We start from the raw sequence: 87465 nt of genomic DNA on the forward strand, positions 1-87465 counted from the left end.
GCCTCCGAGGCGCCGGCCGGCGCGTCCGCGCCCGCGGCGGTTTCTTCCGCGGCGGACTTTGCGGGCGCATCCCGCGCCGCGAGCTCCCGCTGGCCGTACGCTTCCTCGGGCATTCCCGACGAGCTTTTCATCCGCGGCGACGTTCCCATGACCAAGCAGGAGGTGCGCGCCGTCGCGCTCGCGAAGCTGCGCCTTACCGCGACCGACACCGTGTGGGACGTCGGCGCCGGCACGGGGAGCGTGTCGATTGAGGCGGCGCTCGTCGCGCGAACGGGGTCGGTATGGGCGGTCGAGCGCAACGCGGCCGGCGTGCGGCTCATCCGAGAGAACGCGGATGCATTCGGGTGCGGCAACGTGCATGCGATCCCCGGTGTCGCCCCCGAAGCGCTCGCGAAACTGCCCGTCCCCGACGCCGTGTTCGTCGGCGGGAGCGCGGGCGAGCTTCCCTCCATCGTGGAGGCGGCGCTCGAGAAGAACTCGCAGGTTCGCCTGTGCGTGCCATGCGTCACCGTTGAGACGCTCACCGAGGCGTGCGCGCTCCTCTCGGGTTCGCGCTTTAAGGGGTTCGAGGCGTGCCAGGTGTCGGCCGCCCGCGCCGAGGCTGTAGGCTCGCACCATCTTATGAAGGCGCAAAACCCCGTGTTCCTCGTCAGCGCGCGTGGTGCGGGCGCGGATGCCGAGGAGCTTGCCGAAGTCGAGGCGCTTGCTGAGTCGCCTGTCGGGGAGGACCCCTCTGCCGAGGGGAACCCATCCGTTGAGGTGGTCTCGCTTGCTAACTGCAACGCCGCAGGTGGGGAAGGCGGCGCCCGGTGAGCACGTCCATTCCGCGCTTCATGGTCGCTGCGCCCTCGAGCGGGAGCGGCAAGACGGTCGTTACGTGCGCGCTCCTGCGCGCGCTCGCGCGCCGCGGCCTCGCATGCTCGGCCTTCAAATGCGGCCCCGACTACATTGACCCGCTCTTTCATCGCCGCGTCGTTGGTGCGCGCTCGGGCAACTTAGACGGCTTCTTCACCGACGCCCCGACGCTGCGTGCCCTGCTCGCACGCGGCGCCGCGGGTGCGGATGTCGCGGTGCTCGAGGGGGTCATGGGCTTCTACGACGGCATGGCGCCCGGCGTGGCCGACGCGAGCAGCTACCAGGTTGCGCGCGACACGGAAACGCCGGTCGTTTTAGTGGTGAATGGGCGTGGGGCGTCTTTATCGCTCGCCGCCGTAATCCGCGGCATCGCCGAGTTCCTGCCTTGTGCGAACGTGCGCGGCGTCGTGCTGAACAAGACGAGCGCCGCTGCCTGCGCCTACGCGGCGCCTGCGATCGAGAAGCACACGGGCGTCGCGGTTTTGGGGAATATCCCCGCCGACGAGGCGTTCTCGCTCGAAAGCCGGCATTTGGGCCTTGTGACCGCCGACGAGGTCGAGCAGCTCTCCGCGCGCATCGACAAGATGGCCGAGCTGGTGGAAAAGAGCGTCGACGTCGACCGCTTGCTCGAAATAGCGGCGACGGCCCCCGATATCCGCGAGGAACCTTACCGGTTGAAGCCGATCGCGGGAGCGCGGCCCATCATCGCCGTCGCGCGTGACGAGGCGTTCTCGTTCTACTACGAGGAGAACCTGCGCGCGCTCGAGGACCTGGGTTGCGAGCTGGCCTTTTTCAGCCCCCTGTGTGATAGCGAGTTGCCCCGGGGGACAAGCGCCCTCTATCTGGGAGGCGGCTACCCGGAGCTCCATGCGCGGCAGCTCTCCGAGAACGCGCCGATGCGCGAGGCGGCGCGGCGTGCGGTGGAATCCGGTATGCCGACGGTCGCCGAATGCGGTGGGTTTCTGTACCTGCAGCGCGAAATCGCCGATAGCGAGGGGCGGCGCTGGCCTGTTGCGGGCGCCCTTGAGGGCGCAAGCGAGAACGGGGGAAGGCTGTCCCATTTCGGGTACGTGAATCTCACTTCCCAACGCGACGGGCTCTACGGGCCGCGCGGCACACGCATCCGCGCGCACGAGTTCCACTACTGGCAGTCCACCTGCCCGGGCGGCGACTTCTGGGCGCAAAAGCCCCGGCGCGACAAAGGCTGGCCGTGCATGACGACCACCCCGTCCCTGGTTGCGGGCTTCCCGCATGTGTACTATCCTGCGAACCCCGACGTTGCGCGCGCGTTCGCGTCTGCCGCAGCGTCGTTCGCAGAGAGGAGACGGCATGGCTGAAGCAACTGAAACCGCGCTTGCCTGCATTCGCGAGGAAGTCGAGCGCGCTTTCTCGTCGGCGCCGGGCGCCGTGCTCGAAGCCGCGCTCTCCCGGATTGCGCCCGCGGACGAGTGCGCTCGCGCCGCCGCGTACGCCGCGTGGGACTCCATCGCGCACCCCTTGGGGGGATTGGGCGACTTTGAAGACGCCGTCGCGTGTATCGCTGCAGCTCAGGGGAGCGCCGAGGTGGCCGAGTTTCCCCGTGCGCTCGCGGTGTTCTTCTCCGACAACGGGGTCGTTGCCGAAGGCGTGTCGCAAAGCGGGCAAGACGTGACGCGAGCCGTCGCGCGCAACATGTGCGAGGGGGCCACGAGCGCCTGTCGCATGGCGGCGTTCGCGGGTGCCGAGGTCGTGCCCGTCGACGTGGGTATGGCCCGGGGCATAGAAGACGCGCGCATGGTGCGCGCGAACGTGCAGCGAGGGAGCGGCAACATCGCGCTCGGCTCCGCTATGTCTCGCGATGGGGCCGTGCGCGCGATCGAGGTCGGAATCGCCGTCGCGTGCGGGCTCGCCCGCGCCGGCGTGCGCCTTCTCGCCGCGGGCGAGATGGGCATCGGCAACACGACCACCTCGGCGGCGGTGGCCGCAGTGCTCATCCAGGCGGACGCGCGGAGCTTCGTCGGGCGCGGCGCGGGGCTCTCGGACGCCTCGCTCGCGCGCAAGCGCGACGTGGTCGAGCGCGCTATCGACGCGAACTCGCCTGATCCCGCCGACCCGATCGACGTGCTCTCGAAGGTGGGCGGCTTCGACATCGCGGCGATGTGCGGCTTCTACCTGGGGGCCGCGGCCTCGAAGGCGCCGACGCTCCTCGACGGGGTCATATCCTGCACGGCGGCCCTGTGCGCGGCGCGCCTGTGCCCCAACGCCTTGGGCTACCTCGTGGGCACCCACGCATCAAGCGAACCCGCAAGCCAGGAGCTCCTTCGCGAGCTCGGTATAAAGGCACCCCTCGACGCAGGCATGCACTTGGGCGAGGGCGCGGGCGCCATGGCGTATCTGCCCCTTCTGGATTCGGCGCTGCGCGTGTACCGGGATGGGAAGACGTTCACGGCGACTGGCATGGCTGCTTACGAGCATTTCGAGGCTGGGAAATGACGGTGACGCTCGTTATCGGCGCCGCCGCGAGCGGCAAGAGCGCCTACGCCGAGTCCCTGTGCCTCGGGCACGACGGCCCTCGCGTGTACCTGGCAACGATGGAGCCCTTCGGGGATGAGGGCGCCCGCCGCATCGCGCGCCATCGGGAGCTGCGCGAGGGCAAGGGGTTTTCCACCCTTGAACGCACGCGTGACGTGGGCGCAGCAGTGTCCGGGCTTCCGCGCGGCTGCACGCTTCTTTTGGAGGACGTGGGCAACCTGGTTGCGAACGAGCTCTTCGCGGAAGGCGGCTTGTCCCCACGTGACCCCGACGCCGCGGCGCGCGAGGTGATCGGAGGCATTGAACGGCTCGCTCAGGCCGCTGCGTATACGGTGGTGGTCTCCGTCGACGTGTTCGCCGATGGGATGCGCTACGATGAGGGGACCGAGGCATGGAGGCGCGCGCTCGCGCGCGTGAACGCGGGCGTGGCGGCGCTGGCCGACCGCGCGGTCGAAGTGGTATGCGGGATTCCCGTGTGGATGAAAGGCGAAGGACCTACAAGGTGAAGATAGCAGAGGCAATTGGCGCGGCGTTCGGAACGTTCTCGCGCATCCCCGTCCCGAAATCGGCTTGGACCGATTTCGGATCAACCCATGCGCTTGCCGCGTTTCCCCTGGTGGGCCTTGCGGAAGGCTTACTCATGACGGCGTGGGGGCACGTGGCGAACCTGCTCGGCGTGCCCGCGACCATCGTCGCGGCCGTGCTCGTGGCGCTGCCTGTGGCGGTGACGGGAGGCATCCACCTAGACGGGCTCTGCGACACCTCCGATGCGCTTGCAAGTTGGGCCCCGCGCGAACGAAAGCTCGAGATCATGCACGACCCGCGGGCGGGCGCCTTCGGGGTCATCGGTGTTGTCGTGTACCTTATTCTGCAGTTTTCCCTGTTCACCGCGCTGTCGCTTACGGCGGGGACGTTCCTCGCGCTTCTGTGCTCGCTCGTGTTCTCCCGCGCGCTTTCGGGGCTCGCCGTTGAATGCTGGCCTGCCGCGCGGGCGGACGGCATGGCCGCGGGGCTCTCGCCTTCGAAGAAGCGCGCGGCGATCGTTGTGCCGCTTTGCGCTTTCGCTGCGGCTTCGGCTGCAGGGATGGTCGCGTGCGCTCAGGCCGTCGGCGCCCTTATGGCGGTGGCGGGGCTTTTGGCGCTCGCGTGGTACCGCCATGTTGCCCTGTCCCGCTTCGGCGGGGTGACGGGGGATTTGGCCGGATGGTTTCTGCAATGGGCCGAGCTCGCGATGCTTGCCATGCTGGTGACGGGGGGCATGCTCCTATGATGCTCGTGGTAGGTGGCGCGCATTCGGGGAAGAGGACCTTCGTGCGCGAAAAGCTCGGGTTCGCGGCGGACAATTTCGTCGACGCGGCTCAGCTTGCGGAGGGCGGCGTGCCCGCGGCTTTTGCCGGCTGTGTCGCGTACCGTGCTGAGGAACTCGTACGCGCGCTCGACGCTGACCGGGCGCTCGAGCGGCTGATTGGCTTCGACGCAGTGATGCTGCCCTTGGTCGGCTCGGGGGTCGTCCCCATGCGTGCGGAAGACGCCCAATGGCGCGAGCGCGCGGGGCGCCTGGGATGCGCGCTCGCTGCGCGCGCCGACGTCGTCGTGCGCATGACGTGCGGGATTCCCCAGGTCATCAAAGGAAACCTTGCCGATGCGCCTCGAGGGACGCAGGGCGCGGGCGCGCCTTTGGAAGTCGTCTTCGTGCGCCATGGTGCCACGGCGGGCACGGAAGACCATCGCTACAGCGGGGCGGGCACCGACGAGCCCCTGTCGAGCGCGGGCGAGCGCGCTTTGCGCGACCTCGCGTGCGATCGTGACGTGTTCCGTGTTATCACGAGCGGCATGGCCCGCACCGACCAGACGGCGCGCATCCTCTTCCCGAACGCGGAGCTTATGGCGTGCCCCGGTCTGCGCGAGATGGATTTCGGCGACTTCGAGGGGCGAAGCGCCGCCGAGCTTAAAGAGGATGCGCGCTACCGCGCCTGGGTAGACTCCTGGTGCGAGACGCGCTGCCCGCATGGCGAGGGCAAGAGCGATTTCACCCGCCGCGTCGTCGCGGCGTTTCGGGAGGCGTGCGAATCGAAGTGTGCCCAGGGGAGCGGGTGCGCCGTCTTCGTCGTTCACGCGGGTACCGTGAAAGCGCTGCTCTCCGAGCTAGCTGTCCCGAAAATGGGATACTTCGACGTGCATACCGAGCCGGGCGGCGCATGGGTCGCCACCTGGGATGGGCGCTGCCTTCGCGACGTTCGTCCCGCTTCGGGGGGCGATGCCCGGTGATGACGATTTTTGCCGTCTCCGCCGGGTTCGCGGCCGACCTTGCCTTCGGCGACCCGCGCTGGCTTCCCCATCCCGTCGTCGCCATGGGGCGCGCGATCACGTGGGCCGAAGGCCGCCTGCGGCGCGCATTCCCGCAAACGTCCGCGGGCACGCGCGCCGCAGGGCTTGTGCTCGCCGTGGCGCTTCCGCTTGCGTGTGGGCTTTTGACCTGGGGAATCCTGCATCTTTGCGGCATGGTTCACCCCGGCTTGCGCTTCGTGGCCGAGGCATGGGCGAGCTATCAGATTCTCGCGGCATGCGAGCTGCGCCGCCAGAGCCTGGCCGTGGCCAGCGCGTTCTCGAAGGGCGGCCTTGTCGCGGCGCGCGAAGCCGTCGGGCTCATCGTGGGACGCGACACGTCTGTTCTCGACGAGCAGGGCGTCGCGCGCGCCGCTGTGGAAACGGTGGCGGAGAACGCGAGCGACGGCGTCATTGCGCCGCTTTTCTACCTTTTGATCGGAGGTGCACCCTTGGGCATGGCGTACAAGGCGGTGAACACGCTCGACAGCATGGTGGGCTACAAAAACGAGCGCTACATCGACTTCGGCTGCGCCTCGGCGCGCCTCGACGATGCGGTGAACTGGATTCCCTCGCGCTTATCGGCTCTGCTCATGATCGCCGTGTGCCCGATTGTTGGGCTCGACGCGCGCGGGGCGGCGCGCATCTGGTGCCGCGACAGGCGTCGCCATGCGAGCCCCAACTCGGCGCAGACCGAGTCAGCGTGCGCGGGCGCGCTCGGGCTGCGCCTGGCGGGACCCGCGGTGTATTTCGGCAAGCTCGTTGAGAAACCGACGATAGGCGACGCGTCCCGCGAAATCGAGTGGGGCGACATCGCCCGGGCGACAAGGCTCATGCTCGCCGCGTCCGTATGCGCGCTCGTCGTCTTCGGTGCCGCGCGTGCGGCGGTCGTGGTCGCCGTGGGGGCGATGGCATGAGGGAAGACCATGCCGCGCCCCGGGCTGCCGGGGGAATCCTGCGCGCCCGTGCGCATGGGGGTAGCACGCAATCTCTCGGCATCGCTTGCGAAGGGGACGCCTCCGACCTCATTGACTTCTCGGTGAACGTGAATCCGGCAGGTCCCTCGCCGCGCGCCGTCGCCGCAGCTTGCAAGGCGCTTTCTCGAATCGACGCCTACCCCGATAGGGAAAGTCTCGCCCTCGTTCGCGCCCTAGCGCGCGCCCAGGGCATTCCCGAAGATACTATCGTCTGCGGCGCGGGCGCGTCCGACATCATTTGGCGGCTCGCCGCGGCGGTGCGCCCGAAACGCATCGTCGTGTGCGCGCCGACGTTCTCTGAATATGCGGAGGCGGCATCGTACTACGGCGCATGCGTGCAGGAGTTTTCGCTCTCCGAAGCGGACGACTTCGACGTGCCCGCCTCCTTCGCCCGCGCGATCGAGGGGCCGGGAGACGTGGCGTATATCTGCAATCCGAACAACCCGACGGGGCGCCTCGTCGACCCCCGCGTGATCGATGCCGCGGCTTGCCGCTGCGAGCAGGTGGGCGCGTTGCTCGTCGTGGACGAGTGCTTCCTCGGATTTGCGCCCGACGCCCGCGAAAGGAGCGTGGCCGCACGCGCCGCGTGTTCGCGCCATGTGGCCGTGCTCTCCGCATTCACCAAGCTCTACGGAATGGCGGGGTTGCGGTTAGGATATCTGATCAGCGGAAACGCCCAACTCCTCGAGGGGATTCGCCGGGCGGGGCAGGCGTGGCCCGTCTCCTCGGTCGCCGAGGCCGCGGGTATCGCCGCCCTGGAAGACGTCGAATACGTCTCGCGCACGCGCGATGTATTGGCGGGCGAGCGAGCGTGGCTTTCCCACGAGCTCTCCTCGCTCGGGCTTTCCGTCGTGCCGTCGGATGCGAACTTCCTTTTAGTCCGGACACCGGCGAAAGACATCCCCGAGCGCCTGTATAAACAGGGGGTTTTGGTCCGCACGTGCGACTCGTTTTCGGTACTGTCCCGTTTCTGGTGCCGCGTCGCGGTGCGCACGCGCAAGGAGAATGCCCAGCTTGCGATGGCGTTCGGCCGCGCGCTTCGGGCGGAAGGCGCATCGGGCGAAGGCGAACCCGACAAACGGGGCTGCGCTTCTTGCAGCGGCGCTATGGCGGGCGCGTATGGCCGAGGCTCGACGAAGGAGGTCGATACCCGTGGGTAGGGCGAAGCCCATCATGATCCAGGGCACCATGTCGAACGCGGGGAAGAGCCTGCTTGCGGCGGGGCTGTGCCGTGTGCTTTCGCAGGACGGCCTGCGCGTGGCTCCCTTCAAGAGCCAGAACATGGCGCTCAACAGCGGTGTCACGGCCGACGGGCTCGAGATGGGGCGCGCCCAGATCATGCAGGCCGAGGCGTGTGGCATCGTGCCCGACGTGCGCATGAACCCCATCCTGCTCAAGCCCGAAAGCGACCACCGGAGCCAGCTCATCGTTGCCGGCAAGGCGCAGGGAGCCTTCGCTGCGAGGGACTACTTCGCGCGAAAGAAGGCGCTCATGCCGCAGATTTTGGAGTCGTTCGATTCGCTCGCGGAGGAAAACGACGTCATTGTCATCGAGGGCGCCGGCAGCCCCGCCGAAATCAACCTTGCCGAAAACGACATCGTCAACATGGGGCTCGCGCGCGCCGTGTCCTCCCCCGTGCTGCTCGCGGGCGACATCGACCCAGGCGGGGTATTTGCCCAGCTCTACGGCACGGTCGCGCTCTTTGCGCCCGAGGATCGCGCGCTTTTGCGGGGGCTTGTTGTGAACAAGTTCCGCGGCGATGTGGAAATCCTCCGCCCGGGTTTGGCCCCGCTCGAGAAGATGTGCGGGGTTCCCGTCGTGGGGGTCGTGCCGTTTCTTACGCTCGACCTGGACGACGAGGACTCGCTCGCGCCGCGCCTATCTGCCCGCGAGGCGCGCGGCGTCATCGACGTCGCCGTCGTGCGCCTTCCGCATCTGTCGAACTTCACCGACTTCGACCCGCTTTCGCGCGTGCCCGGCATGGGCGTGCGCTACGTTTCCTCGACGACCGATCTGGGCCGACCCGACCTGGTGGTGCTTCCCGGCTCGAAGTCCACGGTCGACGACGCGCGCTGGCTTGCGGCTAGCGGCATCGGAGCCTGCGTACGCGCGCTTTCGGGCGCGGGCACGCCGGTGCTCGGCATATGCGGAGGCTACCAGCTTTTGGGAGACGAGCTTTCCGATCCGCATGGCAGGGAAGGCGCTGGCACCGCGTGCGGGCTCGGGCTCATCTCTGCAAATACGGTGTTCAAGGAGGAAAAGCGCCTCGCCCAGTCAGAGCTGCGTATCACAGGCGCCCAAGGCGCGTTCTCGGTGTGGAACGGCATGACGGCGCGCGGGTACGAGATTCACGACGGCGAAACGACCGTTTCCTGCGCCCCTGCGGGCACGATTGCCGGCAAACCAGAAGGCGCGGCCTGCGGAAACGTGTTCGGAACCTATCTCCACGGCCTGTTCGACGAACCGGGGGTGGCACTCGCCCTCGCGCGCTCGCTCGCGCGCATGCGCGGCCTGCCCGAGAGCGTCGTGGGTGCTGAGGGTGCGGTGTCCGCGGCCGATCACCGTGCGCGCGAGTTCGACCGCCTGGCCGACTCCGTGCGCGGGGCGCTCGACATGGAGTATGTCTACCGCATTATCGAGGAGGGCGTATGATCCACGTGTATCATGGCGACGGCAAAGGCAAGACCACGGCGGCGATGGGCCTCGCCCTTCGCATGCTCGCCGCAGGCCGCCGCGTCGTCGTCGTGCAGTTCCTGAAAGACGGCGAAAGCGGGGAGGTGCGCCTGCTCGCCGAGCATTTCGGCGTGCCCGTGTTCGCGGGGAAGGCGTCGGACAAGTTTACCTGGTCCATGACGTCGGAAGAACTTGCCGCGACGCGCGAGCTGCACGATGGGAACCTCGCTTCCGCGCTCGCCGAGCTCGAGGGCGCGCAGGAGGGGCTGCTCGTGCTCGACGAGGCGCTCGACGCGCTTTCGAAGGGGCTTGTCGACGAGGCGCTCGTGGACCGCGCGCTCGATATGTCCGCGCGCGGCGTCGAAGTAGCGCTTACCGGGCGCGCGCCTTCCCGCAAGTTCGTGGAGAAGGCCGACTACATAACCGAGATGCGGTGCGAGAAACACCCCTACGAGCAGGGGATATGTGCAAGGGAAGGAGTGGAGTACTAGATGGATTCCAAGGAGATGGCGCCCGGCGCCATCGAGCGGCGCAGCTTTGAGATCATCACCGAAGAGCTCGGCGGCCACACGTTCCCGCCGCTCGAAGAGCCCGTCGTGAAGCGCGTCATCCACACCACTGCCGACTTCTCGTACGCCGATTCCCTCGTGTTCACCCATGACGCCGCGCACTGTGCGCTCGACGCACTGCGCGCAGGGGCCACGGTGCTCACCGACACGAACATGGCGCTCGCAGGCATAAGCAAGCCCGCACTCGCGAAGCTCGGCTGCAAGGCCGTATGCTACATGGCCGACCCTGATGTCGCCGCGGCTGCGCGCGCCGCGGGCACGACTCGCGCCGTTGCGAGCTTGGACAAAGCTTGCGGCATCGAGGGTCCGCTCATCGTGGCCGTCGGCAACGCTCCCACAGCACTTCTGCGCCTCGCCGAGCTCATGGACGCGGGGAAGATCGCGCCCGCGCTTGTCATTGGGGTGCCGGTCGGGTTTGTGAACGTGGTCGAGGCGAAAGAGGAGCTACTCGCGCGACACGTGCCGGCCATCGTCGCGAGGGGTCGCAAGGGCGGCTCGACCGTGGCGGCCGCCATTACGAACGCGCTTCTCTACCAGATCACGCGCCCAGGCGGCCCGAAGTGACGGCGCCCGCATCCGCGCCGGCGCTGCGCATCTTCGCCGGCACCACCGAGGGCCGCCTTCTGTGCGAATGGGCGAGCGGGGTGGGCATCCCCGCCCGTGCCTACGCGGCAACCGAGTACGGAGGCGAGCTTCTGGGCGAGCTTCCGGGCATCGAGGTACATGCGGGCAGGCTCGACGAGGCCGACATGGAGCGCGATCTTTCCGGCGCGCGCATCGTCGTCGATGCCACGCATCCCTTCGCTACGCTCGCAAGCGGCAACATCCGGGCCGCTTCGCTCGCCGTGGGTACACGATTCCTGCGCCTTGCGCGCCCGGTCGAGGCGCTTCCCAAAGGCGTCGTGTCGGTCGCGTCGATCGCCTGCGCGGCGCGCTTTCTCTCCGAGAACCCGGGTCGCGCGCTTCTCACGACGGGGAGCAAGGAGCTTGCTCCCTACACGCGCGTCGCCGATTTCGCGGAGCGCTTCTTCGTGCGTGTGCTCCCGCTGCCCGGTGCTATAACGAAGTGCATCGACGCGGGGTTTTCGCCGTCGCACGTCATCGGCATGCAGGGGCCCTTCACCCGCGAGCTCAACGAGGCGATGCTTCGGCAGGTGGGCGCCCAGTGGCTTGTGACCAAGGACTCGGGAACCGTAGGCGGCACGGCCGAGAAGCTCGCCGCCGCGCGCGACGTGGGAGCGCGCTGCATTGTGGTCACCCGTCCCGCCGAGGGAGGCGGGGTCCTTTCGCTTCGGGAAGTGGAAGACGCGCTCTTACGGGAGTTCGCGCGCTAGGCGCTCGCCGCATCTGCGCGCCCTCCCGCTCGCGAAGAGGAGCGCCCCGAGCAAGCTCGACCCGTACAAGCCCGTCATCCGCCAATAGCTCGAGGACGACGCCCGGAACTGGCGCAAGCAGCCCTTCAACAAGTTGCGGTGAAATAGTATCTGTTTTTGCTGCTAGACAGCATATTCAGTCCCTAATTCACCGCAACTTGTTGGTGGTGGCTTACTGGTAGCGTAGGCACTCCACCGGGTCGAGCTTTGCCGCGCGTCGAGCGGGGTAGAAGCCAAAGATTACGCCGATGCCGACGGAGACGGCGAAGGCCAGCAGCACCGTGGCGATTGAAAAGCTCGGTGTGATTTGCCCGCTGGCACCGAGCTCGCCAAGAATCCCGGATCCGGAGGCAAACATCGCGAGGCCCCAGGCCAGCAGATAGCCAATCAGGACACCCAGCAGACCGCCGGTGATGCACAATGCCGAAGACTCGGCCAAAAACTGCGCGGTGATATCGCGACGACTGGCGCCCAGAGCACGGCGAATACCGATCTCGCGGATGCGCTCAGTCACGTTGGTGAGCATCATATTCATAATGCCGATACCGCCGACAAGCAGCGAGATGCTGGCGACAGCGCCCATGATGAGCGAGAATGCGCCCATAAAGGAGTTGAGTGCATCGATGGCGCTTTTCATGGATGTCGCCGATACACTGTCGTACTCATCCTCCTCCTCGATGCCCTTCATCGCGCGCACCTTGGACTCGATGGTCTTACAAAGCTCATCCATGTCCGTGCCCTCGGCGGCAAGTGCCGTCACGCTGGGGAATGAAGGATTCTCGTCGCTAAACAGCCCGGAGATGGTTTCGCGTGGCATATACAGCGTGAGCGAGCCCATGGAGTCGCTGCCGCCATCAATCACGCCTACAATCTGCACCTCGCCGTTGGAAACCTTGATGGTTTTCCCCAGCGCATCCTGTTCGTTGCCGTAAAGCTGATCGGCGCCGTTGCGGCTGATGAGCGCCACGCGCGAGCCTGATTGGGACTCGGCCTGGGAATAGGTGCGCCCCGCAACGAGCTTGCTGGCCCCCACGGCGTCGAGCATGTCGCTATCGACACCTTGTGCCATGACGGTATAGCTTTTATCGCCGGTCTTGTACTCGGTATACGCGCTGTCGACAATGCCGATCTGCTCTATCTGCGGCACCAGTTTTTGAAGCTTCTCGATGTCCGACTCGGTGAGTTCTTGCGACGAATAGATTTGCACCATGCGTGCCGCATTGAGGCCCAGGCTGTTGACCAAGCTGTTTTGGATGCCGCCGATGAGCGAAGTCATGGCGATAACCGAGGCGATGCCGATGACAATGCCCAGGATGGTGAGTAGGCTGCGCCCCTTGTTGGCTTCGAGCGAGTGAAGTGCTTCCTGGATGAGATCGCGGGCGCTCATGCCATCTCTCCTTTCGGCGGGTTGGCGGAGGCGGAAATCATTGGCAGGCTATCTACGGCGCTGCGCAGGGTCCGCGGTGCATGTGGAATATACGCGCCGTCGTGAATGCGACCGTCGCGGATGGTCACGGCACGGTCGGCCTCGGCGGCGATGCCGGGGTCGTGTGTGATAAGCACGATGGTTTTGCCGCGCTCCTGAAGTCTATGGAAGGTCTCCATCACAAGCGCTCCAGTGGCGGAGTCTAGGTTTCCCGTTGGCTCATCGGCCAGAATGATGGGCGGGTCATTGACGAGGGCGCGTGCGATGGCGACACGCTGCATCTGGCCGCCCGAGAGCTCGGATATGCGGTGGTCCCAGTGGTCGACCGGTAGTGTGACGGCCTGCAGCGCGTGCACGGCGCGCATCTCGCGCTGGCTACGGGGCACATTGGTGTAGGCCAGCGGCAGCATGACGTTTTCGATAACCGACAGGCGCGGCAGCAGGTTGAAGCTCTGAAAGACAAAGCCAATGCTCAGGGCGCGGACTTCGGTGAGCTCGTCATCATCGAGCTCGGCCACGTTGAGCCCTTGCAGGTAATAGTCGCCTGCCGTCGGCTTATCCAGGCAGCCTAGGATGTTCATGAGCGTTGATTTTCCCGAGCCCGAGGGGCCAGTGATGGCGACGAATTCGCCGGGATTTACCGCCAGGCTCACGTTGTGGAGGATGTGGGCGCACCCCGCTTCGCTCTCAAAGATGCGGTGCACGTTGCGGGTGTCGATAACGGGACGCATTACATGCCCTCGTCGGCAGACATGCTGCCCGAATCCGCGCCGTAGCCGCCGTCAGCCGTTGCGTCCGCTCCGGTGTCCATGACGAGGGTGTCGCCATCGCGCAACTTGGTAACCGGCACGTTGGGGTTGGTCTCGTTGCCCTGGTCGTCGCGCTTGACCTGCGTCTTGCCGACTACGGCTTCGTTGTCGTTTTGCGTCACGACGGTCACCTTCACGCGACGGGTTTGCTTGCCCTCGTCATGAGTCGCCACGTTGACGTAATAGTGTTCGCCGTCTTCGGTCATGAGCGCCATCGTCGGCACCATCACCACGTCGTCGAGCTGCTCGGTCACCACCGAGACCTCGGCCGTCATGCCCGGCTTCAGGCGCGCGTCGGGCGCCTCGATGAGGATGTCGACGTTAAAGGTTACGCTGCCGCCGCCACCGTTGGCGGCGTCGGAGTTTGCCACCGACGCGATAGCCGTGACGGTGCCCTGGCTCACGATATCGGGAAACGCGGGATACGTGACGTTGGCGCTCTGCCCAACGGCGATCTTGGCGATGTCCTTTTCGCCCACCTGCACGGTCACCTTCATCTTGGACAGGTCGGCGATCTGCATGCACTGCTTGCCGCCGCTCGTATCGCTTTCGCCCATGATCATGCCGCCTGTTACCGTGGCGCCCACTTTGGCATTGAGCTCCACGATGCTACCCGAGCTCGGGGCCGTGACCGTGCGACTGGAGGCCTTGGCGTTCGCCTGGTCGAGGTTTGCCTGGGCCGATGCGAGGCTGCGCTGCGCGGCCGATACGGCGTTCGTGTCCGCTGATGCGGCGGAGACGCCAGCCGCTGCGGAAGCTCCCTCGACGTCCGTCGTTGGGGTGGCCTGCGCGGCAGCTGCGGCTTTCTGCGCGTTGGCGAGGTCTTCCTGAGCGGCGGCAACTGCACGCTGCGCCTCGGCAACGTTGCGATCGAGCTCGTCGTTTTTAATGGTCATAAGCACGTCGCCCTCGTTGACGGATTGGCCTGCCTGCACGTTGATCGAATCGACCGTGCCTTCGACAGAAGGGGAGACCACTGAGGACGAAATGGGTTTGAGCTGGCCTTTCGCCTCGACCGTTGTGGTAAACGTGCCCTCGGTCACCATGTCGGTCACAGGCCCGCTAGCTCCCTGTGGCTGCGCATTGAGAACCAGGGTAGCGACAATGGCAATGAGCGCGATGGCACCCACGACGCCGACGGCAATACCGCGGCGAATCAGCTTTTTGCGCCGACGCTCGGCGCGCTTCGCCTTGAGCTTGGCGTAGGCCTCTTCATCGGAAATCTCGGCCGCATCGTTCGCGCGTCCGCTCTGCTTGTCGGCATGTACGTTTGTAATCAGAGGAAACGTTTCGGTGGCACCTTCGGGCGTGCGCTCGGTATTATCTGGGCCCGGGGTGATCGTGGGGACATTCGGCATAGCGTCTCCTTTATAGAAAGAACCTCGATAATTATATGCGCCCACCGGTTGGGGCGGGCGCATAGGACGGTTTCTTTCGGAACTGTTAGATTGGTCGCAGCGGTTCCACGTTGTAGGAATGCGCGCGTTGCACTACGAGTGGACAACCACGCACAGGCCGACTTTGATGCAATCGTGCAGTGCCTTGGCGTCGGCCAGGCGCAGGTTGATGCAGCCGTGGCTGCCGCACCACTTGTACGACTCGGCGTTATCGAAGCTCTTGTCGTTTTGCCAGGTGGCATCGTGGAAGCCGATCATGTTGCCCTCAAATGGCATCCAGTAGCTCACCGGGCTCTCGTATTTGGGCTTACCGGTCTCGGGGTCCTTGGCTCCGATCAGGGTGCTGCCGCCGTCGTTACCGTTGATTTGCCACACGCCCTCGGGGGTGGCGTCTTCGCCCGGTTTGCCGGAAATAAAGTTGGCCTCCCAAACGATATTACCGTTCTCGTCATAGTAGCGCGCGTGCTGCTCGGACAGGTCGACGTCGATGTATGCCTTCCAGTCGGGCTCTCCCTTTGCGGTAAAGGTGTCGGCCTTCTGGGAGTACTTGATCTCGATTTCGCCGGTCTGCTTGTTGTTAATGGCGTCCTCGACCTGCTTGGCGAGCGAGCTGCTGTCGATGGACCAACCAAAGTCACCGCCTTCGACGGCGCACTGCTTGCCATCGGCGCGCGTCCACCAGCGAGTGGATCCCACGGTATTAAAGCCGTTGGCGAGCCCGGCTGCCCAGCTGCTGATCTGCGACGTATCGAGCGTGGGGTTGGCCGGATCGGCAAAGCTGATCCACTGCAACACGGAAGCGCCGTCAACCTTGCCGGCATCCTCGCCGTTGAGCTTAAGGGTCACGTTGACGCCTAGGAAGTTGTTGGCGGCATCGCATGCGGCCTGAATCTGATCATCTGTCAGCGTTCCGTTGAGCGGCTCATAGGCATCGTTGCCGAGCTTGGAAAGATCTACGGTCTCGGCCAGCGAGGCAAGCTCGAGCTCCGCATACTTAATGACATGCTCGCGGTTGAGTTTTTCGTTGGAGCGCGCCTTCTCGACGGTAAACTTGCCGGCCTGCTCGTCATAGGAGCTATTGGCCTCGAACGTGCCCGAACGCCCCTCGTTAAACTCGTCGATGGCGGCGCCCAGATCCTTCTCAAACTTCTTTTGGTCAAAGGTATCGGAGAGCATGGACAGGTCGACGTCTTGATCAAGATCGACTTCGTTGGAGGTAGCGGTTGTTTTGGCCTTGCCGCTTAAGGATTCCACAAGGCGGACCGGCCATACAAAGGCTTCGTTGTGGCTGATAATCTCTTTTGCGGCAGATTCGCCATCGACGATGGGCTCATCGGACTCGGGCTGATAGGTCCAGCTAAAGTCATCGCCTGTCACGGTGAGCTTATAGTGCTTCCATGCCGAATTGACCTTGGTAGCGGCAGACGAAGCGTTGGAGAACGAGACGTCGACGCCGGCGATGGTGGTGTTGGGGTAGGCTAGCTGCGAAAACGCTACGATTCCTACGATATAGACAATGACGATAAGACCCAAGACGACAAAGAGCGTCGTCTTTTTGCCCGACTTACTGTTCTCGGCGGACTTGCGCGCGGGGCCGCGATCGCCTCGGGCGTGCGTGGGGGGCTGCTTGGGCGCATTGCCGTTTGCCTGGCGCTGCTGACGTTGTTGACGCTGCTGTCGCTGCTGGTTCGGGCGTTGGGAAGCGTTTGCCGCCCCACGCTGCTGACCGTGGCTCGGCGCGATAGGACGCGGTGACTGAACGCCGCCGGTGTGCCTGCTCGGTTGCTGCGGATCGGGAATCAGTTGAGTTCGATCGTTTTGCGACATCGTATGCATATCCTTCGAATTTCGCCTTATGGCTCATCGTGTTTTTACTGGGCTTGCATTATAGCGATTGCCCTGCTGTTTGTGGTACGGAAACGGTGGCATTCAAAAGAGGTGGGACATTTGTCCCACCTTTGAGTCGTTCTTAGCCGTTATCCGCACATACCGCATTTTGCACAGGCTGAAAGTGCGGCTGGAGCCTGCGCGATGCCGCCCTTTGCCGTCTCGCGCAGCGTGGCCGGCAACGCGTGGCCCACCGAGAGCATGACATGTGCCATCTGGTCAAACGGAACCAGGCTCTTAATGCCGGCGAGGGCGAGTTGTGCCGAACTAAAGGCCGCTGCAACGCCGATGGCGTTGCGGTTTTGGCAGGGCACCTCCACGAGGCCACCGACGGGGTCACAAACGAGGCCCAGCAGGTTACTCAGCGCGATGGAGCTGGCGTCGAGCGCCTGCTCGGGCGTGCCGCCGAGCATCTGCACCAGCGCGGCGGCTGCCATGGCGGCGGCGCTTCCCACCTCGGCCTGGCAGCCGCCCTCGGCGCCGGCAACGCAGGCGCTTGTGGTGAGGTTGAGGCCGATGGCGGCTGCGCAGTAGAGCGCGTCCATTACCTGCTCGTCGTCGAGCTGAAGGTGATCGGCGAGCGCCAGCACGCAGCCGGGCACGACACCCGCGGAGCCTGCCGTGGGGGCGGCGACGATCACGCCCATCGTGGCGGAGCGCTCGAGCACGGCCATCGCGCGGGCCACGGCGTCGGTTTGAACGGTGCCCATCAGGCTCGTGCTCAAATCGTTGCGGCCGGTGGTATCGACGAGTTTAGCCTCGCCGCCGATGAGCCCACCGAGCGATCGCTGCGGATTGACGATGGGGGTCGTGGTCTCCTCGCGCATGACGTCGAGCACGCGGCGCATGGCGGCGACGGCGTGGGTCTCGCCGGTCAGACGCGCCTCGCGCACGGCCATAACGGCGCCGATATTCAGGCCGAGCTCGGCGCACGCATCGAGCAGCTGCTCGCCGTCGTCGAAGATCTCCTTTGCCGAGACACCGGGGGAGAGCGACGAGGCAGAACCGGGGAGCTCGATAAAGGTCGCGTAATCGACATTGTCGAGTTTGCGTAGCATGGGGATAACGGTGTCGTCGGGCGCGCCGTCGGTCTCAAAGACGGAGTAGGCCTGGCCGCCCACTTCGGTGCGGTAGGTGCGGCAGAATGCGATGTTCACGTGGGCGTAGGCGAGCAGGTTCGTGAGTGCGGCGAGCACGCCGGGGACGTCGTAGTGCGCCACAAAGAGTGTGGAGTACATACCCGAGATGTCGACGCCGACGCCGTTAATGCGGCTGATGCGCATCTTGCCGCCGCCCAGGCTCTCACCGCGGACCTGTGCCGTGGCGCCCGTGTCGTCGACCATGTCGATGTCGACGGTATTGGGGTGGATGGAGGCGTCGTCGCCCTTGATGTCAAAGTGATATTCGAGGCCCTGCTCGCGTGCGAGGTCGAAGGCCTGCTTGATGTTCTCGTCATCGGTGTCGAGGCCCAGGATGCCCGCGACGAGCGCGCGGTCGGTGCCGTGGCCGCGGTAGGTGTGGGCGAAGGAGTTCCACAGGCCAAAGGTGACTTTGGTGATGCGGCCTTCCAGCAGGCTGGCGGCAACTTGGGCGCAGCGGAGGGCGCCGGCGGTGTGCGATGAGCTGGGGCCGACCATGACGGGGCCCAAGATCTCGAATGCCGAGGTCGTAGCTAGTGTTTGCGGCTTGCCTGCCATGGGTGCTCCTGTTCTATCCCGTCGTCCCGAGGGGCGGGGCATACTCTGTCCCGCCGTTCCGAGGGCTTTAGTATTTGGTCGCCTGCTCGAGCAGTCCTGCTCGCACGGAGAGCACATTAAGTGCTCTCCGGCTCGTGCGGAACTCGCGATCGACCAAATACTAAAGCCCTCGGAACTTAGGATACATGGTTGGAGTCGCTCTGCTGCGAAATTTATCGGCCTGTGGCCTATTCCATGTCCCAGGTCGGCTCATCTTCACCACCTTAAAAAAAGAAGTACCGGTTGGAGTCGGTACTTCTTTTGGTGCGTTGTTTTTTGGCTGTAGTTTTTCGGGTTAGCTTACAGGCCGCAGGCTGCTTTGAGTTCTTCGACTCGGTCGGTTTTCTCCCAGGTGAAGTCGGCGTCTTCTCGGCCGAAGTGACCGTAGGCTGCCGTCTTTTCGTAGATGGGGCGGCGCAGGTCCAGGTCGCGGATGATTGCGCCCGGGCGCAGGTCGAAGGTCTTCTCTACGGCCTCGACGATCTTGTCCTCGGCAACATGTGCGGTACCGAAGGTGTCGACCATGATTGAGAGGGGCTTGGAAACGCCGATGGCGTAGGCAAGCTCGACTTCGCAGCGGTCGGCCAGACCGGCGGCGACCACGTTCTTGGCGACCCAGCGCGCGGCATACGCGGCGGAGCGGTCGACCTTGGTGCAGTCCTTGCCGCTAAAGGCACCGCCGCCGTGACGGCCGTAGCCGCCGTAGGTGTCGACGATGATCTTGCGGCCGGTGAGGCCCGTGTCGCCCATGGGGCCGCCCACGACAAAGCGACCGGTGGGGTTCACGTAGATGTCGGCGTTGTCCCACGGCATGTTCTCGGCGGCCATGACCGGGGTGATGACGTGCTCGATGAGGTCGGCCTTGATCTTGCCCATGTCCTCGATCTCGGCAGCGTGCTGCGTGGAGATGACGATGGTCGTGACCTCGACGGGCTTGCCTTCCTCGTAGCGCACGGTGACCTGGGTCTTGCCGTCGGGACGCAGATAGGCGAGGGTGCCGTCGTGACGCACGGCGGCCAGGCGCTCGGCTAGGCGACTCGCCAGGTAGTGCGGCATGGGCATGAGGGTCTTGGTCTCGTTGGAGGCATAACCGAACATCATGCCCTGGTCGCCGGCACCGATCAGGTCGATCGGGTCGGTGGTAGCGCCGGTCTGGGTCTCGAAGGACTCGTCGACGCCCTGGGCGATATCGGGCGACTGCTCGTGGATGAGGCTCATAACGCCGCAGGTATCGCAGTCAAAACCGAACTTGGCACGGTTGTAGCCAATGCGGCGGATAACGCCGCGAGCGATTTCCTGCACGTCGACGTAGGCCTGGGTGCGAATCTCGCCGGCGACGATGACGGTGCCGGTGGTCACGAGGGTCTCGCAGGCGCAGCGGACGTTCTCCACGTTGGCAGGCACGCCGTTGGGGGCGATGTAACCCTGCTCCTGGAGCTCTATTTCTTTGGCGAGGATTGCGTCGAGGACGGCGTCGCTGATCTGGTCAGCGATCTTATCGGGATGACCTTCGGTCACCGACTCCGACGTAAATACGAAGGACCCGTGCTGGGGTGGGATGGAACGAAGTTCTTCTGACATGATTGTCCTTTCAAAAACGTGTCCCGGCGACCGTTACCATTCCGCCGGGCTCTCTATGCAAGGGCTCATCATAGCGCGTAAATCAAACATTCACACCCTTTCCGCACCTACTCATTGGGGACAGACTTAAATGACCAGCCTTACCTAAATGCCAACAGGTTGCCAAAGACTGGTCATTTAAGTCTGTCCCCAATGAGTGAGTCGGTGCCCTTTGTGCGGAGGTTGCTTTGATGCTTTATACTGGTGCGGTTAGACATCCATCCTGCAATCGAGGAGATATCCATGGCATCAGACGTTCGCGTCCGCTTTGCACCCTCACCGACGGGCAAGCTGCACATCGGCGGCGCTCGCACCGCTATCTATAACTGGGCTTTCGCCCGCGCAAACGGCGGCACGTTCATCCTGCGCATCGACGACACCGACCCCACCCGCTCCACCGATGAGAACACGCAGATCATCCTGCGCGCCATGCGTTGGCTTGGCCTGGACTGGGATGAGGGCCCCGAGGTAGGCGGCGACTTTGGCCCCTACGCCCAGACTGAGCGCTTGGACCTGTACAAGCAGGCCGCCCAGAAGCTTTGGGACGAGGGCAAGGCCTATCCCTGCTTCTGCACCAAGGAGCAGCTCGACGCCGACCGCAAGGCCGCGCAGGAGCGCAAGGACCCCTTCCAGGGCTATCAGCGCCGTTGCCGCGATCTTGATCCCGAGGAGGCCCGCCGTCGCATCGAGGCCGGCGAGTCCTACGTCCTGCGTATTAAGGTGCCCGAGGACCGCGGCGACGTCGTCATCCACGACGCCGTCCACGGCGAGGTGACCTTCGACGCCAAGGAGCTCGACGACTTTGTCATCTTCCGCTCCGATGGCACGCCCACGTATAACTTCGCGACCGTCGTCGACGACGCCATGATGAAGATCACCCATGTCATCCGCGGCGACGACCACCTGTCCAACACCCCGCGTCAGGTCATGGTCTACGAGGCCCTCGGCGCTCCCGTGCCCACGTTCGCTCACATCTCCATGATCCTGGGCGCCGACGGCAAGAAGCTCTCCAAGCGCCACGGCGCCACCTCGGTGGAGGAGTACCGCGACGCCGGTTACCTGTCCGACGCCTTCGTCAACTACCTGGCGCTGCTCGGCTGGTCGCTCGACGGCGAGACCACGATCATCCCGCGCGATGTCCTGGCCAACAAGTTCTCACTCGACCGCATCTCCAAGAACCCGGCGACCTTTGATCCCAAGAAGCTCGATTGGGTCAATGCCGAGTACATCAACGGCATGTCCGATGCTCAGTTTGCCGACGAGATCATGGTCCCCGAGCTGCACGAGGCGGGTCTCATCGAGGGCAATGTCGAGTACGGCGAGGATTGGATCGACGCGCTTGCCGCCATCGTCAAGCCGCGCACCAAGATGCCGGCCGACGCCGTGACCGTCGCCGCTCCCATCTTCGCTACGGCCGAGACGCTCGAGTATGACGAGAAGTCCGTCAACAAGGGCCTGGCCAAGGAGGGCATGGGTGCCATTCTGGATGCCGCCAAGGCCGCTCTCGAGGGCGTGAACGAGTGGACGGCTGCCAACATCGACGCCGCGCTTGAGCCGCTGCCCGAGCAGATGGACCTTAAGAAGCGCGTGGTGTTCCAGGCCGTGCGCGTCGCCGTCTGCGGCAACATGGTGAGCCCCCCGCTGGGCGAGACCATGGCGCTCGTCGGCCGCGACGACTGCCTGGCGCGTATCGACCGCGCCCGCACGATGGCGCTGTAGCAGCCGCGTAAACGCATGTATCCGAGCCCCGTTCACCCGAGCGGGGCTCTTGTTTCTGAAGACGCATGGGATGGGAGGTATAGGGGCCATGGCCGAGCAACTGTCGCTGTTTGGTTCGCCGGAACCGGAGGAGGTTCCGGTGAAGCCAGCGCCTGCCGCTGCCTCGGCTCAGCCTAAGCCTGCACCTGAGCCCATCGCCGTCTATGCGAGCGTGGTCCTCGACATCCCGACGCGTGCGCTGTCCGAGCCGTTTGCTTATGGCGTTCCGCAGTCACTCGCCAACGATGTCCAGATCGGCTCCACCGTCCTAGTTCATTTTGGCAACCGTGCGGCCGCGGGCTACATCGTCAACATCGCGCCCGAGCTGGCCGACCTGCAAGGTAACGACGCCCTCGACCCCGCGCGCATTAGAGCCATCGAGGCTATCCTCAGCAAACCGCTCTTTACCGCAGAGGCTGCCCGTATCGCACGCTGGATGAGTTACGAGTATGTCGCGACGCTTTCCGAGTGCCTGCGCCTGTTCTTGCCACCGGGCGGAAGCCCGCGCGTGGTCAAGGGCGACGACGGCGTGTGGACTGTCGAGCGCCCCGCCGTCAAGCCTATCCAAAACCGCTGGGTCATGCTTACGCCCGAGGGCTTCGACTATACGCCGCCCAAGACCGCGGTCCGCCAGCGTCAGCTCATCGAGGCGCTCCAGTGCGGCCCGGTCACGACGCGTGACCTCAACCTGCTCTACAACAGTATGTCGGCGACCATCAAGGCACTCGAAAAACGCGGCGTCGTGGTGGTGGAGGAGCGCCGTGCGTGGCGTGGCTGCAATGAACAGACCACGCTCTCCTCGGCAAGCGGCAAGGCACCGGTCGCACTCACCAACGGTCAGCAGCAGGCGCTCGCGCAGATTGAGCGCGCCCGTCTGGACGCTCATGGCGACGTGGTGCTGGTCGACGGCGTCACCGGCTCCGGCAAAACCGAGGTTTATCTCTCCGCCATCGAGCGCGTGCTCGCGGCCGGTCGCTCGGCGTGCGTGCTTGTGCCCGAAATCTCGCTGACGGCCCAGACCGTCGGCCGCTTCCGCTCGCGCTTTGGCGGGGCGGTCGCCGTGTTCCATTCCCGCCTTTCGGCTGGCGAGCGCCTGGACCAGTGGGATATGGTCGCCAGCGGTGCCGCTCGCGTGGTCGTGGGCGCCCGCTCGGCGCTCTTTTGCCCGCTCAGCGACTTGGGCCTCATCATCATCGACGAGGAGCATGAGACCAGTTACAAGCAGGGTTCCAGTCCGCGCTACCACGCGCGCGAGGTGGCGGCAGAGATGGCGCGGCGTTACCGCTGCCCGCTTGTGTTGGGCTCCGCCACGCCCTCGGCCGAGGCTCTCGACCGCTGCCGCCGTGGCATGTATAACGGTGCCACCTGGACGCGCGTCGAGATGCCCGAGCGCCCGGGACACGCCGTGCTGCCGACTGTCCGCATTGCCGACCTGCGCCGCGAGTTCTCGCATGGCAGCCGCTGCATGTTCTCAAAACCCTTGATGGAGGGCTTGGAGCGTGTGGTCGAGCGCCGCGAGAAGGCCGTGCTGTTGCACAACCGCCGTGGCTTTGCGCCGTTCTTGATGTGCCGCGAGTGCGGATGCGTCCCCACCTGCAATCACTGCTCCACCGCGCTTACATATCACGAGCGCACGCACACGCTGCAATGTCACACCTGCGGTTCGTCTTGGCGCGTGCAGCCGTATCCCGCGCCCACGAGCCGATGCCCCAAATGTGGCAGTCGCTACCTGGCAAAAATGGGTCTGGGAACGCAGCAGATCGAGGACGCACTGCATCAGATGCTTCCCGAGGATGTCGCCATTATTCGCATGGATGCCGATTCCACGCGCGGCAAGGATGCGCACAAAAAGCTGCTCGAGCAGTTCGATGCGGCGGATTGTGCCGTGTTGCTGGGCACCCAAATGATCTCAAAGGGTCTCGATTTTCCCGAGGTCACGCTCGTAGGCGTGGTCAATGCCGACTTCGCACTCAAGCTGCCCGACTTTCGCGCAGGGGAGCGCGCCTACGATCTGCTGGAGCAGGTTGCGGGCCGCGCCGGCCGCGGCGATCGCCCCGGCGAGGTTATCATCCAGACCTACCTGCCCGAGGACCCGGTCATCCGCGCCGTCGCCGAGCACGACCGCTCGATTTTTACCGACTACGACCTGGACCAGCGCCGCGACGCGCTGTACCCGCCGTTTGTTCGCCTGGTCAACATCTTGGTATGGTCGGCGAACCGAGACGACGCGCAGGACTACATCGGGCGCATTGCAAAGCTCCTCAAGCGCCGTTGGCATGCTGCCGCGCCCGACTTTTTGCGGGCAGGGAGTGCCGTGCCGCAGGTGCTGGGCCCGGCTTCGTGTGTAATCGAGAGAGCCAAGGACCGTTACCGCTTCCATCTGCTTGTAAAGTCGCCGGTAGGGTACCATGTCTCTGATGATATCGACGCCTGCCTCAAAGAGGTGGGCTCTGTGCGCGGCGTGAGCGTGAGCGTTGACGTCGACGCCTATGATTTGATGTAACAACCCGAAAGGATGGCCATGGAAGCCAATGGAATCGTACTGTCGCCCGACCCTCGTCTGCGCCAGGAGTGCGCCGTCATCGAGGAGATCACCCCGGCGATCGAGGCGCTTGCCGAGAAGATGAAGAAGATGATGTTCGAGAACGGCGGTTGCGGCCTGGCTGCCCCGCAGATCGGCGAGCTCATTCAGCTCGTCACCATCGACTGCGACTACAGCGACAAGAACGACTACGACCCCTACGTGCTCATTAACCCCGTGATCGTGGAGCAGAGCGACCATCTGGTGCCCTTTAGCGAGGGCTGCCTGTCCATCCCCGGCATTAGCTGCGAGATTGAGCGTCCCGACCATGTCGTTGTCGAGGCGTACGACCTGGATGCCAACCTGATTCGCTACGAGGCCTCGGGCGATCTGTTCTGCGTTTGTCTGCAGCACGAGATCGATCACCTGCACGGCAACACCATGTTCGAGCGATTGAAGCCGATGCAGAGGCTCAAGGCTGTCAAGGAGTACCAGGACGCCCTGGCCCGCGGCGCTCGACCGGGCGAGACGGAGTAGGTCCCACCGTCCCCGGTGCTGAGCGCCCACATATCATCCCGTGCTCAAACATTCTCGCTTTGCTGCGAAACTGCGCGCGGGACGATATGTGGGCGCTCAGCACCGGGGACTGCGTTGTTCTGGCTCGGTTCGCCCGGGTGCCGTTGGGCCAGGGAGGGGCGTCTTCGCTGATAATTGCTTTGCTGAAAGAGCTGCTTTTATTGCGGCTCTTTCTTTGGTTTTGGGTATATTTGTTTTTGTTGGACTGTTCTGGCGGCTGGGTGCGCTTGCGACCTGGATCGCTTCTTTTGTAGCCGTCTCGGTTCGTTGTTGAGAGGAGACTTACTTTTATGCGTATTGTGTTTATGGGTACGCCCGATTTTGCTGTGCCTTCGCTGACTTCGCTTGTTGAGGCTGGTAACGAGATTGCGCTTGTTATTACTCGCCCTGATGCTGTTCGTGGGCGTGGTAAGAAGCTTGAGCCTTCTCCTGTTAAGGCCAAGGCGCTTGAGCTGGGGTTGCCGGTCGTTGAGGCCAATCGTATGACGCCTGAGGTTGTTGAGGCGCTTCAAACTGCCCAGGCTAATATTTTCTGCGTGGCTGCCTATGGTTGCATTTTGCCTGATGAGGTGCTGCATATGGCGCCGCTTGGTATTGTGAATGTTCATGCGTCTTTGCTGCCTCGTTGGCGTGGCGCCGCTCCTATTCAGCGTGCGATTCTTGCTGGTGATGAGGTTGCTGGCGTTTCCATTATGCGCATTGGACATGGCGTGGATACTGGTGCTTATTGTGCTCAGGCTTCCACGTCGGTTGCCGGTAAGCATGCTGAGGCGCTGACCATGGAGCTTGGTGAGCTTGGCGGCAAACTGCTTGCCGATACGCTTCCTTCTCTTGCTGATGGCACCGCCGTGTGGACTGAGCAGGATGAGTCGCTCGTCACTCATGCTGCCAAGATTTCCAAGCTGGAGATGCGTCTGGATCCGCAGATGGCTGCGCTCGATTGCGTGCGTCATGTGCTCGCTTCGTCCGATACCGCGCCTGCTCGTTGCGTGATTGCCGGCAAGACCGTGCGCGTGCTCGATGCTGCGCTGGCCGATGTTTCGCTTAGCAAGGGCGGCGTTGACGTTAAGAATAAGCGTGTTTTCCTTGGCCTTTCCGATGGTGCGGTTGAACTGCTCGAGGTTAAGCCCGATGGCAAGCGTGCCATGGCCGCTTCTGCTTGGGCTGCTGGGCTGCAGGGCGCCGATCTTTCGTGGGGTGTTTTGTCATGAGCAAGCTGTCTCCCGCGCGCAAGCTTGCGCTCGATGTGCTCATGGAGGCCGATCGCCGCGGTATGTATGCGCGTGACGTGCTGTCCTCTCGCGCATCGGCCAAGGCTATTGACCAGCGCGATTCCGCTTTTGCAGCTCGCTTGGCGCTCGGTGTGGCCGCCACGCAGGGTATTTTGGACGAACTGCTCGATCAGTTTCTCGATAAGCCTAAAAAGGTTGCGCCGCGTGTTCGCATGGCGCTTCGTATCTCGGCCTTCGAGATGCTCTATCTGCATACGCCGGGTCGCGTTGCGGTGAGTCAGGGCGTTGAGCTGGTGCGCAGCGGAGCTAAGTCTGCCGCCGGTTTGGCCAATGCCGTGCTGCATAAGGTCGCGGACAACGTTGAGGACTTTGCCACGGCGTCCGATGTTGATGAGTCTGAGCGACGCCTGGTTCGTCTGTCGCGCCTGATGGGACTGCCGCGTTGGCTGTGCGCTCGCATTATGGCATCGTTCGACACGCCAGAGGGTGCGCTTAACTTTGCCGGCAATCTGGCCCCCGCGCCGCTGGCCCTGCATGAGAACGCCTTTGCGACCAAGCCCGATCCGTATATCTCGCAGCTCGTCGCGCCTGTCTTCCCGGGCTGCCATGCCCCGGTTGATGCCCAGGTTACCGTTGCTTCGGGTGTGTTTGAGCGTGCTGCCGCGGTGGCATCTGATCTCAACGCGCAGCTTATCGCCACAGCTGCCACGCGCCCTGGTAGCTGCCTTGAGATTGGTGCCGGTCGTGGCACCAAGACCTTTGTGATGATGTGCCAGGCCAAGCGTGCGGGCTATGAGCGTCAGCATACGGCGCTCGATCTGCATGATCGCAAGTGCGACCTGAATCTCGCTCGCCTGCATAAGGCCGGTATTCAGGGCGTTCGTACGGTTTCGGGTGATGCCTGCGAGCTTGATGAGGTGCTCACATCGTTTGATGCCATGCTTGGCGAGCCTGTTAAGTTCGACACGGTTTTTATCGATGCGCCGTGCTCGGGCACCGGCACCATGCGCCGTCATCCTGAGATCCCGTGGCGCCTAACCGAGAATGATGTGACGGCCGAGTTACCCAAGCTTCAGCTGACGATGCTTAAGGAGGCTTCTGCGCGCGTGGCCGCCGGCGGAGAGCTCATCTATGCCACCTGCTCGGTTTTTGATGAAGAGAACACACAGGTCGTGGATGCCTTCCTGGCCTCTTCCGAGGGCGCCGACTTTAGCGTCGCACCGCTCTCCGAGGCGCAGATTCTGCAACTCCCCGAGTTCGATCAGGCCAAGAAGCTCGTATTCGTACGTCAGAACGATCGAGGCCTCTTCCAAAGCGTTCCCGTAAACGCCGACTCCTACGACGGCCACTTCTGCGCCCGCCTGATCCGCAAGTAACTACTATGTTGCGGTGAAATAGGGATTGAATAGCGGCATCTACCTACCAAACAGTCCTTATTTCACCGCAACTCATAAGGAAACCTGGGTAGCTTGATTAGCTACCCATAGAGCAAAGAAACAGCCCCGCGATCGGCGTTGATCGCGGGGCTGTTTGGTTTCTAGTGGCTATGCGGGCAATTGGCGCAGCAGCCGCTCGTGGCGTTGGTGCTGGAGCCGCCGCTTCGCTGGTCGGTGTTGTAGAAACCGCTGCCCTCAAATTTAATGCCGCTGGCCGAGAACGTCTTGGCCGCCGGGGCACCGCAGCTGGGGCACACGACCTCGGGAGTCTCGGACATGGGATGCTCAACCTCAAACACGTTGCCGCAGCTCGAGCACTTGTAATCGTAGCGCGCCATAATACTTCCTTTTCAGCACAAAGCGGGCAGATTACTCTGCCCGCAAAAATTCAAACGTCTGTAACTGTACCCTATATCGGGGCTTTTATCACGCTTCGCCCCAGAATCTATGGTTGTTGCGCAGGAGCTGTGCGGTTTTGTTCTCGGCGGCTGCAATGTCTGCCTCGTCAGCCTGCCAGGTCCAGTTGCCCGTGGCCACGCCCGGAACGTTCATGCGCGCGTCGTCGCCAAGCCCCAGGACATCCTGCAGCGGCATCATCACCAGGGGAGCGTCGCTTGCCAGCGCGTCGCTCATCAGCTTGGCCGCCACCTCAACACCGCTCGGTTCATCGCCGCCCGCAAAGGAACGCGTACACCAGCCGGCCAGCGTCGACGTATCGTGCGTCGAGGTGTAGAGAATCTTGCCAGGCGTGGGATGCACACCGCAACGGACGTCGTAATCGCTAAACTCCAGCACGTCCATGCCGGGGAAACCGCAGGTCGAAGCCATGGCGCGAACACCGGGCGTCAAATAGCCCAGGTCCTCGGCGATAAAGTTGAGCGGACCCAGCTCGTCATAGGCGGTCTGGAACAGGTCTTTGCCCGGTCCCGCCAGCCAGCGACCGTCGGCGCAGGCCTTGCCGGCGGGGATGCTAAAGTAGCTGTGGAACCCCAGGAAGTGATCCAGACGCACGCGGTCGTAGAGCGAGAACGCGCGACGCAGGCGATCCATCCACCAGCTATAGCCGTTCTGCTTCATGTGGTCCCAGCGGAACGTCGGGTTGCCCCACACCTGGCCCTCGGGCGCAAAGTTGTCGGGCGGCGCACCGGAAATCTCAATCGCCTTGCCGGTATCGGACAGCCAGAAGTTCTCGGGTTCGCTCCACGCGTCTGCCGAATCGTCGGACACGTACATAGGAATATCGCCGATAACCTCGATGCCCTTCTTGTGCGCATAGTTCATGAGCTCGCACCAAGCCAGGTCAAAGCGGTACTGCATGTACGCCTGAAGCTCGGCCTCGTTGTGAAAGCGCTTGTCGTCGATCAGATGCTCGTTGTAGCGCGCGACATCTGCCGGCCAATCATGGCGCGACTCGCCCTCAAAGTACTTCTTAACGGCCATGTAGACGCAGTATTTCTCGAGCCAATCGGCATTGCGATGTTTAAACGCGGTGTACAGCGGATCGGCATCCTCGCCGCCGCGGGCCTTCCAGGTCTCAAAGTCGGCTGCCAGCTCCTCGTGGCTCTCGGGTAGCAGGTCGATATTGCCTGCAAAGGCCGAAGGACCGGCGTAAGGGGAGCGGAAGAAGTCCGTGGGGTTGACGGGGAGAACCTGCCAGTAGCGCATGCCCATGGCGGCCAGATGGTCGATAAAGCGACGCGTGGGCGCGCCGATCGTACCGGGCTTGCCGTCGTCGGTCGGCACCGATGTGATATGGCACACAACACCCGCACCGTGATCGAGCGGCTCCTGCAGGCGCTGCTCGGCGTGGTGATAGATGATCGACGAACCCAGCGGGTACAGGTCGAGCGTGACCGTGCCGTTGTGAATCTCGCACTCGTGACCGCTAATCACATCGCTCGCGCATTCGCCGAGCGCCGGAATCGTCACGCGGTGTGAATTGCGCAGGCTGCGGTTGATGATGACGGTCGCGGACTCGCCGTCTTTACCGGTGCGCGTATAAGCGAGTACTTCGTCATTGAGCGCAAAGGCCTTGATTTCACCGTCGATCATAAACGGCAACGCGCGGCGCACAGCAGATGCGTTCTTGACGATCGCAAGCGTATCGAAGTCGTGCAGGTTTTCCTTGGTCGGCATGGTGCGACGATTGCCCGGATCGGTGAGTCCCTCAAGGCCGTACTCGTCGCCATAGTAAATCGAAGGCACACCCGGGAAGGTCATCTGCATGAGCGTCGCGAGCCAAAAACGGCTCTTGGCCAGGCCCATCGCGTTCTCATCCAGACGCCATTTGCTGCGCTCGCACTCGGGCAGCTGCGACTCGTCGGGGCCGCCGCCGAGCACCGATATAATGCGCGGACGGTCGTGACTCGAAAGCAGATTAAGTGCGCAAGACAGGGCCTCACGCGGATAGTTCTCGCGTAGGGTCTCGATATCCTCGGCAGCTTGGTAGGCGTTTTTGTAGCCCATCAAAAAGCCGATGACCATGTCGCGGAAGGGGTAATCCATGGCCGAGTCGAGCTCGGAGCCTTGTAGATACCGACGCAGATGGCCGTAGCTGATCTTGTTGGAGGCATCTTCCCAGACCTCGCCGAGCAGCAGCGCGTCGGGCTTCTCGGCGAGCACGGCCTTTTTGATCTCGGTCAGGAAGTCATCGGAAAGCTCGTCAGCCACATCTAGGCGCCAGCCATGAGCACCAGCGCGCAGCCATTTACGGATAACGCCGTCCTTGCCCAGGAGCCGCTCGCGTACCAGCTCGGAGCTCTCATTGATGGCAGGCATGTTACCCACGCCCCACCAACAGTCGTACGAGCCGTCCTCGTGGAAATAAAACGCATCGCGCCACGGCGAGTCCTCGCTCTGCCCTGCACCGACGCCGGGATAGTTGCCGTAGCGGTTGAAGTAGATCGAGTCGTCGCCCGTATGGTTGAAGACGCCGTCCAGGATGATGGAAATTCCGAGCTTCTCTGCCGCCTCGCACAGCTCAGTAAAGTCCTGCTCGGTGCCCAGGATCGGGTCGATCTTGGTGTAATCGGCCGTGTCGTAGCGGTGGTTGCTTGCGGCCTCAAAGATGGGGTTGAGGTAGATGGCCGTAAAGCCCAGCTCGGCAATGCGGGGCAGGTCTTCTTGGATACCCTTGAGCGAACCGCCGTAAAAGTCCCAAGTCTTGATGGAGCCGTCTTCGGCACGCTCGTACACGGGCGGCTCGTTCCAGTCCTCGACCATGCGGCGCTGAATGCCCTTACGCGGTTTTTCGACCTCGGCCAGCGTGCGCTCGCGCCAGTGCTCGTCGCGGGCATAGCGATCGGGGAAGATCTGGTAGACCATACCGCGCTCGTACCAGGTGGGACGGTTCTCACGGTGTTTGTAGACGGTGACCTGGAATGACGGCACCTCGGCGTAGTCGTAGGTTACGCCTTCGCCGCCGGTGCGGCCCTGTGGTGCGCCCAGGCGAACCTCGGGCTGGCCCTCGATATTGCATATAAAGCTGTACCAGATAAGACAGGGCTCGGTGCACTCAAGCTCTACGGTAAATATGCCGTCGCCCTCGTGCGTCATGGGATACAGAGACTCACCGATTTCATCGACCCAGGTACGCAGGGTAAGCGTTGCCTGGTTGGGGTCGGCATCCTCCAAAATCACCGATAGCGAAACGGAAGTTCCAGTGGTCACAGCGCCAAACGGAGTACGAAACTGCGGCAGACGGCTGTTGTGTATCAATCTCATAGTACGGTCCAGTTCAATAGAATCATGGCCTGCTGGCCATGGGCTTTACGCACAGGATGTAAGTATATCTGTTGTACACAGGCTGTATAAACAACATCCGTTTACCATCGGCGAACGGTTGTCCTTGAAAATCGTTTTACCAACTACCTACAGAGAAGGGGCGCCCAGTTGGAGCGCCCCTTGCATAGGGTTTGATTAGGTTTTGGATCGTCTGTGGGCTAGCGGCGCTTGCGGGTGGCCGTTGCCTTGCGGACGGACGTCTTCTTGGTCGGAGCCTTTTCCTCGACCTGAGCGGCGGGGGAGACCGGAGTCTCCTTAGCGGGCTCGGGCTTGGCCGTACCCTTTGGAGCGATTTTGACCTCGGCGGCCTTCGGAGCCGGCTTGGCCTTTAACTCGGCCTTGGGCTCCTCTTTGGCAGCAGCGGGCTTAGTCTCTGCCGTGGGAGTTGCGGCCTTTGCCGTGGCCTTCTTGGCTGTCGCCGTGCGCTTGCGCGTGGTGGTCTTGGCGGCCGGCTTGGTCTCGACGGTTGCCTCGGCCTTGGACTCGGCGGGCGTCTCATCGACGTTGACGGCTGGCTTTGCGGCTGCCTTGGTCGTGGCGGCCTTGGTCTTGGTCGACTTTGTGACCGTAGCCTTCTTGGCAGCCGTGGTCTTGGTCGTGGTCGTCTTCTTGGCAGCGGTCTTTGCCGGAGCCTTGGCGGCTGTCTTGGCCTCAGCGACCTCGGTCTTTACCTCGGGAGCAGCCTCGGCTTCGGCGGCCTTCTTGGCAGCGGCGGTCGTGCGCTTGCGCGTGGTCGTTGTCTTGGCAGCCGTCGTTTTAGTCGCGGTAGCCTTGGTCGTCGTAGCCTTCTTAGCCGTCGTCTTACGAGTCGTGGTCTTCTTTGCCGCAGGCTTCGCAGCAGGCTTCACCTCAGGCTCGGGCTCGGGAGCAGCCTCAGCCTTTAACTCAGGCTCGGCCTTTGCGGACTCAGCCTCAACCGGTTTCTCCACGGCCTTGGGCTCCTCAGCAGCCACCGGCTCGTCGGCAACCGACGCCGGGCGCTCAATCTCCGGATGCATAAAGAAGTACAGGTCCAGATACTTATCGGCCGAGCGCGTCCAGCTAAAGTCCTGGCTCATGGCCTGCGTGACCAGCTGGTTCCAGGCCTCGCGGTTATCCCAGAACAGACGCGCCGCGCGGAATACCGCATCGCCCATCTCGTCGCCGTTAAAGTTGCTAAACGAGAAGCCCGTGCCCTCGCCGGTAAACTCGTTGTACGGCTGCACGGTGTCCTTCAGACCACCGGTTTCGCGAACAATCGGCAGGGTACCGTAGCGCATGGCGATGATCTGCGACAGGCCGCAGGGCTCAAACTTCGACGGCATTAGGAATATGTCGGCGGCGGCATACATGCGCTGCGACAGCGCCGGATCGAACTCGATGCGCGCGGCCATGGTGCCGGGGTACTTGTCCTGGAAGTAGCGCAGGCCGTCCTCGTAGTCGCGGTCGCCGGTGCCCAGCACCGCCACCTGCACGCCGCCGGCCAGAATGCGGTCGAGCGCGTACATGACCAGGTCTAGGCCCTTCTGGCGCGTCAGACGCGTGACCATGACCATAAGCGGACGGTCGTCGCGAACCTCGAGCCCCAGCTCTTCCTGCAGCTTGGCCTTGCACACGGCCTTGCCAGAACGGTCCTCGACGGTGTAGTTGGCGGCAATGCGCTTGTCGGTCGCCGGGTCAAAGCCCGTGACGTCGATGCCATTCAAAATGCCCTGCAGCGCGTATGAACGCTCGCGCAGCACACCGTCCAGGCCCTCGCCAAACTCGGGCGTCTGAATCTCGTTGGCATAGGTGGGGCTCACCGTAGTGATGGCGTCGGCATAGCGCAGGGCGCCCAGCATGTAGTTGATGCTGCAGGCGTCGCAACGCAGCTGCGAGGCGGCCGCCGGAATATGCGCCACACCCAGGATGTCCTCCATCACGGTGTCGCTAAACTGGCCCTGGAACGCCACGTTGTGGATCGAGAACACGGTCTTGACGCGGTCGTACAGCGGCAGGCCCTGGTAGAACTCGCGCAAGAACACGGGCGCCAGCGCCGTCTGCCAGTCGTTGCAGTGCAGGATGTCGCACTCAAAGCCGGCCGGCAGGTGCTGCAGGCTCTCGGTGATGGCCTTGGAGAAGAACGCAAAGCGCTCGCCGTCGTCAAAGAAGCCGTACGGATAGTCGCGCGCAAAGTAGCGCTCGTTGTCGATGAACATATAGGTGACGCCGTCGTGCTCGAGCTTCTCGAGACCGCAGTACTCGTTGCGCCAACCCAAGCTCACGTAAAAGTCGGAGAAGTGCTCCATCTGCGCCTTGTACTCGTCCTTGATGGTGGCGTACTTGGGCACCATCACGATGACTTCGGCGCCGGCGCGCACAAGCGCCGCAGGCAGCGAGCCCGCTACGTCGCCCAGGCCACCGGTCTTCACAAACGGCGCGCACTCGGCCGAGGCAAACACGATCTGCATCTTTTTGCTGGAATCAGCCATATTGTCTCCCATGTTGCAATTCGAGAATAGCCGCCTGGCGCTAACCGGGCGGCTATTCTGCATGTTACGAGTGATGTTGCGGTGCCAACGTTAACGTACGATGGTGGTGTCGGAAGTTAACGGAGCCTTGCCCAGCACCAAGATGTTCTCGGGCGTGCCGCGAAGCTCGGTGTTGGTGGGAACCACGTTGTTCTTGTCCAGGATGGCGTTCTCAACGCGGGCGCCGCTCTTGATGATGCAGCTCTGGTTGATGATCGAGTTGGTCACCGAGGCGCCTTCCTCGACCACGACGCCGCGCGACAGGATCGAGTTGCGCACGGTGCCCTTGATGATGCAGCCGGCCGAGATGATCGAGTTGCAGGCGTGGCTGCCGGTCGCGTAGCGCGAAGGCGGCACGTCGTGAGCCTTGGTCAGGATCGGGCGCTCGGGGTCAAAGAGCTGGTCGGCCACGGTCTGGTCGAGCAGGTCCATGCTGCGGCGATACAGCGACTTCTCGCTAAACACGCCCACGACCTCGCCCTTGTACTCGTAGCTGCACACGTCGATGTTGCCAAAGTCGCCCTGGAGTGCCTCGAGCAGGTCCAGATAGTCGGCAGCCTGGTAGTGGTCGATGATCTCGAGCAGCGTCTCGCGGTTGACAATGCAGCAGTCCATAGAGGCGTTGTCGCCATACACGACGCCGGCGCTCACGCCCGTCAGGCGGCCGTTCTCGTTGATCTGCAGCTTGGTCTCGTCATCGACGTTGCGCGTGGCCTTGCAGTACACCACGGTCATCTGGGCGCCGGAGTTCTCGTGCGCGTCGATGATGGTGTTGAGGTCCATGTTAAAGATGATGTTGGTGCCCATCATCACGACATAGGGCTTGTCCGAGCGCTGGAACAGCGTCTTGTTGGAGATGATGTCGCGCAGCAAGAAGCGCATGCCGCCCTTGGTGGTGCCATACGCATTACCGGGCACCATGAACAGACCGCCCTTCTTGCGGTCCAGGCCCCAGTCCTTGCCCGAGCCCACGTGGTCGATCAGGGAACGGTAGTTGCCCGGCATGACGACACCGACGGTCTTAATGCCGGCATTCATCATGTTGGACAGCGGGAAGTCGATCAGGCGGTAGCGGCCCAAAAACGGAACGGACGCGATGGGGCGGTCCTTGAGCAGCACGCTGCCGTAGGTCGAAGAGTAGTTAGCGGTGATATAACCGATGGCCTTGCGATTGATCATCGGATCATTCCCCCTTCCCGATAACGACGTCATTTCCAACGACGGCCGTATCCTTGGTGGTATCGACAGAGCCGAGCTTCACGCCCTCTTCGACCGTGGAGTTCTCGCCCAAAATTGCACGGCAGATGTGCGCGCCGCTCTTAACGTGCGCACCCGGCAGCAGCACGGAGTCCTCGACCACGGCGCGCTCCTCGATGATGACATCGGTCGAAAGGATCGAGTGGCGAGCGGTGCCGTAGATCTTGCAGCCGTTGGAGACCAGGCAGTCGTCCAGGCGACCATCCGGGCCAATGTAGTGCGGCGGACGCGTGGTGATGTTGGACATGATGGGGAAGTGCTTGTCAAACAGATCGAACTCGGGGTTGTTGCCCAGCAGGTCCATCGAGGTCTCGTGGAAGCTGGCGATGGTGCCGACGTCCTTCCAAAAGCCGTGGAACTCGTAGCTGTACAGGCGCTTGCCCTCGCCGAGCAGCTTGGGGATGATGTCCTTGCCAAAGTCGTGGCTCGAGCGCTGGTCCAGAGCGTCCTCCTCGAGCGCCTCGATCAGCACGTCGGCCGAGAAGATGTAGATGCCCATGGACGCGAGGTTCGAATCGGGCTTATCGGGCTTCTCGGTGAACTTGGTGATGCGGCCGTCCTCGGGGTCAGTGGTCAGGATGCCAAAGCGGCTAGCCTCCTCCCAAGGCACGGGCATAACGCTCACCGTGAGGTCGGCGTTGTTCTCAATGTGCGTCTTGAGCATCTTGCGGTAGTCCATGCGATACAGGTGATCGCCCGAAAGAATCAGGACGTACTTGGGGTCGTTGGCCTTGATGTAGTCCAGGTTCTGCGTAATGGCGTCGGCCGTGCCCGCATACCAGGCGCCGCCGGTCTGCGTCTCGTACGGCGGCAGGATCGACACGCCGCCGTCGCGGCTGTCCAGATCCCACGCCTCGCCGGAGCCCACATAGGCATGCAGCAGGTAGGGGCGATACTGCGTCAGAACGCCCACCGTGTCGATGCCCGAGTTGGAGCAGTTGGAGAGCGAAAAGTCGATAATGCGGAACTTGCCACCAAAGCTAACCGCCGGCTTGGCGATCTTTTGGGTGAGTGCCCCCAATCGGCTGCCCTGTCCTCCTGCGAGGAGCATCGCGATGCATTCTTTCTTACTCATCGATTTCTCCTTCTGTCATCGATGTTCCTAAACCCATTAGCGACGGGCGCGGCACTCGGTCGCGCCCGTCGAGTAATGCCGTGCTGGCATAAGGGAACTCGCGCGCCTTTAAGCGTGCCAGATCTCGTCGCGGTACTCGCGAATGGTGCGGTCGCTCGAGAACCAGCCCGAGGAGGCGGTGTTGAGCAGCGCCTTGCGGTTCCAGGTCTCCTGGTCGCCGTAGCTGCCGGTGAGCTTCTCCCACGCATCCACGTAGCTGCGGAAGTCTGCCATGACCAGGTCGGGGTCGTTGTTGTTCATGAGCTCGTTGTAAATGCTCTCGAAGTTGCCCGAAAGACCCGCAAAGGTGTTGTCCTTGAGCTCGTCCATCACGCGACCCAGGCGCTCGCGGTCGCCGTTGAGGGTATCCCACGCAAAGTAGCTGTTGGATGCCCAGAGCTGCTCGACCTCGGGAGCGGTCAGGCCGAAGATGGCCTCGTTCTCGCGGCCGGCCAGGTCGGCGATCTCGATGTTGGCGCCGTCGAGGGTGCCCAGCGTAATGGCGCCGTTCATCATGAGCTTCATGTTGGACGTGCCCGAGGCCTCCTTGCCGGCCGTGGAGATCTGCTCCGAGATCTCGGCGGCGGGGTAGATGAGCTGGGCGTTGCTCACACGGAAGTTGGGGATAAAGCAGACCTTCATGACCTCGTTGACGCGGGCATCGTTGTTGATGACCTCGGCGACGGAGTTAATGAGGCGGATGGTCTCCTTGGCGAAGGTGTAGCTCGAGGCGGCCTTGCCGCTAAAGATGAAGGTCGTCGGCGTCACGTGGAAGTTGGGATCGGCGATGCGACGGTTGTAGATGTCCATCACCTTCATGATGTTCATGAGCTGGCGCTTGTAGGCATGGAAGCGCTTAACCTGAACATCGAAGACGGTGTTGGGGTCAATGACCAGACCGGTCTCAGCCTTAACGTAGGCGGCCAGGCGCTCCTTGTTGGCACGCTTGGAGGCACCCACGGCCTTCAGGAACTCGGAGTCATTCTGGTACTCCTTGAGCTTTTCCAGCTCAAAGGCGTCCTTGAGCCAGCCGTCGCCAATGGCCTCGGTCACGAGCTTGGCATAGGTGGGGTTGGCCTCGGCAAAGAAGCGACGGTGCGAGATCCCGTTGGTCTTGTTGTTGAACTTCTCGGGCGACAGGGCATAGAAGTCCTTGAGCACGATGTTCTTGATGATGTCAGAGTGGATCTTGGCCACGCCGTTGACGCTATGGCTGCAGATCACGGACAGGTTGGCCATGCGAATCTCGCCGTCCCACAGGATGGCGGTCTGGCGCAGACGCTCCTGCCAGCCCTCCTGCGTGGTGTCGAACGACTCATGCCAACGACGGCTGATCTCGTCGATGATCTGATACACGCGGGGGAGGAGCTTGGAGAACGTGCCGATGGGCCACTTCTCCAGGGCCTCGGGCAGAATGGTGTGGTTGGTGTAACTCACGACCTGCGTCACGATGTTCCAGGCGTCGTCCCACTCGAGCTTCTTCTCGTCGATGAGGATGCGCATGAGCTCGGGGCCGCACATGGCAGGGTGGGTATCGTTGGTATGGATGGCCACAAACTGCGGCAGCAGCTCCCAGTTCGCGCCGTGCTCCTTCTCAAAGGTGTCGAGCAGGCTGTAGATACCGGCCGAGACAAACAGGTACTCCTGCTTCAGGCGCAGCAGACGGCCGTGCTCGCCGGCGTCATTGGGGTAGAGGATGGCGCTGATGGCCTCGGCCTCGGCGCGCTCGGCATCTGCCAGGGCGTAGTCGCCGCGGTTGAAGGCCTCCAGATCGAAGTGCTCCTCGACCGGCTCGGCGGCCCAGACACGTAGCTTGTTGACGGTCTCGCCGGCATAGCCCACGACGGGGATGTCGTAGGGAACGGCCAGGATATCCTGCGTGTCCACCGTACGGTAGAACGTGCGACCGCTCTCCTCAAAGCCCTCGACGCGGCCACCAAACTTAATGGTCACGGCCTTGTCCTGACGACGAACCTCCCAGGGATAGCCGTGGGTGAGCCACTCGTCGGTGGCCTCGACCTGGCTGCCGTTGACGATCTCCTGCTTAAAGAGGCCGTAGCGGTAGCGCATGCCGTTGCCGTAGCCGGCAATGCCCTCGGCTGCCATGGAATCCAGGAAGCATGCAGCCAGGCGGCCCAGGCCACCGTTGCCCAGCGCCGGATCGGGCTCCTGGTTCTCGATGACGGACAGGTCAAAGCCCATGTCATCGAGCGCCTCGGCGACCATGTCGCGCACGCCAAAGTTGAGCAGATAGTTGTCGAGCAGGCGGCCGATCAAAAACTCGATCGAGAAGTAGTACACGCGCTTCTTGCCCTCGGCGGCCGCACGGGCGTCGCTCTTGGTGGCAACGGTGCGTGCCTTCTCGGCCACGAGCTTGGCCAGGGCATTAAAGCGGTCAAGGTCGCTGGCGGCCTCGACGCTTTTGCCGCTAATGCTCATGACGGCATCGCGATAGAGCTCGGTAAACTCCTGCTTGTTGTCGAAGATCTTATTCATACGTTCCTTTCCCCCGGGGATGTTTCTCCCGGAACGGTTATGACTTGTATCCTACGCCCCCGCGGGGCGGGTGATTACAGCGGTAACGCCTTTGTTACGCTTTCTTGGCGGGAGCCTTAACAGCAGCTGCCTTGGCCTTGGTAGCGGCCTTTTTAGTGGCTGCCTTCTTGGCTGTGGTGGACTTGGCAGAAGCCTTGGCAGCGGGCTTGGCAGCCTTCGCCTTGGTCGGAGCCTTCTTAGCAGCCGCGACCTTGGGCTTCACCGAGGACGTGCGCTTGCGCGTTGTCTTCTTGGGCTCCTCGACCACGGGCGGCTTGTAGCTGCTGGGACCGCGGCGCTTAAGCACCACGCCTGCCAGACCGGGCACCTTAATCTCGATGGAGTCCATCTGCCCGTTCCAGGGATAGGGCTCGCTCGAGCAGGTGTAGGGCTCCTCGCCGGCATAGCCGCTGCCGCCAAACTCAGGACGGTCGGAGTCAAAGATAACCTCCCAGTCACCCTCACGCGGCACGCCCACGCGGAAGCTCTCGTAGCTCGCCGGGTCAAAGTTAATCAGGATCACCAGATCGTCATCGACGTCCTCGCCCTGACGCACAAAGCTCACGATGGACTGCTTGGAGTTGTCTGCGTCGATCCAAGTGAAGCCGTCGTCGGTGTAGCCGCGCTCGTACAGGGCGGGCTCGGCGGTGTACAGGTGGTTGAGCGCCTTGATAAACGCCTGATGATGCTTGTGAGTCTCGTACTCCTCGGTCAGGAACCACTGGATGGACTCGTAGTAGCGCCACTCAATAAACTGGCCGATCTCGTTGCCCATAAAGTTGAGCTTGGCGCCGGGGTGCGTCATTTGGTAGAAAGCCAGCGTGCGCAGGCCGGCAAACTGGCGCCACCAGTCGCCCGGCATGCGGCCGATGAGCGAGCACTTGCCGTGCACGACCTCGTCGTGGCTCAGCGGGCAAATGAAGTTCTCGGTAAAGGCGTACATGATGGAGAACGTGAGCAGCCCGTGGTTGCCGGGGCGCCACGGAAAATCGGTCTGCATGTAGTGCAGGGTGTCGTTCATCCAGCCCATGTCCCACTTGTAGTGGAAGCCCAGACCGCCGTCCTGCGGCGGATAGGTCACGAGCGGCCACGCGGTGGACTCCTCGGCCATCATCATCACGTCGGGGAAGTGGGCCTCCACGGCGCAGTTGACCTGGCGGATAAACGCGCTGGCGTCCAGGTCCTCCTCGGTTCCGTACTTGTTGAACTTCTTTTGACCCGGATCGTCGATGCCAAAGTTGAGGTACAGCATACTGGACACGCCGTCCATGCGAATGCCGTCCACGTGGAAGTTCTCGAGCCAATACAGCACGTTGGAAACCAGGAAGGAGCGGACCTCGCCGCGGGCGAAGTCAAACTTGTGCGTGCCCCAGTTGGGGTGAATCTCGTGCTCAAACAGCATGTGGCCGTTAAAGGTGGCAAGGCCGTGGGAGTCGGCGCAAAAACCGCCAGGCACCCAGTCCATGATCACGCCGATGCCCGCCTCGTGGCACGCATCGATAAAGTGCATGAGCTGCTGCGGATTGCCGTAACGCGACGTGGCGGCATAGTAGCCGGTCGTCTGGTAGCCCCAGGAGCCGTCGAAGGGATGCTCCATGAGCGGCATGACCTCGATATGCGTGTAGCCCATGTCGCGCACGTAGTCCACGAGCTCCACCGACAGGTCGTCGTAGGTGTAGAACTCGCCGCGCTGCGCGGGGAAGGGATCCATGGGACCGGGGTAGTTGCCGTATTCGTCCGGCTCGCCCTGCGGCGCGTCGCCGTGGCGCTTCCACGAGCCAATATGCACCTCGTAGATGTTGAGCGGCTGCGACATGTGGTTGTGGCCGGCGCGGCGCTTGAGCCACGCGGCGTCGTTCCACTGGTAGCCATCGAGGGTCCACAGCACGCTCGCGGTACCCGGAGGGCACTCGGCCTTAAAGGCGTACGGATCGGCCTTGTAGAGCTTCTCGCCCTCGTTGGTCTCGATGAGATATTTATAGAGTTGGCCCTGCTCGGCGCCAGGAATAAAGCCTTCCCAAATAGCGCTCGTATGCACGGGCACCAGCGGGTTGGCTTCCTCATCCCAGTCGTTAAATTCGCCAATGACATGGACGCTTTTTACGTCAGGCGCCCAAACGCAAAAGCGCCAGCCGCGCGTACGGTTCTGCGTGTCGGGATGCGCGCCCATCTTTTCCCAGCTGCGCTCCCACATACCAATGCCAAACAGGTAGACATCGTCCTTGGAGAGCTCCGGTGCGTGCGGAGCCGGTTTGCGGGTTGCGGGCTTTTTAGCCGTTGGCTTTAGCTTTGTATCGCTCACGTTTGATCCCATCATGACGCGGCAGCGTGTTGCCTTGGTGACTAGATGCGAAAGGTCCAAGGCTGCACGAATCGAAGGGACGGCGAAGTTTCTGTGATTCGTTCCACCTCGCGTGCTCGGTGGAACTTTCGGCAGAAACTACGATAACACCTGTGCGTTAGTTTTATGGACGAAAGCGGATTCGCGGGGACGTTTAATCGGTAAGCGACATGTTTATACCACTGGCAGAATTGACGTGATAAAACTCTTGACAGTTTTACCAATTTGGGTTTCAAAATTGTTTGGCTGACGTTTGGTAAAACGTTTTTAGCAGGATGTTTACCATTTGATATCGAAAGGTTCGTTTATGTCCCATACCGCCGCTCCCAAGGTTGCTTTTATTTTCGATTGCGACGGCACACTGGTTAATAGCACCCCCGTCTGGGCCTATGCCCAGCCCGAGTTATTGCACCGCCACGGGATTGACGTGAACGTGGATGACTTTGCCCAATTTGAGCACCTGTCGCTGGAGGATGAGTGCCAGGCTTACCACGACACGTGGGGCATTGGCGCGAATGGCGAGGAGCTGTATCGCGAGCTGGGCGAGATTTTGATTGATGGGTACTCCAAGGTGCCGCCGCGTGAGGGTCTCCTGGCATTTTTGGAGCAGGCGAAGACGTCGGGCATTGCCATGTGCGTAGCCACGTCCACGCCGGCCGAGCTGGTGCAGTCCGCGCTCGCTGGTGCCGGGCTCGACGCTTACATGGAGTTTGTTACCACGACGGGCGAGGCAGGACGCTCCAAGCAGTTCCCCGATGTGTATGAGCTGGCGCTGCGCCGCCTGGAAGAGCGCCATGGGCACAAGTTTGAGCGCGCATGGGTGTTTGAGGATGCTGTTTTTGGCCTAAAGAGTTCTGGCACCGCTGGCTTTAAGCGTGTGGGCATCTATGACCCGCACGGCCGCATGAAGCGCGACGACGTGCGCGCCAACTGCGATATCTTTATCGACAGCTACGAGGAGCTGGATCTGGCCCGCGTTCTTTCGTTTGAGGGATAGGCGAGGGCTGTGGCTTGCAAGGTATTAGTGGTCTGCGGCTCGCCCGTGGTGGCCAGCGCGGATCTGCTTCGCCAACTGGCGGGGGAGTGTAACCGCGTCGTCGCCGTGGACCGTGGACTCGACGCGCTGTTGGGCGCCGGCCTGGGCTGCGACGTGTATGTAGGAGATGCCGACACAGTGAGCGATGCAGGTCGCGCGCTGGTCGATGCCGCCACCGACTTTGAAGTTGAGCGCCATGATCCGTACAAGGACTATACCGATCTGGCGCTGGCGCTCGATTCCATCCGCCGTCGTTGGCCGGGTGCCGAAGTGGTTGCGACCTGCGCCACCGGCGGCCGTCCGGACATGGCGCTTTCCGTACTGGGCCTGCTCGCAGGCTACGATGACGCCCCAGTCTGGATTGCCGAGGACAAGGTGGTCGCCCGCATCCTCCACGCAGGCGAGTCGTGGACCATCGAGGGCGCCGAAAGCAAGACGTTCTCCATCATCGCCATAGCCCCCAACACCGAGGTAAGCGAACACGGCCTAGAATGGGAGCTAGACCACAGCCCCCTGGGCCTGCTGGCCGACACGGGCATTAGTAACGTCGTCAGGTCAGCAGCCACGATCCAAGTCCACACCGGAACCGCTATCGCTTATTTATATCAATAGGTATTTAGAATCTGACCCAAAAAAGTCCTTGCACGCCGCGCCAACTTCCCCTATAGTATCTCCTCGTCACGGGGGCGTAGCTCAGCTGGGAGAGCGCTTGACTGGCAGTCAAGAGGTCAGGGGTTCGATCCCCCTCGTCTCCACCATCGTGAATGTAAGGCCTTCGGAATTCCGAAGGCCTTTTTTCATGACAAAACACCATGCGCCACAAACCCCACCTACGCCAACAAAAAGTTGCACAAATTTTTTCCCATGTCTGTACATAGTTTGTTAGCCAAACGCGATTATCAGTGTAGATCGCCGTTCCATATGGGCTTCAGGAACGCGCCTAATCACCGTTAGCATCCCATTAACCTGCATTAACGTGAACAACATCCCAAAATAACCCCCTTAAGCACGCTAAATGAACGATATGTTGTCCAACGCAGCCCAAATCAGTTTCACTAACAGCTTGTGCTAAGATACCTAACGTTACATGAGTTCCACTGTGCTCGCGGCTCTAGCAAGCCACGCAGCGCAGGGTCGATCAGCATCCGGCCGTAACGGCGGTGCCAGAAACACCACGAGCTCCAATAATGATGTCATGCGACGTAGTTATTTGCATTCAGTTAGTTTTGAGATGCAAATAATTATTTAGCATGCCAAAGCGTAGCAGTTCTTCAGCTGTTTGCGTGCGGTCCAGTTTTGTTCCCGCTTGACTGGTTCGCACGCAGCCAGCTGGAGTCGCGGTCATTTTTTCGATACACGTCCGCGTCTCTAGCCACTGCGCTTATACATACCGTTCACGGTGGGGCAGAGCCACGTGCTTGTCTAACTGGGCTCAGGGTTTGAATATGGAGCGCCTTCGCGCACAAGCGCCCTGGCGTAGCCATACCCAAACCCCGTGAGCCACACGTAAGACAGCAAGGGGGTGGTGTTCGTGTGGTATGTGATCCAGGTCATTAACGGTCGCGAAGACGTAATGCGCGAGCGCATCGAGCGCATGGTGCCAGTGGGTGCCATGCAAGAGCTTTTTTATCCCCAATTTCAAACCGAGATTAAGGTTCACGGCGAATGGGTCAATACGACCAAATCGCTCTTTCCCGGTTATCTTATCTGCGACACGGCAGATCCCCGTACCGTGCAACAGTATCTGCTGCGCATGGACGACTTTGCCCGAGTGCTTTCCCAGGACGGTCAGTTTGTGCCGCTGGCAAAAGAAGAGGTCCAGCTTATTGGCGGCTTTACGCACAGGGGAGACCGCGTAGTGCCCATGAGCGAGGCCCTAAAAGACGGTGACCAGGTCGTTGTTACGGCAGGTCCGCTGCTGGGCCACGAAGGCCTTATCAAAACCATTAACAGACGCAAGAGCACTGCTTATTTGGAGCTCGACCTGTGCGGCCGACGCGTTACTACGCGCGTTGGCCTTGCCGTGCTTTCAAGTGAGCAGCGTGTCATGCGTAACCTAAAAAAGGCGATCGCCTAGCTGCTGGCGACCGCTACACAGAACAGGGAGGATCCCCGACCCGGGGACGAAGTCTTGGAAGAAAACGTGTCGGATAAAACTCAATTTGCAACGGATGCGCCCGTGGGGGCGGCGCTCATTGCTCAGGCCATGGACCGGCGTGAGGGCGCCGGCCGCTACAAGGCCATGCAATCCATCATGGACTGGGACCGCTCGCGCCTGGCTTACCGCGCCGTTAAGCGCGCGTTCGACATCGTGTTCAGCGGTGCCGCGCTCGTCTTCATCGCGATCCCAAGCCTGGTGCTGGCCGCGGCCAACCGCCTGGAAAGTGAGGGCAGCCCCTTCTACAGCCAGATCCGCGTGGGCCAGACCCGCCCCGACGGCAGCCTGACCACCTTCCGCATGTGGAAGTTCCGCTCCATGTACAAGGACGCCGACGAGCGCCTCGCTGAGCTCAAGGAGCAAAACGAGATCGCCGGAGCCATGTTCAAGATGAAGGAGGACCCCCGCGTTACCAAGATCGGCAGGTTCATCCGTAAGCACTCCATCGATGAGTTCCCGCAGTTCCTGAACGTTTTCCTTGGGCAGATGTCCGTCGTGGGCCCCAGACCGCCGCTGCCGAACGAGGTCGCGGAGTACACGGAGTACGACCTACAGCGCTTGGCCGTGAAGCCGGGCATCACCGGATGGTGGCAGGTTACCGATCGAAACTCAACTGGTTTCGACGGCATGGTCCGCCGTGACCTCGAGTACATAGCAAAACGCGGGATCATCGCAGACCTCAAGATCGTCCTCCTCACGGTTCTTGAGGTCTTCAGCGGGAGCGATGCGTACTAATGCCTAACTTTAATACCCGATCCGAATCGGAGAAGAAAATGAAGATCGCTGTCGCCGGTACCGGCTACGTCGGCCTGTCCCTTGCCGTCCTGCTCTCGCAGCACAACGAGGTGCACGCGCTGGACATCGTTCCCGAGAAGGTCCAGAAGATCAACAATTTCGTGTCGCCCATCCAGGACGACGAGATTGAGCGATTCCTGGCGGAGGCCGAGGCGGGGGAGCGCGAGCTCGACCTTCACGCCACCGTCGACGTGGCCGAGGCCTACACCGGCGCCAACTACGCCGTCATCGCCACGCCCACCAACTACGATTCGGACAGGAACTTCTTCGACACGAGCTCCGTCGAGGCCGCCATCGCCGCCGTGCGCTCGGTGAACCCGGACGCCTGGATCGTCATCAAGTCGACCATCCCCGTCGGCTACACCGCGGGCCTGCGCGAGAGGCTGGGCGACAGCAAGATCTTCTTCAGCCCGGAGTTCCTGCGCGAGAGCAAGGCGCTCTACGACAACCTGCACCCCAGCCGCATCGTGGTCGGTGCGCCCAAGGACGACCCCGAGGCCGTCGCGGCCGCCGAGAAGTTCGCCGGCCTGCTCGCGCAGGGCGCCGACCCCGCCGAGCTGGAGCGCGTGAACGCCGACGGCACCGTGGGCATCCCGGAGCTCGTGCTGGGCACCACCGAGGCCGAAGCCGTGAAGCTCTTCGCCAACACGTACCTGGCGCTGCGCGTGGCCTACTTCAACGAGCTCGACACCTACTGCGAGGTCCGCGGCCTCAACACCCGCGACGTCATCGACGGCGTGTGCTTGGAGCCACGCATCGGGTCGCACTACAACAACCCCAGCTTCGGCTACGGCGGCTACTGCCTGCCCAAGGACACCAAGCAGCTGCTGGCCAACTACAGGGACGTGCCCCAGAACCTGATCGAGGCCATCGTGGAGGCCAACCGCACCCGCAAGGACTTCGTGGCCGACGAGGTGCTGCAGATGGTGTGGGACCGCGTGTACGAGGGCAAGGAGAAGCCGGTCGTGGGCGTGTACCGCCTGACGATGAAGTCCAATTCCGACAACTTCCGTGCGAGCTCCATCCAGGGCGTCATGAAGCGCGTGAAGGCCAAGGGCGTGCCCGTGGTGGTCTACGAGCCCACGCTCGACGCGCCGGAGTTCTTCGGTTCCGAGGTGACCCACGACCTGGGGGCCTTCAAGGCCGGCTGCGACGTGATCGTCGCCAACCGCTGGAGCGACGAGCTCGCGGACGTGGCGGACAAGGTTTATACGCGCGATTTGTTTAAGAGGGATTAGTTCATGACGAGGTGTCGCAAGGACATAAAAGTGTGCTTTGCTGCGTCATCTGGTGGGCATCTGGAGCAGTTACTTGAGCTTAAGCCTTTGATGGAGCGCTACGACAGTTTCATCCTCACCGAGAAGACTGCCTACGATGCCAAGCTGCCCGTGCGGGCTCGCTATGTGCGCCAGGTGAATCGACACGAGGCAAGCTTTCTTCCTCGAATGATTGTCAATGCCGTGACGTCTCTACGTTATTGGCTCACTGAACGCCCCGACGTGATTGTGTGCACGGGGGTACTGGCCACCATCCCGTTTTGCCTGATCGGGCATGCAATGGGCGCCAAACTTGTGTATGTCGAGTCTTTCGCGAAAACTGACTCACCAACCATGACGGGAAAGCTGCTGAGTAAACGCGCCGATCGCTTTTACGTGCAGTGGGAGTCGATGCTATCCGTGTACCCTAATGCCCGCTTTGTCGGTGGCGTGTACTAGGGAGGCTGTCGCATGATTTTCGTTACCGTAGGCTCCCAGAAGTTCCAATTCGACAGATTGATCAGGGCGGTAGATGCTCTCGTTGCTAGCGGTGTTGCTGGGGATGGAGCTTTTGCTCAAACGGGTGTATGCACTTACATTCCTGAGTATTTGGAACACGAGGCATTTCTCGATCGCGATTCCTTCCGCATTCATATGGATGCTTGCGATGTCGTGGTAACCCATGGAGGCACTGGCGCCATCATCGGCGCCGTTAAGGACAACAAGAAAGTCATCGCTGTTCCGCGTCTAGCAAAATACGGCGAACATGTGGATGATCACCAGATCGAGATTGTTCGACAGTTCGGGGACATGGGTCTGATCGAGCCGTGTATGGACCCGACCGACCTGCCCGCCGCTTATGCGCGGGTGCTTTCCAAGGATTACCTGCCCTACAAGAGCAACGCGGCGCGATTCTGCGCCGACCTTTCTGATTACATCGATGGCGTTGGAGGCGTGCGATGAAACTAAAGAAAAGATTCGCGCTTTCTCTGAGGAACAACTTGCGTTTTATCCCCGATGAGGTATTTATACGCATGTGCTTCAAAGCAAAGCTGCACTATAAGCTCGATCTTGATCATCCCAAGACCTTTAATGAGAAGCTACAGTGGTGCAAACTGCATTATCACAATCCAGTCTTGACCACACTTGTTGACAAGTATGACGTGCGATCCTTTGTCAGGGAGCGTATCGGCGATGAATACCTTGTGCCGCTTTATGGCGTCTACGATTCGGTGGAAGATATCGACATTGATGAGTTGCCGGAAAAGTTCGTGCTGAAGTGCACACACGACTCGCAGAGCACAATCGTGTGCACAGATAAATCCAGATTCGATTTTGAGGTCGCCAAGAAACGCCTACGCACCGCGCTTCAACGGAACTGGTACTGGCAGGGTCGGGAGTGGGCCTACAGGGATATAACGCCTCGTGTGGTGGCCGAGGCATACCTTGACGAACCGGGTAGGCAGACCCCGACCGACTATAAGTTCTACTGCTTCGACGGAAAGGCGGCACTCGTGCAGACCGATGCCGACCGCTTCACAGCGCACGACATGCAGTATTTCACTCCATGCTGGGAACAACGTGGAGACATTAATCACGAAGTGTCCAATCGTAAACCTACCGAAAAGCCCGAGAACTACGAATTGATGCTCAGGCTTGCCGAGACGTTGGCGGAGGGTCTTCCGCACGTACGAGTTGACCTTTACAACATCGCGGGCAAGCCTTTCTTCGGCGAGATGACTTTTTACACTGGGGGCGGTTTCGATCCCTTCTACGCTGATGAGGAGCAGCCGGATGGGCTCGATTGCGAACTGGGGAGCAAGATGGAGTTGCCAAAGACCACTACTACTGGAGCATGTTAATGAAAGACAAGTTCTTCTCTGTTCTATACTCACTTTACCTCTCGATCTATCGCTTTGTCATGCGGCAGGTCTACATCTGTATCGACCGGGACAGGGCCAAAGGCTGCGCACCCATCAAACCTGAGGAAAAGCGCGCCATCTACGACTACTGGAAGCGCTACGGGCTGAAGCCGAAACTCGACGACTATCGTCTTTACGCGGACCGCGGACTTAAGCCCGAACCAGGCCTGATCTCCACGGAAATCTGGACGGAGATCATAGAACCAAACCACAACGCACTTAAGTACTGTGGGGCCTTCACTGATAAGAATTATTTCGACCTTGTGCTGGGCAGGGAGAATACGCCCGACACGGTCGTGCGCTGCATCTCGGGCAGCCTACTTGACGGTGAATACCGCCCTGTGACTGCACAGCAAGCGGCAGATTTACTCGCGAAAAATTCCAACTATATTTTGAAGCCGACCATCGAGTCCGGTGGCGGACGTGGCGTTTCCAAGGTGAGCGGCGCCTGCATGGATGCTGAGCAAATCGAGCGGGCTCGAGCTGACTTCGACGGCAACTTCTGCGTTCAGGAGATCTTCAAGCAGCACAAGTTCCTTCAGTCCTTCAACCCAACCTCGGTGCAGTCCGTGCGCGTTGTGTCGGTTTTCCTCGACGGCAAGGTTGACATTCTGTGTGCCTCTATGAGGATGGGCAAGGCCGGCAGCGTCGTGGACAACTTCGTTTCCGGTGGCTACGCGGTGAGCATCGATGTGGAAACTGGCGCAATCGGCGGCAAGCTCGTAGACCATGACATGAAAGTCTACACTGCCCAGGAGGCTGGAATGAAGAGGAGCGGCGAGCGCATTCCGTTCTGGGAGGACGCGAAACAACTCGTGTGCGACCTGCATCCGAGGCTTGCCCATTTCGGCATCATCAGTTGGGATGTCACCCTCGATGAGTCGGGCGTCCCTAAGATTATTGAATACAACCTCATCGACTCCCTCATCGATTGGCACCAGATCTTTATCGGGCCGATTCTTGGCGACAAGGAGGCTGAGCTTCTCCCTAAGCTTCTCAAGAAAAACCCCTACCTTCAGGCATGATGATGAAGCAGCTTGTAATTCTAGCCAACAAATATCCAAACGAGTTCGACCCGAACATTAATGTTTTCACGCAACAGACCGCGTGGACCTTTGCTGATCTGGGGTACGAATGCGTTGTGGTGTGCCCCTCTGCGGTCAACTTGAATAAGACCAACCGGAAGCTGCCCCTAGAGACCGTTGAGATGACCGAGCAAGGTAACAACGTTCGCATTGTGCGCCCCCGCTACCTGAGCATGGGCCAAAGGCCTGGTCCCCTCAACAAACAGCGTGTCAGTTTTACCGTGTCGAACTATGTTGGTGCTGCAAACAAGGCCTTGCGCGATTTCTCCATCGACCCTGCGTTGTTCTTCGGGGAGTTCCTTTGTCCTTGCGGCGTTGCCGCAGCGAAGCTCAGTAAGACGACCGGAGTCCCCTCGTTCTTCCAAAGTGGCGAAGGCCTTTATTTTGGCGATCGGTATTTTGGCAACGATGCGTTGGCCAAAGTCTTCGACTCGCTATGCGGAGTCGTGGCTGTTTCACAGAACAACAGGGATTACCTGCTCCATGCTGGAGTTGTCAAGCCGAAGCAGGTCTTAATTTCCCCGAATGGCTGCCGCGGTGATCGCTTTTACCCTCGCGATAAGAAGGCTTCTCGACGCTTACTTGGATGGGATGAAAACGCTTTCGTCGTGGGTATGGTGGGAAGGCTCGAGACGGAAAAGGGCCCCTTGCGTCTGAAGCAGGCGGCTGAAAGCCTCGACGCTGTATATTTTGCTTGTGCGGGTAAAGGCCCGCAGGATCCCTCGTGCGAGCGGTGCTTAAATGCTGGGCCGGTTGATAATAGCGAGTTGCCGATTTTCCTGAGCGCTTTGGACGCCTTTGTCCTTCCCACGCAAATCGAAGGATGTTGTACGGCTATTGTCGAGGCGATTAGCTGCGGACTACCCATCATTTCTGCTGATCGGAGCTTTAACTACGACATATGCGGGGATGACAACTCGATTCTCGTCGACCCCGATGACATAAATGCGATTGCCACCGCTATTGCCCGGCTTCGTGACGACGGCGAGCTGCGCGCCCGTTTGGCCCAGGGGAGCCTTGACAGGGCTCCGAGACTCGAGCTGCGTAAACGCGTCGCTTCGATCGCAAACTGGATGGACATGATGACCAACGGCGCGTTAGCAACCTGTAAGGTGGGGGCCGTAAATGTCTAGTACTTATGTGCCTAATACTTGGGTTGAGACTTATGAAGACAACGGACTCGTTACCGACTGGTATATCCAGTCAATCGGAGAGACGTTTTCTGACATAGGGGCTAACGTTCGATATGTCCCTGACTGCATACATAGTGGAGACCCTAAACGAGATCTGTATTTTGTCTCTGAGGCAAAGTCAGCGGCACTCCTAGTTGCCAGAGGTTGCAAGCACTTAGTTTATTGGGCTCAGGGGATTGCGCCCGAGGAGGACTATCTACGGTTCGGCAGCAAGGCGCGCCGATTTGCTCTTAGCGTTTGCGAGAAGACCGCACTTAGGCATGCGAGGCGCGTGTTCATGGTTTCCGACGCCATGCGCCGTCATTTCGAGGGGAAATACCGTGTCGATCTTGCGTCGAAAACGTTCGTTGCACCGTGTTGCAACGAGGTGCTGCACCCTGAATCCTTCTTGTCCCCGGGTAAGTACAGGCACCCTGTCTTCACCTATGCGGGCGGTCTGTCGAAGTACCAGTGCATTGACGGTATGCTCGAGCTATTCGCCGACATCCAGGTGAGGATTCCCGATGCAGAGCTGCTGTTCTATACATGGGATACTGATCAGGCAAACGAGCTCGTCACGGAGTACGGCCTATCCAACGTAACCGTCGCCAGCAAGAAACAGGATGAACTTCCGGCTGCTCTTTCACGAGCGAAGTATGGTTTTGTTATCCGTGACGACATTGCTGTGAACCGCGTTGCCACTCCGACGAAGATTTCCACCTACATGGCTAACGGCGTCATACCCGTTGTGAGCAGTTGCGTGGAGGGCTTCGCCGAAGCCTCGACTGGACTTGAGTACGCAATCTGTTGCTCCGACGACGACATGGTCAGGGCGATTTGCGACATGGAGAGCCGCGGGATTGCCGCGGACGAAATATTGGACGAGTACCACGGATTCTTTGACGGGTACTTCGACCTTGAGAAGAAGCGGAACGCCATGAGGAAGTTCTTGGAGCCTGTGGTGTTCGATATGGGGTTTAGATGACATTGGAACAAGATTGTGGCCTTGCTGAAAGCGGTGAGCGGCTCCTAGGCTTCGTCATATTAAATTTCAACGGGGCTGACGATACGCTTTCCTGCGTTGAGTGCTTTCCCGTAGCCGCTCGCGGCATTAAACTCTTCGTTATTGACAACGCCTCCACGGACGGTTCCTTTGAGCGCTTGGAGCGCAGCGAGACCTTGGCTGCCCGCGACTACTGTGAGCTTATCCAGTCGGGCGGCAACTTTGGATATGCGGGTGGAAACAACGTCGGCATTAGGCGCGCACTTGCCTGCGATTGTACGCATGTCTGCGTGCTTAACAATGATACGATTGTCGATCCCGTCGAGTTGGCTAAGCTTGCCGACTACCTTGACTCCGATAAAGACTGCGCCTTCGTGGGTCCGGTGCTTTTGGAGAGTGACTGCACGGGGCGCACCGTGCAGTCCGCCGGGGCGAGCATCAATTTGTGGACCGGCGACGTCTCCGTCCGCTCAGGCGGCGTGCCCCGAGAGACCCTCTCTGGCGCGTTTGTCTGTGATTACATCGGCGGCGCCTGTATCATGCTTCGCGCCTGCGACGTGGAGAAGCTCGGACTTATCCCCGAGTGCTACTTCCTGTTCTTTGAAGAGACCGAGTGGTGCCTGCGCGCCAAACGTATGGGGCGCACGGTAGTTTGTTGCGCCGATGCCTCAATCGTGCACAAGGGTTCTGCCTCCATCCATAAGGTTGGGGGTCTTTCGGGCTACTTGCTTACGCGCAACACCATGCGCTTCGAGTCACGCAACGCCTCCAAGCTGCAGTGTTTCATTTGCTTCGTGTACAACGCACTCTATTTCGTGGCAAAGTCCTTCGTTCGCCATGATGGTTCTGCTAAGCGTATCTGCTTTCTAATCGATGGCATACGCGACGTCGTTCGTGAGCCTTATCGTGGGATGGTGAGGATATGCGGGAAGTAAACCGTCTTTTTCCGGACGAATCGATTACGAAAAATAGCGGATACGAATCCTCGGGCATTCTCAGGTTTTTGCTTTTGCTTTCATTTGTACTGGACGCGCGCTTAGCCTGCGTTGTCTCTTTGCCTGGATTTTTTGGAAAGTGGACTTCAACAAACTGGGACAAGGAGCTTGTGTGCGTAGCAGCTTTTGTTGTTTTTGCCCTGTATTTCGTTCGCTATAAAGATCTCGTCTTGAAGAAACTCGACTGCTTCTTACTTATTTACCTCCTTTGCCTATTAACTGTATGTGCTGTTGAGGTCGTCTACTCCATGAAGATTATGGGCAGCCCCTTCAGTGCCTCAATCAAGGCCTCTGAAGTGGCGTTTTTCATCCTTGCTCTTCCTCTTCTAGTTCAGATGGTTGTTGACGGTTCCTATCGAAAAATGATGGATTGGTTAACGGTAATTGCTACGGTTTGCGCCGTCGCCATGCTTTTGCAGAGTTTTTTCTATTCTGTAACCGGTGGGATACTTTTCAGCGCCATGACCAACACAAGCGGAGCTGACGTTTCTATTCGTGACTTCGGTATCAGGTTCAGTCCTCCTGGCGGTTTGATGACCTTCGCGACGATATATGCGGCCATCTCCGCCGTATTTTTGAGTAAAGAAAAGCGCAATAGATTGCCTTACATCGTTTGTACCGTGCTTCTTATCTTGGCCATTGTCGTCGTTTACCAAACCAGGATGGAGGATATCGCGCTTATCGGTTCCCTGCTGCTCGGCACAGTTATATGCGCTGAGAGCGGCAGGCTATCCAAGGGTATCAAAAAGCTTCTTGTCATCCTGCTCGTTGTCCTAATGTTTTGCATGGGTTTTTTTGAGAGTTTCATTGCCTCTTTCAGCTCGACGGATACCGTCTATTCCGGCAGCGCCTCTATCAGAGCGTATGCATATTCCTACTACTTTGAAATGTTCTTGAGGTACCCGCTACTTGGCTTCGGCTCTCTTCCTTCAACTTCGTCGCTCCTCCATGGTAACGGAACCGCCTATATAAGCGATGTCGGAATAGTGGGCTTAGCAGCGCAATGGGGACTTCTCTTCGTTGTTCTCTACCTTATTTTCTTCTGGAGGATGATTTCTGTTTACCGAAACACCAGAGGAGATGTTGGCGGCCTTGAGAGGGCTCTGATGCTAACAATGATCATATACCTGCTCTTTACGAGCGCCACGCTTTGCTGCTATTCGCCGGCTCTTGGAATCAGGGTCGTTATCGCGTTGGCCTTATTCGAGCTATTGAATTTTCAAATCGAAGAGAGACGAAAGGCGGTTCACGATGCCTAACATCGTTTTATCCGGTGCCGTGCTTAACTCGGACAATCTGGGCTGTGTAGCCTTGACGTACTCTGCGGTAAAGATTCTTAACGAGGTCGCGACTCGATGGGACACGAATTTCAGCTATACGATTCTCGAGCTTTCTTACGACAAAGAGGAGTGCGAGCGCTCCCGCAGGCTCATGTGCGACAGGCTTGGCATCTCTGCTTCCTCCGTAGAGGTGATCCCGATGGGCTCTTCGATGAGTATTAAGGCTAAGGTTAGGCACTGCCTGGAGAACCGAGCCATGCGCTCGCGCATAAAAAGCTCCTTTGCGCTCTTCGACCTGACTGCCGGCGATAGCTTTTCGGATATCTACGGTATGGAGCGCCTGGAGCGCTATGCCGAGCCCATGGACTACGCCGTCAGATGCGGCACGCCCCTTATCCTGGGGCCACAGACGTTCGGACCCTTCAAATCTGTCGAGGGGCGAGCACTCGCCAAGCGCGTCTTCAGCGCGGCCGCGCTGGCCGTGGCGCGCGACGAGCTTTCGGCCCAGTGCTTCGAGGAGGTCTGCGGCAAGACCGCGTCCGTGTCGACCGACCTGGCTTTCGGCCTGCCGTTCGACGCAGAAGCTTTGAAGCTTCCTCATACTGATGCGCCTCGTGTGGCGCTTAACGCCTCTGGGCTTCTCTACGATGACTCCCTTGAGAACACAGTGAAGGCCTTTGAGTTAAGGGTCGATTACCGAGTGTTTGTCCATCGCGTTATCGAGGGGCTGCTAGAAAACGGCTGCGAAGTACACTTGGTACCCCATGTGGACGCGGACATAGCTGTGAACCGCGTTCTCTCCGAACGCTATCCGAGCGTCATTGCTCATGCTTTTGCGGACACCCCTGTCGATGCCAAGAACCTTATCTGCCAGATGGACCTTCTGATCGGTTCGAGAATGCACGCCACCATCGCCGCGCTTTCTTCCGGAACCGCCGTGGTTCCCGTCGCCTACAGTAGGAAGTTCGAAGGGCTGTTCGGCGGCGTGGGCTACAAGCACGTCGTTGACCTCGCGTCGTGCACGACCGACGAAGCCGTCTCCGCAGTTCTCGACGCCGCTCGATCGCGCGAAGTGCTTGCTTCCGAAGCCGCGCGAGCCCGCGCTACCGCCGATGAAAAACTGAATGTTGCGCGGGACGCCCTTACCGCCTGCTTGGGCGGCCTCCTGAACCGTTAACGTACGTTGTTTGGATAGTAGATGTCTGAGACGAAAGAAGTTAGTAGAAGCCAATACGTTGTGAGGAACACCGCCGTCACGCTTTTGACTCAACTTGTCAAGAATTTGCTGGGTTTTTTGTCGCGCACCGCTTTTATCTGGGTTCTCGGCAAGGAGCTGCTCGGCATCAACAGCCTCTTCACTGAAATCCTCACAATGCTCTCGTTCGCCGAGCTGGGTATTGGAAACGCGTTTGTCTATAGTCTGTACAAGCCACTGGCGGAGCGTGACAACGCGAAGCTCGGCTCCCTCATGCGCCTCTATGCTAAAGCGTACAAGGGAATCGGCTTGCTTATCGGCGTTCTCGGCCTATGTTTGCTCCCGTTCCTGAAGATGCTTGTGGGAGACGTGGCGGTGGACGACTCGTTGCTCTACACGATTTTCCTTATGTACGTCTTTAACACTGCTGTCTCTTACTTCTTTGTGTACAAGACATCGCTTATTGTGGCTGACCAAAAGAATTACATCGTTCTTATCGCGCAAGAAGGCTTCCATGCCGTTCAGGTCGCCGTTCAGGTAGCCATTCTTCTCCTGACGGGCAACTACGTGCTTTTCATGGCCATAACCGTCGCCTGCACTATCGGAACAAACGCCTTCCTCGCTCACAAAGCTGACAAGATGTACCCCTTCCTGTTGGAAAAGACTGTCAAACCGCTCTCTGTCGAAGAGCGCAATGAGATCGTTGCCAACGTCAAGTCGCTTGTTGTCTACAAGTTGGGGTCTACCGTCCTCGGCGGCACGGATAGCATCTTTATCTCCGCAATCATCAATGTGGTTACTGTCGGTTTCTACAGCAACTATAAGCTTCTCGTCGATCTTTTCACATCCCTTGGCTCGCAAGTCGTGAGCTCCATCACCGCGAGTGTTGGAAACGTCAACGCTTCGGAGGGCAAAGAGCGTAAAGAGGCTATCTTTGACGGCTTGCTTTGTGCTAGCGCTTGGTTTTTCGGCCTTTCAGCCGTCGGGCTTCTACTGCTCTCGAATGATTTCATCAGGTTGTGGGTCGGCACGGACTACGTGCTCGACATTACCTCGGTCGCGGCGATCGTAGGAGCTTTCTACGTGAACAACATGCACCACGCTTGCTTTGTGTATCGCAACACAGCTGGGCTATTCGTATACGGCAAGTATATCCCAGTCATTGCCTCGGTCCTCAACATCGGTTTGGATGTGGCTCTAGGGATGTGGATCGGTCTGCCCGGCATCTTTCTGGCGACAATCATCGCTCGCATGCTCACCTACGAGATTGTAGACCCATTGATTATCTACAGGCGAGTGTTCGGAAAGAGCGTGCTCGCTTACTACGGGAACTATCTGAAATATACTGCGATCGTTGCGGCGGCGGGTGTCGCCTGCTGGGCCGTATTGAGTGTCATTCCCGTCGGCAGCTGGCTCGGCTTTGCCGTGAGTTGCGTAGCCATCGGCATTGTCTACTGCGTCGCGTTCTGCTTGCTGTCGTTCAAAACAAATGGATTCGGTGTACTGCGAGGCTTCGCGAGGCGCATTGTCATCAGATAATCATCTGATTTGATTGGAGTCTATTCAGTGATGGACAAGTACTCGCTGCCCCTGGTAGGAGAGAGACTGTACAGGAGAGACGTGGCCTCAGAAGGCGGTCAGAAGACCTCGATTCTTGCTCGCCGCCGAACATGGGAGAACTATCGCGTCAAGGTGGGGATGCACACCTACGGGAGTTGCTTCGACGCTACGTTTAACGTCGGCGGGGCATCGGTCTCCGTGGGCCGCTATTGCTCTATTGCACAGAGGGTCAGTTACTTTGGCGCCTCGCACCCCATTGAGCGCGCCGTGATGTCCCCTTACTTCTACAATCGTGCCTTTGCTGGCCTCGACGTCGATGACGTATTGAGGGCGTCGCTCGAGATCGGAAACGATGTCTGGATTGGAAACGGAGCACTTATCATGCCCGGATGCTCTCGAATCGGAAATGGCTCTGTGGTCGGGGGGGTCCATTGTCACGCATGATGTGGAACCTTATTCGATTGTCGTCGGTAACCCCGCGCGGGTGCTGCGCATGAGGTTCGACAAGGATACCTGTGACGCGCTTGAGAAATCGCGCTGGTGGGAACTCGAGCCCAATGAACTAATGGACTTCTACGATTTGATGCACGACCCGGCCGCATTCGCGCAGGCCATCATGGACGGAAGGCGAAATGACTAACAACGTGGACAAGACGCAGCCGAAATCCGCCGGGCTGGGGCTTGAACAGATTCGAGCCCTATGCTTGGGTTGCGGTGCCTGCGCAAGCATGGTCGGGCTTCAGATGGTGGAGGACTCCCGTGGTTTCTTCCGTCCGCCAACAGATGCCGTCGACGAGAACTGCAATAAATATTGCCCTGTGGCGACCTTACCCATAAAGTATGACGAAAACCCTTGGGGCGAGACGCTCTGCTCCTTCTTGGGCTGGTCTAACGACCCCGATGTGCGCCGCAACGCCTCTTCTGGCGGCGTCATAACCACCTGCCTGTGCTATCTGTTGGATGCGGGGCTTGTGGACGCGGTCATGCAGGTTGGACCTGACCCTAACGACCCGCTTTTCTCTGAGGTTCGCTTTAATGAAACTGCGGAAGGGGTTAAGGCGTGCTCGGGATCACGCTACGTTTCCTCCCCTGCGCTTTCGAGAATTTCTGAGGCCGTTTCGTCCGGCCGGAGGTTCGCGGCCGTAGGTAAACCCTGCGACATACGTGCTCTTCGTAACCTCGTGGATTCCGATGAGCGCTATGCCGATACGTTCCCCTATCTATTCTCATTCTTCTGCGCCGGCCTTCCGAGCAAGAATTCTGTCAAGCGCCTTGATGGACAGCTTAATCCTGAGGGGAAGAAGTTGTCTTCTTTCCGCTATCGCGGTAATGGCTGGCCAGGCTACGCCACTGAGAGCTTCGAAGGGGGCGGAGAGGCCAGCATGACCTACGACGATTCCTGGGGGAAGATTCTCGGCCGCGATCTGGAAGGCTATTGCCGCTTCTACTTCGATGGGCTAGGGGAGTATGCCGACGTGTCTGCAGGAGACGCTTGGTACCGCCTTCCCAGCGGAAAACCAGATTTCTCCGAGCATGAAGGGAGAAATGTCGTTTTCGGGCGGACAAAAAAGGGGCAGGAGATGCTGCGGGCAATGGATGCCGCCGGACTGCTTCAGCTCGAGGAGTTTCACGACTGGGATTACTTGCGCGGAATCCAGGCGCGGCAGTTCGAGCGCAAGACTACGCTCGCCGCGAATCTGAAGATCCTGCGCCTCACAGGCCGCAAGACCGTAACAGCAGACATGGCGGAGCTCGGGCGATATTCCAAAGCCTTCCCGCTTAAAGAAAGACTCATGTATGCGAAGGGCCTTCTAGGGCGAATCGTTAAAGGCAAGATTTCCGTACCGTAGGCTAGACGAAAAGCACCGGAGGCGAGAACTTCATGAATAGAATGAGCATCAAGATCGCAACGAACGCTTGGCGCGGAATCGCAGCACTGGGTGTCGCGGGCCGCGGCGGGTATCTCTGGGAGGATGTGGACTGCTGGTGGCGCATCAGGAAACTCCCTGCTACGGTTGGAAGTTTTGCACGGATGACATATCTCTTGTCGGAGTGGCGCGAGTTCAGAAACGTCTTCGACATGCGCCTCAGGCAGCAAAGGACTTCGTTTGTCGCTCGCGGCCTGTTTAGGGTTCTTTGGCCACTCGAGCCGACCCTGCACATTAGCACCGAGGACATCGGACCACGTATGTTCGTAGAACATGGTTTCGCGACGATTATCTCTGCCAAGAGCATCGGTTCAGATCTCTGGGTGAACCAGCAGGTAACAATCGGTTGGAATTATGACAAGGCTCCTGTACTGGGCAACGGCGTTCGCATCGCTGCCGGCGCGAAGGTCATCGGTGGCGTGAGGCTCGGTGACAACTGCATCGTCGGTGCTAACGGCGTCGTGACAAAGGACATACCTTCGGAAGAAATATGGGGGGGCGTTCCTGCTTCACGCATTGGTGTAAATCGAGAGCACAAGCTATTTGAGTCTGGCTCTTGAAGCCAGAAATGTGTATCTAGGAGCTTAACATGAAAGGCATCATCCTCGCCGGCGGGTCCGGCACACGCCTGTACCCGCTCACGCTCGTGACCTCCAAGCAGCTGCTGCCGGTCTACGACAAGCCCATGATCTACTACCCGCTGTCCACCCTCATGCTGGCGGGCATCCGGGACATACTGGTCATCTCCACGCCGACCGACCTCCCCAACTTCGAGCGGCTGCTCGGGGACGGCTCGCGCTACGGCGTGAACCTCTCCTACGCCGAGCAGCCGAGCCCCGACGGCCTGGCGCAGGCCTTCACCATCGGCGAGGGGTTCATCGCCGGCGAGCCGTGCGCCCTCGTGCTCGGCGACAACATCTTCTACGGCAACGGCCTGTCGCGCCACCTGACGCGCGCCGTCCAGAACGCCGAGTCGGGCCGCGCCACGGTCTTCGGCTACCACGTGGACGACCCCGAGCGCTTCGGCGTCGTGGAGTTCGACGGGGAGGGCCGTGCCGTCTCCATCGAGGAGAAGCCAGCGGAGCCCAAGAGCTCCTACGCCGTCACCGGCCTGTACTTCTACCCGGGCGACGTGGCCGCCAAGGCGCATGGGGTGGAGCCCTCCGCCCGAGGCGAGCTGGAGATCACCGACCTCAACCGGATGTACCTGGAGGAGGGGACGCTCTCCGTGGTCACCCTGGGCCGCGGCTACGCGTGGCTGGACACCGGCACCATGGAGAGCCTGCACGAGGCCGCGGAGTTCGTCCGCGCCGTGGAGCACTCACAGGACCTGCCCGTCTCGGTACCCGAGGAGATCGCCTGGGAGAACGGCTGGATCACCACCGCCGAGCTCGAGGAGGCCGCCGAGGCCTACGGCAAGTCGGTCTACGGGCAGCACCTGAAGAAGGTCGCCGCCGGCGAGATCGTCAACAGCCCGCGCGAGTACTAATCCGATCCAATGGGAGATACAAATATGTCTGAAGAGCTCTTCGAGCCCAGGAACATCATCGTCACGGGCGGCTGCGGCTTCATCGGCAGCAACTTCGTGCACTACGTCGTGAACAACCACCCCGGCGTGCACGTCACCGTCCTGGACAAGCTGACCTACGCCGGCAACCCCGAGAACATCGCCGGGTTGCCGGCGGACCGCGTGGAGCTCGTCGTGGGCGACATCTGCGACGCGGGGCTGCTGGACCGCATCGTCCCGGGCCACGATGCGATCGTGCACTACGCCGCGGAGTCCCACAACGACAACTCCATAGCCGACCCCGAGCCCTTCCTGCGCACGAACGTCGAGGGCACCTTCCGCCTGCTGGAGGCCGTCCGCAAGTACGGCGTCCGCTACCACCACGTCTCCACCGACGAGGTCTACGGCGACCTGGCGCTCGACGACCCGGCCAAGTTCACCGAGGAGACGCCGTACCACCCGAGCAGCCCGTACTCGAGCACCAAGGCGTCCTCCGACATGCTGGTCCGCGCCTGGACCCGCACCTACGGGCTTCGCGCCACGATCTCCAACTGCTCCAACAACTACGGCCCCTACCAGCACGTGGAGAAGTTCATCCCCAGGCAGATCACCAACATCATCGACGGCGTGCGCCCCAAGCTCTACGGGCGCGGCGAGAACGTCCGCGACTGGATCCACACCGAGGACCACTCCTCGGCCGTCTGGGACATCCTCACCAAGGGCCGCACGGGGGAGACCTACCTCATCGGCGCCGACGGCGAGAAGAACAACATCACGGTCCTGCGCATGATCCTGGAGGCGATGGGAAAGGACCCCGAGGACTTCGACTGGGTCGCCGACCGCCCCGGCCACGACCGCCGCTACGCCATCGACTCGACCAAGCTGCAGCGCGAGCTGGGCTGGAGGCCGGCCCACACCGACTTCGCCGAGGGACTCAAGGCCACCATCGACTGGTACGTCGCCAACGAGTCCTGGTGGCGCCCGGCCAAGGAGGCCACCGAGGCCCGTTACCGCGCGCAGGGGCAGTAGGAGGGGAGAGATAGATGGCAGACATCGCATTCGAGAAGGACCTCTCCGTCGCCGAGACCGGCATCGGGGGCCTCAAGGTCGTCGACCTGGCCGTCCACGGCGACTCGCGCGGCTGGTTCAAGGAGAACTGGCAGCGCGCCAAGATGACCGCCCTGGGCATCCCGGACCTCAAGGTCGTCCAGAACAACATCTCCTACAACGACAGCCGCGGCGTCACCCGCGGCATCCACGCCGAGCCCTGGGACAAGTTCATCTCCGTGGCCACGGGCTCGGTCTTCGGCGCCTGGGTGGACCTGCGGGAGGGCAGCGCCACCTACGGGAAGGTCTACACGACCGTGCTCGACCCGTCGAAGGCCATCTACGTCCCGCGCGGCGTGGGCAACTCCTTCCAGGCGCTCGAGGACGGCACCGCCTACACCTACCTGGTGGACGCCCACTGGTCGCTCGAGCTGAAGAGGACCTACACCTTCGTGAACCTCGCCGACCCCGAGCTCGACATCCAGTGGCCGATCCCGCTGGATCAGGCCACCGTCTCCGAGGCCGACCTCAACCACCCGTACCTCAGGGACGTCGTCCCCATGGCGCCGAAGCGCACCCTCGTCACCGGCTGCAACGGCCAGCTGGGCCGTGCGGTCCGCGCGCTCGCCGAGGAGCGCGGCGTGGCGAAGGACTTCGACTTCTGCGACATCGACACCTTCGACATGTCAGACCCGGCGGCCTACGCGCAGTACGACTGGTCGCTCTACGGCACCGTCATCAACTGCGGCGCCTACACGGCCGTGGACAGGGCGGAGACCCCCGAGGGCCGCGCGACCGCCTGGAAGGCCAACGCGACCGGCCCCGCCCTCCTCGCCCGCACCTGCGCCGGGCACGGGATCACGCTCGTCCACGTGTCCTCCGACTACGTCTTCGACGGCACCGCCGAGGTGCACGACGAGGACGAGCCCTTCTCTCCGCTTTCCGTCTACGGCCAGACCAAGGCCGCCGGCGACATCGCCGTGGCGGGGTGCCCGCGCCACTACGTCATGCGCAGCTCCTGGGTCATCGGCGAGGGACACAACTTCGTCAAGACCATGAAGGGGCTGTCCGACCGCGTCGCCGACCCGGAGGACAAGCTGGAGCAGGTCACCGTCGTCGACGACCAGCTGGGACGCCTGACCTTCACGCGCGACATGGCGCAGGCCATCTTCCATGTGCTGGACGCGAAGGCCCCCTACGGCACCTACGATTGCACCGGCTCCGGCGCCGTGAGGTCCTGGGCCGATATCGCCCGCGCCGTCTTCGATGCCGCCAACGGCAACGGGGACAGGGTCGTGCCGGTATCGACCGCCGACTACTACGCGAGCGCCGAGGGCCCCGTCGCCCCGCGCCCGGTCCACTCCGCGCTCGACCTGTCCAGGCTCGAGTCCGTCGGCTTCCATATGCCCGACTGGGAGGAAGAGCTGGGGGAGTACCTAAAGAATATGATCTTAAGTACGGAGGCCTAAATTGTCTAATAAAAAGGTAATGCTCGTCTTCGGCACCCGTCCGGAGGCAATCAAGATGTGCCCGCTCGTCAACGAGCTGAAGGCGCACAAGGATGAGTTCGAGACCGTCGTGACCGTGACCGGCCAGCACCGCGAGATGCTCGACCAGGTGCTGCGCGTCTTCGGCGTTACGCCCGACCACGACCTGGCGATCATGAAGCCGGGCCAGACGCTGTTCGACGTGACGTGCGACGTGCTGCTCAAGCTTAAGGTCGTCCTCGAGGACGAGAGGCCCGACGTGGTCCTGGTTCACGGCGACACCACGACCAGCTTCGCCGCCGCACTCGCATGCTTCTACCTGCAGATCCCTGTGGGGCACGTCGAGGCCGGCCTGCGCACGCACGACATCTACAGCCCCTGGCCCGAGGAGTTCAACCGCCAGGCGGTAGACATCGTGAGCGAGTACCATTTCGCCCCCACGGAGGCCAGCAAGAAGAACCTCCTCGCCGAGGGCAAGCCCGAGTCCAAGATCTGGGTTACCGGCAACACCGGCATAGACGCCCTGCGCACCACCGTGCGCGAGGGCTACTCCCACCCCGAGCTCGACTGGGCGGAGGGTTCGCGCCTCATCCTCATCACGGCGCACCGCCGCGAGAACCTGGGCGAGCCCATGCACCGCATGTTCCGCGCCATCCGCCGCGTGATGGAGGAGCATCCGGACACCAAGGCGATCTACCCTATCCACATGAACCCGCTCGTCCGCAAGGCAGCCCACGAGGAGCTCGACGGCTTCGACCGTCTGCACATCATCGACCCGCTCGAGGTTCTCGACTTCCACAACTTCATGGCCGCGAGCCACCTCATCCTCACCGACTCGGGCGGCATCCAGGAGGAGGCCCCGAGCCTGGGCAAGCCGGTGCTCGTCATGCGCGACACCACCGAGCGCCCCGAGGGCGTTGCCGCCGGCACGTTAAAGCTCGTCGGCACCGAGGAGGACGTCATCTACCGCGAGTTCAGCCGCCTGCTCTCCGATCAGTCCGAGTACGAGGCGATGAGCCATGCTTCGAACCCCTACGGAGACGGGCATGCGAGCAAGCGGATTGCGGACGTGCTGAAGTAAACTATTTCCCGGTAACATCTGTTTTCGTAAACGGGGGCTTTTGGAGGTTCTGTTCCTCCAAAAGCCCCCGTTATTTTTAACGAAGATGATTAGTCGTACTGAGCGTAGAGCCTCGTCACGCCCGTGCGGGCAGCCGCGTCGAGCCTGACGCCGTCCCCGAGCAGGATGTGGACGCGCCGGGCAGCACGTCGCGCCCGGACCCGAACCCGAGCTCGGAGACCGTGGCGGTCCCCCTAGCCTCGCCGAACTTCACCTCGGTCGTGGTCTGCGGGGGGGGCGGAGCCCGCGTCGAAATATTCGACGGCGAACATCTCTGGGTAGACGGTTTTGCATATGTACTTAGAAGACCATTTACCATTTGACTGAGCCGAAACGACTGATTCTACAGCGTGATCAACCATGTTCTTATTTGCGTTCCATTTCCGCTGATTCATCGCATAGGTGATGACGCCGTTTTGGATGCCGTTAATACTGGAAGGAAAGCTTTGGCTGTAAGCGTATATCGTGAACCCAAACTCTTTTGCGTCCAAGTGCTTTTGGATACGGTTGAAATACTTAGCAGCCCCTTTATCTGCCTTACCGTTACGTACAAAGTAGTTATCTTAAAGACTGGTAGAACGCGCAGCATAACCATCAGCTGAATATATCTTATCGTGCCCTGGATGTGCAATTACCATGCGCTCGTCAGTAAGACAGATGTAAAGATGGCGTTGGTCTAGATCTCCGTAATAATTATCAGACGTGTCATCCCAAGTGCAGTCAACTTGATACCTTTCGTCATCGAGTTTAACCGCATTCCACGTATGCCCATCATAGGTATCGCGGGTTTCCGTGTTTTCTATGCCTGCGGCAGAAAGTAGTTTCGCATACGCTGATTCATAGGCTTGACACGTCCCAAGCCCCCTCGTAAGAGCACTTTCAGCCGAGGACCACGTGAGCGAGTTGTCGTACTCAAGCTGATCGACAAGCCAGTCGTGAAGATAGAGAGCCATTTCGTATTCAGAATCATCTGTCTCTTGCTTGGCTTGTGACACTGCTTTATTGACAATGCTCGCAACGCGGGATACGCATCATCTGCAACCTGGATATACGAGTTGGTGCGCAAGTAGTAAACGCCCGACGCCTTGTCCATGAGGTAAAAGCGGAAGTTATACGATCCGGTAGCCGTCGTTGTGAACGTAAAGCCGTGGCTAACGCACGCGTCGGTGTACTTTGTCCACTCCCCGCGGCTTGGATCGGCGACCGACTCATAGGCGTACTCGTTGGAGTTAGAGTACGAAGGCGCATCCATGCGAAAGAGATAGCTGCCACTGCCACCTGTTGCGCTTACGTGGAAGGTCGTTGGCTGTCCAAGTACTGGATCGTTCCATTCGACGGTGAGGGTGACACTGCCGCTGGTGGCGCTATCGCTGTACTGATATCCACTTATTGCGGCCTTTGTGGCTTGTTCCGAATCGGTCGACATGTCGGAAGCTAGGGAAACCCGAGGTTCCACCTGAGGTGCAATTGGATTCGCGAGATCTGAATCATTTTTGATGGACTCATTGCCGATCTCGCTTGTATCGATGTCGCCTGTCATGCTGCCGCCCAAATTGTCCGCTGCGCCAGTCTCAGACTGCTCCATGGTGTTTTCTTGCCGCCGTTCTTCTTCCGCTATAACCCTTACAGGTATTGCTGCACTAAGCATAGATACGCAAAGAACTGCGCAGAGCGAGCGGTAAAAGACTCGTTTCATAGCGGTGCTTCTCGATAAGGTGGGCGCCAAGGCCCGGAGGCGGCGCCAGGCCAACACTCCGTGTATATGTAAGTAGGGTTATTTTTACGGTCACGCCAATCAACAACAGCGAACTTTTTGGACAGAGTTGGGGAGGGGGGAGGGATACTTGGGACAGTTTGGAACTGATTGATTTTTTGTAATAATGTCTATAAATATTGATGAACAATGATATGGACTCATTGTTATAGTTTGGAGCCAAACATGGAAGCACCCGCCGTTCTCTATCATTATGCAAGCCTAGATACGCTGGCCTTGATTCTGCATAATCGGACTATCAGGTTCAGCCGGTTAGATAAGGTTGATGACCCACAAGAACAGCGTTCAGCGGACTCTCAAAATCTTGGAAAAATGAAGCTCGTCAGTTGTTGGACCTCTTCTGATGAGGAGAGCATCCCCATGTGGCGCGAGTATGCTGGAGCTGAATGTGGAGTAAGAATCCAGATGAAGAGCTATCCGTTTAAGCGCTACTCTGTGTCTACCGAGAGCCTAAGTAAGCTATCTAGTGACGCAGTTTTGAATACTCCTGGTGGCAAGTTTGATGGACTTCAATTGCCGCTCGAAGACTTTTGGGATAAAAAATATCATTTTAAAGAAATGGCCCGAAGCGTTGAGATGCTTCATGAAGTCCAGTATACGAACGATAAGTCGCTTCTGTTTCCAAAGTTGATCCGTAACTGCGAAAACGGCTGGATAGAAGCCGATTTAAACACACTTGGGATTCATAAAGCTACCGCCTGGTCATACCAGAACGAATGGCGATATGTTTTAACGGCAGTTCCTGTGGGCATCGCCTCTGTAATCAAGGGTGATGTTGAGGCAGTTAAGAGGGCCACTGAGGTCATACTTGATAGATGCGATCCCGAAATTCCTTCCTTTTACGATTTGATTATCTCAGACGAAGCATTTTCTTCGATGAAGATCGTCGTTTCCCCAAAGATGACGCCGGGGAACCGAATAATTTTGGATGCGTTGGTGCAGAAATACGCGCCCGGCATTGAGGTTGCAGAAAGCTCGATTGAGATGGCTTAAATAGGCAGCAATATGATGCCGGAGGTTCCCATGTGGTGTCTGCGAATTCATGGTGGGGGAGCCGATACTCTTCTAGCCCCTTTCTTCTCATGCAATGCGTAAAAGTCAGATCGTGCTTTGGGTTGCTTCAGTAGTACTTACTGATAAGTACCTATCTGCTGTAGGGGGGCTTTCGGAAAACTGAGTATTTGCTCGCTTGAGTGCTGCTGATTATTGCTAACGGTTCGCCCCGCGGCGCTGCCGCATGTTTGCCTCGCCCATGTCAGCCCAGACCGCTTTGCGCGCGATCCTGTCTATGGTTGCGTCCGCGTGGACCCCGCCGACGAGCCTCGGGTGCCAGTCCTTCTTCTTGAACTGGGTACAGAGGACGGTCGACGTTGCCGTACCTCAGCTCCCTCAGCATTGGTCTGAACTCAATCTGGAGCCGAATCAGAGAATCATGAATGCGGAGCGATAATCATGGCATTGTAAATTGATTTTTAGTAGCGGAGGAGACAATGGACCTAACGAATCTACCTGAATACATCTCAGCGATTGTGGCAATCATCGCGTTGCTCATTTCTTGTTACCAAGCTCGTCTCAGCAATAAACAGTCTCTATTCAATCGACGTTTAAATATATGGATAACCGTCGATAAACTCATGAGCGTTTACGCAAAAAACGCGAAGAACTTGGAGCATAACGACGAACCACAACTGGCTATCGACCGGCTATTTGTTTGGCTAACTAACACCACGTACTTGCAATCAATTTCAGCCTCAATAAATCATGTGTTAGATGCCGGCTCTCAACTTAAATTGCATTTAAAGCTTGATGAAATGAGAACGCTCGCTATGGAGGCAAAATTTTGCTTCAAAGGAAAGAGTGGAGACGCAATAGCCGAATTCATAGAAGCTTATCAATCCCTTTTGTTTTCAATGTATCAGTATCAGATTTTATTGAATAAGATGAGTCAGAGTGCAAAGGAATATCAATGGACGCTTGTACAGGCTTCTGAAAAGTTACATGAGCCCGATAAACGGAAAGATCTCTTTGAGAAAGAAAGCGCTCTTGCCGCTTCATACAAGACTCTATGTCAGCAAATCAAGCGGGGTGCAATTCAGCGGCAAATACAACTAGCAGGCCCTATATGGCGCTGAGCGAATTGATGAATTACGGGATGATTAGTAATGCAACGGTTCAGATAACGCGACTTACCGCACCTACCCCAAGCTGCGGTAAGTCGCGTCGGCCATCAGGATATGGCGCACCACCCTTTCGGTCCGGTCCCATCTGTCCCTGGCCTGGTTGACCCTAAAGAGGTAGACGTACCAGTCGAGGTAGGCCTGCAGGTTCCGCGGCGACATCCCCGTGAAGCGCCAAAGGTAGCGCTTGAGCCAAGAACACAGGTCGTTCGCCATTTCTATCCGCTCCAGGTAGACCGGGTCGTTGACGTCCACCCTATGCGCCTCGCTGTCGAGACCTCCCTCCCTGACCAGCACGCCGTGCGCCCGCTCGGGGTCGTGGATGCACGGCGGCCCGGGCGACATCCTGCCCCCATGGCCTTCCTCAAGCGCGCCGAGCTGGGCTTCCCGTGGCCGTAGGCGACCGTGACCGGGTTCTTGTGGACATCGATGGCGAAGCAGATGCACAGCTCCTGGCGGGACAGGCCGCGCTTGCGCGCCTGCCCATAGCCCTTGGAGTGGTCGGTGTCGTTGATGTGGGTCTCGTCCACCCAGACGGTGTCGCGCAGCACGATCCGGTCCTGGTAGCCGGATACCGTGGCGAGCACGCGGTGCCGCCATTCTAAGGCGGTCTTGTGGGTGACGCCGCGCAGCTCGGCCGTGCACTCGACGGGGGCGTTAAGGCACATGGGCCTGATGAAGGAGATCCGGGCGGGGAGCGGCTTTCGACAGCGCTCGAGTACCGTGCCCATGAGGGAGTTTGAACCTCCTGCCGCAGCAGCGGCAGCGCTACCTCGGGACGCCGGCAGCGGTGGAGCCGTCCCTCCAGGCGCCGCAACCGGGCACTTCGGGTCCGGCCCATAGGCCGCGGCGGCCTCGGCGAGCGTGCCCACACCGACCTCCTCGCGGCAGCGCCTCTCGTCTACGGCTTCCCTGAGCGGCAGGAACTCCTCGGCGGCGAGGCACGCCACGAGCGCCCTGAAGGGGTTCGCTCTTCCCATATGGATCTGTCCCATCCGCCCGAGCGCCCACCCGGAGGGATTGTCGCCAAACAAAGATCCGGGCGGGCGCTCGGGCAAATTCTCTGTTTGGCTGGGAAGAGCATAGCATTCGGGAACCTTCCGGTCCCCGAATCATCACCTTTTATCTAAACTGTTAGAATAAAAAATAACACTAGAAATATAGTCCATTCTTAAAGATTGCCTGCACGATGAAATTGTTCTTTTGGAATATAAACAAACATGATCTTTCTGATCTTATTGTTAGTTTTATTATTACCGAAAATGTAGATGTGGCAATTTTTGCAGAAGCATCAGAAATGGACTTCGCATCACTTCAAATTAAACTAAACGGTAAATATAGACTTCTAGGATTTAATGAATTTCCTGGTAAAGTACGCTTTTTAGTGAAATCAAATATCAGAGCCTTCGAGTTCATGGACGCGCTGCGTTATTCGATCGGCACTTTTTCTCTTGGATCGTCACTAATTAATATTGTTGGAGTTCATTTACCCGACAGATCATCTGATCCATACGGCAGTGGTCGAGAATATGCGGCTCGTGAAATAATGGAAGAACTAAACGAAAGAGAGCTGCGTTTTGAGCACGCCTCCAATGTGATAATTGGTGATTTCAACGCATCGCCCTTCGATCACGAAATGATTAAAGCGACCAGCTTTAATGCAACGCTATATTCGGAAGTCGCATGCCGACTAAAAACGAAGACGTACTCGTTTCACCAATTCCCTTTTATGTATAACCCTACAATTGAGTTTATTTCAGAAGCGAATGATAACTGCGGATCATTTTATCGGTCGAACGGTGCCGACACGTACTATTGGCATTGCTACGATCAGGCCATCGTAAGCCCCGATTTGTCCAAAAAAATACTCCGCTACCGTTATCTTCGCTCCATTGGTAACACATCTCTTATTGCCAATAACTCACCAAATAAAGCCTTAAGCGACCATTTGCCTTTATTTATCACGATTGGAGAATAGATCATGGGTACAGAGAATTTATGGGAAGATTTATTCACTAGCAACGAGATCAATACTACCGACTCGTTCATATCAATCATTGATTCATATGCACGAGATTTGGAATCCGCCTCAAGTAATAAGGTGCATGCTAGATTTACTCGAATTAAAAACACCGAGTCTTCGCCGCTGCTAATCTCACAAGAATATGCCCAGACATTAAAATCAGCTTTACAAAATACAAAAGCTGAGAAGGAACAGCTCTCACAAAAGGATGCCAACTCCCTATACGATACTAATAAATATGCTTTTGACATCTACGGTGATGAATACAAATTCCGTGTGTTTACGGCAGATGTTGGCCCCGTTTATCCGGTACGCGTAGAACCCGATATAAATATTTGTTACGAAGTCGGAGATGACCTCGAGCGTTTTCTTGATTTTTACACTGAAACGCCTAATTACTGGATTAATGATGACGAGTCGGTTCATTCCTTTTTCAAGGTAATTATTAAAAGCCGTAAAATGCAATTCATGGTTAAACGGCTTTCGGGAGACTAATTTAGCGATTTAAAAAGGAGCACGTTCTGAGGGTCAACCTACTCTCATCATCTTATATAAGATGATGAGAAATGCGATCAAGACTCATTAGAGGAATGGTGAGCTCTCTGACGTTACCGTCATATTCTCCACGAGATATCTGCACAGGTTGGTCTTGAGAGAGTCGGCAACACATAAAGGCAACATGCGAGCACGTGGTGGTTCACGTGCCCGCGCCCAATACGAATTCTTCCTTTCACCGATTGGCAAAACGATTTACACCTAATTATTGGCACTGTTCAGGGACATTTTCTTTGTTTATGCCTTGATCTCGCTAAACTAATAACTACTGTTACCAGGGCATTTTCTGGTGCACATTCTATTGGCTCCTGCGAAGATCGGAGCGGGTATGTTTGCTGCCGAGTCCTACACCAGCCGTCATATCATTGCGATTGTTACCATGGCCTGCCTATGCGTTTTGCTGGGCGGGCCTTCTTATGCCGCGGGCGCGGAGAGTCTCATCATCGCGGGCGCGACGTACTACGAGCCGGGCGTGTCGGGCCCCGGCTGGGCCTGGACCGATGCCGACCACCTGGAGCTTAATGGCTATGCGGGCGAGGCCATCGGCGCTGACGGTGACCTGGTGCTGACGCTTGTCGGGCAAAACTCCGTGACGGAGTCGCGTGCGCCCGATGCGGACATCACGCTGTGCGGCATGGAGGTGTGGGGCAACCTGACGCTTCGCGGTACCGGGACCCTGACGGCGACGGGCTCGCAGTGCGGGATCCACGCTTCGCAGGCGCTCGTGGTGGACGGCTGCACCGTCGATGCCCGGGCAGACGGGGCCGATATTACGGACGAGGCAGTTGCCGGCGTGATCACGGGCGACATGGCCGTGCGCGGCAGCGGGCGCGTCGTTGCCGCGAGCACCGGGTCCGGAGCGGGCGTGCACGCCTACGGCGTGTATCTGCAGGACGCGGGCCTTGGCGATGGCGCAGCTGGCTGTCGGCTTTCCGTCGATGCTTCGTGGCTGGATGCGACTGGTGCCGATAGCGGCGTTGCGTGCATGGGCGGGTCGCTTGTGTCTACGTGCTTTGTGGCGCCTGCCGGTGGGGCTTTTGGTGCTAGCGACGTGGTGGATGCCTCCGGTGCGGTAGCACCGCATGTGGTTATTGAGCCCGATGTAGCCACGCCTCCGGCGGGGGAGACCGATGGGGTCGTTGTGCCTGGCGATAGCGTGGATAAGTCTCCCATCGATGCTAATCCCGCTGCCGGAGAGCCCACCACAGGTCCCACGGCAAATCCGGAGCTGAAACCAGCGGCCGCGACAACCAAGACAACAACGACAATAACCAAGACCACGGTCGCCAAAGTCCCCAAGCCCAAGGCTGCCACCGCGACAACTGTGGCACTCCCCAAGACCGGCGACAACTGCTGGATTGCAGCATCAATGACGCTTTTCCTTCTTGGCATAACGCTCCTAGGCGTCGCGAATCGCTACTATAACGTCTAATAAGTATTTTGCTGACAACGATTTGAATCTGAGCTTCGGCTGACTCTTAAAGCCAGCGCAAACGGTTAGCATCTGGTAAACCATTTTTGCTCTCAGTCTTTTGTGAAAGTACGCACGACGAATTCATGTCCGCGCGCTATGAAACAATTTGTCGTGCAATTAAAAGAGAATTCATCGAGGGCTAACTCGACATATCTTAAAATTGGGTACATAATCAGCCCATTTAAAGTCTAGTGGATTAGTTTTGCCAACTGAAAGGAGAGCGAAAATGGAAGCGCTGAACGTTGCAAACTACATCGTTGATAATTGGAGCGATAAGTTCGAGATCACAAATCTTAAGCTGAATAAGCTCGTCTATTATTCGCAAGTCGAATCGTTGCGCAAATACAATCGACCGCTTTTCGATGACATTATTGAGGCTTGGCAGTATGGTCCAGTTGAACCTATGGTCTATCATGCGTTCTCCTCGTATGGCCGAAACTGCATTCGCAAATCGACTGGCTCAGTGATATTTGACGAGACGTCTAAAAACCTCATCGATTCTGTGATGAACAGACTTGGTATGCTCTCTGCATTTGATTTGGTCACCTTGTCACACAAGCCAGATGGGGCATGGGCGAGTGTATATTCGCCGAACAGGGATAACCCCATCACTCCGGAGGCAATTCTTGCGTCTAATGACGGTTTAGACAATAACGACGTCGTAACAATCGAACAGGCCGTGCAATCAACAATTGCTGCCATGCCCAATGCGCTGAGGCTTTTGGAGAACTCCTAATGTCCACCACGATGGGGCAACCGTCTTCTTTCGATCCCCTCGTATTTGATGACGAGGAAGCGATAGAGGCGCTTGCCTCTTCTGTAGTGCAGTTGCACGAAGGCTTGCTTGCGTTTGGAAAATGCTACACAACCTGTATGACGGGCGACAGGGCCACCCTTATACATGGTCGAATTGAATCCGTTCTATCAAACGCATTTTGCACCATCTTTGGGCAGTCCCCGATTGATAGATTTTCGGACATCTTCGACCAAGCAAGCTATATTGCGGAACACATGGCAAAGGACCACATCTTTGAGGATGGAAACAAGAGGACTAGCCTAGTTATTGCCTTTGCCATTATTAGAGTTAGAAACGTATCGGTGGACTTTTCCGATAACCCAAATCCTGAAGATAACCCCTACTATGAATGGATTCAGGATCTGGTCTCCGGGAAACGCACGCGCGAAGAGCTCGCAAGCGAGTTGCGAAGGAACAGCAGGCCCACGAGGCCTTAGAGACTTCGTGGGCTTGGTTTTAGGTGCCGTATGCTGACCTTGCGCTCGTAACTGCGGCTTTGGCCAAGCGTCCGCTTGCAATCGGGATGATAGAAAGCGCGTGCGTCGGTGCGTTGCGCGTATAGAATCTAAGCATTCGCACACCAGCTATAAAATGGATTGGACACCACATGGAACTCCCTAGCACCCTGTGCAGCAATGTGTACGACTTCGCGTTTTGCCCCGAGCCCTGTTACGAGCGCTTGGCCGACCTCGCCGACCCCGAGGACTGGGGTCCCGGCAACCGCATCCTCAAAAACTACCTGTCGTTTTCGTTTAGCCGCGCGGTGTTCTTAACCGAGCGTGACGTGGACCAGACCGCCCCGTCCAACTTACCGCTGGTGTTCGACGACGACCGATGCCTATTCAACACCGGCCTTTACACGCGCCGCTACGAGACCATCTACGGCCTGTTTGAGCCCAACACCAAGCCCGACGCGCGCCAGCGCTGGTTTTTGAAGGGCTTCTTTAAGGAGAGCGACCCCATGCTGGTCTCGTTTGAGTACCTGCCATGCCGCGTGCGCTTTGCCGAGGACCCCTCCAAGCTGGTCTTTGACTACCGCCTGCCCATCCGCTCCAACATCGACCACATTCTGGGCGACGAGGAGAACCTGACGCGCATTCCCGCCAGCCTGATGGGGGAGGGCAACTCGCTGCTGCTGCGCCGCGCCTTTGAGGGAGCTGTCGTCGAGGCCGCCCGCCGCGCCGCCGCCAACTATACGCTCGCGGTGCCGCAGTTCTACGGCGGCCGAATTCAGCTGCTTCTACCGCTGTGCCTAACTGGCGACAAGCCCGAGCTGGCGCTGACCATCCAACGCGAGGACGGTTTCTACGCAGCGCGCACCTGCCTCACGCTCGACATGGCCTACAACAACGCACGACTTATCTGCCGCCCAGAGACCTCGTGGATCAAGCGATAAAGGTCGGTCTAACTGCTGGTTTGTCGTCCACCCTGATTGCGGTGGCGCGGTTTGCGCCCACGAATTTACAATCGAGGGCAAAAAGTTCTTGGTAAACCACGCGCGGCTATGATAGTATCTCTTTTGCCGAAAGGCGACGGGCGATTGGCTCAGGGGTAGAGCATATCCTTCACACGGATGGGGTCACAAGTTCGAATCTTGTATCGCCCACCATCTAAAGCACAGGTCAGAGGTGTTTAGCCTCTGACCTTTTTTGACACCAAGGGTGATTCCAAAACGAATCGTAGTCGTATAAGGCGTCATTTTTTTCGCACCCTTTTTGCTGACGCCATTGCATGTTTTGTATAAAACGCATGCGTATTTTCATTGAATTCCCCATGTGATCCGCGCGCAAATGTGGAGACAGGGACCACATGCCCAAAGCTCCTTCCAGCGGTTTTCTATCACACGACGGTTTTTCGGCGGAACTCGGCATGCTTTTGTCAGCATTTAGTTTGCTTCCCGTACTTACCCGCATGATGCCCCGGTAGATAATCGGCCATGCCCGCAATCCGCACGGCCTACGGTCGAAACCAGGGGAGGCCACATGGACGAAATCGTCTGCGCAAACACCGCATTCCGCTACTGGCGCTGCCCACCGCAGGTGCATGACCTCTACCCGCGCCTACCCAGCTCCGATGACGGCTGGCGGGCCCTATCCCAAGCCCCTTTCGTAACCGATGTCCTCAAGACCCCGATTATCGCTGTTGCTTCGCCAGGTTGTTGTAATCACCACTCGGGATTGCGCTCCACTATTCGCTGGGAAGGGGCTTCGGATACCGGCACAACAACCGACACTCATTTAGGCTTTAGCGTCACCAATCCGCTTAACACGTTATTTACTATGACACGCTTTGTGTCCCAAATAGATCTCGTACTGGCTATGTACGAACTTTGCGGCTGGTTTTCTGTTTTCGAGCCGACCCCCGCTGTCGAAATGCAGCTAAAAATCGCGTTAAAGGAGAATCGCAATTCCAGCACGCAGGATCTGTTCGAACTTGGAGAAGGCGAAGACGAGATTCCTTGGAAACGAGTTTATGCCCGCACAACCGTAAAGGTCCCAGCAAATGAAGGCCAAACGAACAATCGCGAGGATGGAAGAGAGGTTACGAAACTCAAAGGTACTTCGCTTTGGATGAGAAAGCCATTCATCGAACTGAGCGACTTGCATCGATTCGCCGAAAAGGTCAAAAGTCAAATGTGGGGAAAGCATTTTTATGATGCCGCTCAGCAGGTTATCGGCATTGCTGCATCTCCACTCGAGGTCGCGGGGGTCCTGCTTCTAAGTCGTTCTCGACGTCTAGGTGGTTCAGGATTCAGATACGTATACCTCAACGATTTAACCCCTCTATCCGAGGAAGCCCAAAGCATCGCAGGTCAAAAGGTTTGCTACGGTGACATCGTGATTGTAAACCCAATCCTAATGAAGGCAGCAATTATCGAAATCCAAGGTGAGGTCATCCATGGGTCAGGCGCGGTACTTGACCAAGATGCGGAGCGCATGACTGCGCTCCAGAGCATGGGTTTCGATGTGTTCCTGGTAACCCACGATATGCTTAACGACAAAAAAACAGCTAGACGCCATAGTCAAAAGCGTCTGCAGTCGTTTGGGGATTCGATATAAAGCCAAATCCGAGGCAATGAAGCGCGCCGAGACGCGACTGCGAGCAAATGTTCTGTGCAACTGGTTGGAACTCGGAAATTAGCCGGCGACAAGGCGCTAGAACGACCTAGTTTTCCTGCTAGTGAATTAGTATCATTTCAAAACCATGCCGGATTACGGGGCTGGACCCGGACCGGCCGTCCATACCCTGCATTTCGCTGAATGCGCAAGTCGTCTACCTGCGGTTTTGATTTTACCGATTACGGCACGCTCGGGGGTTCCCGGCCTGGCCCCGTAAACCGGCATGGTTTTGAAATCGCCGGGTCGGCGGGAGCGCGATTGGCCCCGATAATGGGCCCGGCGCCGGCGGGATGGTCGTTGGGCGGATGGCGGCCCGTGGGGTGGAAGCGAAAACCGGCGAGCGGCGGAACCCGAGATGCCCTGGGGGCGCCGGGGAGGAGGGCGGCGGCAGCGCCGCCGCCCGCGGGGCGCGCCCCGCGGGCCGGATCCGGCATCGCGGGTCCCTTGCCCTCGAGTCCGCGCCGCGCTCTCGTCCCAGCGGCGCCCGCGCCTCCGGAAAGTTTTTCCAAAATTGTCCTTGCATCGTGATCCGAGTTCCCGTATAGTACTTTTTCGCACGGGGGCGTAGCTCAGCTGGGAGAGCGCTTGACTGGCAGTCAAGAGGTCAGGGGTTCGATTCCCCTCGTCTCCACCCGAGCATTGAATGAGGCTCCAACGCAAGTTGGGGCCTTTTTTCATATAGTAAAACAAGGTCAAAGGCGGCACCATGATCCTCCTGGTCGACAAGATCGTGCGTTGAACGGGTGCCGTGCGCATGGTAGTATTTCACATCGTGGTTCAAACTGTTGGAGGCTGTTCTGCCACCCCAACTGCAAGTGCCACTTTATAAGGGCTCTTGGCGCAACGGTTAGCGCAGGGGACTCATAATCCCTGGGTTCTGGGTTCGAATCCCGGAGGGCCCACCACTATCTACCAGCGGTTTCCCTGATAATCAGTAAATCAGGGAAACCGCTTTACTATTGGCTATTCCTTCTAGAATCCACTGGTTTCTTCTGGATATCCACCACTATCCACCACTGGCTTGTGCATAGATATGGGTTCCGTCTGTATCAGAAGATTTAAAATGAGCTTAATGATCGACTGATCGATGCGTTTGCTTTCGCCAAAAAGATTGGAAGTGCGATGAATCGATGGTCGCAGTTTTTCGGCAGAGCTGGTTGGGCTAAGCGTTCAGACGCGTTATAAGGACATCTGAAAGTCTGGTACTCATCTGTGTACCAAGAAATCGATTCGGCTCTCTATATCGCCTCTCATTGCCTCAGGCGTAGTTTGTATTGACTTGTATAGAGGCTGCTCGCGTTTGGCTTTTGAACATCTTCTAGAAGTCCTTTTTCTCAATAAGTGATTCGAGAGTGAAGCCGCCGCTTGCCATGTCTGAAGCCATGAATGTGTCGACCTTATCGGCGGCATCAAGGATCGCCTCGACATTTAGATCGATATAGTGCTGGTAATCCGTCTTGAACTGCGTATGTCCGTGCATGCTTGAAATTGTCGGAGTCGAAACTCCGCTGGCGGCCATGAGCGACTCCGAGGTATGTCTCAGGTTATTCACGGGGATAAACCTCAGGCCATGCTTCCTCAGCGCGGTTTCCCAGTGGCCGCGCAGTGTTTCGCCGGCACATGGAAGAATTCGCCGGTTGCTCCACTGCTCCAGAGCGTGTCGCGTTGCATCTTGTTCGGTTCCGATGAACGCCTCAGGTGCGATGGTCCTCTCCATGGTGTCGACATATCCGTTAAAAACGGTGACAGTCCAAATTCCATCGGCAACTTCTTTTAGTTTTGGGTTTGAGCCTAACTTATACTTTGCTGCCGTTTCTGCGGCCAACCGACTTGCAACTGCCTGGGCATCTTTTCGATTTCCCATGACGGTTTCGATCCTATATTTGGCTTTTCTGGACTTGTGCCAGGCTGTCTTGTGCCTGATGAGCCAGCAGTCCTCAACTTGCTCGATTGAGGGCTTCGTGGCCTCGAGGGCTGAAAGAAACCTTTCCGTAAACTCTGGAAGAACCAGAGCGTGCCTTTTAGACTCTTCTGTTTTGGTGACCTTAAGTCCGTCCTCGTCGGTATAGGCCGCATGGACGTTCAGGAGCACATACTTTTTTACGCCCTGGGAAGTCGGCATTTTCAATATCTGTACGTCGGCTGGCGTGATTGCAAGGTTCTCTTCTTTTCGAAGACCCGCGCTACCGACCAGCAGGGTTAGATATGCCATTTCATCATCAACGAGTGCGTCGGCAGCCTTCTTTAATTCAAAGGGTGACCATGGCGCGGGGCGTTTCTGTTTCTTCGCCCTGGCGTCAAGTCCCGTTAGATCCATTTTATGGCGCATGAAACCATCCGATTTGGCTCTGTTCAAAATCGCCCTGTACGTCCGCAGCGTGTTTCTCGGGGTCCCAGATTGCTCTATGAGATTTCGGACATTAGCCTCATCTAGATTCAAGAGGACTCGTTCGCCATGATTCGGGGAGATCCATTTTCGGTAGTTTTTGACATATCCGTCGATTGTGCTGTTGGTCTTACCTTCTTTTTCCAGGGCTGGGATAAACCTGCCATAAAAGTATTGATTCAGCGTAATCTCAGGAATGTCGCGTTCGGAAAGGCTGGAATTCAACTCGACATAGAGCATAGAAGCTGCGGCCTGGGCATCCCTCATGGTTCCATGAATCGTTACCCTTTTTGTGGAACGCCTTTCACGGGTGCCGGCTTCGACTCTAACCCTGAATATCTCTAAACCGTCGGTGTCGACGCCTATTTTCTCAATTAGTCCGATTTTGTTTTTAGGCATTGTGGCTACCTCGTATTGTATTCCAATCAGGACAAAGAACCCTTGTGGTAAAGGTTCCGTTCGATCGTTTAGGCGGTCTTGGCTCTACCGCGAGAACTAGTTGAGGCGTTGCTTTTTGCAATATTGCCAAATCTCTTGTATTTACCAGAACGGTTCATAGTGTCTGCACTATCTGCAAGCTGCTTTCTTCCGGCTGAGCTGAGGGCCATATAGCTCTCCAACAGCTTTCTAAACTGCTGCCTGTCTTCTTTGTTCATTTCGGAGACCGCGGCGTTAACTATTGAACGCATTTCGGAGTCTTCGAGAAACGAGGGGGAAGAAAGCGATGCTGAGAATTTAGATCCAAGAATTGAATCAACTGAGACAGAGAAATATATCGAGAGCTGGAGCAAAAGCTCATCCGTGAGACGTCTCGTCCCTTGCTCATACGTTCTGTAAGCAGAAAGCGAAATACCGAGCTCTTCCGCTACTTTTTTTTGAGTCTTTCCGCTATTGGAGCGAATGGTTTTCAGATTGTTGCCCATGGGTGCTCCTTTCTCTGAGCACCTTGTTTCTCAATTTGGCCATTTTTGAATTTAGGCATAGTGATTTTGCCTCCAGCTGATCTTTAATCGTTATGCTGATTGGGCCACGGAGGAGTGAGAATCACCGTTTGAAAAGGCCGGCTCAGAATCATTCAACAACAGGTCGTTTTCAAGCAAGCTTTCAATTAGCGAAAGCGCAATACCTTTCCCGTTGTCATTTAGACGAATCCAAGCAGACCGAAGCCTTTCAAAGGAGTCATCGTTAACTTCCGCTGGTTTTGTCGCAGCCTTTTCCAATTCCGTAAGGGCAATCAATGACTTTGCGGGGGATATAGCATGAAGATCACGCCATGAGGGGTCGACGAGTTCGGACAGACGTACGTTCAGCGCATTACAAATAGCCTCTAAGGTCTCGTTTGACGGAAACCTTCGGCCCTGTTCGTATGACTGGTAGGTGACAAGCTCAACGCCAATTCTACGAGCCGCAACAGTCTGATTGATATTTAGCTGTTTTCTGGCCTGCTTGAGATTCTGACCAAATTGGCGATTGATCTCAATCTCCTGCGGGCTCTTTTTTCTAGTCATCCTACCTCCCTTTTAACAATTTTGTCTTACGGGATGGTTGACAACTCGTACGACTTGTACGATAAATAAGTCGTACGAGTCATACGGGTAGTGTCATACAGGAGTTGATATGTCTGGTATCTCAAATCTAAGGTCTGAGCGATACCGTTTGGGCATGTCCCAAGAAGAGCTCGGAGAGCTGGTTGGAAGACGGCGCGCCACCATCGGTCGTTGGGAAAGAGACCCCGCTCAAATTCCGGGACCCATTCTGGTGCAGCTTTCAAAGAAGTTTGATTGTTCGATTGATTATTTGCTTGGCTTTACTAATGAGCGAACTTCCAAAAGGAATGAGGTCGCATGATGAGCGGCAAAGAGAGGTTGGAGCCGTGGGCGAGTAGCAAATGGCTCTCTAAATCCGCGGCAGCCAAATATATCCATCGCCATGTCGATGTGCTCCAGGGACTCATTGAAACCGGTGAGATCCCCGCCGTCTACGGCGCGTTCAACCGTGGTGGATCGCGGACCATCTACATCAACATTGACGACCTCGACGCCTATATGCGCAGGACGCCTTTCATTAACGAGTCGAGCCATGAGATGCCTTACGAGGAGTACGCCTCTCTGCAGTCCCTGCAAGAGAGCATGTCAAAGCACATGGCCCGCGACGGCCGTAAGGGGGCCGCATGATGGGTCCCGCATCGTTCCCGAAGACTGTTCAATTTAGGGTGTCAGAAAAAAAGTGCGACTGGGAAATTAAGGAAGAGCCCCAGCCGCACCCGAAACGTGAGACCGTAGAAGAAGGGAGTTCACGGATGTGGAAAGGTGAACAGCGTCAACACGATCTCGACGACATAGGACGGTATCGCGCCCTCGTCGGTCAAGTTAATTCTACCATCGCAGTAGAGGGTCTAAACAATCAAGATCTAGCCGAATACGCGAATTCATGCCGAATGTGGACTGGATTCGCCGAAATTGCAAAGGCGAGGGGCCAGGGCTATAACCGACAGGCGCCTGTGCCCGTTCTCCCCGAAACACCGAAGGCGCTTTTGGCGGCGGGGATTCCCAACCTGCCTATCTGCCACACCGTGCGACATATCGTACGGGAGACAACGATCTCCAATCGCTCACACAGGCACGGGATTGAGCCCTCGCTGCTTGCATCGGTTCCCGAACTCCTTCAGTCTCCTGTTGCTATCTTTAAGGCGGGCGCAGGCAGGGTGGCGGTTGCGCTGGATGCGGTCGATACCATCGGACAGCCGCTTGTCGCCTATTTTGACCTAGCGGTTCCCCTGTCTGTCGGCGGTGGTCAGTTCCGCTCCGGTGAGCTCGTCAACTTCATGCTGTCCGTTTACGGACGCGAGTCCCTGATAAGTGAAATCGAATCCGCGCGGGCGGCAGGGGAGTGCAATGTCTTCAACGAAGAGGCGTTGTTCTCCCTGGCGGTCCAGGCGCTGCAAAGGAGAAAGGCCGCATAGTGTCGAAGATTCTCGAGACAGAGACTGAAGGCTACGGTCCTTCGTTCGCCATACACGGCTTCATGCGCTATTTGGGCCTTAGGCCCGCACAGCTCGTGGCATATGCCCTGATCTACTCCTGCACGGTAGATAAGGGTTGCTACGATTTTGGAGCCGCCGTTCTCGCGGACTGGTCCGGCACGAGCGAGCGCACTGCCCGCACGACCATCGCCTCCCTTCTCGAGATGGGCCTTGTCGTTGAGCGCGGATCCCATGTCCACGGCATGAACACCGTCGGTAGATCTCTTGTTGCAGCCACAGAGCCAATTGTCCGCGCTAGGGAGGCTTGGCAGGCGGACCATCCGGACGCCGGAAGGTCTTCTTTCCGAATCTCACCTGAAATTTCTTCACGTGAAGATTCTTCCTCACCTGCAAAAGTTTCACGTGATGTTTCTTCACGTGAAGTTTCTTCACCTGAAAAAACTTCCTCACCGGAAAATATTTCACGTGAAAATACTTCTTCACCTGAAATTTCTTCAGGTGAAGATTCTTCCTCACCTGCAATTTTTTCAGGTGAATCCCCCTATATACCTATAAGTAATGACTATCCAGAAGATTGGACGGATGGATGGATGGATTTTCAAACCAACCAACCGGACGTCTATCCCGGAATGGACTCTCAGGTCGATACCGCAAGTGATTTCAGGAAAATCGCCGACGAAACGATCAACCGCAACAAGCTCGACGCCGCACGCCAGCCCTACGATGAGCTGCGCCGTCTCGGCTTCGGGGCCGACGAGATCGGCACTGCATGGGCTCGCCGACAGGCCGATGCCAAAGATGCCGGCTGCGAGGATAAATTCATGCCTCAGCTGCGGAAATGGCTTCTCGACACGAGCGTCAAGGGCTGCCGAAAGATGGTCGAGGCCGCACGCCAGCGAACAGGCCGCGGCGAAAAGCACCTGCGAAGGGCTCCCGACGGCGCCTGGCTCATCATCGGAGACGGGCCGGTTCATCCGGTTGTGGATGCGAACGGAATCGTCTATCGCGGCGATAACAAGGAGTTCGCGATAGACCTGGCCCGCAAGCAGGCTACATCTTTGCTGTGAGCTGCTGAACGAACGATTGAATAAATGTCGAAAGGGGAAGTGACATGGAAGAGAACTCGTGGGAAAGACTTATTAGAACCGAGCGTAATGGACAATCTGCAATCGTCGGGATCGAGGGAGAGAACCATGACTCGTCTCTTTCCTCAGACGATGGCGGCATCGGCGCTCGAGAGGAGCGCGTCAGATGCGTTCTGTCCGAGCTGAGACATCTGGCCTCGATCAGAAGCCAGTGCGAGACAGCGCTCAGGCAGCTGCCGTCCCGATCGAATGAGAGGGAGCGAATGAGGAACCGCGTCCTGCATATCGATTCGACATTGAATCTCGTAATGGTCGTCGTCGAGGCGCTGGACGATTGCGAGCCGGGACTCGGATCTATCTTCCAGCTGTCCTATATCGACAACCTGACATGCGAGAGGATCGGCGCGCTCTTGGGCGTCTCCAAGAGGACTGTCATCAGGAGGAGAAACCATATCGTCGCGTTGATAGCGTCAGATGACGATCTCTACAGCATCATCGTTGGTGATGCCGCGTGAGCGCCGTAATCCTTTGGCGGGTACGCATATGACCCGGATTATTATCCTACTTGCCTCTGGACTACTTCTTGCACTCGCCGGCTTGAGCTACCTTCTCCGGCTAGATGGGTTGGCTTTACTGCTTCTTATTACTTCCGCTGCGATCGTGCTCCAGCTATTCGACAATGGTGATGAGGACGATTCCGGGTGGAGGCCTTTATAGGAAAGCCCCCAAGGAAAAGTTGCAAGTCGCGACTGCAATGAAGTGATATTACGCAATGACACAGTTACGCAATGACACAGTTACGTAATGACATAGTTACGCAATGACACAGTTACGTACTTCTTTAGTTCATTGATTACGCTTTCCTCTTCGCCATGTTTTCTTATAATCGCTTATTCCGTCGTTGCACTTTTATTTTCTTCTTTAATTCTTTTATTCATCTATTCCGCAGTTCATTAATGACATAATTCTGTTATTATTAAATCACAACCTTTAATGCGGAGTTTCCGCCATCGGTCCAATTAGGGCATTGGAGGTCTATGTCTTTTTATCCTGATTACATTCCAATCATCAAATTTATCTTGGGGTTTGTCGCGCTCGTAGCCTTTTTTGCAAGCGGGCTCGCCTACGCCGTCCTTCAGTTTATTGTCGGCGCGGCAGCGTGCCTCATCGCCATCCCGATCGCTCTTGTGGTCATGAGCATCGCCAGTCGCTCCTAGGCATTTTCTGGCTCTAATTGTTTTAAATTTCAATTTGAAAGGAATCACTATGCCGAATTTCACCCCTGTGATCGTGTTCACCAACCAGAAGGGAGGCGTCGGCAAGACGACTTCCGCAGACGCAATCGCCGACGGACTTCGCCGCCGCGGCCTCAAGGTCCTAGCCGTGGATATGGATCCCCAGGGCTCGCTTGGGCGAATCGAGTCGGACTGCGTCGCGAAAGGCACCTGCTGCAGTTCTAGCTTCCTCAAGGGCGTCCAAGTGGTTTGCACCGAGGACGGGCAGGCGACCGTGCCCGGCGATCTCGATTTGGCCAACGTCTCTGACGAGAGGGACCTCGAGGGTAACGAGATCAATGAGTACTCTCTGACGCGCGCAATAGAGTCGGCCGTCTCCCAGCACGGCTTCGATGCCGTCGTTGTCGACACCCAGCCCGGCATGACTTTCTCGACGATTTCCTCCACCATTGCCGCCACCCATCTCGTCATCCCGACTACCGCCGACAGGCTCGGAACCGAGGCCGTCGAGCAGACCCTCGAGCTCCTCAGCGCGGTATCCGATTCCTATGATGTTGCATGGATTAGTGCCCCCGCCGTCCTCATTACGCTCTATCGCGGTATCGCCAAGCTCGCGAGGGCCTTTGCCTCCCAGATGGTCGAAGAGTTCCCCAAAATGGGCCTCAAGGTCTTCCAGCGCCGAATCGGTATAACGGTCGCCATTCAGGACGCGCAGGCGAACGGTCGCAGCATCTACGAGATGAACGTCCTCAAGGGCGCAGCTTTCGAGTATGACGTCCTTGTAGGCAACATCATGAACTGGTGCGAGCTCAAGCCCGCAGCCGGTGAAACCGAAGGAGTTGAGTAACTGTGGCCTCTAACCTACCCGATAACCTCGTTGGCGACATGATGAGCAATGCGCCACGCTTCACTTTGCCAAATTTTGGGGCACAGAATCGTTCCGGGTCCCGCCCCGCGGGACCCGCCCCGCAAGATCCTGTTCAGGACAACGCACCCGCGTCGCCCATTTCCTATGCGAGCGTTCGCAAATCCAAACCCGCGGCGTCCCCCACACCCAACAAGGTTTCTTCCGGATCCAAAAAAGAGAGGGTCACCTTCTCGACTTCGCCGCTCGAGGCTGAAATCCTCGAGCGTCGCGTTCTCGAGCTCAAACTGAAAGGCGGCCCCAGGAGAGACGCCAATGTCAGCCGTGTCATCGAGGATGCACTTCGCGACCGTATCAACGGTGGGGAGCTCGATCTTTCCGTTTTGGACAACCCCAAGCGATCGATGAGTGCCACGCGCTATAGCCGGACGGCCCTCGTCCCCTATGAGGTGTACAAGGACCTCATGACCGGACTCGTGAGCGCTCGCGCGGCACATCCGGAGATTCTGCCCTCAAACCTCACTACCAGCGCGTATATCAGGGCGTGCATCCTGGCCTTGGAAAACTAGCCCAAGCATACTCTGCGTGCATTTTAATCGGATACATTCCCCGGGGCGGCGCCGCTCTGAGAAACACCTCTTCTCACGGGCGAAGGTCGGGCGGCGTCGAGGAATTGTTAGCTCTGGGAAGAATGGAGAATGGAAATGAAATTACCCGCCGCAGCGGTGAGGCCGCTCGTCGCTCTGGCCATTGTCGCTGCATCAATTGGCTGCATCGCGCCCCTCCCGGCATACGCCGAGAACGCGACGGCCGCCGTTGTCTCCGCTGACGGCAACCACGTCGTCGTCGATGTCGACCTAAACGGAGACGCGTCTGATGTCGGTTCCGCCGAGAGCCTGGCAGACTGATGGTAGTCCAGCTGATCGCCTCGGCCTTGCTGCTCGATTTCTTCGGCTGCATGATGCCCCTGGCATTGGTCGAGGACACCAAGGCATTTAAGGTCGGCGTGTTCCTGATTTGGGCGGCGCTGGTGGCGGATTCCGTCCTGATGGGCTTGTTCTATCCGAGGGAGCTGACGGGGGTGAATCCCCTGTTGGCGGTAGGTCTCGAATCGATATGCCTCATCTGTGCCATGTATCCCCTGCATGGGTTCGCATCGAACTTGGCTCCCTGTTGCATCCGGGTCGATACTGCCGCGGCCCTCGCCTTCATAGACTTCCTCGTGACCGCTGTGGGATATGTCTCCCTGCTCTTGGGTACGATCTGGCTTATATTCTTCTAGGCTCGCAGGCATATGGACCTGTCGACCATCAAGCCGGAGGGTTCCGAGGAGTAGCGCCGACGCAGGCCGCCTACATATCACGCCCGCTGTCGGCCTGTACGACGAAGATATCCCGTTCTAGCGAGGGGATCCCGATGAAGCCCGCCCCGACCCGGCGGGCTTTTCCATCCCCCGGCTCCCGCCCAGAGGGAGCGCTCCGGCGCCGCCTCCCCCTGGACCCCCGCAGGCCCTCACCGGTCGCTCGCGTTGCACTCCCTTCCGACAGCCTGGGGCTATACAGGGAGCCCCTACGGCCGTCGAAAGCGCGCACAACGCTCGCTCGTCCGCAGGGGGACGGATGCGGCCCGTCCCCCTGCGACCCCCTCGGCCGCCGGCTGCGCCGGTGCGGCCACTGCCGTGGCGTCCGCGTCCACCGCCGACGGCCCGCGCGGGGCGCGGCCGCGCGCCAGGGCGTCAACCCGATCGCGCACGCTCCGTCGCCACGGGGGCCGCACCCCGTCAAGGGCCCGCACGGAACCCCGCACAAGCCCCCGCGCGGGGCGCGGGGCCTGGTGGAGGTTGCCGTGCAGACCCCTGACGGGCCGCGCCCTCCCGCGGCGGCTTTCGCCGGAGCTAAAGCGACGCGCGGCGGGGTCGTGAGGTGCACACGCAAGGGGCGGTGCCGACGCCGTGCGGTTAAGGAGGTCCGATCATGGACAAAAAGGAGACTGTCAACGCCTACGATGAGGAAGCCGTCGACAGGGCGATCGAGGGCATGGGCATGTGGTGCGTGCTGCACAAGGGCGAGTTCCTCGATAAGGCATGGGCTTCTTTTAGGGCACTCTGTGGCGACGAGGTCGACCTTGACGGTTGCGAGGGGATTGCTCAAGCAGTGCTCAACTATGCCTTCACCGAGTGGATCATGTTCGACAGCATGGTGTTCGGTCGTGGGTGCATTGATGAGTACCTCGACCGTGTCGAGGGCGTCTCTAATAAGAACAAGGCGATTCTCAGTGAGATTAAGGGGGCTGCGAAGTACGGGTTTTTCCGCTACGGCGGTCTTTTCGATGACGGTTCCGGCGACAAGGGGATTGTCGTCTCCGATGTCCTCGAAGGGGGCAGCTTCAAGGTCTACAGCGCCTATCTGCACGGTTTGGCTATCGAGCGCTCCTTTGAACCTGGAACCGGACTGTCGGCGAGGTTTGCGATTCTGGACGGGCGCGCATATTTTGTCGGTCAGTTCCCGGCGCACGACAAGGCACCGATCGATGAGAGTGAGACCCTGAACCTGTATCGCAAGTGTTTGGAGATCGGCTATCCGTTCATCGTCGCGATGGCAGCGAGCACACTTGCCCCTAACGGCATGTTCAGCGGCAGCATGGTTGCCCGAGTAGCGGAGTCCGCTGCATAGGAGGCAAACAATGGCAGGGCTGTTCGCAGCCCTGCCCCAAGTCGCTTTCAGTCCAGTGGAAAGCGAGGTGAGATCGAAAAGAAAAGCGAGCCGCATTTTGGGGAGGCGGCTCGCAGTCAAGCCCACGAAAACCATAGCGTTGAAAGGAATATCATGGGGTTTATCGACTATATGATTTTAAGCGAGCGATTTCAAGGTATCAGGCGTGATTGCGTAAGGCCGTCTCTGGTGGATGTAGTGATCTTGATTAAAAGCCTTGCACCCATCGCGTTGGCCTACCTCTTTGAAATCAAGCTGCTGGTCGCCTTCGCCTACCCGATCTGTTGCGCCCTCTTTCTCTATTTCTATCTCAAGCGGGAGGAAGAAGTCTTGGCAACTGTGTTTGATGAATCGAGCGCCAGATATTCCAGGCGCCCATTGAGGCGATAGGATCGGCTTCGCATCAGAGGCGGCTCCCAGCTGGGAGCCGCCTCCCACATCCCCCGGCTCCCGCCCAGGGGGAGCGCTCCGGCGCCGCCTCCCCCTGGACCCCCGCAGGCCCTCACCGGTCGCTCGCGTTGCACTCCCTTCCGACA

79 protein-coding genes and 4 tRNA genes are annotated in these 87465 nt (G+C 59.2%); 64 read left to right on the forward strand and 19 right to left on the reverse strand.

Going from position 1 to position 87465, the window contains the following annotated elements; genetic code table 11:
• From cbiT to cobK, 12 genes are all read left to right on the forward strand, one after another.
• Positions 1 to 813, forward strand: an 813-nt coding sequence (gene cbiT / locus ABG996_RS05605; protein ID WP_347500972.1) for a precorrin-6Y C5,15-methyltransferase (decarboxylating) subunit CbiT, incomplete at its 5' end; no start/stop codon positions are given.
• On the forward strand, positions 810 to 2192 hold the full coding sequence (locus tag ABG996_RS05610) for a cobyrinic acid a,c-diamide synthase CobB (RefSeq protein WP_347479103.1): 1383 nt from the start codon (positions 810 to 812) through the stop codon (positions 2190 to 2192). The genes cbiT and ABG996_RS05610, both read left to right, overlap by 4 nt.
• Positions 2107 to 3327, forward strand: a complete 1221-nt coding sequence (locus ABG996_RS05615) for a nicotinate-nucleotide--dimethylbenzimidazole phosphoribosyltransferase (RefSeq protein ID WP_347479105.1) — start codon at positions 2107 to 2109, stop codon at positions 3325 to 3327. The genes ABG996_RS05610 and ABG996_RS05615 overlap by 86 nt, the downstream gene beginning before the upstream one ends.
• Positions 3324 to 3872: a bifunctional adenosylcobinamide kinase/adenosylcobinamide-phosphate guanylyltransferase gene (locus ABG996_RS05620; protein WP_347479107.1), complete on the forward strand. Its 549-nt coding sequence runs from the start codon at positions 3324 to 3326 to the stop codon at positions 3870 to 3872. The genes ABG996_RS05615 and ABG996_RS05620 overlap by 4 nt, the downstream gene beginning before the upstream one ends.
• Positions 3869 to 4636 (forward strand): adenosylcobinamide-GDP ribazoletransferase, encoded by a 768-nt coding sequence (gene cobS, locus ABG996_RS05625; protein ID WP_347479109.1) that lies wholly within the window; start codon positions 3869 to 3871, stop codon positions 4634 to 4636. Before ABG996_RS05620 ends, cobS begins: the two co-directional genes overlap by 4 nt.
• Positions 4637 to 4677: 41 nt before the next feature.
• Positions 4678 to 5634 carry a histidine phosphatase family protein gene (locus ABG996_RS05630; protein ID WP_347479111.1) on the forward strand — a complete coding sequence of 319 codons (957 nt, stop codon included), beginning with the start codon at positions 4678 to 4680 and terminating at the stop codon, positions 5632 to 5634.
• Complete coding sequence (gene cbiB, locus ABG996_RS05635) at positions 5634 to 6608, forward strand: adenosylcobinamide-phosphate synthase CbiB (protein WP_347479112.1); 975 nt, start codon at positions 5634 to 5636, stop codon at positions 6606 to 6608. The genes ABG996_RS05630 and cbiB overlap by 1 nt, the downstream gene beginning before the upstream one ends.
• Positions 6605 to 7828 (forward strand): pyridoxal phosphate-dependent aminotransferase, encoded by a 1224-nt coding sequence (locus ABG996_RS05640; protein ID WP_347479113.1) that lies wholly within the window; start codon positions 6605 to 6607, stop codon positions 7826 to 7828. The genes cbiB and ABG996_RS05640 overlap by 4 nt, the downstream gene beginning before the upstream one ends.
• A complete protein-coding gene (locus ABG996_RS05645) occupies positions 7821 to 9320 on the forward strand; it encodes a cobyric acid synthase (protein ID WP_347479115.1) in 1500 nt (499 codons plus the stop codon). Before ABG996_RS05640 ends, ABG996_RS05645 begins: the two co-directional genes overlap by 8 nt.
• On the forward strand, positions 9317 to 9832 hold the full coding sequence (locus tag ABG996_RS05650) for a cob(I)yrinic acid a,c-diamide adenosyltransferase (protein WP_347479116.1): 516 nt from the start codon (positions 9317 to 9319) through the stop codon (positions 9830 to 9832). Before ABG996_RS05645 ends, ABG996_RS05650 begins: the two co-directional genes overlap by 4 nt.
• On the forward strand, positions 9833 to 10474 hold the full coding sequence (locus ABG996_RS05655) for a precorrin-8X methylmutase (protein WP_347479118.1): 642 nt from the start codon (positions 9833 to 9835) through the stop codon (positions 10472 to 10474).
• Entirely contained in the window at positions 10471 to 11244 is a 774-nt protein-coding gene (gene cobK / locus ABG996_RS05660) for a precorrin-6A reductase (RefSeq protein WP_347479120.1), read from the forward strand. Before ABG996_RS05655 ends, cobK begins: the two co-directional genes overlap by 4 nt.
• A gap of 211 nt (positions 11245 to 11455) precedes the next feature.
• On the opposite strand, the gene ABG996_RS05665 is transcribed toward cobK, so the two are convergent.
• The 6 genes from ABG996_RS05665 to metK all read right to left on the reverse strand — a co-directional run bounded on the left by ABG996_RS05665 (position 11456) and on the right by metK (position 20119).
• A complete protein-coding gene (locus ABG996_RS05665) occupies positions 11456 to 12670 on the reverse strand; it encodes an ABC transporter permease (protein ID WP_347483852.1) in 1215 nt (404 codons plus the stop codon).
• Complete coding sequence (locus ABG996_RS05670; RefSeq protein ID WP_347479126.1) at positions 12667 to 13440, reverse strand: ABC transporter ATP-binding protein; 774 nt, start codon at positions 13438 to 13440, stop codon at positions 12667 to 12669. Before ABG996_RS05670 ends, ABG996_RS05665 begins: the two co-directional genes overlap by 4 nt.
• The gene (locus ABG996_RS05675) at positions 13440 to 14876 is read right to left on the reverse strand and encodes an efflux RND transporter periplasmic adaptor subunit (RefSeq protein ID WP_347479128.1); all 1437 of its coding nucleotides are present in this window, start codon (positions 14874 to 14876) and stop codon (positions 13440 to 13442) included. Before ABG996_RS05675 ends, ABG996_RS05670 begins: the two co-directional genes overlap by 1 nt.
• Before the next feature lie 132 nt (positions 14877 to 15008).
• Positions 15009 to 16742 (reverse strand): L,D-transpeptidase, encoded by a 1734-nt coding sequence (locus ABG996_RS05680; RefSeq protein ID WP_347479130.1) that lies wholly within the window; start codon positions 16740 to 16742, stop codon positions 15009 to 15011.
• A 149-nt stretch (positions 16743 to 16891) separates the two neighbouring features.
• Positions 16892 to 18499 carry an L-serine ammonia-lyase, iron-sulfur-dependent, subunit alpha gene (gene sdaAA, locus ABG996_RS05685; protein ID WP_347479132.1) on the reverse strand — a complete coding sequence of 536 codons (1608 nt, stop codon included), beginning with the start codon at positions 18497 to 18499 and terminating at the stop codon, positions 16892 to 16894.
• Between the two features lie 339 nt (positions 18500 to 18838).
• The gene (metK, locus tag ABG996_RS05690; protein WP_022094972.1) at positions 18839 to 20119 is read right to left on the reverse strand and encodes a methionine adenosyltransferase; all 1281 of its coding nucleotides are present in this window, start codon (positions 20117 to 20119) and stop codon (positions 18839 to 18841) included.
• Positions 20120 to 20401: 282 nt separating this feature from the next.
• Between metK and gltX the strand changes: the two genes are divergently transcribed.
• The 5 genes from gltX (at position 20402) to ABG996_RS05715 (ending at position 27621) form a co-directional block, all read left to right on the forward strand.
• Positions 20402 to 21877 carry a glutamate--tRNA ligase gene (gene gltX / locus ABG996_RS05695; protein ID WP_006233932.1) on the forward strand — a complete coding sequence of 492 codons (1476 nt, stop codon included), beginning with the start codon at positions 20402 to 20404 and terminating at the stop codon, positions 21875 to 21877.
• Between the two features lie 88 nt (positions 21878 to 21965).
• Positions 21966 to 24419: a replication restart helicase PriA gene (gene priA / locus ABG996_RS05700; RefSeq protein WP_347479135.1), complete on the forward strand. Its 2454-nt coding sequence runs from the start codon at positions 21966 to 21968 to the stop codon at positions 24417 to 24419.
• Between the two features lie 18 nt (positions 24420 to 24437).
• Complete coding sequence (def, locus tag ABG996_RS05705; RefSeq protein WP_118384748.1) at positions 24438 to 24974, forward strand: peptide deformylase; 537 nt, start codon at positions 24438 to 24440, stop codon at positions 24972 to 24974.
• A 329-nt stretch (positions 24975 to 25303) separates the two neighbouring features.
• Entirely contained in the window at positions 25304 to 26224 is a 921-nt protein-coding gene (fmt, locus tag ABG996_RS05710; RefSeq protein WP_347479137.1) for a methionyl-tRNA formyltransferase, read from the forward strand.
• Positions 26221 to 27621, forward strand: coding sequence for an RsmB/NOP family class I SAM-dependent RNA methyltransferase (locus ABG996_RS05715; protein WP_347479138.1), 1401 nt, complete (start codon positions 26221 to 26223; stop codon positions 27619 to 27621). Before fmt ends, ABG996_RS05715 begins: the two co-directional genes overlap by 4 nt.
• Positions 27622 to 27782: 161 nt before the next feature.
• Here ABG996_RS05715 and ABG996_RS05720 read toward each other — a convergent pair whose 3' ends face one another.
• The 7 genes from ABG996_RS05720 to glgB form a co-directional block, all read right to left on the reverse strand.
• Positions 27783 to 28019 carry an FmdB family zinc ribbon protein gene (locus tag ABG996_RS05720; RefSeq protein WP_006233925.1) on the reverse strand — a complete coding sequence of 79 codons (237 nt, stop codon included), beginning with the start codon at positions 28017 to 28019 and terminating at the stop codon, positions 27783 to 27785.
• A gap of 88 nt (positions 28020 to 28107) precedes the next feature.
• Entirely contained in the window at positions 28108 to 31404 is a 3297-nt protein-coding gene (locus ABG996_RS05725; protein ID WP_347479140.1) for a 4-alpha-glucanotransferase, read from the reverse strand.
• Positions 31405 to 31622: 218 nt separating this feature from the next.
• The gene (glgA, locus tag ABG996_RS05730; RefSeq protein WP_347479142.1) at positions 31623 to 33914 is read right to left on the reverse strand and encodes a glycogen synthase GlgA; all 2292 of its coding nucleotides are present in this window, start codon (positions 33912 to 33914) and stop codon (positions 31623 to 31625) included.
• Between the two features lie 90 nt (positions 33915 to 34004).
• Positions 34005 to 35132: a glucose-1-phosphate adenylyltransferase subunit GlgD gene (gene glgD / locus ABG996_RS05735; protein WP_055310615.1), complete on the reverse strand. Its 1128-nt coding sequence runs from the start codon at positions 35130 to 35132 to the stop codon at positions 34005 to 34007.
• A 4-nt stretch (positions 35133 to 35136) separates the two neighbouring features.
• The gene (locus ABG996_RS05740) at positions 35137 to 36285 is read right to left on the reverse strand and encodes a glucose-1-phosphate adenylyltransferase (protein ID WP_006233920.1); all 1149 of its coding nucleotides are present in this window, start codon (positions 36283 to 36285) and stop codon (positions 35137 to 35139) included.
• A gap of 108 nt (positions 36286 to 36393) precedes the next feature.
• Positions 36394 to 38820 (reverse strand): glycogen/starch/alpha-glucan phosphorylase, encoded by a 2427-nt coding sequence (locus tag ABG996_RS05745; protein WP_347479145.1) that lies wholly within the window; start codon positions 38818 to 38820, stop codon positions 36394 to 36396.
• A 94-nt stretch (positions 38821 to 38914) separates the two neighbouring features.
• The gene (gene glgB, locus ABG996_RS05750) at positions 38915 to 41176 is read right to left on the reverse strand and encodes a 1,4-alpha-glucan branching protein GlgB (RefSeq protein WP_347479168.1); all 2262 of its coding nucleotides are present in this window, start codon (positions 41174 to 41176) and stop codon (positions 38915 to 38917) included.
• 331 nt (positions 41177 to 41507) lie between these two features.
• On the opposite strand from glgB, the gene ABG996_RS05755 reads away from it, so the two are divergent.
• The 23 genes from ABG996_RS05755 (at position 41508) to wecB (ending at position 63707) form a co-directional block, all read left to right on the forward strand.
• Positions 41508 to 42197 carry an HAD family hydrolase gene (locus tag ABG996_RS05755; RefSeq protein ID WP_347479147.1) on the forward strand — a complete coding sequence of 230 codons (690 nt, stop codon included), beginning with the start codon at positions 41508 to 41510 and terminating at the stop codon, positions 42195 to 42197.
• A 9-nt stretch (positions 42198 to 42206) separates the two neighbouring features.
• A complete protein-coding gene (locus ABG996_RS05760) occupies positions 42207 to 42848 on the forward strand; it encodes a thiamine diphosphokinase (protein WP_347479149.1) in 642 nt (213 codons plus the stop codon).
• A 70-nt stretch (positions 42849 to 42918) separates the two neighbouring features.
• Positions 42919 to 42994, forward strand: a tRNA-Ala gene (locus tag ABG996_RS05765).
• Between the two features lie 773 nt (positions 42995 to 43767).
• Positions 43768 to 44313: an antiterminator LoaP gene (gene loaP / locus ABG996_RS05770; protein ID WP_347479151.1), complete on the forward strand. Its 546-nt coding sequence runs from the start codon at positions 43768 to 43770 to the stop codon at positions 44311 to 44313.
• A 66-nt stretch (positions 44314 to 44379) separates the two neighbouring features.
• Positions 44380 to 45129: a sugar transferase gene (locus ABG996_RS05775; RefSeq protein ID WP_347479153.1), complete on the forward strand. Its 750-nt coding sequence runs from the start codon at positions 44380 to 44382 to the stop codon at positions 45127 to 45129.
• Between the two features lie 38 nt (positions 45130 to 45167).
• Positions 45168 to 46427, forward strand: a complete 1260-nt coding sequence (locus ABG996_RS05780; RefSeq protein WP_347479154.1) for a nucleotide sugar dehydrogenase — start codon at positions 45168 to 45170, stop codon at positions 46425 to 46427.
• A 3-nt stretch (positions 46428 to 46430) separates the two neighbouring features.
• Positions 46431 to 46904, forward strand: coding sequence for a PssD/Cps14F family polysaccharide biosynthesis glycosyltransferase (gene pssD / locus ABG996_RS05785; protein ID WP_260699988.1), 474 nt, complete (start codon positions 46431 to 46433; stop codon positions 46902 to 46904).
• A 12-nt stretch (positions 46905 to 46916) separates the two neighbouring features.
• Positions 46917 to 47408, forward strand: a complete 492-nt coding sequence (gene pssE / locus ABG996_RS05790) for a PssE/Cps14G family polysaccharide biosynthesis glycosyltransferase (RefSeq protein WP_347479155.1) — start codon at positions 46917 to 46919, stop codon at positions 47406 to 47408.
• Positions 47405 to 48307, forward strand: coding sequence for an ATP-grasp fold amidoligase family protein (locus tag ABG996_RS05795; RefSeq protein WP_260699986.1), 903 nt, complete (start codon positions 47405 to 47407; stop codon positions 48305 to 48307). The genes pssE and ABG996_RS05795 overlap by 4 nt, the downstream gene beginning before the upstream one ends.
• A complete protein-coding gene (locus tag ABG996_RS05800) occupies positions 48307 to 49392 on the forward strand; it encodes a sugar-transfer associated ATP-grasp domain-containing protein (protein WP_347479156.1) in 1086 nt (361 codons plus the stop codon). The genes ABG996_RS05795 and ABG996_RS05800 overlap by 1 nt, the downstream gene beginning before the upstream one ends.
• A 2-nt stretch (positions 49393 to 49394) precedes the next feature.
• The gene (locus tag ABG996_RS05805; protein WP_260699984.1) at positions 49395 to 50585 is read left to right on the forward strand and encodes a glycosyltransferase family 4 protein; all 1191 of its coding nucleotides are present in this window, start codon (positions 49395 to 49397) and stop codon (positions 50583 to 50585) included.
• A 337-nt stretch (positions 50586 to 50922) separates the two neighbouring features.
• Complete coding sequence (locus ABG996_RS05810) at positions 50923 to 51609, forward strand: glycosyltransferase family protein (protein WP_347479157.1); 687 nt, start codon at positions 50923 to 50925, stop codon at positions 51607 to 51609.
• Positions 51606 to 52562 carry a glycosyltransferase family 2 protein gene (locus tag ABG996_RS05815; protein ID WP_260699982.1) on the forward strand — a complete coding sequence of 319 codons (957 nt, stop codon included), beginning with the start codon at positions 51606 to 51608 and terminating at the stop codon, positions 52560 to 52562. Before ABG996_RS05810 ends, ABG996_RS05815 begins: the two co-directional genes overlap by 4 nt.
• A complete protein-coding gene (locus tag ABG996_RS05820) occupies positions 52550 to 53881 on the forward strand; it encodes an O-antigen ligase family protein (RefSeq protein ID WP_260699981.1) in 1332 nt (443 codons plus the stop codon). The genes ABG996_RS05815 and ABG996_RS05820 overlap by 13 nt, the downstream gene beginning before the upstream one ends.
• A complete protein-coding gene (locus tag ABG996_RS05825) occupies positions 53874 to 55079 on the forward strand; it encodes a polysaccharide pyruvyl transferase family protein (RefSeq protein WP_347479159.1) in 1206 nt (401 codons plus the stop codon). The genes ABG996_RS05820 and ABG996_RS05825 overlap by 8 nt, the downstream gene beginning before the upstream one ends.
• Before the next feature lie 21 nt (positions 55080 to 55100).
• On the forward strand, positions 55101 to 56636 hold the full coding sequence (locus ABG996_RS05830) for a lipopolysaccharide biosynthesis protein (protein WP_347479161.1): 1536 nt from the start codon (positions 55101 to 55103) through the stop codon (positions 56634 to 56636).
• Between the two features lie 514 nt (positions 56637 to 57150).
• Entirely contained in the window at positions 57151 to 57297 is a 147-nt protein-coding gene (locus ABG996_RS05840) for a hypothetical protein (RefSeq protein ID WP_347479170.1), read from the forward strand.
• The gene (locus ABG996_RS05845; protein ID WP_347479163.1) at positions 57290 to 58507 is read left to right on the forward strand and encodes a Coenzyme F420 hydrogenase/dehydrogenase, beta subunit C-terminal domain; all 1218 of its coding nucleotides are present in this window, start codon (positions 57290 to 57292) and stop codon (positions 58505 to 58507) included. Before ABG996_RS05840 ends, ABG996_RS05845 begins: the two co-directional genes overlap by 8 nt.
• Positions 58508 to 58539: 32 nt before the next feature.
• Positions 58540 to 59145 (forward strand): LbetaH domain-containing protein, encoded by a 606-nt coding sequence (locus ABG996_RS05850; protein ID WP_347479165.1) that lies wholly within the window; start codon positions 58540 to 58542, stop codon positions 59143 to 59145.
• Positions 59146 to 59174: 29 nt separating this feature from the next.
• Positions 59175 to 60074: a glucose-1-phosphate thymidylyltransferase RfbA gene (rfbA, locus tag ABG996_RS05855; protein ID WP_347487180.1), complete on the forward strand. Its 900-nt coding sequence runs from the start codon at positions 59175 to 59177 to the stop codon at positions 60072 to 60074.
• 24 nt (positions 60075 to 60098) lie between these two features.
• Complete coding sequence (rfbB, locus tag ABG996_RS05860; RefSeq protein WP_347479849.1) at positions 60099 to 61121, forward strand: dTDP-glucose 4,6-dehydratase; 1023 nt, start codon at positions 60099 to 60101, stop codon at positions 61119 to 61121.
• A gap of 14 nt (positions 61122 to 61135) precedes the next feature.
• Entirely contained in the window at positions 61136 to 62608 is a 1473-nt protein-coding gene (locus tag ABG996_RS05865) for a sugar nucleotide-binding protein (protein ID WP_347487181.1), read from the forward strand.
• A 1-nt stretch (position 62609) separates the two neighbouring features.
• The gene (wecB, locus tag ABG996_RS05870) at positions 62610 to 63707 is read left to right on the forward strand and encodes a non-hydrolyzing UDP-N-acetylglucosamine 2-epimerase (RefSeq protein ID WP_347479745.1); all 1098 of its coding nucleotides are present in this window, start codon (positions 62610 to 62612) and stop codon (positions 63705 to 63707) included.
• Between the two features lie 602 nt (positions 63708 to 64309).
• Here wecB and ABG996_RS10835 read toward each other — a convergent pair.
• Positions 64310 to 64699 carry a transglutaminase domain-containing protein gene (locus tag ABG996_RS10835; RefSeq protein ID WP_430733174.1) on the reverse strand — a complete coding sequence of 130 codons (390 nt, stop codon included), beginning with the start codon at positions 64697 to 64699 and terminating at the stop codon, positions 64310 to 64312.
• A 986-nt stretch (positions 64700 to 65685) separates the two neighbouring features.
• Between ABG996_RS10835 and ABG996_RS05880 the strand changes: the two genes are divergently transcribed.
• Both ABG996_RS05880 and ABG996_RS05885 read left to right on the forward strand, forming a co-directional pair.
• Positions 65686 to 66513: a DUF2971 domain-containing protein gene (locus ABG996_RS05880; protein WP_260699970.1), complete on the forward strand. Its 828-nt coding sequence runs from the start codon at positions 65686 to 65688 to the stop codon at positions 66511 to 66513.
• Between the two features lie 497 nt (positions 66514 to 67010).
• Positions 67011 to 67652, forward strand: a complete 642-nt coding sequence (locus ABG996_RS05885; RefSeq protein ID WP_260699968.1) for a hypothetical protein — start codon at positions 67011 to 67013, stop codon at positions 67650 to 67652.
• A gap of 63 nt (positions 67653 to 67715) precedes the next feature.
• Here the strand turns inward: ABG996_RS05885 and ABG996_RS05890 are convergent, their stop codons facing one another.
• The gene (locus ABG996_RS05890) at positions 67716 to 67952 is read right to left on the reverse strand and encodes a hypothetical protein (RefSeq protein ID WP_347479743.1); all 237 of its coding nucleotides are present in this window, start codon (positions 67950 to 67952) and stop codon (positions 67716 to 67718) included.
• Positions 67916 to 68428, reverse strand: coding sequence for a hypothetical protein (locus ABG996_RS05895; RefSeq protein WP_347479742.1), 513 nt, complete (start codon positions 68426 to 68428; stop codon positions 67916 to 67918). The genes ABG996_RS05890 and ABG996_RS05895 overlap by 37 nt, the downstream gene beginning before the upstream one ends.
• Positions 68429 to 68886: 458 nt before the next feature.
• Between ABG996_RS05895 and ABG996_RS05900 the strand changes: the two genes are divergently transcribed.
• From ABG996_RS05900 to ABG996_RS05945, 10 genes are all read left to right on the forward strand, one after another.
• On the forward strand, positions 68887 to 69675 hold the full coding sequence (locus ABG996_RS05900; protein WP_347479741.1) for an endonuclease/exonuclease/phosphatase family protein: 789 nt from the start codon (positions 68887 to 68889) through the stop codon (positions 69673 to 69675).
• 3 nt (positions 69676 to 69678) lie between these two features.
• Entirely contained in the window at positions 69679 to 70215 is a 537-nt protein-coding gene (locus ABG996_RS05905; protein WP_347484063.1) for a hypothetical protein, read from the forward strand.
• A 388-nt stretch (positions 70216 to 70603) separates the two neighbouring features.
• Positions 70604 to 71707, forward strand: a complete 1104-nt coding sequence (locus ABG996_RS05910; RefSeq protein WP_347479739.1) for a hypothetical protein — start codon at positions 70604 to 70606, stop codon at positions 71705 to 71707.
• Between the two features lie 268 nt (positions 71708 to 71975).
• Positions 71976 to 72485: a Panacea domain-containing protein gene (locus tag ABG996_RS05915; RefSeq protein ID WP_347479738.1), complete on the forward strand. Its 510-nt coding sequence runs from the start codon at positions 71976 to 71978 to the stop codon at positions 72483 to 72485.
• Positions 72485 to 72982, forward strand: coding sequence for a Fic family protein (locus tag ABG996_RS05920; RefSeq protein WP_347479737.1), 498 nt, complete (start codon positions 72485 to 72487; stop codon positions 72980 to 72982). The genes ABG996_RS05915 and ABG996_RS05920 overlap by 1 nt, the downstream gene beginning before the upstream one ends.
• Positions 72983 to 73152: 170 nt before the next feature.
• Positions 73153 to 73941 carry a DUF3825 domain-containing protein gene (locus ABG996_RS05925; protein WP_347479736.1) on the forward strand — a complete coding sequence of 263 codons (789 nt, stop codon included), beginning with the start codon at positions 73153 to 73155 and terminating at the stop codon, positions 73939 to 73941.
• Between the two features lie 138 nt (positions 73942 to 74079).
• A tRNA-Val gene (locus ABG996_RS05930) sits at positions 74080 to 74154 on the forward strand.
• A 373-nt stretch (positions 74155 to 74527) separates the two neighbouring features.
• Complete coding sequence (locus tag ABG996_RS05935) at positions 74528 to 75604, forward strand: hypothetical protein (protein WP_347479735.1); 1077 nt, start codon at positions 74528 to 74530, stop codon at positions 75602 to 75604.
• 618 nt (positions 75605 to 76222) lie between these two features.
• Positions 76223 to 76295 (forward strand) — tRNA-Ala (locus ABG996_RS05940).
• A gap of 198 nt (positions 76296 to 76493) precedes the next feature.
• Positions 76494 to 76569 (forward strand) — tRNA-Ile (locus tag ABG996_RS05945).
• 413 nt (positions 76570 to 76982) lie between these two features.
• Here ABG996_RS05945 and ABG996_RS05950 read toward each other — a convergent pair.
• The 3 genes from ABG996_RS05950 to ABG996_RS05960 all read right to left on the reverse strand — a co-directional run bounded on the left by ABG996_RS05950 (position 76983) and on the right by ABG996_RS05960 (position 79558).
• The gene (locus ABG996_RS05950) at positions 76983 to 78449 is read right to left on the reverse strand and encodes a hypothetical protein (protein ID WP_347479734.1); all 1467 of its coding nucleotides are present in this window, start codon (positions 78447 to 78449) and stop codon (positions 76983 to 76985) included.
• A gap of 68 nt (positions 78450 to 78517) precedes the next feature.
• Entirely contained in the window at positions 78518 to 78973 is a 456-nt protein-coding gene (locus ABG996_RS05955; protein ID WP_347479733.1) for a helix-turn-helix transcriptional regulator, read from the reverse strand.
• A gap of 90 nt (positions 78974 to 79063) precedes the next feature.
• Positions 79064 to 79558, reverse strand: a complete 495-nt coding sequence (locus ABG996_RS05960) for a helix-turn-helix domain-containing protein (RefSeq protein WP_347479732.1) — start codon at positions 79556 to 79558, stop codon at positions 79064 to 79066.
• 109 nt (positions 79559 to 79667) lie between these two features.
• On the opposite strand from ABG996_RS05960, the gene ABG996_RS10840 reads away from it, so the two are divergent.
• The 12 genes from ABG996_RS10840 (at position 79668) to ABG996_RS06015 (ending at position 87319) form a co-directional block, all read left to right on the forward strand.
• A complete protein-coding gene (locus ABG996_RS10840) occupies positions 79668 to 79898 on the forward strand; it encodes a helix-turn-helix domain-containing protein (RefSeq protein ID WP_430733173.1) in 231 nt (76 codons plus the stop codon).
• Positions 79895 to 80224: a helix-turn-helix domain-containing protein gene (locus tag ABG996_RS05965; protein ID WP_347479731.1), complete on the forward strand. Its 330-nt coding sequence runs from the start codon at positions 79895 to 79897 to the stop codon at positions 80222 to 80224. The genes ABG996_RS10840 and ABG996_RS05965 overlap by 4 nt, the downstream gene beginning before the upstream one ends.
• The gene (locus ABG996_RS05970) at positions 80221 to 81012 is read left to right on the forward strand and encodes a MuF-C-terminal domain-containing protein (protein WP_347479730.1); all 792 of its coding nucleotides are present in this window, start codon (positions 80221 to 80223) and stop codon (positions 81010 to 81012) included. The genes ABG996_RS05965 and ABG996_RS05970 overlap by 4 nt, the downstream gene beginning before the upstream one ends.
• On the forward strand, positions 81012 to 82100 hold the full coding sequence (locus tag ABG996_RS05975) for a hypothetical protein (RefSeq protein ID WP_347500973.1): 1089 nt from the start codon (positions 81012 to 81014) through the stop codon (positions 82098 to 82100). Before ABG996_RS05970 ends, ABG996_RS05975 begins: the two co-directional genes overlap by 1 nt.
• 44 nt (positions 82101 to 82144) lie before the next feature.
• Positions 82145 to 82633 (forward strand): hypothetical protein, encoded by a 489-nt coding sequence (locus ABG996_RS05980; RefSeq protein ID WP_347479728.1) that lies wholly within the window; start codon positions 82145 to 82147, stop codon positions 82631 to 82633.
• A gap of 522 nt (positions 82634 to 83155) precedes the next feature.
• On the forward strand, positions 83156 to 83335 hold the full coding sequence (locus ABG996_RS05985) for a hypothetical protein (protein ID WP_347479727.1): 180 nt from the start codon (positions 83156 to 83158) through the stop codon (positions 83333 to 83335).
• A gap of 49 nt (positions 83336 to 83384) precedes the next feature.
• The gene (locus tag ABG996_RS05990; protein WP_156597185.1) at positions 83385 to 84200 is read left to right on the forward strand and encodes a ParA family protein; all 816 of its coding nucleotides are present in this window, start codon (positions 83385 to 83387) and stop codon (positions 84198 to 84200) included.
• Positions 84201 to 84202: 2 nt separating this feature from the next.
• The gene (locus tag ABG996_RS05995; RefSeq protein ID WP_347479726.1) at positions 84203 to 84787 is read left to right on the forward strand and encodes a hypothetical protein; all 585 of its coding nucleotides are present in this window, start codon (positions 84203 to 84205) and stop codon (positions 84785 to 84787) included.
• A gap of 135 nt (positions 84788 to 84922) precedes the next feature.
• On the forward strand, positions 84923 to 85126 hold the full coding sequence (locus ABG996_RS06000) for a hypothetical protein (RefSeq protein WP_347479725.1): 204 nt from the start codon (positions 84923 to 84925) through the stop codon (positions 85124 to 85126).
• Positions 85126 to 85500 (forward strand): hypothetical protein, encoded by a 375-nt coding sequence (locus ABG996_RS06005; RefSeq protein WP_347479724.1) that lies wholly within the window; start codon positions 85126 to 85128, stop codon positions 85498 to 85500. Before ABG996_RS06000 ends, ABG996_RS06005 begins: the two co-directional genes overlap by 1 nt.
• 691 nt (positions 85501 to 86191) lie before the next feature.
• Complete coding sequence (locus ABG996_RS06010; protein ID WP_347479852.1) at positions 86192 to 86890, forward strand: hypothetical protein; 699 nt, start codon at positions 86192 to 86194, stop codon at positions 86888 to 86890.
• 153 nt (positions 86891 to 87043) lie between these two features.
• Positions 87044 to 87319, forward strand: a complete 276-nt coding sequence (locus ABG996_RS06015; RefSeq protein ID WP_347479853.1) for a hypothetical protein — start codon at positions 87044 to 87046, stop codon at positions 87317 to 87319.
• Positions 87320 to 87465 lie beyond the last annotated feature (146 nt).

Source organism: Collinsella aerofaciens (assembly GCF_039836695.1).
Taxonomy (GTDB): Bacteria; Actinomycetota; Coriobacteriia; order Coriobacteriales; family Coriobacteriaceae; genus Collinsella; species Collinsella aerofaciens_BD.

Coding starts and splice junctions, on each gene's coding strand:
- ABG996_RS05825 (WP_347479159.1), top strand. CDS start 53,874: ATGCCTAACATCGTTTTATCCGGTGCCGTGCTTAACTCGGACAATCTG.
- rfbB (WP_347479849.1), top strand. CDS start 60,099: ATGTCTGAAGAGCTCTTCGAGCCCAGGAACATCATCGTCACGGGCGGC.
- ABG996_RS05745 (WP_347479145.1), bottom strand. CDS start 38,820: ATGAATAAGATCTTCGACAACAAGCAGGAGTTTACCGAGCTCTATCGC.
- ABG996_RS05800 (WP_347479156.1), top strand. CDS start 48,307: ATGAAAGACAAGTTCTTCTCTGTTCTATACTCACTTTACCTCTCGATC.
- ABG996_RS05955 (WP_347479733.1), bottom strand. CDS start 78,973: ATGGGCAACAATCTGAAAACCATTCGCTCCAATAGCGGAAAGACTCAA.
- pssD (WP_260699988.1), top strand. CDS start 46,431: ATGACGAGGTGTCGCAAGGACATAAAAGTGTGCTTTGCTGCGTCATCT.
- ABG996_RS05910 (WP_347479739.1), top strand. CDS start 70,604: ATGTTTGCTGCCGAGTCCTACACCAGCCGTCATATCATTGCGATTGTT.
- ABG996_RS10835 (WP_430733174.1), bottom strand. CDS start 64,699: ATGGCTCTCTATCTTCACGACTGGCTTGTCGATCAGCTTGAGTACGAC.
- ABG996_RS05810 (WP_347479157.1), top strand. CDS start 50,923: ATGGTTTCCGACGCCATGCGCCGTCATTTCGAGGGGAAATACCGTGTC.
- ABG996_RS05640 (WP_347479113.1), top strand. CDS start 6,605: ATGAGGGAAGACCATGCCGCGCCCCGGGCTGCCGGGGGAATCCTGCGC.
- pssE (WP_347479155.1), top strand. CDS start 46,917: ATGATTTTCGTTACCGTAGGCTCCCAGAAGTTCCAATTCGACAGATTG.
- ABG996_RS05960 (WP_347479732.1), bottom strand. CDS start 79,558: ATGACTAGAAAAAAGAGCCCGCAGGAGATTGAGATCAATCGCCAATTT.
- ABG996_RS05780 (WP_347479154.1), top strand. CDS start 45,168: ATGAAGATCGCTGTCGCCGGTACCGGCTACGTCGGCCTGTCCCTTGCC.
- glgB (WP_347479168.1), bottom strand. CDS start 41,176: ATGATGGGATCAAACGTGAGCGATACAAAGCTAAAGCCAACGGCTAAA.
- ABG996_RS05900 (WP_347479741.1), top strand. CDS start 68,887: ATGAAATTGTTCTTTTGGAATATAAACAAACATGATCTTTCTGATCTT.
- ABG996_RS05970 (WP_347479730.1), top strand. CDS start 80,221: ATGATGGGTCCCGCATCGTTCCCGAAGACTGTTCAATTTAGGGTGTCA.
- ABG996_RS05665 (WP_347483852.1), bottom strand. CDS start 12,670: ATGAGCGCCCGCGATCTCATCCAGGAAGCACTTCACTCGCTCGAAGCC.
- ABG996_RS06000 (WP_347479725.1), top strand. CDS start 84,923: ATGAAATTACCCGCCGCAGCGGTGAGGCCGCTCGTCGCTCTGGCCATT.
- priA (WP_347479135.1), top strand. CDS start 21,966: ATGGCCGAGCAACTGTCGCTGTTTGGTTCGCCGGAACCGGAGGAGGTT.
- ABG996_RS05865 (WP_347487181.1), top strand. CDS start 61,136: ATGGCAGACATCGCATTCGAGAAGGACCTCTCCGTCGCCGAGACCGGC.
- ABG996_RS05740 (WP_006233920.1), bottom strand. CDS start 36,285: ATGAGTAAGAAAGAATGCATCGCGATGCTCCTCGCAGGAGGACAGGGC.
- glgA (WP_347479142.1), bottom strand. CDS start 33,914: ATGGCTGATTCCAGCAAAAAGATGCAGATCGTGTTTGCCTCGGCCGAG.
- ABG996_RS05990 (WP_156597185.1), top strand. CDS start 83,385: ATGCCGAATTTCACCCCTGTGATCGTGTTCACCAACCAGAAGGGAGGC.
- ABG996_RS05680 (WP_347479130.1), bottom strand. CDS start 16,742: ATGTCGCAAAACGATCGAACTCAACTGATTCCCGATCCGCAGCAACCG.
- ABG996_RS05935 (WP_347479735.1), top strand. CDS start 74,528: ATGGACGAAATCGTCTGCGCAAACACCGCATTCCGCTACTGGCGCTGC.
- ABG996_RS05805 (WP_260699984.1), top strand. CDS start 49,395: ATGAAGCAGCTTGTAATTCTAGCCAACAAATATCCAAACGAGTTCGAC.
- ABG996_RS05715 (WP_347479138.1), top strand. CDS start 26,221: ATGAGCAAGCTGTCTCCCGCGCGCAAGCTTGCGCTCGATGTGCTCATG.
- ABG996_RS05830 (WP_347479161.1), top strand. CDS start 55,101: ATGTCTGAGACGAAAGAAGTTAGTAGAAGCCAATACGTTGTGAGGAAC.
- sdaAA (WP_347479132.1), bottom strand. CDS start 18,499: ATGGCAGGCAAGCCGCAAACACTAGCTACGACCTCGGCATTCGAGATC.
- ABG996_RS05720 (WP_006233925.1), bottom strand. CDS start 28,019: ATGGCGCGCTACGATTACAAGTGCTCGAGCTGCGGCAACGTGTTTGAG.
- ABG996_RS05895 (WP_347479742.1), bottom strand. CDS start 68,428: ATGGGCACGGTACTCGAGCGCTGTCGAAAGCCGCTCCCCGCCCGGATC.
- def (WP_118384748.1), top strand. CDS start 24,438: ATGGAAGCCAATGGAATCGTACTGTCGCCCGACCCTCGTCTGCGCCAG.
- ABG996_RS05925 (WP_347479736.1), top strand. CDS start 73,153: ATGGAACTCCCTAGCACCCTGTGCAGCAATGTGTACGACTTCGCGTTT.
- ABG996_RS05915 (WP_347479738.1), top strand. CDS start 71,976: ATGGAAGCGCTGAACGTTGCAAACTACATCGTTGATAATTGGAGCGAT.
- ABG996_RS05905 (WP_347484063.1), top strand. CDS start 69,679: ATGGGTACAGAGAATTTATGGGAAGATTTATTCACTAGCAACGAGATC.
- fmt (WP_347479137.1), top strand. CDS start 25,304: ATGCGTATTGTGTTTATGGGTACGCCCGATTTTGCTGTGCCTTCGCTG.
- ABG996_RS05620 (WP_347479107.1), top strand. CDS start 3,324: ATGACGGTGACGCTCGTTATCGGCGCCGCCGCGAGCGGCAAGAGCGCC.
- ABG996_RS05725 (WP_347479140.1), bottom strand. CDS start 31,404: ATGAGATTGATACACAACAGCCGTCTGCCGCAGTTTCGTACTCCGTTT.
- ABG996_RS05880 (WP_260699970.1), top strand. CDS start 65,686: ATGGAAGCACCCGCCGTTCTCTATCATTATGCAAGCCTAGATACGCTG.
- ABG996_RS05615 (WP_347479105.1), top strand. CDS start 2,107: ATGTGTACTATCCTGCGAACCCCGACGTTGCGCGCGCGTTCGCGTCTG.
- ABG996_RS05965 (WP_347479731.1), top strand. CDS start 79,895: ATGATGAGCGGCAAAGAGAGGTTGGAGCCGTGGGCGAGTAGCAAATGG.
- gltX (WP_006233932.1), top strand. CDS start 20,402: ATGGCATCAGACGTTCGCGTCCGCTTTGCACCCTCACCGACGGGCAAG.
- ABG996_RS05755 (WP_347479147.1), top strand. CDS start 41,508: ATGTCCCATACCGCCGCTCCCAAGGTTGCTTTTATTTTCGATTGCGAC.
- ABG996_RS05950 (WP_347479734.1), bottom strand. CDS start 78,449: ATGCCTAAAAACAAAATCGGACTAATTGAGAAAATAGGCGTCGACACC.
- ABG996_RS10840 (WP_430733173.1), top strand. CDS start 79,668: ATGTCTGGTATCTCAAATCTAAGGTCTGAGCGATACCGTTTGGGCATG.
- ABG996_RS05670 (WP_347479126.1), bottom strand. CDS start 13,440: ATGCGTCCCGTTATCGACACCCGCAACGTGCACCGCATCTTTGAGAGC.
- ABG996_RS05815 (WP_260699982.1), top strand. CDS start 51,606: ATGACATTGGAACAAGATTGTGGCCTTGCTGAAAGCGGTGAGCGGCTC.
- ABG996_RS06015 (WP_347479853.1), top strand. CDS start 87,044: ATGGGGTTTATCGACTATATGATTTTAAGCGAGCGATTTCAAGGTATC.
- ABG996_RS05655 (WP_347479118.1), top strand. CDS start 9,833: ATGGATTCCAAGGAGATGGCGCCCGGCGCCATCGAGCGGCGCAGCTTT.
- ABG996_RS05885 (WP_260699968.1), top strand. CDS start 67,011: ATGGACCTAACGAATCTACCTGAATACATCTCAGCGATTGTGGCAATC.
- ABG996_RS05920 (WP_347479737.1), top strand. CDS start 72,485: ATGTCCACCACGATGGGGCAACCGTCTTCTTTCGATCCCCTCGTATTT.
- ABG996_RS06010 (WP_347479852.1), top strand. CDS start 86,192: ATGGACAAAAAGGAGACTGTCAACGCCTACGATGAGGAAGCCGTCGAC.
- ABG996_RS05980 (WP_347479728.1), top strand. CDS start 82,145: ATGGAAGAGAACTCGTGGGAAAGACTTATTAGAACCGAGCGTAATGGA.
- ABG996_RS05840 (WP_347479170.1), top strand. CDS start 57,151: ATGAGGTTCGACAAGGATACCTGTGACGCGCTTGAGAAATCGCGCTGG.
- ABG996_RS05795 (WP_260699986.1), top strand. CDS start 47,405: ATGAAACTAAAGAAAAGATTCGCGCTTTCTCTGAGGAACAACTTGCGT.
- ABG996_RS05820 (WP_260699981.1), top strand. CDS start 52,550: ATGCGGGAAGTAAACCGTCTTTTTCCGGACGAATCGATTACGAAAAAT.
- ABG996_RS05675 (WP_347479128.1), bottom strand. CDS start 14,876: ATGCCGAATGTCCCCACGATCACCCCGGGCCCAGATAATACCGAGCGC.
- metK (WP_022094972.1), bottom strand. CDS start 20,119: ATGTCAGAAGAACTTCGTTCCATCCCACCCCAGCACGGGTCCTTCGTA.
- ABG996_RS05650 (WP_347479116.1), top strand. CDS start 9,317: ATGATCCACGTGTATCATGGCGACGGCAAAGGCAAGACCACGGCGGCG.
- ABG996_RS06005 (WP_347479724.1), top strand. CDS start 85,126: ATGGTAGTCCAGCTGATCGCCTCGGCCTTGCTGCTCGATTTCTTCGGC.
- cbiB (WP_347479112.1), top strand. CDS start 5,634: ATGACGATTTTTGCCGTCTCCGCCGGGTTCGCGGCCGACCTTGCCTTC.
- ABG996_RS05845 (WP_347479163.1), top strand. CDS start 57,290: ATGACTAACAACGTGGACAAGACGCAGCCGAAATCCGCCGGGCTGGGG.
- ABG996_RS05985 (WP_347479727.1), top strand. CDS start 83,156: ATGTCTTTTTATCCTGATTACATTCCAATCATCAAATTTATCTTGGGG.
- glgD (WP_055310615.1), bottom strand. CDS start 35,132: ATGATCAATCGCAAGGCCATCGGTTATATCACCGCTAACTACTCTTCG.
- ABG996_RS05850 (WP_347479165.1), top strand. CDS start 58,540: ATGAATAGAATGAGCATCAAGATCGCAACGAACGCTTGGCGCGGAATC.
- rfbA (WP_347487180.1), top strand. CDS start 59,175: ATGAAAGGCATCATCCTCGCCGGCGGGTCCGGCACACGCCTGTACCCG.